Source organism: Vibrio salinus (assembly GCF_021272385.1).
In the GTDB taxonomy this organism is placed as follows: domain Bacteria; phylum Pseudomonadota; class Gammaproteobacteria; order Enterobacterales; family Vibrionaceae; genus Vibrio; species Vibrio salinus.
In genome coordinates this window covers 1,037,312-1,152,654 of the sequence record NZ_JAJSDZ010000005.1, presented here as the reverse complement: position 1 = coordinate 1,152,654, position 115,343 = coordinate 1,037,312, and the positions used below count along the sequence as shown (strand labels likewise).

At 43.1% G+C, this 115,343-nt stretch carries 98 protein-coding genes and 2 tRNA genes (2 of these 100 running past the window's edge); 59 read left to right on the top strand and 41 right to left on the bottom strand.

Annotated features, from left to right (window positions below; translation table 11 throughout):
* Together pdxJ and acpS are read left to right on the top strand one after the other, a co-directional pair.
* Nucleotides 1–467 carry the 3' portion of a pyridoxine 5'-phosphate synthase gene (gene pdxJ, locus LRQ06_RS05395; protein ID WP_232765401.1) on the top strand. The gene continues 265 nt to the left of window position 1, outside the view, so the window shows 467 of its 732 coding nt (coding positions 266–732); its start codon lies beyond the left edge, outside the window; the stop codon is at nucleotides 465–467.
* A gap of 25 nt (nucleotides 468–492) precedes the next feature.
* A complete protein-coding gene (acpS, locus tag LRQ06_RS05390) occupies nucleotides 493–873 on the top strand; it encodes a holo-ACP synthase (RefSeq protein ID WP_232765400.1) in 381 nt (126 codons plus the stop codon).
* Here the strand turns inward: acpS and barA are convergent.
* Nucleotides 870–3,644: a two-component sensor histidine kinase BarA gene (gene barA, locus LRQ06_RS05385; protein WP_232765399.1), complete on the bottom strand. Its 2,775-nt coding sequence runs from the start codon at nucleotides 3,642–3,644 to the stop codon at nucleotides 870–872. The two genes, acpS and barA, sit on opposite strands and share 4 nt — an antisense overlap.
* Before the next feature lie 176 nt (nucleotides 3,645–3,820).
* Here barA and rlmD point away from each other — a divergent pair, with 176 nt between their 5' ends.
* The 8 genes from rlmD (at nucleotide 3,821) to LRQ06_RS05345 (ending at nucleotide 15,033) form a co-directional block, all read left to right on the top strand.
* Nucleotides 3,821–5,137 carry a 23S rRNA (uracil(1939)-C(5))-methyltransferase RlmD gene (gene rlmD / locus LRQ06_RS05380; protein WP_232765398.1) on the top strand — a complete coding sequence of 439 codons (1,317 nt, stop codon included), beginning with the start codon at nucleotides 3,821–3,823 and terminating at the stop codon, nucleotides 5,135–5,137.
* A 77-nt stretch (nucleotides 5,138–5,214) separates the two neighbouring features.
* Nucleotides 5,215–7,434: a GTP diphosphokinase gene (gene relA / locus LRQ06_RS05375; protein WP_232765397.1), complete on the top strand. Its 2,220-nt coding sequence runs from the start codon at nucleotides 5,215–5,217 to the stop codon at nucleotides 7,432–7,434.
* A gap of 85 nt (nucleotides 7,435–7,519) precedes the next feature.
* Nucleotides 7,520–8,326 carry a nucleoside triphosphate pyrophosphohydrolase gene (mazG, locus tag LRQ06_RS05370; RefSeq protein WP_232765396.1) on the top strand — a complete coding sequence of 269 codons (807 nt, stop codon included), beginning with the start codon at nucleotides 7,520–7,522 and terminating at the stop codon, nucleotides 8,324–8,326.
* Nucleotides 8,327–8,516: 190 nt separating this feature from the next.
* Nucleotides 8,517–10,154, top strand: a complete 1,638-nt coding sequence (gene pyrG / locus LRQ06_RS05365) for a CTP synthase (protein WP_232765395.1) — start codon at nucleotides 8,517–8,519, stop codon at nucleotides 10,152–10,154.
* A 71-nt stretch (nucleotides 10,155–10,225) separates the two neighbouring features.
* Entirely contained in the window at nucleotides 10,226–11,521 is a 1,296-nt protein-coding gene (eno, locus tag LRQ06_RS05360; protein ID WP_232765394.1) for a phosphopyruvate hydratase, read from the top strand.
* Between the two features lie 404 nt (nucleotides 11,522–11,925).
* Nucleotides 11,926–12,357, top strand: a complete 432-nt coding sequence (locus LRQ06_RS05355; RefSeq protein WP_232765393.1) for an STAS domain-containing protein — start codon at nucleotides 11,926–11,928, stop codon at nucleotides 12,355–12,357.
* Nucleotides 12,357–13,385 carry an ATP-binding protein gene (locus LRQ06_RS05350; protein WP_232765392.1) on the top strand — a complete coding sequence of 343 codons (1,029 nt, stop codon included), beginning with the start codon at nucleotides 12,357–12,359 and terminating at the stop codon, nucleotides 13,383–13,385. The genes LRQ06_RS05355 and LRQ06_RS05350 overlap by 1 nt, the downstream gene beginning before the upstream one ends.
* The gene (locus tag LRQ06_RS05345; protein WP_232765391.1) at nucleotides 13,375–15,033 is read left to right on the top strand and encodes a putative bifunctional diguanylate cyclase/phosphodiesterase; all 1,659 of its coding nucleotides are present in this window, start codon (nucleotides 13,375–13,377) and stop codon (nucleotides 15,031–15,033) included. Before LRQ06_RS05350 ends, LRQ06_RS05345 begins: the two co-directional genes overlap by 11 nt.
* Nucleotides 15,034–15,096: 63 nt before the next feature.
* Here LRQ06_RS05345 and LRQ06_RS05340 read toward each other — a convergent pair whose 3' ends face one another.
* The 4 genes from LRQ06_RS05340 to LRQ06_RS05325 all read right to left on the bottom strand — a co-directional run bounded on the left by LRQ06_RS05340 (nucleotide 15,097) and on the right by LRQ06_RS05325 (nucleotide 19,241).
* Nucleotides 15,097–16,323 (bottom strand): multifunctional CCA addition/repair protein, encoded by a 1,227-nt coding sequence (locus tag LRQ06_RS05340; protein WP_232765390.1) that lies wholly within the window; start codon nucleotides 16,321–16,323, stop codon nucleotides 15,097–15,099.
* A 75-nt stretch (nucleotides 16,324–16,398) separates the two neighbouring features.
* Nucleotides 16,399–17,007, bottom strand: a complete 609-nt coding sequence (locus tag LRQ06_RS05335; protein WP_232765389.1) for a TIGR04211 family SH3 domain-containing protein — start codon at nucleotides 17,005–17,007, stop codon at nucleotides 16,399–16,401.
* Nucleotides 17,008–17,161: 154 nt separating this feature from the next.
* A complete protein-coding gene (locus tag LRQ06_RS05330) occupies nucleotides 17,162–18,421 on the bottom strand; it encodes an inorganic phosphate transporter (RefSeq protein WP_232765388.1) in 1,260 nt (419 codons plus the stop codon).
* 139 nt (nucleotides 18,422–18,560) lie between these two features.
* A complete protein-coding gene (locus tag LRQ06_RS05325) occupies nucleotides 18,561–19,241 on the bottom strand; it encodes a TIGR00153 family protein (RefSeq protein ID WP_232765387.1) in 681 nt (226 codons plus the stop codon).
* A 196-nt stretch (nucleotides 19,242–19,437) separates the two neighbouring features.
* Here LRQ06_RS05325 and LRQ06_RS05320 point away from each other — a divergent pair, with 196 nt between their 5' ends.
* The 4 genes from LRQ06_RS05320 (at nucleotide 19,438) to hldE (ending at nucleotide 26,962) form a co-directional block, all read left to right on the top strand.
* Nucleotides 19,438–20,955, top strand: a complete 1,518-nt coding sequence (locus LRQ06_RS05320) for a CYTH and CHAD domain-containing protein (protein WP_232765386.1) — start codon at nucleotides 19,438–19,440, stop codon at nucleotides 20,953–20,955.
* Nucleotides 20,956–21,227: 272 nt separating this feature from the next.
* Nucleotides 21,228–22,484: a methyl-accepting chemotaxis protein gene (locus LRQ06_RS05315; RefSeq protein ID WP_232765385.1), complete on the top strand. Its 1,257-nt coding sequence runs from the start codon at nucleotides 21,228–21,230 to the stop codon at nucleotides 22,482–22,484.
* A gap of 126 nt (nucleotides 22,485–22,610) precedes the next feature.
* Entirely contained in the window at nucleotides 22,611–25,457 is a 2,847-nt protein-coding gene (gene glnE / locus LRQ06_RS05310; protein WP_232765481.1) for a bifunctional [glutamate--ammonia ligase]-adenylyl-L-tyrosine phosphorylase/[glutamate--ammonia-ligase] adenylyltransferase, read from the top strand.
* A 74-nt stretch (nucleotides 25,458–25,531) separates the two neighbouring features.
* Entirely contained in the window at nucleotides 25,532–26,962 is a 1,431-nt protein-coding gene (gene hldE / locus LRQ06_RS05305) for a bifunctional D-glycero-beta-D-manno-heptose-7-phosphate kinase/D-glycero-beta-D-manno-heptose 1-phosphate adenylyltransferase HldE (protein WP_232765384.1), read from the top strand.
* Between the two features lie 70 nt (nucleotides 26,963–27,032).
* Here the strand turns inward: hldE and tolC are convergent, their stop codons facing one another.
* Complete coding sequence (tolC, locus tag LRQ06_RS05300) at nucleotides 27,033–28,349, bottom strand: outer membrane channel protein TolC (protein WP_232765383.1); 1,317 nt, start codon at nucleotides 28,347–28,349, stop codon at nucleotides 27,033–27,035.
* A 232-nt stretch (nucleotides 28,350–28,581) separates the two neighbouring features.
* On the opposite strand from tolC, the gene nudF reads away from it, so the two are divergent.
* The 6 genes from nudF (at nucleotide 28,582) to parC (ending at nucleotide 35,456) form a co-directional block, all read left to right on the top strand.
* Nucleotides 28,582–29,214: an ADP-ribose diphosphatase gene (nudF, locus tag LRQ06_RS05295; RefSeq protein ID WP_232765382.1), complete on the top strand. Its 633-nt coding sequence runs from the start codon at nucleotides 28,582–28,584 to the stop codon at nucleotides 29,212–29,214.
* Nucleotides 29,211–29,642: a DUF1249 family protein gene (locus tag LRQ06_RS05290; RefSeq protein WP_373054808.1), complete on the top strand. Its 432-nt coding sequence runs from the start codon at nucleotides 29,211–29,213 to the stop codon at nucleotides 29,640–29,642. The genes nudF and LRQ06_RS05290 overlap by 4 nt, the downstream gene beginning before the upstream one ends.
* 25 nt (nucleotides 29,643–29,667) lie before the next feature.
* The gene (gene cpdA / locus LRQ06_RS05285) at nucleotides 29,668–30,498 is read left to right on the top strand and encodes a 3',5'-cyclic-AMP phosphodiesterase (protein ID WP_232765380.1); all 831 of its coding nucleotides are present in this window, start codon (nucleotides 29,668–29,670) and stop codon (nucleotides 30,496–30,498) included.
* A 1-nt stretch (nucleotide 30,499) separates the two neighbouring features.
* Nucleotides 30,500–31,087: an esterase YqiA gene (yqiA, locus tag LRQ06_RS05280; RefSeq protein ID WP_232765480.1), complete on the top strand. Its 588-nt coding sequence runs from the start codon at nucleotides 30,500–30,502 to the stop codon at nucleotides 31,085–31,087.
* A 205-nt stretch (nucleotides 31,088–31,292) separates the two neighbouring features.
* Complete coding sequence (parE, locus tag LRQ06_RS05275; RefSeq protein WP_232765379.1) at nucleotides 31,293–33,173, top strand: DNA topoisomerase IV subunit B; 1,881 nt, start codon at nucleotides 31,293–31,295, stop codon at nucleotides 33,171–33,173.
* Between the two features lie 3 nt (nucleotides 33,174–33,176).
* Complete coding sequence (parC, locus tag LRQ06_RS05270; RefSeq protein ID WP_232765378.1) at nucleotides 33,177–35,456, top strand: DNA topoisomerase IV subunit A; 2,280 nt, start codon at nucleotides 33,177–33,179, stop codon at nucleotides 35,454–35,456.
* Between the two features lie 37 nt (nucleotides 35,457–35,493).
* Here the strand turns inward: parC and LRQ06_RS05265 are convergent, their stop codons facing one another.
* The 13 genes from LRQ06_RS05265 to LRQ06_RS05205 form a co-directional block, all read right to left on the bottom strand.
* Nucleotides 35,494–35,955, bottom strand: a complete 462-nt coding sequence (locus LRQ06_RS05265; RefSeq protein ID WP_232765377.1) for a DoxX family protein — start codon at nucleotides 35,953–35,955, stop codon at nucleotides 35,494–35,496.
* A 14-nt stretch (nucleotides 35,956–35,969) separates the two neighbouring features.
* The gene (locus LRQ06_RS05260) at nucleotides 35,970–36,719 is read right to left on the bottom strand and encodes an HvfC/BufC N-terminal domain-containing protein (RefSeq protein WP_232765376.1); all 750 of its coding nucleotides are present in this window, start codon (nucleotides 36,717–36,719) and stop codon (nucleotides 35,970–35,972) included.
* Entirely contained in the window at nucleotides 36,679–37,587 is a 909-nt protein-coding gene (gene bufB / locus LRQ06_RS05255; protein WP_232765375.1) for an MNIO family bufferin maturase, read from the bottom strand. The genes LRQ06_RS05260 and bufB overlap by 41 nt, the downstream gene beginning before the upstream one ends.
* Nucleotides 37,588–37,602: 15 nt before the next feature.
* Complete coding sequence (locus LRQ06_RS05250; RefSeq protein ID WP_232765374.1) at nucleotides 37,603–37,878, bottom strand: BufA1 family periplasmic bufferin-type metallophore; 276 nt, start codon at nucleotides 37,876–37,878, stop codon at nucleotides 37,603–37,605.
* Nucleotides 37,879–37,961: 83 nt separating this feature from the next.
* The gene (locus tag LRQ06_RS05245) at nucleotides 37,962–38,156 is read right to left on the bottom strand and encodes a zf-HC2 domain-containing protein (RefSeq protein ID WP_232765373.1); all 195 of its coding nucleotides are present in this window, start codon (nucleotides 38,154–38,156) and stop codon (nucleotides 37,962–37,964) included.
* Complete coding sequence (locus LRQ06_RS05240) at nucleotides 38,153–38,788, bottom strand: RNA polymerase factor sigma-70 (protein ID WP_232765372.1); 636 nt, start codon at nucleotides 38,786–38,788, stop codon at nucleotides 38,153–38,155. Before LRQ06_RS05240 ends, LRQ06_RS05245 begins: the two co-directional genes overlap by 4 nt.
* A gap of 107 nt (nucleotides 38,789–38,895) precedes the next feature.
* Nucleotides 38,896–39,093 carry a DNA gyrase inhibitor YacG gene (yacG, locus tag LRQ06_RS05235; RefSeq protein WP_232765371.1) on the bottom strand — a complete coding sequence of 66 codons (198 nt, stop codon included), beginning with the start codon at nucleotides 39,091–39,093 and terminating at the stop codon, nucleotides 38,896–38,898.
* Between the two features lie 11 nt (nucleotides 39,094–39,104).
* Nucleotides 39,105–39,845, bottom strand: a complete 741-nt coding sequence (zapD, locus tag LRQ06_RS05230; RefSeq protein WP_232765370.1) for a cell division protein ZapD — start codon at nucleotides 39,843–39,845, stop codon at nucleotides 39,105–39,107.
* A gap of 33 nt (nucleotides 39,846–39,878) precedes the next feature.
* On the bottom strand, nucleotides 39,879–40,487 hold the full coding sequence (gene coaE / locus LRQ06_RS05225; protein ID WP_232765369.1) for a dephospho-CoA kinase: 609 nt from the start codon (nucleotides 40,485–40,487) through the stop codon (nucleotides 39,879–39,881).
* Between the two features lie 4 nt (nucleotides 40,488–40,491).
* Nucleotides 40,492–41,373 carry a prepilin peptidase gene (locus LRQ06_RS05220; protein WP_232765368.1) on the bottom strand — a complete coding sequence of 294 codons (882 nt, stop codon included), beginning with the start codon at nucleotides 41,371–41,373 and terminating at the stop codon, nucleotides 40,492–40,494.
* A gap of 128 nt (nucleotides 41,374–41,501) precedes the next feature.
* Nucleotides 41,502–42,713 carry a type II secretion system F family protein gene (locus LRQ06_RS05215; protein WP_232765367.1) on the bottom strand — a complete coding sequence of 404 codons (1,212 nt, stop codon included), beginning with the start codon at nucleotides 42,711–42,713 and terminating at the stop codon, nucleotides 41,502–41,504.
* Entirely contained in the window at nucleotides 42,706–44,361 is a 1,656-nt protein-coding gene (locus LRQ06_RS05210) for a GspE/PulE family protein (protein ID WP_232765366.1), read from the bottom strand. Before LRQ06_RS05210 ends, LRQ06_RS05215 begins: the two co-directional genes overlap by 8 nt.
* Before the next feature lie 2 nt (nucleotides 44,362–44,363).
* Nucleotides 44,364–44,798: a pilin gene (locus LRQ06_RS05205; RefSeq protein WP_232765365.1), complete on the bottom strand. Its 435-nt coding sequence runs from the start codon at nucleotides 44,796–44,798 to the stop codon at nucleotides 44,364–44,366.
* Between the two features lie 462 nt (nucleotides 44,799–45,260).
* Here LRQ06_RS05205 and LRQ06_RS05200 point away from each other — a divergent pair, with 462 nt between their 5' ends.
* Entirely contained in the window at nucleotides 45,261–46,640 is a 1,380-nt protein-coding gene (locus LRQ06_RS05200) for an aldehyde dehydrogenase family protein (protein WP_232765364.1), read from the top strand.
* 155 nt (nucleotides 46,641–46,795) lie between these two features.
* On the opposite strand, the gene nadC is transcribed toward LRQ06_RS05200, so the two are convergent.
* Nucleotides 46,796–47,686, bottom strand: a complete 891-nt coding sequence (nadC, locus tag LRQ06_RS05195) for a carboxylating nicotinate-nucleotide diphosphorylase (protein WP_232765363.1) — start codon at nucleotides 47,684–47,686, stop codon at nucleotides 46,796–46,798.
* Nucleotides 47,687–47,788: 102 nt separating this feature from the next.
* On the opposite strand from nadC, the gene ampD reads away from it, so the two are divergent.
* Nucleotides 47,789–48,340, top strand: coding sequence for a 1,6-anhydro-N-acetylmuramyl-L-alanine amidase AmpD (gene ampD / locus LRQ06_RS05190; protein WP_232765362.1), 552 nt, complete (start codon nucleotides 47,789–47,791; stop codon nucleotides 48,338–48,340).
* 18 nt (nucleotides 48,341–48,358) lie between these two features.
* Here the strand turns inward: ampD and fldB are convergent, their stop codons facing one another.
* A complete protein-coding gene (gene fldB / locus LRQ06_RS05185) occupies nucleotides 48,359–48,877 on the bottom strand; it encodes a flavodoxin FldB (protein WP_232765361.1) in 519 nt (172 codons plus the stop codon).
* A gap of 158 nt (nucleotides 48,878–49,035) precedes the next feature.
* On the opposite strand from fldB, the gene xerD reads away from it, so the two are divergent.
* The 7 genes from xerD (at nucleotide 49,036) to lpdA (ending at nucleotide 59,808) form a co-directional block, all read left to right on the top strand.
* Nucleotides 49,036–49,944 (top strand): site-specific tyrosine recombinase XerD, encoded by a 909-nt coding sequence (gene xerD / locus LRQ06_RS05180; RefSeq protein ID WP_232765360.1) that lies wholly within the window; start codon nucleotides 49,036–49,038, stop codon nucleotides 49,942–49,944.
* A gap of 10 nt (nucleotides 49,945–49,954) precedes the next feature.
* Nucleotides 49,955–50,695, top strand: coding sequence for a bifunctional protein-disulfide isomerase/oxidoreductase DsbC (dsbC, locus tag LRQ06_RS05175; RefSeq protein WP_232765359.1), 741 nt, complete (start codon nucleotides 49,955–49,957; stop codon nucleotides 50,693–50,695).
* A 63-nt stretch (nucleotides 50,696–50,758) separates the two neighbouring features.
* Nucleotides 50,759–52,498: a single-stranded-DNA-specific exonuclease RecJ gene (gene recJ / locus LRQ06_RS05170; RefSeq protein ID WP_232765479.1), complete on the top strand. Its 1,740-nt coding sequence runs from the start codon at nucleotides 50,759–50,761 to the stop codon at nucleotides 52,496–52,498.
* A 297-nt stretch (nucleotides 52,499–52,795) separates the two neighbouring features.
* Complete coding sequence (gene pdhR, locus LRQ06_RS05165; protein ID WP_232765358.1) at nucleotides 52,796–53,560, top strand: pyruvate dehydrogenase complex transcriptional repressor PdhR; 765 nt, start codon at nucleotides 52,796–52,798, stop codon at nucleotides 53,558–53,560.
* 49 nt (nucleotides 53,561–53,609) lie between these two features.
* Entirely contained in the window at nucleotides 53,610–56,270 is a 2,661-nt protein-coding gene (gene aceE / locus LRQ06_RS05160; protein ID WP_232765357.1) for a pyruvate dehydrogenase (acetyl-transferring), homodimeric type, read from the top strand.
* Between the two features lie 17 nt (nucleotides 56,271–56,287).
* Nucleotides 56,288–58,165: a pyruvate dehydrogenase complex dihydrolipoyllysine-residue acetyltransferase gene (gene aceF / locus LRQ06_RS05155; protein ID WP_232765356.1), complete on the top strand. Its 1,878-nt coding sequence runs from the start codon at nucleotides 56,288–56,290 to the stop codon at nucleotides 58,163–58,165.
* A 221-nt stretch (nucleotides 58,166–58,386) separates the two neighbouring features.
* Nucleotides 58,387–59,808, top strand: coding sequence for a dihydrolipoyl dehydrogenase (lpdA, locus tag LRQ06_RS05150; protein WP_232765355.1), 1,422 nt, complete (start codon nucleotides 58,387–58,389; stop codon nucleotides 59,806–59,808).
* 70 nt (nucleotides 59,809–59,878) lie between these two features.
* On the opposite strand, the gene LRQ06_RS05145 is transcribed toward lpdA, so the two are convergent.
* On the bottom strand, nucleotides 59,879–60,772 hold the full coding sequence (locus tag LRQ06_RS05145) for a LysR family transcriptional regulator (protein WP_232765354.1): 894 nt from the start codon (nucleotides 60,770–60,772) through the stop codon (nucleotides 59,879–59,881).
* 101 nt (nucleotides 60,773–60,873) lie between these two features.
* On the opposite strand from LRQ06_RS05145, the gene aguB reads away from it, so the two are divergent.
* Complete coding sequence (gene aguB, locus LRQ06_RS05140; RefSeq protein ID WP_308218815.1) at nucleotides 60,874–61,758, top strand: N-carbamoylputrescine amidase; 885 nt, start codon at nucleotides 60,874–60,876, stop codon at nucleotides 61,756–61,758.
* Nucleotides 61,759–61,839: 81 nt separating this feature from the next.
* Nucleotides 61,840–62,943, top strand: a complete 1,104-nt coding sequence (gene aguA, locus LRQ06_RS05135) for an agmatine deiminase (protein ID WP_232765352.1) — start codon at nucleotides 61,840–61,842, stop codon at nucleotides 62,941–62,943.
* 74 nt (nucleotides 62,944–63,017) lie between these two features.
* Here the strand turns inward: aguA and LRQ06_RS05130 are convergent, their stop codons facing one another.
* Entirely contained in the window at nucleotides 63,018–63,644 is a 627-nt protein-coding gene (locus tag LRQ06_RS05130; RefSeq protein WP_232765351.1) for a LuxR/HapR/OpaR family quorum-sensing transcriptional regulator, read from the bottom strand.
* A gap of 296 nt (nucleotides 63,645–63,940) precedes the next feature.
* Here LRQ06_RS05130 and hpt point away from each other — a divergent pair, with 296 nt between their 5' ends.
* Complete coding sequence (hpt, locus tag LRQ06_RS05125; RefSeq protein WP_232765350.1) at nucleotides 63,941–64,471, top strand: hypoxanthine phosphoribosyltransferase; 531 nt, start codon at nucleotides 63,941–63,943, stop codon at nucleotides 64,469–64,471.
* Nucleotides 64,472–64,542: 71 nt separating this feature from the next.
* Here the strand turns inward: hpt and can are convergent, their stop codons facing one another.
* A complete protein-coding gene (can, locus tag LRQ06_RS05120; protein ID WP_232765349.1) occupies nucleotides 64,543–65,214 on the bottom strand; it encodes a carbonate dehydratase in 672 nt (223 codons plus the stop codon).
* Nucleotides 65,215–65,618: 404 nt separating this feature from the next.
* Between can and LRQ06_RS05115 the strand changes: the two genes are divergently transcribed.
* Both LRQ06_RS05115 and LRQ06_RS05110 read left to right on the top strand, forming a co-directional pair.
* Nucleotides 65,619–66,530, top strand: a complete 912-nt coding sequence (locus LRQ06_RS05115) for an ABC transporter ATP-binding protein (protein ID WP_232765348.1) — start codon at nucleotides 65,619–65,621, stop codon at nucleotides 66,528–66,530.
* Between the two features lie 8 nt (nucleotides 66,531–66,538).
* Nucleotides 66,539–67,309 carry an ABC transporter permease gene (locus LRQ06_RS05110; protein WP_232765347.1) on the top strand — a complete coding sequence of 257 codons (771 nt, stop codon included), beginning with the start codon at nucleotides 66,539–66,541 and terminating at the stop codon, nucleotides 67,307–67,309.
* 30 nt (nucleotides 67,310–67,339) lie between these two features.
* Here the strand turns inward: LRQ06_RS05110 and panC are convergent, their stop codons facing one another.
* The 7 genes from panC to sfsA form a co-directional block, all read right to left on the bottom strand.
* A complete protein-coding gene (gene panC, locus LRQ06_RS05105) occupies nucleotides 67,340–68,254 on the bottom strand; it encodes a pantoate--beta-alanine ligase (RefSeq protein WP_232765346.1) in 915 nt (304 codons plus the stop codon).
* A gap of 11 nt (nucleotides 68,255–68,265) precedes the next feature.
* Nucleotides 68,266–69,060, bottom strand: a complete 795-nt coding sequence (gene panB, locus LRQ06_RS05100; protein ID WP_232765345.1) for a 3-methyl-2-oxobutanoate hydroxymethyltransferase — start codon at nucleotides 69,058–69,060, stop codon at nucleotides 68,266–68,268.
* A complete protein-coding gene (folK, locus tag LRQ06_RS05095; protein ID WP_232765344.1) occupies nucleotides 69,057–69,569 on the bottom strand; it encodes a 2-amino-4-hydroxy-6-hydroxymethyldihydropteridine diphosphokinase in 513 nt (170 codons plus the stop codon). Before folK ends, panB begins: the two co-directional genes overlap by 4 nt.
* A 6-nt stretch (nucleotides 69,570–69,575) precedes the next feature.
* The gene (gene pcnB, locus LRQ06_RS05090) at nucleotides 69,576–70,946 is read right to left on the bottom strand and encodes a polynucleotide adenylyltransferase PcnB (RefSeq protein WP_373054807.1); all 1,371 of its coding nucleotides are present in this window, start codon (nucleotides 70,944–70,946) and stop codon (nucleotides 69,576–69,578) included.
* An 82-nt stretch (nucleotides 70,947–71,028) separates the two neighbouring features.
* Nucleotides 71,029–71,919, bottom strand: coding sequence for a tRNA glutamyl-Q(34) synthetase GluQRS (gene gluQRS / locus LRQ06_RS05085; protein ID WP_232765342.1), 891 nt, complete (start codon nucleotides 71,917–71,919; stop codon nucleotides 71,029–71,031).
* 65 nt (nucleotides 71,920–71,984) lie between these two features.
* Nucleotides 71,985–72,437 (bottom strand): RNA polymerase-binding protein DksA, encoded by a 453-nt coding sequence (dksA, locus tag LRQ06_RS05080; RefSeq protein ID WP_232765341.1) that lies wholly within the window; start codon nucleotides 72,435–72,437, stop codon nucleotides 71,985–71,987.
* 135 nt (nucleotides 72,438–72,572) lie between these two features.
* A complete protein-coding gene (gene sfsA, locus LRQ06_RS05075) occupies nucleotides 72,573–73,319 on the bottom strand; it encodes a DNA/RNA nuclease SfsA (protein ID WP_232765340.1) in 747 nt (248 codons plus the stop codon).
* A 54-nt stretch (nucleotides 73,320–73,373) separates the two neighbouring features.
* Here sfsA and hrpB point away from each other — a divergent pair, with 54 nt between their 5' ends.
* From hrpB to amtB, 6 genes are all read left to right on the top strand, one after another.
* Nucleotides 73,374–75,833: an ATP-dependent helicase HrpB gene (gene hrpB, locus LRQ06_RS05070; protein ID WP_232765339.1), complete on the top strand. Its 2,460-nt coding sequence runs from the start codon at nucleotides 73,374–73,376 to the stop codon at nucleotides 75,831–75,833.
* Nucleotides 75,830–78,160 (top strand): penicillin-binding protein 1B, encoded by a 2,331-nt coding sequence (gene mrcB, locus LRQ06_RS05065; RefSeq protein ID WP_232765338.1) that lies wholly within the window; start codon nucleotides 75,830–75,832, stop codon nucleotides 78,158–78,160. Before hrpB ends, mrcB begins: the two co-directional genes overlap by 4 nt.
* Before the next feature lie 266 nt (nucleotides 78,161–78,426).
* Nucleotides 78,427–81,024, top strand: coding sequence for a bifunctional aconitate hydratase 2/2-methylisocitrate dehydratase (acnB, locus tag LRQ06_RS05060; protein ID WP_232765337.1), 2,598 nt, complete (start codon nucleotides 78,427–78,429; stop codon nucleotides 81,022–81,024).
* Nucleotides 81,025–81,133: 109 nt separating this feature from the next.
* A complete protein-coding gene (locus LRQ06_RS05055) occupies nucleotides 81,134–81,502 on the top strand; it encodes a YacL family protein (protein WP_232765336.1) in 369 nt (122 codons plus the stop codon).
* Between the two features lie 198 nt (nucleotides 81,503–81,700).
* Nucleotides 81,701–82,039 carry a P-II family nitrogen regulator gene (gene glnK / locus LRQ06_RS05050; protein WP_232765335.1) on the top strand — a complete coding sequence of 113 codons (339 nt, stop codon included), beginning with the start codon at nucleotides 81,701–81,703 and terminating at the stop codon, nucleotides 82,037–82,039.
* A 24-nt stretch (nucleotides 82,040–82,063) separates the two neighbouring features.
* Nucleotides 82,064–83,293 carry an ammonium transporter AmtB gene (gene amtB / locus LRQ06_RS05045; protein WP_232765334.1) on the top strand — a complete coding sequence of 410 codons (1,230 nt, stop codon included), beginning with the start codon at nucleotides 82,064–82,066 and terminating at the stop codon, nucleotides 83,291–83,293.
* A gap of 86 nt (nucleotides 83,294–83,379) precedes the next feature.
* Here amtB and rsmC read toward each other — a convergent pair whose 3' ends face one another.
* The 3 genes from rsmC to hemL all read right to left on the bottom strand — a co-directional run bounded on the left by rsmC (nucleotide 83,380) and on the right by hemL (nucleotide 87,127).
* The gene (gene rsmC, locus LRQ06_RS05040; RefSeq protein WP_232765333.1) at nucleotides 83,380–84,399 is read right to left on the bottom strand and encodes a 16S rRNA (guanine(1207)-N(2))-methyltransferase RsmC; all 1,020 of its coding nucleotides are present in this window, start codon (nucleotides 84,397–84,399) and stop codon (nucleotides 83,380–83,382) included.
* 84 nt (nucleotides 84,400–84,483) lie between these two features.
* The gene (locus tag LRQ06_RS05035) at nucleotides 84,484–85,578 is read right to left on the bottom strand and encodes an AI-2E family transporter (RefSeq protein WP_232765332.1); all 1,095 of its coding nucleotides are present in this window, start codon (nucleotides 85,576–85,578) and stop codon (nucleotides 84,484–84,486) included.
* Between the two features lie 256 nt (nucleotides 85,579–85,834).
* Nucleotides 85,835–87,127, bottom strand: a complete 1,293-nt coding sequence (gene hemL / locus LRQ06_RS05030) for a glutamate-1-semialdehyde 2,1-aminomutase (RefSeq protein ID WP_232765331.1) — start codon at nucleotides 87,125–87,127, stop codon at nucleotides 85,835–85,837.
* A gap of 273 nt (nucleotides 87,128–87,400) precedes the next feature.
* Here hemL and erpA point away from each other — a divergent pair, with 273 nt between their 5' ends.
* Nucleotides 87,401–87,742, top strand: coding sequence for an iron-sulfur cluster insertion protein ErpA (gene erpA / locus LRQ06_RS05025; protein ID WP_232765330.1), 342 nt, complete (start codon nucleotides 87,401–87,403; stop codon nucleotides 87,740–87,742).
* Between the two features lie 83 nt (nucleotides 87,743–87,825).
* Here erpA and shyC read toward each other — a convergent pair whose 3' ends face one another.
* Complete coding sequence (gene shyC, locus LRQ06_RS05020; protein ID WP_232765329.1) at nucleotides 87,826–89,118, bottom strand: peptidoglycan DD-endopeptidase ShyC; 1,293 nt, start codon at nucleotides 89,116–89,118, stop codon at nucleotides 87,826–87,828.
* A 129-nt stretch (nucleotides 89,119–89,247) separates the two neighbouring features.
* Between shyC and tyrS the strand changes: the two genes are divergently transcribed.
* Nucleotides 89,248–90,435 (top strand): tyrosine--tRNA ligase, encoded by a 1,188-nt coding sequence (tyrS, locus tag LRQ06_RS05015; RefSeq protein ID WP_232765328.1) that lies wholly within the window; start codon nucleotides 89,248–89,250, stop codon nucleotides 90,433–90,435.
* Between the two features lie 98 nt (nucleotides 90,436–90,533).
* On the opposite strand, the gene dacB is transcribed toward tyrS, so the two are convergent.
* Together dacB and LRQ06_RS05005 are read right to left on the bottom strand one after the other, a co-directional pair.
* Nucleotides 90,534–91,931 (bottom strand): serine-type D-Ala-D-Ala carboxypeptidase, encoded by a 1,398-nt coding sequence (gene dacB / locus LRQ06_RS05010; RefSeq protein WP_232765327.1) that lies wholly within the window; start codon nucleotides 91,929–91,931, stop codon nucleotides 90,534–90,536.
* 110 nt (nucleotides 91,932–92,041) lie between these two features.
* Nucleotides 92,042–93,070, bottom strand: a complete 1,029-nt coding sequence (locus LRQ06_RS05005; protein ID WP_232765326.1) for a porin — start codon at nucleotides 93,068–93,070, stop codon at nucleotides 92,042–92,044.
* 608 nt (nucleotides 93,071–93,678) lie between these two features.
* Between LRQ06_RS05005 and greA the strand changes: the two genes are divergently transcribed.
* Nucleotides 93,679–94,152 carry a transcription elongation factor GreA gene (greA, locus tag LRQ06_RS05000; protein WP_232765325.1) on the top strand — a complete coding sequence of 158 codons (474 nt, stop codon included), beginning with the start codon at nucleotides 93,679–93,681 and terminating at the stop codon, nucleotides 94,150–94,152.
* Between the two features lie 87 nt (nucleotides 94,153–94,239).
* Here greA and yhbY read toward each other — a convergent pair whose 3' ends face one another.
* Nucleotides 94,240–94,536, bottom strand: a complete 297-nt coding sequence (yhbY, locus tag LRQ06_RS04995; RefSeq protein WP_232765324.1) for a ribosome assembly RNA-binding protein YhbY — start codon at nucleotides 94,534–94,536, stop codon at nucleotides 94,240–94,242.
* A gap of 119 nt (nucleotides 94,537–94,655) precedes the next feature.
* Here yhbY and rlmE point away from each other — a divergent pair, with 119 nt between their 5' ends.
* From rlmE to nlpI, 15 genes are all read left to right on the top strand, one after another.
* Nucleotides 94,656–95,285, top strand: coding sequence for a 23S rRNA (uridine(2552)-2'-O)-methyltransferase RlmE (rlmE, locus tag LRQ06_RS04990; protein WP_232765323.1), 630 nt, complete (start codon nucleotides 94,656–94,658; stop codon nucleotides 95,283–95,285).
* Between the two features lie 99 nt (nucleotides 95,286–95,384).
* Nucleotides 95,385–97,379 (top strand): ATP-dependent zinc metalloprotease FtsH, encoded by a 1,995-nt coding sequence (gene ftsH, locus LRQ06_RS04985; RefSeq protein WP_232765322.1) that lies wholly within the window; start codon nucleotides 95,385–95,387, stop codon nucleotides 97,377–97,379.
* Between the two features lie 68 nt (nucleotides 97,380–97,447).
* The gene (folP, locus tag LRQ06_RS04980; protein WP_232765321.1) at nucleotides 97,448–98,281 is read left to right on the top strand and encodes a dihydropteroate synthase; all 834 of its coding nucleotides are present in this window, start codon (nucleotides 97,448–97,450) and stop codon (nucleotides 98,279–98,281) included.
* 18 nt (nucleotides 98,282–98,299) lie between these two features.
* Nucleotides 98,300–99,640 (top strand): phosphoglucosamine mutase, encoded by a 1,341-nt coding sequence (glmM, locus tag LRQ06_RS04975; RefSeq protein WP_232765320.1) that lies wholly within the window; start codon nucleotides 98,300–98,302, stop codon nucleotides 99,638–99,640.
* A 221-nt stretch (nucleotides 99,641–99,861) separates the two neighbouring features.
* Nucleotides 99,862–100,206, top strand: a complete 345-nt coding sequence (secG, locus tag LRQ06_RS04970; protein WP_232765319.1) for a preprotein translocase subunit SecG — start codon at nucleotides 99,862–99,864, stop codon at nucleotides 100,204–100,206.
* A gap of 33 nt (nucleotides 100,207–100,239) precedes the next feature.
* A tRNA-Leu gene (locus LRQ06_RS04965) sits at nucleotides 100,240–100,322 on the top strand.
* Between the two features lie 57 nt (nucleotides 100,323–100,379).
* Nucleotides 100,380–100,456: transfer RNA gene (locus LRQ06_RS04960), tRNA-Met, on the top strand.
* 218 nt (nucleotides 100,457–100,674) lie between these two features.
* Entirely contained in the window at nucleotides 100,675–101,130 is a 456-nt protein-coding gene (gene rimP / locus LRQ06_RS04955; protein ID WP_232765318.1) for a ribosome maturation factor RimP, read from the top strand.
* Between the two features lie 24 nt (nucleotides 101,131–101,154).
* A complete protein-coding gene (gene nusA, locus LRQ06_RS04950) occupies nucleotides 101,155–102,648 on the top strand; it encodes a transcription termination factor NusA (protein WP_232765317.1) in 1,494 nt (497 codons plus the stop codon).
* Nucleotides 102,649–102,671: 23 nt separating this feature from the next.
* The gene (infB, locus tag LRQ06_RS04945; RefSeq protein ID WP_232765316.1) at nucleotides 102,672–105,422 is read left to right on the top strand and encodes a translation initiation factor IF-2; all 2,751 of its coding nucleotides are present in this window, start codon (nucleotides 102,672–102,674) and stop codon (nucleotides 105,420–105,422) included.
* Between the two features lie 101 nt (nucleotides 105,423–105,523).
* The gene (gene rbfA, locus LRQ06_RS04940; RefSeq protein ID WP_232765315.1) at nucleotides 105,524–105,919 is read left to right on the top strand and encodes a 30S ribosome-binding factor RbfA; all 396 of its coding nucleotides are present in this window, start codon (nucleotides 105,524–105,526) and stop codon (nucleotides 105,917–105,919) included.
* Nucleotides 105,919–106,854, top strand: coding sequence for a tRNA pseudouridine(55) synthase TruB (truB, locus tag LRQ06_RS04935; RefSeq protein WP_232765314.1), 936 nt, complete (start codon nucleotides 105,919–105,921; stop codon nucleotides 106,852–106,854). The genes rbfA and truB overlap by 1 nt, the downstream gene beginning before the upstream one ends.
* Before the next feature lie 133 nt (nucleotides 106,855–106,987).
* Nucleotides 106,988–107,257 carry a 30S ribosomal protein S15 gene (gene rpsO, locus LRQ06_RS04930; protein ID WP_232765313.1) on the top strand — a complete coding sequence of 90 codons (270 nt, stop codon included), beginning with the start codon at nucleotides 106,988–106,990 and terminating at the stop codon, nucleotides 107,255–107,257.
* A 262-nt stretch (nucleotides 107,258–107,519) separates the two neighbouring features.
* Nucleotides 107,520–109,667, top strand: coding sequence for a polyribonucleotide nucleotidyltransferase (gene pnp, locus LRQ06_RS04925; protein WP_232765312.1), 2,148 nt, complete (start codon nucleotides 107,520–107,522; stop codon nucleotides 109,665–109,667).
* A 110-nt stretch (nucleotides 109,668–109,777) separates the two neighbouring features.
* The gene (gene nlpI / locus LRQ06_RS04920) at nucleotides 109,778–110,680 is read left to right on the top strand and encodes a lipoprotein NlpI (protein ID WP_308218814.1); all 903 of its coding nucleotides are present in this window, start codon (nucleotides 109,778–109,780) and stop codon (nucleotides 110,678–110,680) included.
* 78 nt (nucleotides 110,681–110,758) lie between these two features.
* Here the strand turns inward: nlpI and LRQ06_RS04915 are convergent, their stop codons facing one another.
* From LRQ06_RS04915 to LRQ06_RS04905, 3 genes are all read right to left on the bottom strand, one after another.
* On the bottom strand, nucleotides 110,759–111,637 hold the full coding sequence (locus tag LRQ06_RS04915; protein WP_232765311.1) for a U32 family peptidase: 879 nt from the start codon (nucleotides 111,635–111,637) through the stop codon (nucleotides 110,759–110,761).
* A 10-nt stretch (nucleotides 111,638–111,647) separates the two neighbouring features.
* Nucleotides 111,648–112,661, bottom strand: coding sequence for a ubiquinone anaerobic biosynthesis protein UbiU (gene ubiU / locus LRQ06_RS04910; protein ID WP_232765310.1), 1,014 nt, complete (start codon nucleotides 112,659–112,661; stop codon nucleotides 111,648–111,650).
* Between the two features lie 99 nt (nucleotides 112,662–112,760).
* A complete protein-coding gene (locus tag LRQ06_RS04905; RefSeq protein ID WP_232765309.1) occupies nucleotides 112,761–114,830 on the bottom strand; it encodes a sensor domain-containing protein in 2,070 nt (689 codons plus the stop codon).
* Nucleotides 114,831–115,010: 180 nt separating this feature from the next.
* Here LRQ06_RS04905 and ubiT point away from each other — a divergent pair, with 180 nt between their 5' ends.
* Nucleotides 115,011–115,343: the 5' portion of a ubiquinone anaerobic biosynthesis accessory factor UbiT gene (gene ubiT / locus LRQ06_RS04900; RefSeq protein WP_232765308.1), read on the top strand. Its footprint extends 213 nt past the window's final position; only the first 333 of its 546 coding nucleotides appear in the window; its start codon is at nucleotides 115,011–115,013; its stop codon lies off the right edge, out of view.

Below are 115,343 nucleotides of genomic sequence, written 5' to 3'. Positions count from 1 at the left end.
ATTTTGTTTGTCTGGTTCCTGAAAAAAGACAAGAGCTGACCACAGAGGGTGGTTTGGATGTTGCCGGTCAGCTGGAAAAAATGAAAGCGGCAACAGAGAAGCTGTCTCAGGCTGGTATCAAAGTGTCTCTGTTTATTGATGCAGATCGTGAACAGATCAATGCGGCAAAAGCTTGTGGTGCCCCGTATATCGAATTGCATACCGGTCATTATGCAGATGCAGAAACGGTGGAAGATCAGCAGGATGAGCTGAAAAAGATTTCAGCGGCAGCAAGCTATGCGGCAGATCTTGGTATTATGGTGAATGCCGGACATGGCCTTACTTACCATAACGTGGCGGCGATTGCGGCTTTACCAGAAATTCATGAACTGAATATTGGCCACTCTATCATTGGCCGGGCAGTATTTGATGGATTGTCTGACGCAGTGAAAGACATGAAAGTGGCAATGATAGAAGCCCGCCGTTAAGCGGGAGTGTAAAAAGGGAACGAATGTGGCGATTGTCGGATTAGGAACAGACATTGCGGAAGTGGCAAGAATTGAGGCAGCATTATCCCGTTCTGGCGATAAGTTTGCCCGGCGTATCTTAGCTGATTCTGAGTGGAATGATTATAAAGCCCATAAACAGCCGCACCGTTTCCTTGCCAAACGTTTTTCCGCTAAAGAAGCCGCAGCGAAAGCGTTAGGAACCGGTATTGCCCATGGTGTGACGTTTCATGATTTTGCTATTGAACATGATAAGTCAGGAAAGCCGGTTCTTACCTTATCCGGTGTGGCTTCGGATATTGCGGAGCAAAGTGACGTATTGCATTGTCATGTATCCATCTCCGATGAACGCCACTATACCGTTGCAACGGTTATCCTTGAGTCTTAACTGAGAATTGAGTGAGACTGGTTGATCACTTTTTCCATCTCGTCCTGCAGTTCAAACAATTCCGGTTCCAGATCTTCTGTTGTTTTTCCTGAGCGTAAAGCCTGTTCCAGTTGTGCACAGACCTTTTTCAGTCTGGGTACACCGCTGTATGAACAACTGCCATGCAGTTTATGAATGTGATGGATGAGTGTTTCCGGTTCCCCCTCACCGTTTAGTGCTGAGCCGATAACGAGGTTCACTTCCGGAATATATTCAATCAGCATTTTCAGCATATCTCTGGCCAAATCGTCTTTATTCGCTGCCTGTTTGAGGGCCATTGACCAATCAATGACGGCATGATTTTCGTTCTCTGACGGTGGTGGCAATTCTGTACCAGACTGCACGGAATTTTGGGTTTCCGGCATGATGCTCTGTGGATTCCAACGACTTAAAACCTGTTGTAAAACATGCTCTTCAATGGGCTTGGTCAGGTAATCATCCATGCCTTCGCTAAGCAGTCTGTCTCTTTCACCGCTCATGGCATGTGCAGTGACGGCAATGACCGGTGTCTGGCTATTGATGTCTATTTTTTTGATGTTTTTACAGGCAGTGACGCCATCCATCTGAGGCATTTGAATATCCATAAGGATAATATCGAATTTCTGTTTCTGAGCCTCTTCGACTGCCTGTTTCCCGTCAGTACAGGAAATGACTTCTTCCACACGTTCCTTGAGCAGAGCGGTAATGAGTTTGAGGTTAGCCGGGTTATCGTCAACAGCCATAACATGCAGCGGCATTTTTTCCGGCATAAAGTCAGAAGGAGCCGCCAGAGCAACAGAGTCATGATGAGGGTGTGAATCCAGCATGGCCTGCATCAGTTTGCGTTTTGCCAGTGGTTTGGTGAGACATTTCACCGGATAGTTTCTCATCAGGTAATCAGACAGTGCCAGTTCGGTACTCGGAGTTCCGATAAGAACAGTACCTGTCATGGTCATGGCTTTTTCTATTTCCTGACTGATAGCGTTGATTTCCGTTGTTGCTGACGGGGATAAATTATAAAGAATGTAATCATAGTGAGTATTGTCATTTGGCAGCTCACCCATATAACTGACATCCATTCCTGCCAGAGTCAGAGTCCGCTGAATGATGGTTGCCGACTGAATGTTTTGTTCAATCAGCAGGGCTGTTTTATCTTTCAGTGCGGTGGAGTTGTACCAAGAGCCCACCGGTATTTCGGTATACTGAAGTTTGACGGTAAACCAGAAGGTTGAGCCTTGGTGAAGACGGCTGGTTAAACTGATTTCGCCTCCCATCTGACCGACCAGTTTTTGAGTAATGACCAGCCCCAGCCCGGTGCCACCATAACGCCGGGAAATGCTCGCGTCAGCCTGGCTAAATGCCTGAAATAACTGGGCCTGCTGACGTTCAGAGATACCGATACCGGTATCTCTAACCATAAACTGCAGCTCGACCTGTTCCTCTTTTGTTGAACGGATTTCGACACTGATATCGATATTCCCCCGCTCAGTAAATTTAATTGAGTTGCCGACCAAGTTGGTCAGTATTTGTTGAATCCTCAGGGGATCGCCAACCACACCGGCCGGGATTTTCGGATCGACTTTCAGCGTGATTTCCAGACCTTTTTCATGAGCACTGGTGGCAAGAAGGTCAACCACTTCCTCAAGGGTTTCCTGGAATTCAAAAGGAATGTTTTCCAGTGCCAGTTTGCCTGCTTCCAGTTTTGAAAAGTCGAGAATGTCGTTGATGATACTGAGCAGGTTATTTGCAGATTTTTCTATTGTTTGTAAGTAGTCACTTTGGCTGTTCGTCAATTTTGTCTTCAGCATCTGACGGGTAAAGCCAATCACACCGTTCAGAGGCGTTCTCAACTCGTGGGACATGTTCGCTAAAAATTCTGATTTCACACGGGCAGCTTCCTGAGCCCGTTTTTTAGCAATATCCAGCTCAACGTTCTGAATTTCCAACTGCTCCAGTGTCTCCCTGAGATCCGAGGTTGCCTGATCGATACTATGTTGCATCTCAACATGATATTCGGATAAAGATGCCGCCATGGCGTTGATACCATTTTTCAAATCATCCAGTTCTCCGTGCATCCGTCCTTCAATCCGGACATCCAGATGCCCTCGGCGGATCCGGTCAACGACGTTCTTCATATGAGTGATGGGACGGGTTACATCGTGCATCAGCCTGAAGGCAAAGACCGCTGAAAGTGCCAGCCCCAGTGCCAGTACAACGATAGCCAGAAAGATCTCTTTGTATTGCTGCAGCCTTAGCGGAGACAAATCAAGTTCAATGGCAATGTAGCCCAGCACCGGGATATTCTCTGCGTTAGTCCGTCCGTCGGACAACTGGCTTTCTGCTAAAATCGGGGCTCTCAGAATCAGGGTGTTATTGTCTTTCATCTCAGCGCTGCTCAAAATTGGAATGCGCTTATCTTTGGGATACATAAGAGATTGGAAGTTAGGATGAAAGTTTGAAGTAACGAAAAGCTGATGGCGGTTATTGAAGACGGCAATACTGCGGATAAATTTGGAATTTTTCCTGTGTGCGTAACTGATGATCCGGCGAACTTCTTCTCTGCTGTCGTTTTTTAGTGCATCCTCACTGGCAATGGCCAGAGGTTCGATGATATTGGAACCGGAGGCGATGACCTGAGCTTCAAGATCATGATAGCGGTTATAAGAAAAAAAAGCGCTTAGCAGTAAGCCGATTATTAATGTAGGAGCTAAAGTTAGTGTGATTACACGAGCTCGTAAGCCATATCTGGTCATTATTATCTAAACATCATCGTGTGGATATGGGAAAATACTTGCAGTAACGGTAGAGACTTCAAGCAACCATGTAAAGGCTAGCTTAATCGAGTCTCTGCTTTTCGACAATCTCTCGTTTGCAGATTAGTGAGATTCCATACAATAAGACGTCGTATCAGATGTTGTGAGCAAATAGAATGGCACGTTTTTTCCAACCTAAAAAGAAGACAGAAATTAATCGAAAGCATCAGTCAATTACGATTGCCCGGCTTGATCACCTTGGGAGCGGTATCGCCTACCAGAATAAAAAGCCGATTTTTATCGAAGGCGCATTACCTGGTGAAACCGTTGTTTATCAGCTTACTGAAAGTAAGAGTAAATACTCACGCGGGAAACTGATTAAAGTACTGACTGCCAGTGAAGAACGAGTGACCCCATTTTGCCCTCACTATGCGTCTTGCGGAGGGTGTCAGTTACAGCACCTTGAGCATCAGGCTCAGATAAAATACAAACAGGAATCATTAGAACAGTTGATGGCGAAGTTCGCCGGACAGTCACTTTCCTTATCGGAACCGGTAGTGAGTCATCATCAACATTACCGTCGCCGGGCACGGTTCAGCCTTGTCTGGGATAAAGTCAATAAATCGCTTACTGTCGGATTCCGTAAAAAACAGAGTCAGGATCTTGTCGGTATTGATCATTGTCCGGTACTGGATAACGATTTAAATCTGGTACTTGAAAAAATCAAGCCGGTCTTGAACCGTCTGTCGAAACCGGAGAGTTTGGGTCATGTAGAGCTCATAAAAGCGGATAATGAGCGGGTTGTTTTACTTCGTCATGTCAAACCACTTAATGAGGATGACAAAAGAAAATTGCATCAGTTTGTTAAACAGACGGAAGTAACACTTTATCTGATGCCGGAATCCGGTATGGTAGAAATGCTGGCCGGAAAAGTGCCTTTTTATGAGGATGCCGGTTTACCCATTTATTTTCAGCCGAATCATTTTATACAGGTCAATAAGATTGTGAATACGAAAATGATTCAGCAGGCGATCGACTGGCTTGATCTGAATGAACAAGATCGTGTTTTGGATCTTTTCTGTGGAGGCGGAAATTTCAGTCTGCCTGTCGCCCGGAAAGTTAAGCAGGTTATCGGGATCGAAGGCATTGAAGAGATGGTGATTCAGGCGGATACCAACGCTCAGAAAAACGATGTGAACAACGCTCTTTTCTATCAGGCTAACCTGGAAGAAGATATGACGCAAAGTGAGTGGGGCCGTGAAAAATTTGATAAGATATTACTCGATCCGGCCAGAGCCGGCGCTAAAGGAATCATAGAACAGACTACTGAGTTGGGTGCAAAACGGGTTGTGTATGTCTCTTGTAATCCGGCGACCCTGGCAAGAGATAGTCAGTCACTCATACAACAGGGGTTCAGACTCGAAAAACTGGCAATGCTGGATATGTTTCCTCATACCAGTCATCTGGAGTCGATGGCTTTATTTGTGAGATAGCGGGGGACAGACCCGTTATCAAATCAGTTGGTAAGTTTAAAAGCAGATAAGAATATTAAGACTAGGACGAAAAATTAATGGTTGCTGTACGAAGCGCGCATTTGAATCAAGACGAACAATTTGAGTTGGATAAGTGGATTGCTGGTCTGAATCAGGAATCCAAAACAGCAAGAAAGCTGAAAGATGTTTATCAGCAAATGGAAGCAATAGTTGTCAATAATCCCGACGGCCCTTTGTTGTTGTGGCGCGGCCGGGAAATGGTTGAAATTCTGATAACGTTGTCCATGGATCGGCCGACACTGGTGGCGGCCATCTTGTTTCCGATCGTCTCTGGTGGGCTGATTGATCGTGAAGAACTCACGGAATCTTATGGCAAGGAAATTATTAAACTCATCGATGGGGTGGATGAGATGGCGGCGATCGGCCAGCTTAATGTTACCCTGCAGGGGAGTGAAGCGTCGGCTCAGGTGGATAATGTCCGGAGAATGTTATTGGCGATGGTCGATGATTTTCGCTGCGTTGTTATCAAGCTGGCAGAACGAATCTGCAATTTACGTGAAGTGAAACGGCAACCGGATGAAATCCGGCGGATTGCCGCGAAAGAGTGCGCCAATATCTATGCGCCACTGGCAAACCGTCTGGGAATCGGTCAGCTTAAATGGGAAATGGAAGATTATGCTTTCCGTTACCAGCAGCCGGAAACCTATAAACAAATTGCCAAACAGTTGTCCGAACGGCGGATTGTCCGGGAGCAATACATTAAAGATTTCGTTGACGATCTTCGCGATGAAATGCATAACGCAGACATTAATGCCGAAGTCAGTGGCCGTCCTAAGCATATTTACAGCATCTGGAGAAAGATGCAGAAGAAAAATCTGGCATTTGATGAACTGTTCGATGTCCGGGCGGTGAGAATCATTGCGGATCAACTTCAGGATTGTTATGCCGCTCTTGGTGTCGTGCACACCAAATACAAACATATGCCCAGCGAGTTTGATGACTATGTGGCTAACCCCAAGCCAAATGGTTACCAGTCTATTCATACTGTCATTTTAGGGCCGGAAGGAAAGACGATAGAAATCCAGATCCGGACCAAGCAAATGCACGAAGAATCAGAGCTTGGGGTCGCAGCACACTGGAAGTACAAAGAAGGCAGCTCAGCTGGCAGAAGCGGCTACGATGAAAAAATCGCCTGGTTACGTAAACTTCTTGACTGGCAGGAAGAAATGTCCGATTCGGGCGAGATGCTCGATGAGTTAAGAAGTCAGGTATTCGATGACCGGGTTTATGCGTTCACTCCCCGGGGGGATGTCGTCGATTTGCCGATGGGCGCGACACCGCTTGATTTTGCGTATCATATTCACTCAGAAGTTGGCCATCGGTGTATCGGAGCGAAAGTAGGAGGACGGATTGTTCCTTTTACTCATCAGCTGCAAATGGGCGATCAGGTTGAAATTATCACAGCCAAAGAACCCAATCCTTCCCGGGACTGGCTAAACCCCTCTTTAGGATTTGTTCATTCCAGCCGGGCCAGAGCAAAAATTAATGCGTGGTTCAGAAAACAGAGCCGGGAGAAGAATCTGGAAGCCGGACGTGAAATTCTGGAATCTGAGCTGGTAAAGATCGGGGCAACCCTGAAAGACGCCAGTGAATATGCACTGAAACGGTTTAATGTGAATACCCCGGATGAGCTGTACGTTGGTGTTGGCAGCGGCGATTTAAAAATCAACCAGATTGTGAATCACATTAATGCGCTGGTGAATAAACCCACGGCGGAAGAAGAAGATAAGCTTGCGCTTGAAAAACTTCAGGAAAGTGAGACAAAAGTTGCTAAGTCTGCCCCCGGGAAAGATGCTGTTGTGGTGGAAGGCGTTGATAACTTGATGACGCATCTGGCCCGTTGTTGCCGGCCTATTCCTGGTGATGATATTAAAGGCTACATTACTCAGGGACGCGGTATTTCGGTCCACCGGAGTGACTGTGAGCAATTGGAAGAGTTAAGTCATCACGCACCTGAGCGGATCATTGATACCGTCTGGGGCGGTGGTTTGGTTGGTTCTTATGTTATACCTGTCCGGGTTGAAGCGATGGAACGTGGTGGGTTGCTGAAAGATATCACAACGTTACTGGCCAATGAAAAGATCAAAGTTTCCAGTATGAGAAGCCGCTCTGATCACAGCCGTCAGATTATTTATATGGATTTTGAACTTGAAGTTCAGAGTGTGGAAGTTTTGTCCAGAGTGACTCAGCGTATTGAACAGACAAAAGACGTTCTTTCCGTTAAACGTCTTGGCTGATTATCACTATCCCGATTAGTTAGTGCTTACTTAAAGCGAGGTTTATAATACCTCGCTTTTCTATTTTTAAAGGAGATTGCCAGAGATGACCAGCCCTATCGATGAATTGCAGAAAATCATGACACAACTGCGGGATCCTGAGAATGGATGCCCCTGGGATAAGAAACAATCTTTCGATTCCATTATTCCCTGCACGATTGAAGAAACGTATGAAGTCGTTGACGCGATTCATAACCGCGACTGGGATAACTTAAGAGAAGAACTGGGTGATTTCGTTTTTCAGGCCATTTTTTATAGTCAATTGGCAAAAGAGCAGGAATTGTTTGATTTCAACGATGTTATTTCAGACCTCAATGAAAAGCTTATCCGCCGCCATCCTCATGTGTTTAGTGATCAGGTCTTTGAGAGTGATGAAGCGATCCGGGCTAACTGGGACAAAGTGAAACAACAGGAAAAGGCCGCGAAACCATTGTCTCAGAATGACAGTATTTTCGATTCGTTGCCTGGGTCACTTCCTGCATTAGGTAAGGCCGTAAAAATTCAGAAGAAATGCGCTAAATATGGGTTTGACTGGGAAAGCGTCGGACCGGTCGTTGACAAAGTTCGTGAAGAGATTGGCGAAGTGATGGAAGAAGCCGATCGGGTTCCGGTGGAGCAGAGCAAACTGGAGGAAGAAGTCGGCGATTTGCTGTTTGCGGTTGTGAATTTGTCCCGGCATCTGAAGTGCGATCCTGAAACGGCACTACAAAAAGCCAACCTGAAATTTATGCGGCGTTTTCGGGGAATTGAATCTATCGTTGGTCAGCAAGAAAAAAGTCTTGAAGAGTATTCTCTGGACGAACTGGAAAACTTTTGGCAACAGGTAAAAAATACGGAAAAGAATGAGCAATAATATGACTGGGTAACCGGCCTGTTTATCGTCGGTAAACCACAGTGTGTTAATCTCCTGAATTGATTTGACGCAATAAAGAAAAAATTCGAGTGTGATAAGTTTCACGTTGTGGTGGTAAAGGGGTTCTGGTATTATTTCATCCCGTCCAGAAGAAACCCATTTCCCTCATTCAACCAATTTCAGGTTAAACATGACGACAAAGTATATTTTTGTTACTGGTGGGGTTGTATCCTCCCTAGGTAAAGGTATTGCGGCAGCATCACTTGCAGCGATTTTAGAAGCTCGTGGTTTAAAAGTAACCATCATGAAGCTTGATCCATATATCAATGTTGATCCAGGAACGATGAGTCCTATTCAGCATGGTGAGGTTTTTGTTACAGAAGATGGTGCAGAAACTGACCTGGATTTGGGTCACTATGAACGTTTCATTCGTACCAAGATGACCAAACGCAACAACTTCACGGCAGGACGGGTTTATGCAGATGTACTGCGTAAAGAACGTCGTGGTGATTACCTTGGTGCAACGATCCAGGTCATTCCTCATATTACTAATTCCATTAAAGATCGCATTGTTGCCGGTGCTGAAGGCCACGAGGTCGCGATTGTTGAAATTGGTGGTACGGTTGGTGATATCGAATCATTGCCGTTTATGGAAGCCATTCGTCAGTTAGCGGTTGAGATCGGTCGTGAGCAGGCCATGTTCATGCACTTAACACTGGTACCTTATCTGGCGGCGGCCGGTGAGGTGAAAACCAAGCCAACTCAACATTCTGTAAAAGAACTTCTTTCTATCGGTATTCAGCCCGATATTCTGGTATGTCGTAGTGATCGTGTTATTCCGGCTAACGAGCGTAAAAAAATTGCGCTTTTCTGTAATGTTCCGGAAAAAGCCGTGATTTCAATGAAAGATGTGGATTCGATTTATAAAATTCCACAACTGATTAAGTCTCAGGGACTTGATGATTTAGTTTGCACCCGCTTTGGCATTACGGCTCCTGAAGCGGATTTATCCGAATGGGAACAGGTTATCTACGAAGAAGCCAACCCAACGGGTGAAGTGACAATCGGCATGGTTGGTAAGTACATCGAATTACCGGACGCTTATAAATCCGTCAATGAAGCGCTAAAACACGCTGGGTTGAAAAACCGTCTGACTGTCCATATTAAATATGTAGATTCTCAGGATCTTGAAACAAAAGGTCTTGATGTACTACAGGATCTTGACGCAATTCTGGTACCGGGTGGCTTCGGTGATCGCGGTATCGAAGGTAAGATCCTTGCTGCTCAGTATGCCCGCGAAAACAAAATTCCTTACCTTGGTATTTGTTTAGGCATGCAGGTCGCATTGATTGAGTACGCTCGTAATGTTGTCGGCCTGGAAGGCGCACATTCAACAGAATTTAACAAAGAAACCCAGTTCCCTGTGGTAGGCTTAATTACTGAGTGGGTTGATTCTGATGGTCATGTCGAAGAGCGCACAGAAAAATCTGATCTGGGTGGTACTATGCGTCTTGGTTCGCAGTTATGCCATTTAGAAAAAGGCACAAAAGCTTATGAATTGTATGGAAGCGAAACAATTCATGAGCGTCATCGCCATCGTTATGAAGTAAATAATGTTTTACGTCCGCAAATTGAAAAGGCCGGTCTGAAAGTATCCGGACTGTCTGCGGATAAAAAACTGGTAGAAGTTATCGAGAATCCGAACCATCCATGGTTTGTGGCATCTCAGTTCCACCCGGAATTTACTTCTACACCTCGTGATGGTCATCCGCTGTTTAGTGGTTTTGTTAAAGCGGCTGGCGCACGGGCTCGTGGCGAACTTGAGTAAAGGACACGGGAAGTCGTCTGTTTCGGCTTCCCTTTAAATTTGACATTTATATTCAATGAGAGGAAACATTAATGTCTAAGATCGTTAAAGTTCTAGGTCGTGAAATTATCGATTCACGCGGTAACCCAACTGTTGAAGCTGAAGTACACCTAGAAGGCGGTTTCGTGGGTATGGCTGCTGCTCCATCTGGTGCATCTACTGGTTCTCGTGAAGCTCTTGAGCTTCGTGATGGTGATAAATCACGTTTCCTTGGTAAAGGTGTTCTTAAAGCTGTTGAAGCTGTAAATGGTCCTATTGCTGAAGCGCTTATCGGTAAAGACGCGAAAGATCAAGCTGCTATCGACCAAGTAATGATCGATCTTGATGGTACTGATAACAAAAACAAATTCGGTGCTAACGCTATTCTTGCTGTATCACTGGCTAACGCTAAAGCAGCTGCAGCAGCAAAAGGCATGCCTCTTTATGAGCACATCGCTGAACTGAACGGCACTCCTGGCGTATTCTCTATGCCTCTTCCAATGATGAACATCGTTAACGGTGGTGAGCACGCAGACAACAACGTTGATATTCAGGAATTCATGATTCAGCCTGTTGGCGCTAAAACTCTTAAAGAAGCACTACGTATCGGTGCTGAAGTATTCCATAACCTGGCTAAAGTTCTTAAAGCTAAAGGTCTAAGCACTGCTGTTGGTGATGAAGGTGGTTTTGCTCCTAACCTTGAATCTAACGCTGCTGCACTTGCTGCAATCAAAGAAGCGGTTGAACAGGCTGGTTATGTACTAGGTAAAGACGTGACTCTTGCTATGGACTGTGCTTCTTCTGAATTCTACGAAGACGGCGTTTATAACATGAAAGGCGAAGGTAAAACTTTCTCTTCTGAAGAGTTTTCTGATTACCTTGCTAAACTGTGTGAAGAATACCCAATCGTTTCTATCGAAGATGGTCAGGACGAATCTGACTGGGAAGGTTTCGCATACCAAACTAAAGTTCTGGGTGACAAAATCCAGCTTGTTGGTGACGACCTGTTCGTAACTAACACTAAGATCCTGAAAGAAGGTATCGAAAAAGGTATTGCTAACTCAATCCTTATTAAATTCAACCAGATTGGTTCTCTGACTGAAACTTTAGCTGCTATTAAAATGGCTAAAGACGCTGGTTACACTGCTGTTATCTCTCACCGTTCTGGTGAAACTGAAGATGCAACTATCGCTGATTTAGCGGTTGGTACTGCTGCAGGTCAAATCAAAACGGGTTCTATGAGCCGTTCTGACCGTATCGCTAAGTACAACCAGCTTATCCGTATCGAAGAAGCACTGGGTGAACGTGCTCCTTTCAACGGTCTTAAAGAAGTGAAAGGTCAGGCTTAATTTTTTAAGTTTGTCTGATATTCGAAAAACGCCTCCGGTTGGAGGCGTTTTTTTATGGGTGTCATTTGTGGAGTTCTCTCCCGTTCTCACGGACAGTTTTGTAAAGACGTAAATTGGCTGTCTCGATTCGCTAGTCTATGCTCCATTCTTGGATTATGGAACCGTTCTATGTAATCAAAAATACCTGCACTATGCTGTCTGTGTTCTGCTTCTCGTTTAAATTCTTCAAAGAGAGTTCTCTTATTAGAACTATTGCTTATGTGAAGATTTGGTCTATTTTAATAAATAAGCGATAGCTATATTCATCTTCTGTTTGTGATGAAAAATAGCTACTTTTTTCTATTTTACCGTTTTATTTTAATAAAAATTTATTATTTAAAATGTCAATTGGTTGGTTGTAAATTATGAGTGATATTGCTTTTAGTCGTAAACAGTTGGGTGGAGAATCACCAATGGTGGCATCTGAAATCTTTGACAACTGTATTTATACTGGCTTATTTGGAACGATAGACTCTGCACGGATGGAAGCAGTTACCGCAAAGCTTACGAATATGGTTGAGTCATCAGATAGTAATTTTGTCATTGTGGATTTATCTAATGTTTATGCGATAGATACATCGGTGGCATTACAGCTTGTTAGGCTTGCAGACACTATAGTGTTAGTTGGATCATCACCTATATTCTGTGGATTAAAAGGGATGATAGCAAGAACGATGGTAAATGCTGGTGTCGATTTGGGTAACCATAAGATTTTAAGAGATTTAAAATCGGCGATGTATTTTTGCATTAAGCAGTCTGGTTTTAATCTTGTTCCTATTTCTGAGGCTATTCGTTAGTGAAACAGAAAAATACTGGAGATATTACTTATTCAATAGAAAATGAAGTTGATGCCTACTTAATCGCATCGTATTGTAAAAAATATGCTATAGAAATTGGTTTTTCAGATTATCAGGCAAGCCTTTTTAATATAGCAGTGTCTGAAATTGCTATAAATGCAGTTCGCCATGCCTCTGGAGCAAATGTCGATATATCAAATACAGCTAATGACTTAGGAATCGAAGTTGTTATTGAAGACTGTGGGTCTGGCATCGCCGATATATCTAAAGCTATGCAAGATGGTTACTCGACCTACAAAGAGAAAAGTTTTGGTCTGGGGCTCGGAGTGGCGCTTCGTTGTGCTGATGAGATGATAATAAAGAAGTCAGACAATACGGGTACTTCTGTAATTTTACGTCACTTTCTTCCTGTTTCAGAAAAGAATATCTTGGTTAGAACTATTTCTCATCCTGCCGTTGGTCATATATATAATAGTAATATTCATGTAGTGAAAGAATTTCATGGAGATACTTATTTTGTTGTTTTAGCCGATGATACTTACAATGAAAACAAACCTAACCAAAAATTTGACGTGTTGGTAAGTCATTTTGTTGATGAAGTGACTCGAAATATTCAAATACCTCTTGAAATTATTTTTGAGCAGTTTAAAACGTTTTTTGGTAATACAGCCGTAGAGGAAAATCGAAGAAAAATAGGTTTGGTTAGAATAAACAATGAGTATATTGAATATCTATTGGTAAATATGCCTGATATCTACTGGCTTGAAAACGATTGTACAGGTGACTCTGAAGTATTCTTAGAGAAGTCATCGCAAGGATTATTATCCTATACTAGCTTGCCAAGAAATGGTCGTTTTACTCTAGTTTTTCATTCTCTTGGTATAGATATAAGTCGTCTTCGTGAAGGTGAACATTGGTCCGAATGGGATGCTTACAAAATTGCTGCAACAGTTTTTGATGATTGTGCTCTAGAGCATCTTGCCGCGACTGTGATAGTTATCAGAGGAGGTGATAATAATGCATATTGAATTAGAACAAAACTCATCAACGCTGATAGAATTAATGTCTGGTGTTATTAGCGCTTTCCCAAATGGACTAATTGCACTTTCTGATTCTGGTGAAATAAATTTAATTAATACCATCGCCATTAATTGGCTTGGATTAGGGGATGGTGAAGAAAAAACTGAAAATATGCTAGATCAGGACTTTCGAAATATACTTAAGAGATTTCCTGATTTAGTCGATAAGATAGAATGTCTGTTGATAAATGGAAGATACAAACAGCTGGATTTACATGGTTTTATTGTTGATGACCTAAATATAAATATTCGATGCTGTAGAATGTTGAAAGGCGTCGTAATATTAATTACTAAAACCAACGATCAAAAATCTTTATACAAAGATGATATTGATATATTAACACAGTTGAGTAATAGAAAGCATTTTGAAGAAAGGTTTCATAAGCTGATAAATCAAAATAATTTTATTTTTAGACAGAATGCAGCATTGATTTTTTTTGACATCGATAATTTTACAAAAATTAATGATTCTTTTAATTATTCACTTGGTGATGAAGTTCTGTGTAGAATTGCTAATATTTTAAAAAGTCGTGTTTCAGAGGGTCAACTTATATCACGTATAGGTAGTGATCAGTTTGTTATTTTGCTCCAAGACCATTCTATTCATGAAGCGAAGGGCTTTTCTGAGAGTGTTCGAAAATTAATAGGCTCAAGACAGTTTTACCTTAATGAAAATAGTGTACGAATTACGGTTTCTTGTGGTATAGCACCTTTCTATATTGATACTGCTCCAGAGTTAAATAAACTTCTTAGTATTGCAAGTACGGCTTGTAAGTTGGCAAAAAGTAATGGAAAAAATCGTACGTATATCATTGATAGCGATAACAATGAATTTGAAAATTATATTCAGGAAGTTGGGATTGTTGACGAATTGAATAATGCTATTGAGAATGAAAAATTTGTTCTTTATGGTCAAAAAATTGCTTCCACAATTGATAGTAACAGTCGATATTATGAAATACTTTTGAGATTAAAAAGTCTTCGAGGAGATATCTTTTCTCCTTCTACTTTTATTCCCGTCGCCGAGCGCTATCATATGATGCCGGAAATTGATAGATATGTTATGAAAACTTTATTTAGTTCTATGGGAAGTGGTAATGAGTTCGTATACTCGGTCAATCTATCAGGTCAGACTATTTCGGATTATACTGTGATAGATTTTATTAATAAAATGATGAATAGTTATGTTTTTGATCCAGCATGTATCATCTTTGAAATTACTGAAACTTCTGCAATGAGTGACTTTAACAGAACAATAGAAATAATGAATTCATTAATTGACCTTGGTTTTCATTTTTCACTTGATGATTTTGGAACGGGCCTTTCGTCTTTCACTTATTTGAAAGAGTTACCACTTGATACGGTTAAAATTGATGGTTCGTTCGTACTCGATATAGATAAAGATAAAATTAGCTATCAAATGGTTAAGTCTATTCATGAAATCGGTAAGGCTATGGGATTAAAAACGGTAGCTGAATATGTTGAAAATAAAGAAATTTATCAGTGTCTTACCGAGATTGGTGTCCAGTTTGTACAAGGTTATTATATACACAAACCAGAACCTATTGTTGATATTATTAATAAAAAAATCAGCTAGAGTAAGAAGTTATCGTTCTTGTGTTTTGCAGATGAGTCGATATTAGACTAATTCAGTCAAATTCTAGTGGGTGAGATTTAATTCCATCTTTATTTGATGGGCTCTGAGCTTATCCAGTTGTTCTCTGATTTCCTTTCCTTTAAATCCTAGGGCAATAACATCCTGAGCATTGACAGCGGCTGCGGCAGCATAAGCCTGTTCAAAAATGGCTTTTTGCGGATACGGTTTCATTTCTGAACCTTTCCTGCCAGTGTGATCAGCATGACAGCAGGTTAATAGGGCATTCAGACGCTCTGGTTTTCTCCATACGTCTATTTTTGCAAAAATCCGTACGAACGTATCAGAACGTAATTCCATCGCTCTGTGTACGTTAGAGTGCTGTTCACAGACAATCAGAGCAAGTTCCCGGTAATCATTTGGAAGTTTGAAACGGTCGCAAACCTGATTGATGAGTGCCAGACCGTTATGGCAATGCTTTTTATGACTTGGCCATTCATTCTGTGGGGTGATGCCTTTGCCCAGATCATGAACCGTGGCGGCAAAACGAATTTGGGGGCAGGGGCTTAACTGGGCGGCCTGTTTCAGTACCATCAGAGTGTGTATGCCGGTATCGATTTCCGGATGCCATTTTTCTGGCTGAGGAACCCCGAACAAGTTATTCAGCTCCGGCAGCAGGACGGCTAATGCTCCACAGTCTCTGAGTACGTTAAAAAAAATATGAGGAGAAGGAGTCGTGAGTGATTTGTGCCACTCAAGCCACACACGCTCTGCCGTTAAATGTTCAAGCTCGCCGGATTCGGTAATGTGACTCATCAGCTGCATTGTTTCTTCCGCAACACGGAATCCCAAATGAGCGAGTTTGGCGGCAAAACGGGCGACACGGAGTACGCGGAGCGGATCTTCACTAAAGGCTTCAGATACATGGCGTAACCGCTTATGTTCGAGATCGCGCTGACCACCATAAGGATCGATAACCATACCGGACTCATCTAATGCCATGGCATTGATGGTCAGATCACGGCGGCGTAAATCTTCTTCCAGTGTGACTTCTTCAGAAAAATAGCATTCAAATCCGGTATAGCCGCTGCCGGTTTTTTTCTCTGTCCTTGCTAATGCGTGTTCTTCCTGAGTTGTTGGATGTAAAAATACCGGAAAGTCTTTACCGACCGGTGTAAACCCCTGTTTCATCATTTCCTCAGGTGTAGAACCGACCACAACCCAGTCTCTGTCATCACTGTCGATTTTCAGCAGCTTGTCTCTGACAGCACCGCCAACAAGATAAATTTTCACATTTATATCCAATGTCTGCCACAGGAGAAAAAGGCCATCATAAGATGGCCTTTATTTAAGTAAGTCTATAACGGATTATACCCAGTTGCCTTGTGATTTGCGGCGTTTTGGAATGATGTGAGGCAAAATCAGACCAAAGATAATCCCAGCCAGAACAATACCACCTCCGTACATCAGATATTTCATCAGAAGGTCTTCTTTTTGTGTGTCCAGTCTGGCGCGAAGTTCACGGGTTTCGGTCTGAGCTGCGGCAAGTTTGTTACTGATATCGGAATAGTTGCTTTCCAACTCTGCAATTTGTTTATTGCGGGTTTCAAGAGAGTCGACCAGACCCGCTTTTTCACTATTTGCACTGCTTTGCGCGTTGGCTAATTGCTTTTTAACACTTGCCAGCTCTTTTTCAAGCCTTGGCATCCGGACTGCCATACTCTCGGTGCGGGTAACGAACTTACTCTGAACCCAGCCTTTACGCCCGTTAGAGTCCACAACCTGGCTATAGCCGGTTTCTTTGTTGACGTCGATAAGCTTAACTTTATCACCGGCATCAACGCTTCCAATAATACGATACTGGTTGCTTGGACCAGAATGCATGTAGGTATAAAGCTTATCCGCGATATACCGATCCTGAGCAAAAGACGGTGCAGCGATTAATGAAAAAAGCACCATGATTAACAATTTCTTCACAGTAAGTCCTTTATTATAAGATTGCGTTTTTTAGGTTTGCGCAAATAGTAAAAATTTTCGACCTTCGGTGCAACAAAGAAGGGAGGCTATGCCTCCCTTTCTTTTGAATTGAGTCAATAATCACATCTTATTGACATTAGATTGACGAATCAACCTAGATAAATAACTTTTCTAAGATGAAATAGAAAACGACCGCAAGTAATGCACCGGCAGGTAATGTAACAATCCAGGAAGCAACGATGTTACGTACAACACCCAGGTTCAGCGCAGCAATACCACGTGCAAAACCCACACCAAGCACAGCACCGACAAGCGTCTGAGTGGTTGAAATCGGAAGACCGGTACCGGAGGCAAGGACGACAGTACAGGCAGTTGCCAGCTGAGCGGCGAAACCACGACTTGGTGTCAGTTCTGTGATGCCCGTTCCGACGGTTGCCATGACTTTGTGACCCAGCGTTGCCAGACCGACGACAATCCCTAATCCGCCAAGAGGAAGAATCCACCATGCGATAGAACTTTTTGCCGCGATTTGACCCAGATTCTCAACCGTTGATACTACAGCTGACAAAGGACCGATGGCATTGGCGACATCATTCGAACCGTGAGCAAACGCCATAGCACAGGCAGTGATAACCATTAATACGCTAAAGATGCTTTCGACACCGGTAAAGTTACCGTTGTGTTCTTTGTTTGAAAAACGTTTCTGAATATAAAGGTAACCACCAACCATAATGATGGCGGAAAAAATAACGGCACTGATCCAGGCTTCCGTGTTAGTCAAATGCAGACCGACATGCTTCAGCCCTTTTTTAATGGTAACCAGTGAAATCACCATGGTGGTAATGAACATGTAGACAGGAACAAAGCGTTTGGCATTTTCCAGTGGATTTTCGGTATCAAATATCAGTCGTTGTGCGCTGATAAATATTGCATACGCGAAAAGACCGGAAATCAGAGGCGTGATAATCCAGCTTCCCACGATTCCCTGTACCGAGTGCCAGTCTACGGCATCTGTGCCGACCGTCACACAGGCAAAACCAATGATGGCACCGATGATAGAGTGTGTGGTGGAAACAGGCCATCCCATATACGAGGCCAGAAGCAGCCATGTGCCGGCCGCCAGAAGAGCAGACATCATGCCGAAGACTAAGATGTCGGGGTGGGCAGCGAAGAGAGATGTTTCAATAACGCCTTTACGAATGGTGTCAGTTACTTCACCGCCGGCAAGATATGCGCCAGCGAATTCAAAAATCATTGCTATCAAAATAGCTTGTTTTACAGTCAGAGCTTTAGAACCAACCGATGTTCCCATGGCATTCGCTACGTCGTTCGCGCCAATACCGATCGCCATCAAGAAACCAAAAGCAGACGCTGTAAGAATCAGGATTAGGCCATAGTTTGCAAGGATATCCATCGTAATACCTAGTTTTTTATAACAAGCGGAGCAAAACACACAAATTTTGAACAGAACAAAGCTTTGGCACATAAATTTTGTGCCAAAAAGTTTTTTGTATTTTGTTAATGCCCTTAGTTATTGTATTTAAAGTTAACTACTATGAGCGCGAGAGCATTAACTCTAATCGTGCGCCAACGCGTTGAGCCTGATCGGCAATACCACCAATCCACTCAAAAATCTTATAAATAAAGATGACATCAATCGGATTATATTCAGATTCAATCGACATCAGCATTTGTCGTAATTCAATTTGCATGTTGTCGGTATCGTCTTCAATTTCATCTAACTGATGAATCATTTCCGCAACCAATGTGACTTCGCGGCCTTTAAAGCCGGTTTCAAGCAGCTCATCCAGTTCACTGATGACTTTTTGTGCCTGAGTGGCTGCATCAAGACAACGTATGACATAGTGGATGAATTTTTCCTGAAGAGGTTCAGGAATCATCAGCTGACGACCGTAAACACGGCCAGCAACATCTTTCGCTAAATTGGCTAATTTATCCTGTTGAGTCAGCAGTTCCAGCATGTCGGAACGATCAACCGGTAGAAATAACCCGCGAGGCAATTTCAGACGGATTTCCCGCTTAAGCACATCGGCTTCTTTTTCTAAGTGAGAAATCTGAGATCGGATTTCGGATGCTTTTTCCCAGTCGCCTTTGAAGGAAACTTCAAAGAAATTAATGAGATGAGAGCAACATTCATTGACACACACAACGTGTCTTTGCAAAGGCTTTATTGGGGACTTTGCAAATAACCCCATAATTGTATTCATTGGCATGGTTCTTCAACCCACTATAACCTAAAAAAACATGTACCTGTTGGTAAGATGCTGAACATGGCTATAAAGGCGCGCATGTTAACCCATTAACTCGATCATTAAAACCGTTTTAGAACATTAATAACGTGATATTTCTTTCTTGCTCCAATACGAATATAGCAATATCCTGTCGTTATCTGTTACTAAAGGCATCATTATGGAAACTGAGATAGAACTTAAGTTTTTTGTTTCACAAGATTATTCATCGATTTTACAGCAAAAAATTTCCGGATCGAAAGTTCTTCAACACAGTTGTCGTCAATTAGGTAATACTTATTTTGACACAGAGGATAACTGGCTTCGTCAGCATGATATCGGTCTTCGTATCCGGCGTTACGATGACGTATTTGTTCAGACAGTAAAGACATCCGGCCGGGTTGTTGCCGGTTTGCATCAACGACCGGAGTACAATGCAGAACATGACAGCAATGAGCCAAATCTTTATCTGCATCCTGATGATATCTGGCCGGAAGGGCGAGATAAGGAACAACTTCAGAAACAACTTATTCCAATATTTGCCACTGATTTCATAAGAGAGCAGTGGCTTATTTCTATGCAGGATGGCAGTCAGATAGAAGTTGCGTTTGATAACGGCGTTGTTGTTGCCGGAGAGTCTGAAGAACCCATTTGTGAAGTGGAACTGGAACTGAAATCCGGTCAGACGGATGCGTTGTTTACATTAGCGCGTTCTCTTAGTGATAATGGTGGAGTCAGACTGGGGAATCTGAGTAAAGCAGCACGGGGCTACCGGCTGGCTAATGGCCATACAGGAGATGAAGTCCATTCTTTAAGTCTTGTCGATACATCACACTCGGATAGCGTAGAAAACTGCTTTATCAATACACTGGAGCATGCGCTATCACACTGGCATTATCACGAACAGATCTATGTTGAACAGGAAAGTATTGATGCCCTCAGAGAAATCAGCCACGCCATTACTTTTATTATCAGAACATTAACGGTTTATGAGACGATTATTCCGCGCCGTGCAAGTACTATACTGAGACAAGAGTTAAGATGGATTGAGCAGGAACTGGCCTGGTTAAACCCTTATGATCGGATTGATAATCTGTTAAAAGATAGGGGGTGTGCATTACGCAAACTGGATGCGCGGAAGTTTTTGATCGCCGAACTGAAATCATTACAGGAAACGTATCCGGATCGCGAAGCCGTTCTTAAATTTATTCACTCTTCCCGCTATATGGCTTTATTGCTTGACCTGAGCCGGTGGATTCTTGCCAGAGGCTGGCAGCCGTTTATTGACGATAAATCGTTAGAACACTTAAACAGTGGTGTTAATCCATTTGCCTGTGAGCAGCTCAGTAGTGCCTGGATTGAGCTAAAAGATGCTTTTCCTATCGAGAAAGTGCTGTCTGCCGAGGCTTATATTCAGCAGCAGGAATGTTTAGCCAAAAACTTGTACACCGGTATTGGCTTTGCGTCTTTATATGATGAGGAAGAAAGAAATTCATTTCGTTTACCCTGGGCGGATTTGCTACAGGGAATCGATGATCTGCTGACTCTGGAGCCTCTTAAAGCACTGACAGAAAAGTTAGAAGCCGAGGAAAAAGAGCAGTTGGAAAGATGGATTGCCCGTCAGGAAAACTCCATTTTGCATGCGATGGAGCAAACCCGTGCCATCACCGCTTCCAATTCGCCATATTGGCATGAATAATCGTTTGTCCTCCCGCAAATTCCGGGAGGATATTTTATTTATTTTCAAGAAAAAATCATTTCTGCCGAAAATTGTTTTTATGAAGTCTGTAATTGTTTAATTACCCGCAAATTATATATATTAGTAATTGCTTTTTGACCTCAGTAGTAATTTTCGGGCAATAATCCTTTCAATAATAGTTAATTCGTATACTGTACGTTTTACAACATAAAACAATAAAGAATACTCATTTGTGAGATAGGTAGTAAATAATAATAAGGGGGAACAATCCAATGGTTCAGATGAGATTTAGACCATGGGAAAAAATAATCAGCAATGTAAGGCTGAAACCAAAAATCATTTTACTTATGGTACTGAGTACCTTGTTGTTGGTAACAAAGCAGCTTTGGGACGCAAGCACTTTTTATCACGTTTTGTTGTCGGTCACCAAGAGTGCGGATATCGCACAAAAATATTATGACGATTATCTGGTAACCATTGTCTGGCAGACAATGGTTATGATTGTTGTCTTTGTTGTCGTGTTACTTACTGCGGCGAATATTATGCTGAGACAGATGAAATTTATCACATCGGCTATTGCTAAAATTTCCGATGGTGATTTTCGTGAACCGGTTAATATGGCCAGCAAAGATGAGTTTGGTGATATCACCAGAGAAATTGAAAAAACGCGCAGTAAGCTGAAAGATCTTATTGTTCTTCAGCATGACAGCTCTCAGGAACTGACGTCTTTGACGGAAGTAATGACACTCAGTATGTCCGAAACCCGGGAGTCCGCACAGGAAGAGTTTCAAGAAATTGATAGTCTGGCCACAGCAATGAACCAGATGGCAACGGCCGTTCATGTCGTTGCTGATCATGCACAGCAGGCATCGGAACTGACAAAAGATTCGTCGGGCCGGGCTCAGCAGGGGCAGGATTTTGTCCAGAAAACGATCGGGAAAATGAGCGAACTGTCCGATGATATTGCTCAGTCTGCCGGTGCTGTTAATCAGGTAGAAGAAAGAGTTGAAGCTATTGGCAGCGTGGTCGGAACCATTCAGGGTATTTCAGAACAAACGAACTTGCTGGCTCTGAATGCGGCCATTGAGGCTGCAAGGGCCGGTGAAGCCGGACGGGGATTTGCGGTTGTTGCGGATGAAGTCCGTAATCTTGCACAAAATACTCAAACGGCCACGGTCGAAATTCAGGAAATGATTACTCAGCTGCAGTCCAGTGCCGGATCGGCGGTAGACTTGATGGAGAAAAGTGTGGTCAAAGCAGCTGATGGCGTTGAATTAGTAACCAATGCCGGTAACGAATTAAGCGGCATTGTTGAACAGGTTCAGCAGATCAATGAGATGAATTTTCAGATAGCCTCTGCGGCAAATCAGCAGCGGACGGTTGCAGAAGATATGGGTGAAAACCTAACCAACGTAAAAGAATTGGTTGAGGCATCGGTAACGGTGGTCACTGAGCTTCTGGAAACATCGGAAATAATGCAGGAAAATGCAGAGAGTCTGGATAAAAAGATTAATGCTTTTTCCGTGTGATTTTTCATTAAGTTAAGGGATAGCGCTCACGGTTACTAACGTGAGCGTTTTTTATTTCAGAGAATTTGTTATAACTAGTCTAAGTTAAGTAATGCAATCCTGCTCTGTAATGCCAAAGGAAGAATGATGCAGTTACCCGCCGAACTTATTTCTGTTTCACAGGCAAACTATCGGAAGCTTTCTGAGTTATATCCGGATCTGACCTCATGGCCAGCGGTCCGAATGACAGAACTCAAGTATTTGCTGGGTATAAGCCAGTTTATCATGGATGCTTTATCAAGAGATGAATGCCTGGCTGAGCAGCTTCCTGTTCTACTGGGATCCGAGGAAAGGTGTTCTGCTTACCGAACTGAGCTAAATCAGATGCTCAGTCAATGTGGTAATGAAGCCGATGGTTTTCGGATGCTGCGCCGGTTCCGCAACCGGGAAATGGTTTACATTGCATGGCGGGATTTTCTGGCAGGCTGGTCTTTACAGGACAGTTTCCGCCATTTGTCTCAGTTGGCGGAAGCCATGATCTTTGAAACCTACCAGTGGCAATACCGTTTATGTTGCCAGGAATATGGAACGCCGTGTAACGCGAATGGTGATGCTCAGCCCATGTTGATCATTGGCATGGGAAAACTGGGCGGTGGTGAACTTAATTTTTCCTCCGATATCGATTTGATTTTTACCTATCCGGAAAACGGCGAAACTCAGGGAGTCAGACGTACCATTGCTAACCCGGTCTTTTTTACCCGGCTCGGGCAGCGGATTATCCGGAGCTTAGAACAGCAGACGGCGGATGGTTTTTGCTACCGGGTAGATATGAGACTCCGGCCTTTTGGTGACAGTGGTCCGCTGGTGATGAGTTATTCAGCGATTGAAGATTATTACCAGGAACAGGGGCGGGACTGGGAACGTTATGCCATGGTTAAAGCCAGAGTCATGGGACGGGAGATGTATCCGGCATATCAGGAGTTGAGACAGATGCTGCGACCCTTTGTCTTTCGTCGTTACATTGACTTCAGCGCCATTCAGTCTCTGCGAAGAATGAAAAGCATGATTCAGAGTGAAGTTCGACGGCGGGGGCTGGTCAATAATATTAAGCTAGGGGCTGGTGGTATCCGGGAGATTGAATTTATCGTTCAGGTTTTCCAGTTAATTCGCGGAGGCCGGGAGCCTTCGTTGCGTAACAGAGGATTGCTGGAAACACTGGATGCTGTAGAGAATCTCGAGCTGTTAGATTCCAGAGATGTGAAACAGTTACGTGATGCTTATTTTTTCCTGAGACGTCTGGAAAATCTGCTGCAGGCTCTGGGTGATAAACAAACACAGACCCTGCCAACCGACGCTGTGGAGCAAATGAAGCTGTATACCGCTGTGGGATTTTCTGACTGGCAGGCGCTTGAAACCGAAGTCAGGCAACATATGCAGGCGGTTAACTCGGTATTTTCTCTGCTGATTGGTGAGGAGGATGAGCATCAAGAGAAAGATGTCCCTTTGGGTTATCATGAAATGTGGGATCGGGCTGAATCAACCGAATGGGTACAGGATATTTTAGGGGGGGATCTGGCTTTTTCTCATGCGGAACCCTCAGCCCGGCATATTACTGATTTTAAATCCGGATTATCGAAAAAAACGCTGGGTCCGAGAGGCCGTGATGTACTTAACCGTATTATGCCTAAAATACTGAAATCAGCACTGGAGCATGAGGATGCGGAATTTGGTTTACCCCGGGTTCTGACGCTTATTCAGAATATTGTTACCCGTACAACGTATTTAGAATTGCTCGATGAAAATCCGGGGGCATTAACTCAGTTAGTCCGGTTATGTACTGCCAGCCCGATGATATCGGAACAGTTAACCCGGTATCCGATTCTGCTTGATGAATTAATTGATCCTGCCCAGTTATACAACCCCATTCCTCTGGAATCCTATCAGTCTGAATTACGGGATTATCTTGCCCGGATACCGGAAGACGACATGGAGCAGCAGATGGAAGGGCTTCGGCAGTTTAAGCAAATCAGTCTGCTCAAAGTGGCCGCGGCAGATATTGCAGGCGTCTTGCCCTTAATGAAGGTGAGTGATCATTTGACGTATCTTGCTGAAGCGATGATTGATTCGGTGGTCAAACTGGCGTGGAAACAGGTGACGGAAAAGTATGGTCAGCCGCAACATTTAACGCATCGGGAGGGATTGGGTTTTGCTGTGGTGGGGTATGGTAAAATCGGAGGATGGGAATTAGGTTATAATTCTGACCTGGATTTGGTGTTTCTTCATGACTGTCCTGATAATGTGTATACCGATGGAAAGAAACAGATTGACGGTCGGCAGTTCTATATCCGGCTGGTTCAGCGAATCATCCATATTTTTTCTGTAAGGACGTCTTCAGGAATATTGTATGAAATCGATACCCGGTTGAGGCCTTCGGGTTCAGCCGGTCTGTTAGTTTCCTCCGTTAATGCTTTTGCCGATTATCAGGAGAATGATGCCTGGACATGGGAACATCAGGCATTAGTCCGGGCCCGTATTGTGTTTGGCGATGAACAGATACAGCAGCGCTTTTCTGAAATCAGAAAAGACATTTTATGCTCAAAAAACCGCGAAACTTTGAAGACGGACGTGATCAGTATGCGTCAGAAAATGCGGGAACATCTCGGTGGCAAAAAGTCCGGACGTTTCATGCTTAAGCAGGACGCCGGAGGCATTACGGATATTGAGTTTTTAGCCCAGTATCTGGTACTGAATTTCAGTCATGATAAACCATCGCTAACAAAATGGTCTGATAATATCCGGATTTTTGAATCTTTAGCTCAGGAAGGTGTCTTGTTAAAAGAACAGGCCGAGCAGCTGATTTCGTCCTATACCTTGCTACGGGATCAGATTCACCGACGTAATTTGTTAGGGCTGGACGCGGATGTCAGTGAGGATAAATTCGTTCAGGAAAGACAAGCCGTCACGGATGTCTGGAATCAATGGCTGGCGCAATGATTTTTGCCCTTAATGGCTCTGTGATAGTATTAGTCCCGACTATGGGAATAAAATGAAAAAGTTGGAGAAAAAGAATGAAACCCATTCTGCCTGATTATAACCAAGCAGGAGTTTTAATTGTCGGCGATGTCATGTTGGATCGCTATTGGTATGGTCCTACCGGGCGCATTTCTCCTGAAGCGCCCGTCCCGGTTGTAAAAGTTGAGAAAAATGAAGAACGTCCCGGAGGCGCGGCCAACGTTGCAATGAACATTGCTTCTTTAGGTGGAAACGCTCATATCATAGGCCTGACCGGAGAAGATGAACCGGCTCAGGTTCTGGAACAGAAATTAACTTCCCTGAATGTTCACTGCAATTTTGTGTCATTGCCCGATTATCCGACCATTACAAAACTTCGGGTGTTGAGCCGTGGTCAGCAACTTATCCGTCTGGATTTTGAAGATCGGTTTGAGAATACGGACGCTGAATTGATTCTGTCACGTATGGAGAATACGTTACCGAATGTGAAAGCGGTTGTTTTGTCTGATTATGCGAAAGGTGCTTTGGAGCACGTTCAGGCATTCATTCAAAAAGCCCGTCAGTTTAAAGTACCTGTGTTCATAGATCCGAAAGGTGCTGATTTTGAGCGCTATCGTGGTGCCACACTATTAACACCGAATATGTCTGAATTTGAGGATGTGGTCGGGAAAGTCAATTCTAATGAAGAATTGGTGGAAAAAGGATTGGCGCTTATTGAGCAATATGAATTTGATGCTTTGCTGGTCACCCGTAGTGAGCATGGTATGACGCTGCTGAGAAAAGGTCAGCAGCCATTTCATCTGCCGACTCAGGCAAAAGAAGTTTACGATGTCACCGGTGCCGGAGATACGGTTATTTCAGTTTTAGCCTCATCGGTTGCGGCCGGGAAACCTCTGGATGAAGCTTGTGCATTAGCCAATGCGGCTGCCGGGGTCGTCGTTGGTAAAGTTGGTACGTCAACCGTATCGACCATTGAATTGGCAGAAGCCGTTCATGGTAGCCGGGATACCGATTTTGGCGTTATTTCAGAAGAAGCATTGATTGATGTAGTGAAAAAAGCACAGGCTGCCGGAGAAAAAGTGGTCATGACGAATGGGTGTTTTGACATTCTTCACGCAGGGCATGTGTCTTATCTTAATCACGCTTCTGAGCTCGGAGACCGGTTGATTGTTGCAGTGAATTCGGATGAATCCGTAAAACGTCTGAAAGGTTCCGGCCGGCCGGTGAATACAACTGAGCGGCGGATGGCGGTATTAGCCGGATTAGGCGCTGTTGACTGGGTGGTACCGTTCAGTGAAGATACTCCTCAGCGGTTAATTGCAAGCGTGTTACCAGATTTATTAGTGAAAGGTGGCGATTATCAGCCAGAAGAGATCGCCGGTGGTAAAGAAGTTATTGCAGCCGGAGGTGAAGTGAAAGTGCTTAATTTCGAAGATGGTTGTTCTACCACTGAAATCATTGAAGCAATTAAAGGTGGAAAAGGTTAATTCACCCTAAGAAAATGCCAGCAGTTTGCTGGCATTTTTTATGGAATTCAAACAATAGACAGTTAATTGTTTACTGTTTTTTTAATCCGGCATTGATTTCAAGAATATCCTGCTCACTGAGCGTTCCGACCGCTGCTTTCAGATTCAGGCGCGCCAGAATATAGTCGTAACGGGCATTAGAAAGACTTTTGTTTGAGTCGTAAAGACGCCGGGTTGCATCCAGTACATCCACAATGGTCCGGGTTCCGACTTCAAAGCCTGCTTCTGTCGCATCCAAAGCCGATTGTGCAGAGATAACCGATTGGTGATAAGCCCGGATGGCACCGATAGAGGCATTTATATTGTTGGCGTAAGCACGGACATTTTTAACCACACTGCGGTAAGTTTGTTCTAGTGTCTGGCTGGCTTCTGAAAAAGCGAATTTGGCCTGTTTGGTTTCAGAGACTACTTTGCCACCATGATACAGTGGTATGGACAGATTGATTCCAATATTGGCTGAGTGATCCGGATCATAGTAAGAGGACAATGAATTATCATCTTCATGTTCATCGTAATAATCGTATCCGGCACTTAAGGACAAAGTAGGCAGGTGTCCTGAGCTGGCTAAGCGAATATTGTCTCTGGCAATATCCAGTTCAATTCTTGAGCTTAACAATGATAAATTCTTTTTCTGAGCCTCTTTTAGGAGAGCATCGATACTCTGGCTTATTTTCCCGGCTGAGAAACGTTTTGTATCCAGTGGACTCAGGTTTTTGTGTTCCATTCCGGTGATTTCCCGGATGGATTCATAGCTGTTAATAACATCATTTTCAGCCAGAACTTCACTGGCAAGAACACTATCATACTGAGCCTGAGCATCGTGTACGTCGGTAATGGCCGACAGACCGACGTCGAATCGTTGTTTGGTTTGCTCCAGTTGACGTCCAACTGCTGCTTTTTCGGCTCTGACAAAAACCAGATTGTCTTTGGCTCTTAGTACTTCAAAGAATGCCTTTGCTACCCGGAGGATCAGATCCTGCTGGGAAGCGGCATATTGTGCATCCACTTCACGAGCTTTTTTCTCTGCGGTTTCTAAATTAACCCAGCTGGCACGGTTGTATAAAATCTGAGTTAAAGAGGCGCCAGCGGTTACTCTATTACTGTCTCCGGCATTATAATTGTCAAAGCGGGTAACATTGTATCCGGCAGAAAGGTCTATTTGTGGTAACAAATTCGCTCTGGTGGAATTAATTGCTTCGAATGCCGCTTCTTTTTGTGCTTCTGCTTTTAGTAACTGTGGGTCATTTTGTTTTGCTTCATTGTAGATATCTGATAGCGTATCAGCCCATGTACTAAAACAAAGACCACCTAAAGTAAAGCTGATAAGGATGGGAAGCAGTTTTTTCATTTGATATTTACCTGCAGTGTCGGAAAATTCACTTATTACTGACTGAGTTCATAGAAACTGTATGCTATTTACTCAAAAGAGTGAAATTATTTTTTAAATTATGCTTCTAATGAATAAGCACATTAAAATGTGTTTTAACTTTTTTTATAAATTTTATAAAAAAAGTTGAATAAACCCTTGGCGAAAAGACAAAGACGTGATTAGATCTTCCGCCTGTTTAAGGAGAGATAGGATGCAACAATCGGATAAAAGTTTCGATGTGTTTTCAAAAAAAGATATTGAAATTCTGAATAAAGAAACATTGTTCTCTGGTTTTTTCAAAATGATTAAGTATCGCTTTAAGCATAAAAAATTCAGTGGTGACTGGAGCGATGTCCTGGAAAGAGAAATGTTTGTCAGAACCAGGGCATCAGCAATGATCCCTTATGATCCGATGACTGATAATGTGGTTCTTATTGAACAGATCCGGGTAGGCGCGTTAGAGCATCCTCACCCCTGGCAGCTTGAAATTGTCGCAGGTATTATTGATAAAGACGAATCGCCGGAAGATGTGGTGAGGCGTGAAGCCTTCGAAGAAGCCGGGCTTGATGTGAAACGCGTCGAAAAAATTACGGCATATTATCCATCATCCGGTGGTTGTAATGAAATGCTGGATGTTTTTGTTGGTGAAGTGGATTCATCAAAAGCGGGTGGCATCCACGGTCTGGATGAGGAAGGTGAGGATATCAAAGTTCACATTATGTCTCGTGAGGAAGCCTACGAACTCGTCAAAAATGGAAAAATTGAAAACGGGGCATCAATTATTGCTTTACAATGGCTCGAATTAAACAGAAATGAATTAAAGGATAGATGGCAGGAATCATGATACAGAAGCCGTATCACGTTGATCTTCAGGAATTGATGCGTGTGTATGAAACCAATTATGCAAAGCTGAATGCGTTACTGCCTTCACGTCCAAGTAAGGATGATGTCAGGTGTTACGAAGCGGCTGCAATGATGTATCAGTTACAAATAGAAGAAGTGACTAAATACACAACTTTAGTCACAATCTGTCAAAGTGATGAATTTTCTGTTTTTCCATTGCCTACAATGTCTGTCAGACTATACCATGATGCTCGGGTTGCTGAAGTGTGTAAAGCGGAGCAACTTCATCAGGTTAGGGCAAAATACGAATATCCTAATAACAGAATGGCGCAGAAAGATGAAAAAGCTCAATTGAACCGTTTTCTGGGTGATTGGCTTACATTCTGCTTAAAGCACGGAATTAGTCGAACACCGATTAATGTTGGGTAGTGATTGAATTTTAGTAGGACAGTTGATGTCAGACAGCATTTCTATAGAGGCAGAGAAGAATAACTGCATAAAACTACTACAGATAACCGACACACATCTCTTTGTTGACGATGACGGTAGTTTATTGGGCGTGAATACGACCGAAAGTTTTGCTGCTGTTGTGGAGGCAATTTTAGAAAAGCCGATTGATTTTAGTGCAATTCTTGCAACAGGTGATATTTCGCAGGATCACACTCAGGAGTCTTATCAAAAGTTTATTCAAGGAATTAAACCATTAAAAAAAACGTGTTTTTGGTTACCGGGAAATCACGATTACCGCCGGAATATGGCATCAGCATTACCAGCACCGCAAATCAAATGTGTGCCTCATATTCTGGCTGGGGATTCCTGGCAGATCATTCTTCTCGATTCTCAGGTTGAAGGTGTTCCCCATGGTCATCTTAAGCCAGAGCAGTTGACGTTACTTGACCGGTTACTGAGTGAGTATCCGGAAAAACATGCACTTGTGTTAATGCACCACCATCCGGTATTTGTGGGTAGTGCCTGGTTGGATCAACATGCACTAAAAGAGAACCATAACTTCTGGCAGGTTGTGGCAAAACACAAACATGCGGTGAAAGCGGTGGTTTGTGGTCACGTTCATCAGAATATGGATAAGATTGTTGATGGTATACGGGTTATTGCAACACCGTCTACCTGTGTCCAGTTTAAACCTGAGAGTGATGATTTTGCTTTGGATCTGTTGTCACCGGGGTGGCGGGAGTTTCGCCTTTTTGATGATGGCTCAATAGAAACGGAAGTCAAACGTCTTGCAAACGGTCAGTTTCAACCGGATTTTTATGCCGGCGGTTACTGATATGTGCGACCGGCCTTCGTTGCTTATTTATTTACACGGTTTTAATAGTTCCCCTCTTTCACATAAAGCCCGGGTGATGGCTCAGTATTGCCAACAGTACCGGCCTGACGTTAAGGTACTGGTACCGCAGTTACCTTCTTTCCCTGAACAGGCTGCCAATGAACTTCAGGCGTTGTTTTCTCAATATGCTTCCCAGTACCGGATTGGTGTTATCGGAAGCTCTCTGGGGGGGTATCTGGCGATATGGATTAACAGCCAGTTTCATTGTCGTGCGGTTGTGGTAAATCCGGCAGTGAAACCCTATGAATTATTGAATGACTATCTGGGTGAACAGGAAAATCCTTATACGCATGAACGCTATGTTCTTAAAGATAAGCATATTAATGAGTTAAGAAAACTTGATATTCCTGAACTAACCTCTCCTGATGATTTCTGGTTGTTACAACAAAAAGGCGATGAAGTGTTAGACTACCGGCAGGCTGTTTCCAAATTCGGGCATTCTCAATGCACTGTGGAAGAAGGTGGTGATCATAGTTTTGTCAATTTTGAACGCTATGCTGCGGATATTATCGATTTTCTTAAGTTATGAGATGTCTGTTTTCCGGCATTTTTTATATTCATAAATGTTTCAAACCTCTTCGCAAAACTTGACAGAAGACTGCCTGTCAATAAGTATGTTTCTTTTATGATTTCACGATAAAGAATATAAGATTACGACTTATTTGGTTTTTCTGGGCCATGAAATCAATAAACCAGACCATTTTGATCATTGATTGAGATAAGTATTCCAAACTATGAGTGAACAATATAACGCAGGAGCCATTGAGGTTCTTAATGGTTTAGAGCCTGTACGCCGACGACCTGGAATGTATACCGATACAACCCGACCTAACCATCTAGGCCAGGAAGTGATCGATAACAGTGTCGATGAAGCGTTAGCCGGGTATGCCACAAAGGTGAAGGTCATTCTTCATAGTGATCAGTCCTTAGAAGTAACGGATGATGGACGGGGAATGCCCGTAGATATTCACCCGGAAGAAAAAGTTTCCGGTGTTGAACTGATCCTATGTAAATTGCATGCAGGGGGTAAGTTTTCCAATAAGAGTTATCAGTTTTCCGGTGGTTTACATGGTGTGGGTATTTCTGTTGTTAACGCTTTATCCAAACGCGTTGAAGTAACCGTTCGCCGGGATGGAAATGTTTATGATATTGCGTTTGAACAGGGTGATAAGGTTTCGGACTTAACCGTGACCGGAACCTGTGGCAAACGTAATCGTGGTACCAGTGTGCATTTTTGGCCGGAAGCCAAATATTTTGATTCCGCTAATTTTTCTGTTTCCCGTTTGATTACCAATTTAAGAGCGAAAGCGGTTCTGTGTCCCGGTCTCGAAGTTATTTTCGAAGATAAGGTCAATAATAAAGACTATCGCTGGTTCTATGAAGATGGTCTGAAAGATTATCTGATCGAAGGTGTTAAAGGGTTTACGTTATTACCGGAAGATCCATTCACTGGCGATTTTTCAGGCGACACAGATACCGCAACCTGGGCGGTAACCTGGCTACCGGAAGGTGGTGATTTATTAACGGAAAGTTACGTCAACCTGATTCCTACTCCTCAGGGAGGAACGCATGTCAATGGTTTGAGACAGGGCTTACTGGAAGCCATGCGCGAGTTCTGTGAATTTCGCAATTTATTGCCCCGGGGAGTGAAGCTTACCGGTGATGATGTTTTTGAGCGTTGTTCTTACATTCTTTCCATAAAAATGCAGGACCCTCAGTTCGCCGGGCAAACAAAAGAGAGACTGTCATCCCGTCAGACTGCCGGCTTTGTTTCAGGAGTGGTAAAAGATTCATTCAGTTTATGGCTTAATGAACGACCTCAACAGGCAGAATTATTGGCGGAAGTTTGTATTGCCAATGCTCACCGGCGCATGCGTGCCAGCAAAAAAGTGGTACGTAAAAAAGTGGCATCAGGTCCCGCTTTACCCGGCAAGTTAACCGACTGTACCGTTCAGGATCTGTCCCGCACAGAATTATTTCTGGTGGAAGGGGATTCGGCCGGTGGTAGTGCCAAACAGGCCAGGGATCGTGAGTTTCAGGCTATTATGCCGCTTAGAGGTAAGATTCTGAATACCTGGGAAGTGGCTGCGGATCAGGTTCTGGCTTCTCAGGAAGTTCATGATATTTCAGTGGCGTTGGGTATCGATCCTGATACCGATAAACTGGATAATCTTCGTTATGGTAAAGTGTGTATTCTGGCTGATGCTGACTCTGATGGGCTTCATATCGCGACGCTTCTCTGTGCTCTGTTTACCAAGCATTTCCGTAAGCTGGTTGAAGGTGGTCATGTTTATGTGGCGATGCCGCCTCTTTTCCGTATTGACTGTGGAAAAGAAGTGCATTATGCCCTTGATGAAGCCGAAAAAGCATCTGTATTAGAGAGACTCAGTAAGAAAAAGGCGAAGATTAACGTACAACGATTCAAAGGTCTGGGGGAAATGAATCCGCTTCAGTTGCGTGAAACCACGATGGACCCCAATACCCGCCGGCTGGTTCAGCTGACGATCGATGATACTGAAGCAACAACAGAAATGATGGATATGCTTTTAGGTAAAAAACGTGCAGATGACAGACGTTCATGGCTGCAGAGCAATGGCGATCTGGCAGAGGTGTAATGCATGACGAGTGAGATTAATTTTGATGGAGTGGAACAGTTACCACTTCGTAAATTTACAGAAGAAGCTTATCTGAATTATTCCATGTATGTCATCATGGACCGGGCTCTTCCTTATATTGGTGATGGATTGAAACCCGTTCAGCGGCGTATTATTTATGCCATGTCTGAACTTGGTTTGTCTGCAGCGGCAAAATACAAGAAATCAGCGCGTACCGTTGGCGATGTGCTTGGTAAATATCATCCTCATGGCGATTCTGCATGCTACGAAGCGATGGTGCTGATGGCTCAACCCTTTTCGTATCGTTATCCGCTTGTGGACGGGCAGGGTAACTGGGGGGCTCCGGATGATCCTAAGTCATTCGCTGCGATGCGGTATACCGAAGCCAAATTATCGAAATTTTCCGAAGTATTACTGAGTGAGTTAGGCCAGGGAACGGTTGAGTGGCAACCTAACTTTGATGGCACAATGAAAGAGCCGCTAATGCTACCAGCCCGGCTTCCTCATATTTTGCTGAATGGTGTTACCGGTATTGCTGTGGGTATGGCGACAGATATCCCGCCTCATAATGTTCGTGAAGTAGCCAATGCAGCCGTTCACCTGATTGATAATCCGAAAGCTACCATTCATGATGTCATGGAATACGTTCAGGGGCCTGATTATCCGACCGAAGCTGAAATTATCTCGCCACGCGCTGATCTGGAAAAAATGTACCGGACCGGGCGCGGTTCAGTGAAGATGAGAGCAACCTGGCACAAAGAGTCCGGCGATATTGTGATTACGGCACTGCCACATCAGGTGTCCGGAGCCAAGCTGCTTGAGCAGATAGCCAGTCAGATGCGGGCGAAAAAACTGCCAATGGTTGAAGATTTACGTGATGAATCCGATCATGAAAATCCAACCCGTATTGTTATTGTGCCACGTTCTAACCGTATTGATTGCGATGTTCTGATGAACCATTTGTTCGCTTCGACGGATTTGGAGAGGAATTACCGTGTCAACCTGAATATGATTGGGCTGGATAACCGTCCTCAGGTGAAAGGTCTGGTTGAGATTCTTTCCGAATGGATTCAATTCAGACGTTCTACTGTTCGTCGTCGTCTACAACATCGCTTAGATAAAATACTTGCCAGACTGCATATATTAGAAGGTTTGCTGGTTGCTTATCTAAATATTGATGAAGTAATAGAGATCATTCGTAATGAAGAGGATCCTAAAGCCGAATTAATGAAGCGCTTCGAACTGACTGATATTCAGGCTGATGCTATTTTAGATACTAAGTTACGTCATCTGGCTAAACTCGAAGAGATGAAAATCCGGGGTGAACAGGATGAGCTTGAACAGGAACGTAAGAAACTGGAGCAGTTACTCGGTTCTGAACGACGTCTGAATACGTTGATCAAAAAAGAAATTCAGGCTGACGCAGAAAAATATGGTGATGAACGTCGTTCGCCCTTAGTTGAAAGAGCTGAAGCACGGGCTCTGACGGAGAGGGATCTCATCCCGAGTGAAGCCATTACGGTTGTCCTTTCTGATAAAGGCTGGATTCGTCATGCGAAAGGTCATGATGTCGATTGCGCCGGGCTGAATTACAAATCCGGTGATAAGTATCTGGCTCATGCATGTGGCCGGAGCAATCAGCAGGCGATATTCTTTGGCAGTGACGGACGTTGTTATTCACTTGAATCGCATACGCTGCCTTCAGCCCGAAGTCAGGGAGAACCGATTACCGGACGTTTGAATATCTCCGAAGGCACTCAGGTGAAAAAAGTCATTATGGGTGAAGATGAGGAATTGTGGTTGGTTGGTTCTGATGCCGGTTATGGCTTTATATGCAAAGGGGCAGACTTTTTGTCGAAAAACCGGAGCGGAAAGGCGTTAGTAAATTTACCGGCTAACGCGGAGCTTCTTGAACCTACCTCCATTAATGATCTCGAATCCGACGAAGTCATGGCTATTACCAGTCAGGGGCGGATGTTGCTGTTCCCGCTGAGTGAGCTGCCTCAGTTAAGTAAAGGGAAAGGCAACAAAATTATTAACATTCCGTCAGCGAAGGCAAAAGCCCGTGATGAAATTGTGTCTCATCTGGTAGCAGTTCCTCAGGGAGCGTCAGTTACATTGTTTGCAGGGAAACGGAAGCTTTGTCTGAAATCTAATGACTTAGATAATTACCGGGGAGAACGTGGTCGTCGTGGTGGCTTGTTGCCAAGAGGTCTGCAAAGAGTGACAACAATTGATATTGAGCAGGTTGAGAAACCGGAGACCGACCAGTCATCGTCATAAATCATGGCGTTGAGGTTTTGTTCTGAACTTAAAAGGGTCACGCTTGTGACCCTTTTATTTTGGCATCAACAGAGAGGTTTCCCGCGCCTTTTAACATCAGAAACCCACAAACAGATAACCAGGTCAGGTGGGTGGCATAGGCATCCGGATAAACAAAAATCTGAATGACCAGTGTCATGATGGCAAGAGAGAAAGCAGAAAAGCGGGTAAACAGACCCAGAATCAACAGTATTGGGAAGAGATGTTCAGCGGCGGTTGCCATGTACGCCGCAATGTGAAACGGAATGATGGGCAGTGCGTATTCGTGCTCGAAAAGAAAAAACGTGGTATCGCTGATTTTCGGTATTCCCAAAGAAAAATCCCCATTGATAATATTCAGTTTGAATCCTTCCACTTTTGTCTGTCCTGAAAGCCAGAACACACAGGCCAGACTCAGGCGGCCCAGTAAAAGAACAAAGGATTCGATGGCTGGCTGGTAACGCTGGGGTATGAACATCATGATGACAGTCCTCCTCATTGAATTGAGACAAAAAGTGGTTTCTGGATGATACTTTGAAACGTTGGTATCCATTCTTCCTGTGGTAAATGTTCTGTTGCTTGCGAAAGTATTTCGCCTTGTTGAAGTGTTTTTAGGACAATCCATTCATTGTGACTGACAGTATAGAATGTTCCCCACAGCTGGTTTTTGCACAGAACTATCCATTCATTTTCAAACCAGTTGACTGACTTGTCTGATTCAGGGTTACCGGAAATCGATTTGTACAGCGTTCCAATACGATAATCCGATTTAATCAGTTGTACATTTGATGCTAGTTGCCAGTGAGTTTGTTCTGGTGGAAGGGACAGATTATCCAGTTGGCTTGCGATATCTTCTGCTGTCAGGAGCGTGGCTTCCTTTTGATTGGTGAGCTGGAGAAGCTGGTACTCCAGATCCGCAAGTTCTGAAAGATAGGGATAATCAGCCAGTTCAGCTTGTCTGGCAATAAGAGTGGCAAATTGGTGGCCATACTCGCTTAAGACCGGACCTGATGGGGGAGCAGTGCTTATATAAAGATGGCAGAGTGCCTGAAAGCATTCTTCACCGACCATCTGCCGTGTTACCGGAAAAATTTCCTGCATTGCGGCAGAAAGAGAATGAAACACGTTATTTTTATACACGGATAAACGTGAGCGCTTTTCTGATGGTGTTTTACCCTTGATGACCTTCAGAATGTCTTTTGCATTATATTGAATATGTTGCGTTAGCTGATGCTGTATCGGCATAAGAATTCCTTAGCAATGTCATGATTCGGTCTGCTTCCTGAGCCTGATCTTGGAGCTGATCAAATACGGGAAGGTTACTGTCCCACTCTATTAGTGTTGGTATGAGACGGGAACCGGACTGAACCTGCCGGTACAACTCCCATACTTCAGAGGAAACGGGAGCATTGTGTGAATCGATTTTTAATGGAATATTTTCGTTTTCATCGAGTGTATATCCCGCCAAATGTATTTGTTCGACATAACCTAACGGGAATTGTGCCAAGTAATCTCTGGCGCTACAGCCATGATTAAAACAGGACACTTCAACATTATTTACATCCAGTAATAACCGGCAGCCGGTTTGTTTTGCAATTTGGTTAAGAAATTCCACTTCGGAGTAATCATTTTGTTCAAACTCGATATAAGTTGAAGGGTTCTCAAGTAAAATGGTTCTCTGTAGTACCGACTGAATCTGATCAATGTGCGAACAGACCCGATTCAGAGTCGTTTTGGTATAAGGCAAAGGAAGTAAGTCATTAAAATAATGATCAAAGTGACTGGACCAGGCGAGATGTTCAGAAAAAACGATAGGATCGATTCTGTTGACTAGCTCTGTAACTTTTTGCAAATGATCCAGATTGAGAGGTTGTTCTCCGCCAATAGATAAGCCCACACCATGGATTGTCAGGGGATAATCTTCACGGATTTTATCCAGATAATATTTAGCCGGCCCTCCGGCAGATAAATAATTTTCCGCATGAATTTCGAAAAAACCGACATCGGGACTTTCATCAAGAATGTGTTGATAGTAGCAAGGTTTCAGACTGACGCCGGTGTTGTCCGGGAAATGCAAGGGCACGTCAGTGCCCTTTGAAATGGATGACAGCATGGTGACCACCTGAGATTAAAATGCTTTTAACTGACCATAGCTGGTTGGCGATGTCGGTGATTTCATTTCAACACATTTTCCTTTCGGTACTAATTTCCAACTGTTGCCCTGATAATCTGTTTTTGCGGTGCCCGCACAAGAGGTGCCCGGGCCGGCAGCACAATCATTTTGTCCAGCCATGGCAACGCCATAACATTTTTCTTTTCCGGCTGCCTGTGCAGGCAATGCTGCAGCAGATAAAGCGACCGCAGCGGATAAAGCAAGTGCAATGTTAGATTTAGATACGCTCATATATTTCCTCACTCATATTATTGGTTTGTGCATTTATAAGACGTAACTGACCGAAAAGTTCTTACACTAAAAAATAAAAAAAATTATTCATTGTCATCTGATGTGGGATTTTTAAGGTAACATTTTGATATAAAGCGAATTTCTTTCATTTGATGACCGAATTTACGACATGCAGGACACATACTTATGTGCACGCCCAGTGACATTTGTTCTTTTAAGGAAAGATCTCTGTCCTGCTTTTCCGACAGGAGTTGAGTGGCCTGCTTACAATTCATCATGATTGATCCTCCTGCAAATACCAGTTGTTTTCCAGGCACTCTCTTAACTTTAACCGGGCCCGGTAAAGGGTGACATTAAGCTGATTTACAGATAAATCTTCGTTTTCACAAATTTCATTCGTATCCAGCTCCAGAAATTCTCTCATCATAAAATAACGGCTGTACCGGGCGGGCATGTGGTTTAAACAAACGTCAAAGACACGCCAGAAATGGCTATTCTCGACGCCCAAATCCGGTTGTTCCCAGTGAATGGGTTTTTGTTCTTTGTGCCAGTGGCCTCTTTGATCAAAAAGAAACTCAATTAATTCATCGCCATGTAAGCCATCACCATCTTCAAGCTGACTGGCGGAGGTGAGTCGGTTCTCTTTACGAAGCAGATCGATAAGTTTGTTTTTCAGAATGGAAAATATCCAGGTTTGAACGGCGGCCTTACGCTCAAATTTTTCGATATGCTGATAAGCTGAAATTAATGATTCTTGAACAGCATCTTCTGCCAGTTGTTCATTTCTTACCTGAATTAAAGCAAACTTCATCATTTTCTGTCGTAAAGAATGCATGAAGATTTTATCCTGAAAAATTTCAGCTTGTCCGGAATTAATAGTTTGTTGTGCAGTTGCGGTTGTTGCATTCATGAAGTCTGTCACTTCTGGTTAAATTTAGTATGACTAGAGTTTAGACGAATAACGGGCGGTTTTATTTCACTAAAAAGAAAAAAACCGGGGATAATTCCCGGTTTTTGTTAATGTTCATCTTCAGACCAACGGTCACTATCCGATAAATCCGGAGCTCCGGGTATGGAATTTTCTTCATTGGCCCAGGTTCCGAAATCAATCATTTGACACTTTTTACTGCAAAAGGGCCGGAATGGGCTGTTTTCTGTCCACTCGACGGATGCGCCGCATTGAGGACATTTTACGATGGTTATTTTGGCTTTCATAAAATTGTACATTAGCAGCAGACAGCGAGATCAAAAGTGACATCCTGACTGCATGCCTGATTGGTTTCAAATTCAATAAATTTTATCGCAAAGCGGTTCTTATGCCCAGAAATCATTGGATAGACACCATATTCCAGAGGAATAAGAAGCCGGAGAATATTAGCTTCTTCGGCATCACTTTGAAAAAAACCGGCTTTGGCGGTTTGAGAACGGTAAGTCCCTGTCTCTCTTGTGAGTTTCAGCCAAAGTTTCAGGGCCTTAGATAAGGGTTCCAGCGTTTTTGTCCAGTCAGCGGCATCGGACTGTTTTTGTTTTGCTGGTAAGTTCAGCCAAAAGTGCAGAGCCGGCAGATCAAAACAGCACGATCCTCCGGGGAGGTTAAAACGTTGGCGAATAGATGATAAAAAGCGATCTTCTTTTAATGAAAATCCGAATCGGTCTGAAGACATCAGTAAACTGTGGACATGATCGATTTCACTCAGCAAAGCTACCAGAGTTGACTCATCGACACCATCAACATTTAACCAGCTTCGATATAAAATTCTTTGCTTTTCCATATCTTTGGCAAGTTCATTTTTAAGCTGTATCTGCTCAAATATATCAAGTAAGTCAAACAGAGAACGAAAAAACAACTGGTGTTGATATCCATCAGAAAATTGAGAAGCATGCTCTAACTGGCGCAATAACGCTTCGACTCGAAGGTAAATTCGGGTTTTTTCATTAAGAGGATGTTCAAACTGATGCGTTGTCATTAAGCGAGCCTTAAATTTATTAACCTTTATATTTCACCGATTTTCACTAAAAATTGCGAGGTACTTTTTATGTAATTGTGTGACCTGAGGCAAAAGTTGTTCACAAGTTAAATTATTTTCAATGATATCGTCTGCAATTGCCAGTCTTTGATCTCTGGATGCCTGAGCTGAGAGTATTTTTTCTGCTTGTTTCTGGCTGACCTGATCCCGGCTTACTGTTCTTTCTATTTGTGTGTTTTCGCTGACATCAACGACGAGAATTCGATCGCAAAGAGATTGCCAGTTATTTTCGACAAGTAATGGAATCACAAGTAGACAGTATGGTGAAGTCATATTATTGAGATCGTGAGTGATTTCCCGTTTAATCATCGGGTGCAATAAGTTATTCAGCCATTCTTTTTCGGCCGGGTCTGAAAACACGACTTCTCTTAATTTCTTACGGTTCAGGTTACCGGTTGAATTTAACATTGTTTCGCCGTAGCGGCGGATGATAGCAGACAGACCCTCGGTTCCGGGTTCCACGACTTGTCTGGCTATAATATCAGCATCAATGATTTCAATACCAAAATGTTTATTAAACAGATTCGCTACGGTTGTCTTCCCGCTCGCAATACCACCTGTCAGCCCAATAATTAATGACACGTACTTATCCTAAAATATGAAAAATATACCATTGCATAATGTCATCCTTCCACAACAGGCAGAACCATCCTGCCAGAGCCAGATAAGGGCCAAAAGCAAAAGTCGTGGTTTGTTCTTTATGATGGCGGTTCATCCATAGCTGAATTATACCTAATGTTGAACCAGATACGGATGATAATAATACAATGATCGGTAAGGCTTGCCAGCCGCACCAGACACCTAAAGCCGCTAATAATTTAAAATCTCCGTATCCCATGCCTTCTTTGCCGGTGAAAATTTTAAACAGCCAGTACAGACTCCATAAACAAAGGTAACCTATGATGGCTCCGGTAACGGAATCCTGCAATGAGACCGGTGATACTCCAGTCAGGCTTAGCAATAATCCCAACCACAATAAAGGAAGGGTAATGGAGTCTGGTAGCAGTTTTGTATCTGCATCAATAAATGCGGCAGAAATTAATAAATAAGCAAAAATCAGGCAGAAAATGGTGTACGCAGACGGGCCAAAATGAGAATAAGTCAGATAGCTGATGGCTCCGGATAAAGCCTCAACTAGGGGATAGCGGATACTTATTTTGGTACCACAATATGCGCAATGACCTTTAAGATACAACCAGCTTAAGATAGGAACATTATGAATGGGTTTTATTTTTGTTTTACAGATTGGGCAAAATGATCCCGGTAAGCTGAGATTCATCTTTTTGTCCGGGACGGATATCGGATATTCCGGGAAAGTCTCTGCGAAATCTTCTAGCCAGTTTTGATGCATCATTTGAGGTAAGCGGTAAATGATTACATTTAAAAAACTGCCAATAATAATACCGAAAAGAGTAACAAGTATTAGAAAAAGTGTTGGATATTCGTTTATTGTTTCTGTATTTAACAAATCATATACCTGAATAATGGCTGGTCTTGCTCTGATAAGTATACCTAGAGCCTGTTGATCTTTCGCGCATATTTTTTCGACTTCTTGTCCCCGAAAGTCTAACCGGTTTAAACGACAGCAATATTGTACTAGCCTAACATGTTCATTAAGTTAAAAATGGGCAAATACATTGCGATAACTATGCCTCCGACCAGTGTTCCTATTAATAAAACCACAATAGGTTCTATTATTTTCCCTAAATTATCTACGGTGTCGTTTATTTGGTTTGTGTAGTCATTGGCCAGTTTTTCAAATACCGGACTGAGTGTTCCAGAGCTTTCACCAATATGAACCATTTGTTCAACAATGACCGGAAACCACAGTTGTTTACTCATCGCAAGATTCAGTGGCTGACCGGTTTCCATATCAAAACTGATTTGTTTGAGTACCTGACGGAATTTATCAGTTGATACAGATTTTTGCGCCATGTTCAGACATTCCATGATTGGGATACCGGAGCTATAACAGGTAAAGAGAGTTTGCATTGTCCGCGCAATATCGGCTTTAAATATGATGAGTCCGACGATGGGAAGTTTGAATAATATTCCCTGAACCAAACAGCGGAATGTCGGATGTTTAACATAGCTTAAACGTCCAATTCCAATTAAACAGCTTATGGTTAGTAATCCTAAGAGACCGTAAGTTTGCATCAGATCCGATAAATGAATGAGTGTGTTGGTAAAAGCAGGTAACTGAGCATGCATCGAAGCGTAAATTTTACTGAATTCAGGCACGACGTTGGTTAGCATCAGATAAGTAACAATAATGGACGTCAGGAGTACAAATCCCGGATATATCGATGCTTTGATTATTTTGGCTTTTATATGTTGTTGCTGTTCGATAAGCATTGAGAGTTTTTGCAGGCAATCTGGTAGTTTGCCACTGATTTCGCCGATTTCTATCAGATCTGCATAGGTTCCCTGTAAATATGGGTGACTGGCTTTCATAGCTGAAGATAACGTTGAGCCATTTTGAATGGATTGTTCGATACGAATTAATATTTTTTGTATAGCAACAGGTTGTTGTTGGCCCGTCATCATTTCCAGAGATGAAAGTAAAGGCATATTGGCATTGATGGTGGTTGTCAGTTGCCGGGTGAATATCAGTAATTGCTGTCTGGTTAATCCGGTGTGCTGGATGATGTTAAGAAAGCGAGGGGTTTCTTTAAGCGATATTGCGTAAATATGCTGTTTCTGAAGTTTTATCTGTAGTGCTTCAGGAGTAAAATCAACAGATACCCCTTTCATTTTTTTGCCATGTTTAATTCCTGTCCAGCGAAAATATTTAATGGTTTTATTCATGTTCAAGTACTCTGAGAAGTTCATTGAAACTGGTTTCTCCTTCACTCAGTACGCTTAGCCCGGATTGCCATAAGGTTTGAAATTGCACTTCCTCGGATGAAGGTGTCTGAGATGATTGAAAAAGCGCCGTCTTGTTGTTTGCTGTAAAAGGAAGTAATTCAAAAAGACCTATGCGGCCTTTAAATCCGTTATAGCAATATGAGCAACCGTCCGGGTTTTCTCTGAAAGCCAAACCAGAAGAGAGAGAACTCTGATAATCAAATTCTTCTGGCACCGGTGTGGGGATCTTACAATGTGGACATAACCGTCTTACCAGTCTTTGAGCAATAATTAAATTGGTACAACTTGCTATCAGGTAGTCAGGAATACCGATTTGACGGAGTCTGGAAAGGCTGTCTAGCGATGAGTTGGTATGTAAGGTGGATAGAACTAAGTGACCGGTTTGCGCTGCCCGGAAAGCCATTTCTGCCGTTTCTTTATCTCTTATTTCACCTACCATTATGATATCCGGATCTTGTCTCAGGATTGCTTTCAACACGCTTGAAAAAGTGAGCTGAATGTTTGGGTTCACCTGAACCTGATTGATTCCATGAAGTTGAATTTCAACAGGATCTTCAATGGTTGTTATATTTTTTGCTGATGTATCCAGCTCTGATAATCCAGAGTAGAGAGTATAAGTCTTTCCGCTACCGGTCGGGCCGGTAACCAGAATCAGTCCCTGAGGCTGGTCAAGAGACTGCTTCCAGATTGATCGTTGCCGCGGATTCATTCCCAGTGTCTGATTTTTTAGTGTGTGAATGTTTGAGTTTAGCAGGCGTAATACAATTTTTTCGCCCCAGAGCGTCGGTAGTGTGGAAACTCTTAAATCGACAATGAGATGATCTGAAATTTTTACTTTGAAACGACCATCTTGTGGGTGACGTCTTTCTGCAATATTCAGGTTTGCCAGTACTTTAATTCTTGCTGTGAGGCGGCGGCTCATGGCTTTATCCGGTTTAAACTGAGCAGATAACAGTCCGTCTATTCTCATTCTTATCTGATATTGTTGCTCAAACGGTTCAAAATGGATATCGGAAGCCTGATTTTGATTGGCAAAAAGCAAAACCCGGTACAGGTATTGAGTTACCGGTGCCTGATGTGTTTCCCAGTCGTCATCTGCTATGTCTTCAGTGTCTTCTCCTGGGTCAGAGTTTATTGTGTAGTGGCTAAATGTGTTTTCTGCAATGATATGGTTATTTTTATGGCGTTCGAGTTTTTCTGAGAGTTCTGTCCAGTCAGTGACGACAATGCGGATTCGTTTTCCTGATGCGAATGTAAAATCCTGTTCAAGATTCGGGATTGTCGGATCGGCAACGGCCAGCGTGATGCTTTGTCCGGATTCATCAACCGGAATTGCCGAGTATTTAAACATCAGATCATAATCAGTCCAGAGATGATCGGAAAATTCATGAGATCTAAGGTTGACTCTGGGTAGTGAAAAATATCTGGCTAAAAAGTCTGCCAGAGAACCCGGGTTGATGAGATTTGAATCAGTTAAGGCTTGTACAGCCTTAACTGAGGTGTTTTTTATTTGTTTTATGGTACTTTTATATTGTCCTTCAGATAACATTTTTTCTTGTTTCAGTAGGTCAAGAAGATTTGATGTCATGATCATTCAGAGCCTTTCGTGCACCCTTTTATATCTAGGCCAGTATCTTGCTGGCATTCCCATCCCGTCTTACTTCTTGTGTACTGAACTTTTTTACCCTGAACAGAGCTGTCGGCTCCAAACGTAAACAGTACAGAGCCATTTTCTTTATTCGTTTTGTCCTGAGAGAGCGATAATATCCCAAGAGAATTCAGATTCTTATTCGCGCCAATCTCTTTCAAGTCTGTGGGGAAGGAGCCATTTGTCTGTACTTCGAGCTCAATATTTGTGATTAAAGCACTGGATGTACTCATAGCTACTGCCACTTCAGATTTTTTTGTATGGTTTTTGTAGGCCGGGATAGCGACTGCGGAAAGGATACCGATGATTGCAACCACGACCATTAGTTCGACCAGTGTAAAACCTTGTTGATCTTGACGGCAATTTCTTTTGTTCATGTTTTTCTCCACCTGAGTATTGATGACGGAAAGATAGAGACAATTTTAGTTTCGGAAAATGATGAGGCCGCTTGTTGGGAATGACCTATTGATTTATCCATACTCATTAAACATATTCCTATTACTATTTTTTCGATTCAAATAACAAAAATAGTCATGAGAGGTTCGCTGAATGAGGTTCATAAAAAGGGGAGGGAGCTATAGTGTTTTGAAACGACTTTGCAATAAGGAAACATTGTTCAATTTGATGTGTTGAGATGTTCAGATAATTATTAAATAGAAAAATTTCGGCGCTACCCCCCAGATATTGGTGTTTTTGACCTTCATAAGGGCCTATTGTTTGTGCTTCGGGTGCATTGTTAGTAATATGCGTGCTGCTTATAGCATTTGAATTTCAAAAAAATAAAAACGTATAAAAATAATAACGAATAACAGATAACAATAATCGGAGGAACACAGGTAGTGTCTGATTACATTTCGAACCTTATAGAGCGTGCAAGAAAAGCGCAGGCTCAGATAGAACATTTTACTCAGGAACAAGTTGATGGGATGTGTGAAAGAATTGCCTATCATACATCGACAGACGAATTTGCTCACCGGATTGCCAAATTTGCGGTTGAAGAAACCCAAATGGGGAAAGTAGCAAGTAAATATGCCAAAATGGTGAATAAAGTCAAAGGCGGCTGGTTTGACATGAAAGGTGAAAAATCAGTCGATATCATTGAAGAAGATAAAGCCAAAGGCTTGATTAAAATAGCGAAACCGGTTGGTGTTATTGGTGCAATTATTCCGGTAACTAACTGTGAAGCAACACCTGTACTAAAATCGATGAATGCGATTAAAACAAGAAACGCCATCATTTTAGCTCCACATCCCCGTTCTGTTCAGACAAATAAAATCATTGCCGATCTTATCCGAGAGCTTTTGGTTAAAAATGGGTTTCCGGCTGACCTGGTGATTCACATGGACGAAGTCTCTATGGAAAACACTCAGGGGCTGATGAAACAGTGCGATTTGATTCTTGCTACCGGTGGTGGTGGTCTGGTTTCGGCTGCATACAGTTCCGGTACGCCAGCTTATGGTGTCGGTGCTGGTAACTCATATACCGTTGTTGATGAAACGGCTGATTTGGATGAAGTTGCTGAGAAGATCTATCAGTCAAAAACATTTGACTACGCAACCAGCTGTTCTTCAGAAAATGGTTGCATTGTTTATAAAGAAATTTACCCTGATTTTATTTCTGCAATGGAAAATCACAAAGGTTATCTGCTTAGTTCTGAAGAAAAGCAAAAGTTGCAGGATGCAATGTGGCTCAATGGTACATTGAACCGGGATATCGTAGCCCAACCCGCTTCCAGAATCGCAGAGATTGCCGGTATTGAGCTTCCTGAAGGTAAAGAATTTCTGATGGTTGAAGAAACTGGAATTGGTAAGGATTATCCTTTTTCTGGTGAGAAGTTATCTGTGATAACCACGCTTTATCAATGGAATTCTTTCGATGAAGCGGTTCAGCTTGTTAATGACATTACGAATTATTCTGGTAGTGGTCATTCTTGCGGTATCCATTCAACAAATCAGGAACGTATTCTTCATTTAGGTCGTTCAGTTAAAGTTTCCCGTGTTATGGTTAATCAGCCACAATGTCTGGCTAACTCAGGCTCGTGGACAAACTATATGCCAATTACGCTGACATTGGGATGTGGTACCTGGGGTGGTAACGCAGCCAGCGAGAACGTTAACTGGAAACATCTTCTGAACACTACCTGGATTGCGTCTCCTACGCCAAGTCACCAGCCTTCAGATGAAGACTTATTCAGTGCGGACGTACGTGCCGGGAATTAATTTTTGAGTTGCTATAAGCCAGAATTACATTTGCAGGGACAATCGTATAATGATTAATATTTCAATCAGTGTGAAAGCTTGTTGAGTTTGTTTTTCCGGTGTAATTAGCAAAAAGGGAGCGTTTCGCTCCCTTTTTGTTGGGTAAAATAAAAATGCTATTGCTGAAATCTCATTGAAAGATCCAGTGCTTTAATGTTTTTTGTTAACGCTCCGACAGAAATATAGTCCACGCCGGTAAGGGCATATTCTCTTAGTGTATCGATAGTGACATTGCCGGATGTTTCTAATGCGGCGCGTCCTGCATTAATTTTTACAGCTTTAATCATCATTTCTCTGCTGAAATTATCCAGCATAATAATGTCTGCACCGGCATCAATTGCTTCGGATAATTCAGCTAATGATTCTGTTTCAACTTCAACGGGTTTTCCCGGATTTAATGTTTTGGCAGTCTCGATGGTTTTCCTGATACCTCCACAGGCAATAATATGATTTTCTTTAATCAGATAGGCATCAAAAACCCCGACACGGTGATTGAAACCACCTCCACAGGAAACGGCGTACTTCAACGCGTTTCTAAGTCCCGGGATAGTTTTACGGGTATCCAGTAAACGACAGCCAGTACCTTCCATGGCTTTCACGTAAATTGAGACTAATGTGGCACAACCTGAAAGCGTTTGAATAAAATTCATCGCGTTACGTTCGCCTGTTAATAAAGCCCGGGATGGTCCCCGTAGAGTGCAAAGCTTCTGATTGGGCTCGATAACGTCTCCGTCATTGACATGCCAGTCGATGGTGACTTCATTTCCTAATTGAATGAAAACTTCGTCAGCCCATTGTTTGCCACAAAAAACACCGTGTTCCCGGGTTATCAGTGTGGCAACATTTTGTTGGTCAGATGGAATCAGATTCGCAGTAATATCGGCAGATGTATCCAGAATGCCCCCTAAATCTTCTTTCAGGGCATCAGTGACACTTCTTTTGATATCCAGGGGTAGCTGAGTTTTCAGGTAGTCCAGACGAGTCTGGCTATCGTGTTTCTCTTTCATCACTAATTCAGTATTGGTTAGACAAGTCGCAGATGATACGCTTACCCCTGTATAAATTCAGCCACAAATATCAAAAATTTATAACGGAAAGGTGGAATAAACATGAAGATCAGTAGTGACGGATGGTTCCCGGGGGCAAGGAGAGTTCCCTCATCTTTCTATGATAAACGTCCGGAGACTGATGATATTTCTTTACTGGTGATTCATAATATCAGTTTGCCACCGGGCCGGTTTGGTGGTCCTTATGTTGAGCAATTGTTTACCGGTAAGCTGGATTCTGCCAGCCATCCGTTTTTTGTCCAAATTGCTTCATTGAGGGTGTCTGCTCATTGTTTTATTCGCCGGGATGGCGAGATTGTTCAGTTTGTTTCCTTTGATAACAGGGCATGGCATGCCGGGGTGTCATCGTTTTCGGGAAAGCAAAAGTGCAATGATTTCTCGATTGGAATTGAGTTAGAAGGAACCGACATGGTTACCTATACGGAGGAACAATATCAGTCATTGGCTGAGTTAACGAAAGCGATTCAGGAAAAATACCCGGCAATTAAAAAAAACCGGATAACCGGGCATCAATTCATTGCACCGCTTCGCAAAAGTGACCCCGGTCTGTCTTTTGACTGGAGCCGGTACCGTAAAAGCCTGACAGATAAATAGTCAGCATTATTTAAAGGCTTAAAGTGATTCGTGGTATTCCACTAATATTTGCTCTACCCAGGTGGCGATACGATCGTCGCTTAACTCAAACTGAGAATCTTCATCCAGAGCTAATCCTACGAATTGAGAACCATCGTTAGTAATGGCCTTAGATGAGTCGAATTCATAGCCTTCCGTTGACCAGTAGCCCAGAAACCGGACACCACATTGCGTCAGTTCATCATGCAGCAATCCCATGGCGTCGAGGAACCATTCACCGTAACCTTCCTGATCGCCCAGACCAAAGAGAGCAACAAATTTACCGCTCAGATCCGGCTTACTTAATTCATCCCAGATAGCGGCCCAGTCTTCCTGAATTTCTCCGAAATCCCAGGTCGAAATGCCGAGAATCAGAAAATCGTAGTTCTCCATTAATGACAGAGGGGATTCTTTAACGTTATAGACGTCGACAATGTCTTCACCGATGAGATTGCGGATTTTTTCAGCCGCCATTTCTGTATAGCAGGTTGTTGAACCGTAAAAAAGACCAATTTTCATGCTGAATTGTATTTATTTTATCATGAGGAGAAGTTTACCCTGCGAGCCATCTATCGACAAGGGAATGTCATATACTGTAAATAAAATCAGTATATGACTTCACATTACCTCATGAATGGTATTAACTATAGGAATACGCGCAGAATTCGGAAAAAAACGTGTCAGAAAAAGTATTTGCGGAGCAACGTATTGTTGATGAATTTCTTGATAACCTCTGGTTAGAAAGAGGGTTATCACAAAATACAATGGACTCATACCGTAATGATTTGTATAAGTTGCTGGAATGGATGGAACGGGGGAACTATCGGTTATCGTTTATCAGTCTTTCTGGGTTGCAGGATTACCAGTCCTGGCTGATGGATCAGAATTATAAGCAAACCAGCCGTGCCAGGATGTTGTCTGCGATTCGCCGCTTGTTTCAGTACCTACACCGGCAAAAAATCAGGGCCGATGATCCCAGCGCATTATTGATTACCCCTAAGTTGCCGAAACGATTACCGAAAGATTTAACGGAAGTACAGGTCGATGACTTATTGTCGGCTCCGAATACCGATGACCCCATTGAGCTTCGGGATAAAGCGATGCTGGAACTGCTTTACGCGACCGGGCTGAGGGTTTCTGAATTGGTGACCCTGACAATGGAAAATATGAGTCTGAGACAAGGGCTGGTTCGTGTTGTCGGTAAAGGCGGGAAAGAACGCTTGGTTCCTATGGGTGAAAATGCCATTGAATGGATCGAGCGCTTTTTGAAATCGGGCCGCCCGGCTTTGTTGGGAGAACAGTCATCGGATGTGATTTTTCCCAGTAAACGGGCAAGAATGATGACCCGGCAGACGTTCTGGCACCGAATCAAACATTATTCCGTTGTGGCCGGTATTGATGTGGACCAGTTGTCGCCTCACGTGTTACGCCATGCCTTTGCGACACATTTACTGAACCATGGGGCAGACTTGCGGGTCGTACAGATGTTATTGGGCCACAGTGACTTATCGACAACACAAATTTATACTCATGTAGCGACTGAAAGACTTAAACAGATCCATCATGATCATCATCCAAGAGCATAAAGGTGAACACATGCGTTTGATACGCCAAATAATAGCAATAACCGTCTTTGTTTTTATTAGTAGTCTGACCGCGGCAAACGCGACCGATTTTAATAAACAAGAGCTGACGAAAAAGTTTGCACGATTAGGAGTGACGGTTAGCGACGTCCGACCATCGGACATTGAAGGCCTGGTTGAACTTCAGACCTCGGGTGGTGTGATTTTTTCCAGCCCGAATGGCGATTTTTTCATTGCCGGAAAATTGTATAAAATGAATAAAAACGGTACCTATTATGATGTTATTGCAAAACGTCAGGCGCCATTAGATGCGAAAAAAATCAATGCGCTATCGGATGATATGATCGTCTATAAAGCCAAAAACGAAAAATACGTGGTGACCGTTTTCACGGATATTACCTGCGGATATTGTGTTAAGTTGCATAAGGACATGAAGCTGTATAATGCGCTTGGTATCACGATACGGTATTTGGCATTTCCAAGACAGGGGGCAAAAGGGCCCGTGGCGGATCAAATGGCGGCAATATGGTGCGCGGATGATCCGGCTAAGGCACTAACCGAGGCCAAGGAAGAACGAAAACTGCCTTCTCCAACGGTGAACTTCCCTTCATGTCAGAAAAAAATAGCGCAACAGCATCAGCTTGGCCGTGAACTCGGAGTAACCGGAACGCCGGCGATTTACCTGCCCAATGGCATGATGGTTGGCGGGTATCTCCCTCCGAAGAACCTGTTGGACCGATTAGAGCGCATGTAAATTTCCATTTCGTTAAAGAACCTTTCTGTGAGTGGCTCACCCGTGGGTGAGCCAAATTCTATTATGATAGAGATACAAAAAAGACCTGAACCGGATATTTCCCTTTTGCCGGATAATATTCCAGATATTTTACGCCGGGTTTACGTAAGTCGGGGAATTACTACGACAGAACAGCTTGAGCGTGGCGTTCGTTCGTTGCACAGTTACCAACAGCTGGATGGTATCAGTCTGGCTGTCGAACTGCTGTTTGATGCCATCAGACAGCAAAAACGAATGATTGTGGTTGGGGATTTTGATGCCGATGGGGCAACCAGTTCCGCGCTTTCCGTGCTGGCATTCCGGATGCTGGGCTGTCATAACGTCGATTATCTTGTCCCGAACCGTTTCGAGGACGGTTATGGACTGAGTCCGGATGTGGTCGATCAGGCGCTATCGCTGGGTGCGGAAGTCATTATGACGGTAGATAACGGCGTATCTTCGATTGAAGGGGTGAAGTATGCCAAGGAAAAAGGATTAACGGTCATCGTTACGGACCATCATTTGCCCGGCGATCTGCTGCCGGACGCGGATGCGATGGTCAACCCGAACCTGGATGGCTGTCATTTCCCATCTAAAGCGCTGGCTGGCGTTGGAGTTGCGTTTTATCTGATGATGGCACTATGTGTTCATATGCGTAATTCTGGTTGGTTTTCTGAGAAAAAGATAACCGAGCCCAAATTAATGGAATTGGTTGATCTTGTTGCTCTGGGGACCGTCGCAGACGTCGTGCCTCTGGATAAAAATAATCGGATTCTTGTTCATCAGGGGCTGCAACGAATTCGTTCCGGCTTTGTCCGGCCGGGAATTCAGGCGCTGATTGAAGTGTCCAAAAGAGATCCGAGAAAAATCATTGCAGCGGATTTCGGTTTTGCTTTGGGGCCAAGAATTAATGCGGCCGGTCGTCTTGATGATATGTCATTCGGTGTGGAATTGCTCCTTTGTAACAACATTCATGCTGCTCGTCGGATGGCAACCGAGCTGGATGGGTTGAACCAGACCCGGAAAGAAATTGAAGAAGGCATGAAGCAGGAAGCCATGGCCTTTTGTGAGCGACTGCAGTTTGGTGAGGGGCAGTCACTGCCTCATGGTATCGTTTTATTTCAGCGGGACTGGCATCAGGGAGTCATTGGTATTCTTGCTTCAAGAATCAAAGAGCGTTTCCACCGCCCGGTCATTGCTTTTGCCGATTCCGGAGATGGTATCATTAAGGGGTCATGCCGGTCAGTTCCCGGTTTTCATATGCGTGATGCCCTTGACCTTATTGATACCAAAAATCCAGGCATTATTTTAAAATTTGGTGGGCATGCAATGGCGGCCGGACTATCGATATCTGAAGAACGGTTTGACGAATTTTCCCGCCTTTTTGATGATGTTGCCAGACAATTTCTCGACGATAGCACCTTAAAAGGTAAGATTCTATCCGATGGGGAATTGAAACCTGAAGATTTTTCTCTGCATACCGCAGGCATTCTTCGTCAGGGAGGCCCCTGGGGACAAGGATTTCCGGAACCGGTATTTGATGGAGAATTTAAAGTTTTACATCAGAAACTGGTTGGGGAGAAACACCTGAAATTGATGTTGGAACCCTTATTCAAAGGTCATCCGACGCATCTTATGGTGGATGGTATCGCATTCAATGTGGATATTCGCCGTTGGCCGGATTCCACCGTCAATACGGTGCACTTAGCATACCGGCTTGATATTAATGAGTTTCGTGGTAATCAGTCCGTTCAGCTGATGGTTGAGAATATCACGGCTAAATAGAGAATATAATTTATATCTATTTGAATTATAAGTTTCCATTTATGAAAGAAAAGAAACTAATAAGCTAGTCATATAAATCGATGTTTTATAATCAACTGTTATTAATTTTCTTTCAAATCACCTAATCCCCTCTATTTTAATGGAATTGTTGTTACCAGAATGTGTCTGAAACTGCAATTCCATGATTCAGGTCAATTTTTCTCTGGACAGTTATCTTTGCGTTATGCTATTTTTTGCTCCACTCTTAAATTGGTATTACCAATTGCCTGTTGCAATGATGATAAGAAGAATGAGCTTATGGCCTACCAAAGAATTCGACAGCCTAAATTGTCCGATGTTATTGAACAGGAATTAGAGCGGTTAATTCTGGAAGGGTCTTTGGCCGCAGGGCAGAAGCTTCTTCCTGAACGGGAACTGGCTAAGCAGTTTGACGTTTCTCGTCCATCGGTCAGAGAAGCCATTCAGAGTCTGGAAGCGAAAGGGTTGCTGACTCGTCGTCAGGGTGGAGGAACGTTTGTCAGTGAGCGTTTATGGTCCAGTTTTTCTGATCCTCTGCTAAATTTATTATCAAGTCACCCGGAAACTCAACTGGATGTTCTTGAAGCCAGACATGCTTTAGAAGGAATCTCTGCCTATTTTGCCGCGTTGCGGGGAACGGAAGAAGATTTTGCCCGAATTTATGCGTGTCTGGATCGAATTCATGAAAAGCAACAGAGCAATGATGTAAAAGCAGAATCGGTAGAAGTGGTTGAATTTTTAATCACGCTGGCAGAAGCAGCACATAACATGATTTTACTGCACATTGTCCGTAGTCTGGCGCCACTTCTCGAACAAAATGTTCAACAGAATTTCAAATTATTATACCGCCGCCCTGAAGTGGTGGAGAAAGTAAGTAAGCAAAGAGCTAATGTCGTGGATGCTATCGTTTCAGGCGAGCCGGAGAAAGCACGCGAAATGTCGCATACCCATTTAGCTTTCATTGAAGAAACGTTGCTGGATTTAGACAGAGAGGAAACTCGACGAGAGCGCTCTCTTCGCAGGATTCAGCAGGGTGATGACTAATTAGTTATTACTTGTTTGTTAGATCAAACCAACAAAAGGATAGATCGCCATGTCTGACATGAAGCATGACGTAGATCAACTGGAGACCCAAGAGTGGTTAGAAGCTCTGGAATCAGTTGTACGTGAAGAAGGTGTTGAACGTGCTCAGTATTTACTTGAGCAGGTTTTAGAAAAAGCGACTCTGGATGGTATTGATATGCCGACTGGAGCCACGACAAACTACATTAACACTATCCCGGTGGATAAAGAACCGGCATATCCGGGAGATACCATCCTGGAACGTCGTATTCGCTCTATTATTCGCTGGAATGCCGTCATGATTGTTCTTCGCGCTTCGAAGAAAGATCTTGAACTGGGTGGTCATATGGCATCATTCCAGTCATCTGCTGCATTTTATGAAACCTGTTTTAACCATTTTTTCCGCGCGCCAAATGAAAAAGATGGCGGAGATTTGGTTTATTATCAGGGACACATTTCTCCGGGAATCTATGCTCGTGCTTTCGTCGAAGGACGTTTGACTGAAGACCAGTTAGATCATTTCCGTCAGGAAGTAGATGGTAAGGGGTTGCCATCTTATCCGCATCCGAAGTTATTACCTGAGTTCTGGCAATTCCCGACGGTGTCAATGGGATTGGGACCGATTGCTTCTATTTACCAGGCGCGTTTTCTGAAATACCTGGAAGGTCGTGGTCTGAAAGACACGTCAGCACAACGTGTTTATGCATTTCTTGGCGATGGTGAAATGGATGAACCGGAATCACGTGGGGCTATTTCATTTGCTGCCCGTGAAAAACTGGATAATCTTTGCTTTGTCATTAACTGTAACCTGCAGCGTCTGGATGGACCTGTTATGGGTAACGGGAAAATTATTCAGGAACTTGAAGGTCTCTTCAAAGGTGCCGGATGGAATGTTGTAAAAGTGATCTGGGGAAATAACTGGGATAGCCTGCTGGCGAAAGACACGTCAGGTAAACTGCTTCAGTTAATGAATGAAACCGTGGATGGTGATTACCAGACATTTAAATCAAAAGATGGTGCTTATGTTCGTGAGCATTTCTTCAATAAATACCCGGAAACAGCCGCATTGGTTGCTGACTGGACTGACGAAGAAATCTTTGCTCTTAAACGGGGTGGTCACGATTCTTCTAAACTGTATGCTGCGTTTAAAAATGCTCAGGATACAAAAGGCAAACCAACAGTTATTCTTGCTAAAACGGTAAAAGGCTATGGAATGGGCGATGCTGCTGAAGGTAAGAATATCGCTCACCAGGTGAAGAAAATGGACATGACTCATGTTGAACACTTGCGTGATCGTCTTGCTCTTCAGGATCTGGTATCTGATGAAGATCTTAAATCTCTTCCGTATCTGAAACTGGAAGAAGGATCTGCTGAATATGAGTATCTTCATGCTCACCGTAAAGCGTTGCATGGTTATACTCCGCAGCGGTTACTTAATTCCACTCAGGAATTTGTTACCCCTGAGCTGGATGAGTTTAAACCATTGCTTGAAGCTCAGAAGCGTGAAATCTCTTCAACAATGGCGTTTGTACGTACATTGAATGTACTGCTTAAAAACAAAAATATCGGTAAAAATATTGTGCCAATCGTGGCTGATGAAGCTCGTACCTTTGGTATGGAAGGCTTATTCCGTCAGATTGGTATCTATAATCCTCATGGTCAGACCTATACACCGGAAGATCGTGGTGTTGTCTCTTACTACAAAGAAGATACTTCTGGTCAGGTTCTCCAGGAAGGCATTAATGAGTTAGGTGCTATGTCCTCATGGGTTGCTGCGGCAACATCATACAGTACTAACGACCTGCCAATGATTCCTTTCTATATTTACTATTCTATGTTTGGTTTCCAGCGTGTCGGTGATATGGCATGGATGGCCGGAGACCAACAGGCACGTGGCTTCCTGCTTGGTGCAACCGCAGGACGTACGACACTGAATGGGGAAGGCTTGCAGCACGAAGATGGTCATTCACATATTATGGCCGGTACTGTTCCAAACTGTGTGTCTTATGATCCTACGTTTGCGTATGAAGTCGCTGTGATTGTTCAGGATGGTATCCGTCGTATGTACGGAGACAATGAAAATGTTTATTACTATCTGACTCTGATGAATGAAAACTATGCTATGCCAGCGATGCCGGAAGGGGCAGAAGATGGTATTCGTAAAGGTATTTATAAGCTGGAAACTTATGCTGGTGATAAGGGTAAAGTTCAGCTTATGAGCTCAGGTACGATCATGAATGAAGTTCGTAAAGCGGCTTCTATTCTGAGTGAAGAATATGGTGTTGCTTCAGACGTTTTCTCTGTGACTTCGTTTAATGAACTGGCTCGAGATGGTCAGGCTATCGAACGTGACAATATGTTGCATCCGGAAGCGGAAGAAAAAGTGCCTTACATTGCAACTGTTTTGGGCAATGAACCAGCAATTGCAGCAACGGATTATATGAAGAATTATGCAGAGCAGGTACGCGCCTTTATCCCTGCTGAGTCTTATAAAGTCCTTGGTACTGATGGCTTTGGTCGTTCAGACAGTCGCGATAATCTTCGTCGTCATTTTGAAGTGAATGCCGGATATGTGGTTGTCGCTGCTCTGACTGAGCTGGCAAAACGCGGTGATGTTGAACGTTCTGTTGTCGCTGATGCGATTAAGAAATTCGATATCAACACAGATAAAATGAATCCACTATACGCTTAATGAGGTAGGAAATAGCAATGGCAATCGAAATTAAGGTACCTGACATTGGTGCGGATGAGGTTGAAGTTACTGAGATTCTTGTAAGCGTTGGTGACAAAGTTGAAGAAGAACAGTCTCTGATTACCGTTGAAGGTGATAAAGCTTCTATGGAAGTACCGGCCTCTCAGGCCGGGATTGTAAAAGAAATTAAGGTCACCGAAGGGGACAAAGTCTCTACCGGCTCTTTAATTATGATTTTTGATACCGAAGATGCGGGTGCCTCAGAAGCGGCACCAGCACCGGCTTCAGAAACTCCGGCTGCGGCACCGGCTGCATCCGAGTTGAAAGAAATTCACGTGCCGGATATCGGCGGTGATGAAGTTGAAGTCACTGAAATTATGGTCGCTGTTGGCGATTCAGTAGAAGAAGAGCAGTCATTGCTTACCGTTGAAGGCGATAAAGCCTCAATGGAAGTGCCTGCACCACTTGCTGGTACCGTGAAAGAAATTAAAGTGGCATCAGGTGACAAAGTATCAACTGGCTCTCTTATCATGGTATTTGAAGTCGCTGGTTCTGGTGCGGCTCCGGTTGCAGCTCCTGCAGAAGCAGCTTCAGTGGTGGCACCTGTTGCCGCGACAGCGAAAGAAGTCAATGTACCCGATATCGGTGGTGACGAAGTTGAAGTGACCGAAATCATGGTAGCGGTTGGCGATACCATTGAAGAAGAACAATCACTGATTACCGTCGAAGGCGATAAAGCATCAATGGAAGTACCTGCACCATTCGCAGGTACAGTGAAAGAAATCAAGATTGCAACTGGTGATAAGGTATCAACTGGTTCTCTGATCATGGTCTTTGAAGTTGCGGGTGCAGCACCAGCTTCAGTTGCAGCGCCAGCCGCCGCTCCTGCAGCTTCAGCGAAAGCAGAAGCACCGAAAGCAGCACCAGCCAGCTCAGCGCCGGCATCCAGCGGTGAATTTAAAGAAAATAATGAGTATGCACATGCTTCTCCGGTTGTGCGTCGTCTGGCCCGGGAATTTGGCGTTGATCTGTCAAAACTTAAAGGGACTGGCCGTAAGAGCCGTATCCTGAAAGAAGATGTTCAGAACTACGTAAAAGAAGCGCTGAAACGTCTTGAGTCTGGAGCTGCATCCGGTGGTGATGGCAGTGCACTGGGCTTGCTGCCATGGCCAAAAGTGGACTTTAGTAAATTTGGTGATACAGAAGTTCAGCCTTTGTCCCGTATTAAGAAAATCTCAGGTGCGAACCTGCATCGTAACTGGGTCATGATTCCTCATGTTACTCAGTGGGATAATGCGGACATCACTGAACTGGAAGCGTTCCGTAAAGAGCAAAATGCGATTGAAGCTAAGAAAGACACAGGGGTTAAAATTACACCGCTTGTCTTTATCATGAAAGCGGCTGCAAAAGCACTGGAAGCATTTCCTTCGTTTAACTCTTCATTATCAGAAGATGGCGAAAGTTTAATTCTTAAGAAATACGTCAATATCGGGATTGCAGTTGATACACCAAATGGTTTGGTTGTTCCTGTCTTTAAGGACGTCAACAAGAAAGGGATTTATGAACTTTCTGACGAACTGAAAGCCGTATCGAAGAAAGCCCGTGCCGGTAAATTAACCGCTGCAGACATGCAGGGTGGCTGTTTTACCATTTCCAGCCTTGGCGGAATCGGCGGTACAGCCTTTACACCAATTGTGAATGCGCCTGAAGTCGCGATTCTTGGTGTATCTAAGTCAGAGATGAAACCAGTATGGAATGGAAAAGAGTTCATTCCTCGCCTACAGTTACCACTGTCGTTATCATATGACCACCGTGTCATTGATGGTGCTGAAGGGGCTCGTTTTATTACGTACCTCAATGGTTGCTTAAGCGATATTCGTCGCCTGGTACTGTAATTCTGGGAATATCAGGGCGACATTGAGTCGCCCTGAATGTAGATACAAACCCAATGTAACACTTTGATTAATAATAAAGTTAATTTATTGGTTTTTTTACAGTAGTCGGTTTTTTCTTTTCATTCCATTAACATCTCTGTAAACTGTTTTGGTTTGATTAGTCGCTGAAAAATAAGTCTTCCCGGCTAGCCTGTAAGGAATAATGACTACAAGAGGTCACAATGAGCAAAGAAATCAAAGCCCAGGTTGTAGTGCTTGGTGCCGGTCCTGCTGGTTATTCTGCCGCATTCCGTTGTGCAGATTTAGGTTTAGATACCGTGCTGATTGAAAAATACAGCACATTAGGTGGTGTTTGTCTGAACGTTGGCTGTATTCCTTCAAAAGCCCTGCTTCATGTAGCAAAAGTTATCGAAGAAGCAAAAGCTCTTGCACAACACGGTATTGTGTTTGGTGAGCCTTCAACGGATATTGATAAAATTCGTCTTTGGAAAGAAAAAGTGATTAACCAGTTAACTGGTGGTCTTTCCGGTATGGCTAAAATGCGTAAAGTTACCGTTGTTAACGGTTTTGGTAAATTTACCGGGCCAAATACGATTGAAGTCGATGGCGAAGGAAAGACCATCGTTAATTTTGATAATGCGATTGTTGCCGCCGGTTCACGTCCGATTAAACTTCCGTTTATTCCTCATGAAGATCCCCGTATCTGGGATTCAACAGATGCCCTTAAATTAAAAGAAGTGCCTGAAAAACTGCTCATCATGGGTGGAGGTATCATCGGTCTTGAAATGGGAACGGTTTACCACGCTCTTGGATCAAAAATTGATGTTGTTGAGATGTTTGATCAGGTTATTCCGCCGGCAGATAAAGATATTGTGAAAATCTTTACTAAGCGTATTAAAGATAAATTCAATCTGATGCTGGAAACCAAAGTCACCGCTATTGAAGCAAAAGACGATGGTATCTATGTTTCAATGGAAGGTAAGAAAGCGCCATCGGAAGCAGAACGCTATGATGCAGTTCTGGTTGCCATTGGTCGTGTTCCTAACGGGCTGATGCTGGATGCTGAAAAAGCTGGCCTTAATGTGGATGAGCGTGGCTTTATCGGTGTGGACAAACAAATGCGTACCAATGTTCCTCATATTTATGCGATCGGCGATATTGTCGGACAGCCAATGCTTGCGCATAAAGGGGTACATGAAGGTCATGTGGCCGCAGAAGTGATTGCCGGTAAGAAACATTACTTTGATCCGAAAGTCATTCCTTCTATTGCTTATACCGAACCGGAAGTGGCATGGGTTGGTAAAACAGAGAAAGAAGCAAAAGCGGAAGGTCTTAACTTCGAAGTGGCAACATTCCCATGGGCGGCTTCCGGAAGAGCGATTGCATCGGATTGTTCTGATGGTATGACTAAGCTGATTTTCGATAAAGATACTCACCGGGTCATTGGTGGTGCCATTGTTGGTACCAATGGCGGTGAATTATTAGGTGAAATTGGTTTGGCTATTGAAATGGGCTGTGACGCAGAAGATTTGGCGCTTACTATTCATGCTCACCCAACATTACATGAGTCTGTCGGTCTGGCTGCTGAGGTGTTTGAAGGTTCTATTACTGACCTGCCAAACGCAAAGGCGAAGAAAAAGTAAAAGCCTGACAGCAAAAAAGAAAGTGGCGATGTCGGTATGACTATCGCCATTTTTTATGTCTGACGATTTCCTAATCGATACATTGTTGTATTTCTTGTATCAGCCACTGAACACTGTCCTGGCTGTCATATAACTGATGAGTGAACATACTGAGCGATAACTCCGGCAGATCGGGTGGTAGTTCGAGGATTTTTAAAGGAAGCATTTTTTCCAGTTGCAGTGCGATTCTCAGCGGAACACACATCAGATTTCCGGTGTTTGCCGTCACCAACCCGCCGACGGCAAAGCTTTGTACGATCATGGCGATTTGTCTGGCCTGATGTTGATGATAAAGCCAGCGATCAATCGGATCGGCTCCCGAATTAATCAGGGGTAAATGGACATGAGGGGTTTCAAGAAAGGTTTTAAAACTGAGCTTATCAGGTAAATTCGTATTTTTAGCGGCGATGCCGACATAACGGTCAGTCAGCCAGTGATATCGATGATAATAACGGGGAATGGTCTGTAGGTCGTCAACCCCCAGTATTAAATCGATATGCCCCTGAGCAACCCTCTCTATCTGCATGTTTTCCGAGAGTATTTCGATGGCAATACGGACATTCGGTGCTTTCTCTTCAAACGTCTTTCCCAGTCTGGGTAATGCGTAAAATTCAAAGTAATCAATAGCGCCAATATAGAAAGTCTTGGCATCCAGTCGGGGATCAAATGGCTTCATGCGTTCTAAAGCCATATCGATGGACGTTAATCCTTTGTGGATATCCGGGAGCAACCGTTTTACCAGTGGCGTCGGTTCCATGCCGGTTTTTGTTTTAATAAAGAGTGGATCATTAAAACGGTTTCTTAACTTTGCCAGTACGTGACTGGCTGCGGATTGGCTCATAAACATTTTTTTTGCCGCTTTAGATAGGTGTCTTTCTTTCTCCAAAACGACTAAAAGCCGGAGCTGATTAATGTCAATATCCATAGGTTATCGAAAATTCTCATATTAAAACCAAAATAATGCACTTCAATAATAACCTGATAATAAGTAAAAAGGAGTTAAGTTTTACAGATTGACAAGGAAATGTGATGAGAAAGGTAACGGTTGCTGCGACGCAAATGGCATGTTCATGGGATATAGAAAAGAACATTCAGACTGCTGAGAAACTTGTCAGGCAAGCGACAAAACAAGGTGCCCAAATTATTCTGTTACAAGAGCTCTTTGAAACACCGTACTTTTGTATTGAGATTAGCGAATCCTACCACAAGCTGGCGTCAACACTTGAAAATAACGAAGCATTCGGGCGCTTATCCAGACTGGCTAAAGAGTTGCAGGTTGTGCTGCCGTTCAGTTGGTATGAGAGAGCTGGAAACGTCAGCTTTAATTCGGTTGCCGTTATTGATGCTGATGGCTCTTTGCTCGGTATCTACCGGAAAACACATATACCGGACAGTGATGGTTACCTGGAAAAATACTATTTCAGTCCGGGAGATACCGGTTTTAAAGTCTGGAAAACCCGTTATGCCAATATTGGGGTTGGGATATGTTGGGATCAGTGGTTTCCCGAAGCGGCCCGCAGTATGGCCCTGCAGGGCGCCGAGTTGTTGTTCTATCCGACTGCGATTGGCAGTGAACCCAGTCAGCCTGAGATGGATTCCCAGCCTCACTGGCAGCGGACCATGCAGGGTCATGCAGCGGCAAATCAAATACCGGTCATCGCTTCTAACCGTACCGGAACCGAAACAGCGCAATTCCGGGATCTTTCTCTGACCTTCTTTGGATCTTCTTTTATTACAGATTACACCGGAGAAGTCGTTGAAAAAGCACCGCGGGAGGGCCAGCAAGTTCTGACACATGAGTTTGATCTGGATAACATTGAATTTCAGCGGCGGGCATGGGGGCTGTTCAGGGACAGACGTCCTGAGCATTATGAGCCGTTGTTAACGCTGGATGGAGGCCTGAAAGGTTAATGTTATGAATTCATTACTAATAAGGAGTGCTTTTATTCGTCTTACAGGTATTAAAAGCTCCTTTAAAACGGGAAAAATGGAATGAGCAAAGTCATTGATGGTTTGCCGGTTGAACACGATTTTTACATGCCCGGTGAGCATGCCCCTCAGGAGCAGGTATGGATGGCATGGCCTGTTCGTAGTGATAACTGGCGTAATGGGGCTAAACCGGCTCAGAAAGCATTTGTTGACGTTGCACGGGTGATTGCAGAAGAAACGCAGGTGGTTATGTTGGTTAGTCAGTCTCAGTATAAGAATGCTCGGGAACAATTACCGTCTCATATCCGGGTGATTGAAATGTCATACAATGACTGCTGGATGAGAGATATGGGAGCAACGTGCCTTATTCACCAAACACAGGAGTTGCGTCGGGGGATAAGCTGGAATTTTAATGCCTGGGGAGGGCTTGTTGACGGTCTGTATTTCCCCTGGGATTTGGATGATTTGGTTGCTGAGAAAATGCTGAATCTGATGGGAGACGATATCTATGATATTCCAATGGTTTTGGAAGGGGGCTCCATTCACACTGATGGTGAAGGAACCTTGTTTACCACAGAAGAATGTTTACTCCATCCCAGCCGGAACCCCGACATGTCAAAGCAGGAAATAGAAAACAGGCTTAAGTCAGTCCTGGGGATAAACAAAGTTATCTGGTTGCCTAATGGTCTTTACAATGATGAAACTAATGGTCACGTTGATAATATCATGCATGTTGTGAAACCGGGTGAAGTCATTTTAACCTGTTGTGATGATCCAAATGATCCTCAGTATCGAATCAGTCAGAAGGCGCTGGATGTATTAAGTTCTGAGACTGATGCGAAAGGAAGGACAATCAAAGTTCACAAAATACCGATGCCCGGACCATTGTACATAACAGAAGAGGAAGCTGAGGGCGTTGATAGCAGTGATGGTATGGAACGTCATGCTGGTGAACGTTTAGGGGCGTCGTACTCTAATTTTTTGGTTACCAATAACTTGGTGGTATATCCTCTTTTGGATGAACACTGTGATGAACAAGCGAAAGAAGTACTAGAGTGTGCGTTTCCTGAGCATCAGGTGGTCGGAGTGAAAGCAAGAGAAATATTGCTTGGTGGTGGAAATATACATTGTATTACCCAGCAGATACCGAAAGTGAAAGCAGGATGAGCTTTTCGCTGAAAAAAACCGCTTCACGGGAAGCGGTTTTTACCCAAAAAATTACAGTATGACCAGACGAATAATCACACCAGTTCTTTTTTGTGGTTATAGATACAAAGCATATCAAGATAGCTGTGCACAAGATCTTCGACTACTTTCTGATCATTTGTACGGTTAGCCTGAACAAACAAACCATAGAATAAGCCGATAAATAAGCTGGTAAGTTGCTCAGGATCATAATGTGGATTGACGTCTCCGCGCTCTATCGCGCGATTAAACATATTTTTAATCAGTAGCCGGTTGGTATGGTTACTGGAGATAAAGAGTGGCCAGACTTCTTCACGAGTCGATGCACTCCATTCAAACCACACTTTTAACCAGTGGCAGTCATTAAAGACTAGCCGGTTCATTTCATGAGACAGGCGGTACAGGTTATCTTTGATATAAGCATCGATATCGATGTTATCTGCCAGGAAATTTGAAAATTGATGCACGACGTGAGTCAGTACGTCATCGACCAAATCTTCTCTGGTGGGGAAATAATTAAAAACAGTTGCTACGGAGACTTGCGCTATTTCCGCAATATCTGCGTGACCGCCTCTGCCTATGCCTCTTTTGGCGAAAACTTCAAGCGCGATTTCCATAAGTTGAAGTTTTCTTTTTTGTGGTGACAGCCTTGTTCTAGGGCGTTTTTCAATTGATGCGTCCATATTTAATCCTTGCCAATACGTTGTAAATTAAAAATTATTACTTATTCTATTAATGCTTTTATCGATATAAGTGTAATGGTGCATATGAAATTGGTCAATTATGATTCGAAAAAAATAATCAAATTTTTGTAATTAATTTAATTATGCTATGTATCAGTAATAATTTCGAACCTTATTTGGCAAATGCCCAATAAATCCAGAAGCATTTAACTCTTTTATCACTAATGATACTATACCCGCCCATCAGAACCTGGCGGGCTAGCACTCCTGCATAAAAATTAATCAATGAGTTTGGTATGAAACACACGGTAGAAGTCATGATTTCTGAACAAGATGTTCAGAAAAGAGTAGAAGAGTTAGGGAAAGCCATTACAGAATATTATAAAGGCAGTGATGATCTTGTTCTTGTCGGATTATTGAGAGGATCATTTGTTTTTATGGCTGATTTGGCCAGAGCGATTCATTTGACTCATCAGGTTGATTTCATGACCGCTTCCAGTTATGGAAATTCGATGGAAAGTTCCAGAGACGTTCGTATTCTGAAAGATTTGGATGATGATATTAAGGGTAAGGATGTTCTTTTAGTTGAAGATATCATTGATACCGGTAATACCTTAAATAAAGTGAAAGAGATTCTGTCTCTGCGCGAGCCTAAATCCGTTGAAATTTGCACTTTGCTTGATAAACCATCCCGGCGTGAAGTTGATGTTGACGTTAAATGGATTGGTTTTCAGATCCCGGATGAGTTTGTCGTTGGTGTCGGGATTGATTATGCACAGAAATACCGCCATCTCCCTTTCATTGGAAAGGTTGTCCCTGAAGAGTAAATATTCTTGTGTTTGATGAGTGGAATACAGACTCCCCTGATTTCAACTTTCTGAAGTCAGGGGATTTTTCTTTAACGGCGGCAGAGCAATTTATGTTCTTTGTTCAGAATTTTTTCCATTGAGCTATGGTAGTTTTCTTCTACTGATTCCGGTGAGTCACTTCTGACCCCCAGATACTCAAGACGTCCGTCATCGATACCATAGACAATGCCGTGTACTTCAATTTTCTGACCCCGTTGCCATGCATTTTGCAGAATGGTGGAATTACCCAGGTTATAGACCTGCTCAGCGACATTGATTTCAACCAGTTTGTCTGCTCGGCTTTCGTCCGGCATACTGTCTAAGTAAGCCCGGTGTTTAAAATAAATATCTTTAATATGCAGTAACCAGTTGTTAATTAAACCTAAATGGTGGTTTTCCATGCACGCATTCACTCCCCCACAGTCATAATGACCACACACGATAATGTGTTTTACTTTTAAAACATCCACTGCGTACTGGACAACTGAAAGACAGTTTAAATCGGTATGCACGACTAAGTTAGCTACGTTACGGTGAACAAATAATTCGCCTGAATGTAAGTCAGTTAATCGTTCTGCTGGCACCCGGCTATCGGAACAACCAATCCATAAAAATTCCGGACTTTGCCCTTTAGATAGTTGGGTAAAATATTCAGGGTGCTCATCTTTAATCGATTGAGACCACTTTGCGTTGTTTTCAAATAGTTGTTTTAGTTCCGGCATTTTATCATTCCCTTAAATGCTATTTTTCGCATTATTATTTTATTTTCCGGTACAATCTAAATATTGTCATAGTATTATTAGACTGTTTTACTGTGTTCAAAGTCACTATACACAAACTTTCCATATGGTTCTTGTTTAAAATGAGATTTACATCACTCATTAAGTCTGCATTTTTCAGTCATTGAAACAATTTTTAAGGAAAGAAAGCAAAATCATTGTAAATTAGATTTTGCTAAATTTTTTATGTTTTTTAGTATATTGATTTTATTAGACATTTTATAAAAAATGAAAAATAACGTTATAGATTGTATTTGCTACTTTTAATATCGGAATTTATGTTTTAATGGTTGGAAAATAATCAACTTATTAAATTTAAAAGAAAAATAAGGTATGAGATAAATAGAATGAATGCACTGGAAATCCATAGTTTACGGAAAACTTACTCTGGTGGTTTTGAAGCACTGAAAGGGGTTGACTTAACCGTTAAGGAAGGCGATTTTTTTGCTTTACTGGGCCCTAATGGGGCAGGCAAATCAACAATTATAGGAATTATTTCTTCACTGGTGAATAAAACATCTGGTGAGGTATCGGTTTTTGGCTGCGATATTGATAAAGAACTTGAACAGGCAAAGCAGTTTTTAGGTTTGGTTCCACAAGAGTTTAATTTTAACCAGTTTGAGACCGTTGAACAAATAGTGATTCAACAGGCTGGCTTTTATGGCGTATCCCGGGTTGCAGCAAAAGAACGGGCAAAGAAGTATCTCACACAATTAAATCTATGGGATAAAAGAAAAGAAAGGTCCCGTAATTTATCCGGGGGGATGAAGCGTCGTCTGATGATTGCCAGAGCTTTGATGCATGAGCCAAAGCTTCTTATTTTGGATGAACCGACCGCGGGGGTGGATATTGAACTGAGACGATCGATGTGGGATTTTCTGGAAGAGATTAACCGACAGGGAGTCACGATTATTTTGACAACACATTATCTGGAAGAAGCCGAAATGTTATGTCGGAATATCGGTATTATCAATAAAGGTGAATTGATTGAAAATACAACGATGAAGGGATTACTGGCGAAGCTGAAAGTGGAAACCTTTATTCTTGATTTGGATAGTATGGATAACATCCCTGAACTGACAGGAGTTTCCAGACAAGTCATGATTGATGGTTCACTGGAAATTGAAGTTGAGAAAAGTCAGGGCCTTAACCATATTTTCGCTCAGTTAAGCGAACATGAAATCAGTGTTTTATCGATGAGAAACAAAGCCAATCGTTTGGAAGAGCTGTTTGTCAGTATTGTTCGTGATAGTAAGTGAGGATGAACATGTACCGTTTATATTGGACTGCATTTATTAGTTTATTGCGAAAAGAAGTAACACGTTTTGGCCGGATTTGGGTTCAGACTCTGGTTCCTCCTGCGATTACAATGACTTTGTATTTTATTATTTTTGGTAATTTGATTGGTTCCAGAATCGGACACATGAATGGTTTTACTTATATGGAATATATTGTGCCTGGTTTAATTATGATGTCGGTCATTACCAATTCCTACTCGAATGTTGCTTCCTCCTTTTTCAGCTCCAAGATGCAGAAGAACATTGAGGAACTGCTGGTCGCACCGGTGCCGAATTATGTCATCATTGGCGGTTATGTGATGGGGGGCGTGGCAAGAGGATTGTGTGTTGGTGCAATGGTCACCGGCGTTTCTCTTTTCTTTGTTCCGCTGCAGATAGAGCACTGGGCTGTGATTGTTTCCAGTGTTTTTCTGACCTCTGTTGTGTTTGCGCTTGGGGGATTTATCAACGCTGTCTACGCGAAAACTTTTGATGATATATCCATCGTTCCTACGTTTGTATTGACGCCTTTGACGTACCTTGGCGGTGTATTTTATTCGCTGTCACTATTACCGGAGTTCTGGCAGGGGGTTTCAAAAATCAACCCGATAGTCTATATGGTCAATGCTTTCCGTTACGGCTTTTTGGGGGTATCAGATGTTGATATTCACACGTCATTTTCGGTGCTGATTTTGTTCGTTATTTTGCTGTTTTCACTGGCGCTGTATTTAGTTAAAAAAGGCGTGGGTCTGAGAAGTTAAAAAGTGCCCCTCGAAGAGGGGCACGGAATGTTAGCTGTTGGTATCGGATTCTGGCTGTTCTTCTTGTGCCGAAGTTTCAGTTGCGTCTTTATCGGTGCTGAGTTCAATCACCAGATTGTCTATCAGACGGACATGTCCTAAAAATGCAGCCATCAGAATAACAATATGTTTGGTTTCTTCTGTTGCTGGTTTAAGTGTCACGGCATCACAAATATGAATTTGGTCTGTTTGAAGATCCGCAGCTCTTAATTGATCACTGGCATCCTCAATAATTGATTCAAAATCGTTTCTGCCACCACGGATCGCACTGCTCATCCAACGCATTGTTCGGGCCAGGACCGGTGCACGTTGCCTTTCGTCAAGAGTCAGAAGACTGTTACGGGAGCTCATTGCCAGTCCGTCAAGTTCACGAACGGTAGGGACACCTATGATATCGGTATCGATAGCAAGATCGGCTACCATCTGGCGAACTAAAGCTAATTGTTGATAGTCTTTTTCGCCAAAGCATGCTAAATCAGGTTTAACAATGTTTAATAGCTTCGTTACGACGGTAGACACTCCCCGGAAATGTCCCGGGCGAGAAGCCCCTTCTAACATAGATGAAATTCCGGGTACTTCAACAAACGTTTGTTGATCCATTCCATTTGGATACATGATCTCTGGTGTCGGAGTGAATACCAGATCAACTCCTCTTTCTGTCAGTTTCGCAAGATCATCATCCACTGTTCGTGGGTAATTGTTCAGGTCATCGCTGCGATCAAATTGCAGAGGATTAACAAAAATACTAACAACAACTGCATCTGCTAGTTCCTGAGCTTTTTTGACCAGTGCAAGATGTCCTTCGTGCAAGTTGCCCATAGTCGGAACAAATCCAATGGTTTTCCCATCCTGCTTATACTTTGATATCTGCTCTCTGAGAGCGGATATATCAGCAAAAGTTTGCATGAAATACTCCTTTAAGCAATAGTATGCTTTTCATCCGGGAAAAGGCCGTTTTTTACATCATCCATATATTTTGCAACGGCACTTTTAATATCGCCGGTCTCGGCGAGGAAGTTTTTAGAAAACTTCGGCATATAATTGGCAGAAATGCCAAGCATATCATGCATGACAAGGATTTGACCATCAGTATCGGAACCTGCTCCAATGCCAATAACAGGAATATCCAATGCTTTTGTTATGCGTTTAGCCAGTTCTGCCGGAATACATTCAAGGACCAGAGCCTGAGCTCCGGCACCCTGAAGGGCTAAAGCATCGCTAAGAATTTCTTCTGCTTTTTCATCTTCTTTACCCTGTATTTTGTAGCCGCCGAAAATGTTAACTGACTGAGGTGTCAGCCCCATGTGAGCACAGACAGGGACGGCACGTTCTGTCAGCATTTTGACGGTATCAACTAACCAGCGACCACCTTCAATCTTGACCATATTGGCACCGGCACGCATTAGTACAGCGGCATTCTCACAGGCTTTTTCCGGTGTGTTGAGCGTCATGAATGGCATGTCGGCCATCAGAAGGCAGTTTGGGCTTCCAGCGCGTACACAACGGGTATGATAAGCAATATCTTCCAGTGTGACCGGAAGAGTATCGGAGTGACCCTGGAGTACCATACCTAATGAATCACCAACCAGAAGCACCGGCATTTCTTCATTTTCGAATATTTGTGCAAAACTTGCATCATATGCTGTTGAAGTCGGAAATTTATGCCCTGCTTTTTTCCATTTCATCAGGTCACTGATTGTTATTTTTTTCATTCTTGTTCCTTTACCGGCTTTGCTGTTGTCTGCCAGATTCTTAGCCCGTTTCGATCGACTTTTTCTAATAATTCGGATAATTCTGTTCCATCCGGGAAAATAAAATCGGGCTCAACTTCTGCAAGCGGATACAATACAAATTCTCTTTCTTTCATTCCATAATGAGGAATGGTTAATCTTTCGGAGGTGATGGTTTCATCACCAAACGTTAAAATATCCAGATCCAGAGTTCTTGGTCCCCATCGTTCTTCTTTTCTGACTCTGCCTTGTTCTGACTCTATCTTCTGGGTAAAGTTTAGCAGCTCCAGCGGAGTCAGGTTCGTCTCCATTTTGGCAACCGCGTTAATATAATCAGGTTGGTCTTTTGGCCCCATCGGTGTACTGGTATAAAGTTTTGATGCGCTAATCAATCTCGATTGCGGAATGGTGTTTAGCGCATCAATGGCTTTTCTGGCCTGATTGACAGGATCAGACAGATTGCTGCCTATCGCGATGTATGCGGTAGTCATGGTATTTTACTCTTGAGTTTGTGGCTTTCCTGAGGCTGTTTTTTTCTTCCGGTAGCGACGTTTTTTCCCCTGTGGTGCACTGTTTCCTAAATCATTGACCATTGCCTGTCGCATATTTCTTCCGGCTGATATAAATGTTGTCCACCAGTTTGCCAGTTCTTCAACGTCACCGCCTTCAATCAGACCTCTCATTTCTAAAAAGTCATAGCCAGCCCTGAATTTATTGATATCAAGCAGTCTGAATGCCCGTTTACCGTTTCGTCTCGGGAATCTTAGCTGTAGCTGCCAGATTTCCCGGATTGTGGCGGTATGACGTCGTGGAATGGCAATGGTTTTGACCACTCTGTCGATTAAAATATTGCCGGCTTCCATAACACTGTCGTAATAGCTAAGATTTTTCTCTTCCATTAGCGTTTCTGCAAGGGATAGCATTGGATACCAGAAAATTGCTGCAAACATGAACGCCGGATTAACCCGTTTTCCTTCTTCTATTCGTAAATCGGTTGAATCAAATGCCATATCTAACATTTTTTCCGCTTTAGATGAATAGTCAGGAGTAAAGTGATCCGCAATCACTGGGAAAAGTTGCTGAAATAATCCATATTGTCTCATCAGATGATACGTTTCCAGAGCATGTCCAGTCTGAAGCATTTTCAGGGATTCTTCATACAGGCGAGCTGCCGGAATATCTCTTAGCAGTGGCGCGAGCCGTTCAATTGGTTCTGCTGTATCTTCTTCGATATCAAAGTCAAGTTTGACTGCGAAGCGTATCGCTCTCAACATTCTGACCGGATCTTCACGATATCGAGTCTCTGGATCACCGATTAAACGAATCAGCCGATCTTCCAGATCCTCTATGCCATTCGCATAGTCATGAATACTGTAGTTGGAAATGTTGTAGTACATGGCATTGATAGTGAAATCTCTTCGTTCTGCATCTTCATCTATGCTGCCGTATACATTATCGCGAAGAATAATACCGGATTCTGCGTGTGAGGCCGTGGGAGTATTTTGTTCCTGATGGTGACCACGAAATGTTGCGACTTCGATAATCTCACGTCCAAACATGACATGAGCGAGTCTGAAACGTCTGCCAATTAACCGGCAATTTCGGAATAATTTCCGAACTTCTTCAGGCGTAGCACTTGTTGCAACATCAAAATCTTTGGGGATTTCATTCAGCAGTAAATCCCGGACTCCGCCACCAACTAAAAATGCATCATAGCCAGCACCATGGAGGCGGTAGAGGACTTTAAGTGCATTTTCACTAATTTGTTTTCGTGAAATATTATGTTCCTGGCGAGTGATCACATTGAGTGATAACTCTGGATATACGCGTTGTGAAAGCGTCATCTGTTCATCTTTATTCATGGGCATCAGACAAGAATAGATTTATAGCTATCTCGTTTTTAATGGACAGTATAGTCATGTGTGTGGACCAATTGCGGCTAATAATAGCCTACACAAAGGCATTTGAGAATCTTGGCGTGACTTTCAATGTACCCGGTAATTGAGAAAGTTGCCAATTTTTTACTCCCCAGGCAATGATTTCGTCTACCGGGGCTGTTTTTATGTCTTCCATTATTTCAAATCCCAGAAAGATCATGGCGTCGAGTAATGCGGGTTTAGGATGAGTGATATCAATGGCAGGAGCATGATTTTGCTTAGATAATTTATTCCCGTGATTATCAAGGGCCAGAGGCAGATGAACGTAGCTGACCGGAGATTGGCCTAAAATTTTATAAAGTGAAATTTGTCGGCCTGTGGGTTCAATTAAATCGGCGCCACGGACAATTTCAGTGATGCCCTGGTCAATATCATCAAGGACAACGGCAAGATTGTAGGCAAACAGCCCATCTCTTCTTTTTATAATGAAATCTTCATTTGCCAATTTAGTCGGTATGGTCAGCTGGCCGTGTTTTCTGTCGGTAAACGAAATCACAGGCTCAGACATTTTAAGACGAACCGCTCTCTGACCATTATTTTCCAGTTTTTTATTACGGCAGGTTCCCGGATAATAACCTCCGGCATTTTTAATCGCTTTACGTGTGCATTCGCAATAGTAAGCGGTCCCTTCCTTTAACCAGTGATCAATCTGGGTCTGATAAGCTTCGGTGCGCTGGCTTTGATACACAACACTTTTGTCCCAGTGAAGTCCGTAAGCTTCGAGTGTTTTCAGAATTAAGGATGCCGCGCCAGGAATTTCCCGGGGAGGATCGATATCTTCAATACGAACTAACCAGATACCGTGACAGGACTTTGCCTGAAAGTAACTGCCTAAAGCAGCAATAAGTGAGCCAAAATGAAGGGGGCCGGATGGAGATGGTGCGAATCGACCGACGTAGTGCATGTCTGTAGTTCTCTGATATCTGTACAAAAAGGGAGCTAGTGCTCCCTTTTTTAATTTGACCTGGATTAACCCTGCATCTGTTTTTCTTTAATTTCTGCAAGTGTTTTACAGTCAATACACAAATCTGCGGTTGGTCGGGCTTCTAACCGGCGAATACCAATTTCAACCCCACAAGATTCACAAAATCCAAACTCATCTTCTTTAATTTTGTTCAGAGTTTTTTCTATTTTTTTAATCAGACGACGTTCTCTGTCCCGATTTCGCAGCTCCAGACTAAACTCTTCTTCCTGAGATGCCCGGTCTACCGGATCAGGAAAGTTTGCTGCTTCATCTTGCATATGATGTACTGTACGACTTACTTCTTCCCTAAGTTGGTCACGCCAAGCTTCTAAAATTTTTGTAAAATGAGCCAGTTGTTCCGGAGACATATATTCTTCACCCGGTTTTTCCTGATAAGGCTCAACACCTGCGATGGCTAGGATGCCTAGCGCTTTCTTTTTGGATTCTGATTCTGACATACAGCATCTCCTACTAACACCTAGTCAACTGCTAGAGCAGCGGTTTAAGGCGGCTATCTATAGCAAAAAGAAGAGAGTGTGGCAAACACTCATTAACAAAAATGATACTAATATGTTGCCAGTATCAATTTTTTGTTACTCACCAATCCAGTTTATGGGATATTTCAAGGTCATCCCATTCGGAGTTATTTCTGCTTTGTAGCATAAAATCTCTACGCCGGATTGTTGGGCTTCTTTTAATAATTGTGAATACTTCGCGTCTATATGGAGTGCGGGAGATACTTTTTCAATCCCTGAATGTAATACAGTGAACAAAAGTACTGCTCTGCTTCCATTTCTTACTTCTTGTATTAACTCCCGAAGATGTTTTTGCCCTCGGGTTGTTACCGCATCCGGGAAATACCCTTGTCCCTTAAGTGTATTTCCTTTTTGAATTTTTTCGCTGGCAGATTCATCAAGCAATGTCACACTTTTGACTTCTACGTAGCATGGAGGCTTCATACAAGAGTCCAGTAAGATATCAATCCGACTGTTCTCTTGTCCATAACGGACTTCAGTTTTTATGTTGTCATACCCTTGTAGTTCACTGATTACACCCTCTTTGATGGCCTCTATAGCGAGCTGGTTAGCTCTTATCGTATTGATACAAATAAGATGTCCTGCCGGTGTTTCAACCAGCTCCCAGCTATTCGGGTATTTGCGGTTGGGATTATCAGATGTTGAGAACCAGATTGTTGAGTCCGGTATGGCACAACCATTCATTGCTCCTGTATTGGCACAATGAATGGTTCGGTGTTCCTTTGTCGGTAACAGAATATCGGCAAGAAAGCGTTTGTATCTCTTTATTAATTTTGCGGATTCTAATGGGGGATCAAACTGCATACGAATTGTTTTTTAGGTAAACTAATCAGAATATTTAAGCACAGGGTTGTTCTTTTGTCACAATTACCTATCGTTTCTGTTATTCCTCAGTTACTTCAACACATTTCTGACGGCTGTACTCAGATTATTTTAAAAGCCGCTCCGGGGGCGGGTAAATCGACGTATTTCCCGTTGACTCTATTAAAAGAGGAGAGTGTCAGTGGTCGGATTCTGTTACTGGAACCGAGGCGGTTAGCTGTCCGGAATATTGCGCATTATATTGCCGGACAACTGGGCGAGAAGGTCGGACAATCCGTTGGCTACCGGATCCGGGGAGAAACCTGTGTCAGCGATGATACCCGGTTAGAGATTGTCACCGAAGGGATTCTGACCAGAATGATTCAGTCGGATCCCGAACTTGACGGGATTAGTATGATTCTATTTGATGAATTCCACGAACGATCATTGCATGCCGATACCAGTCTGGCGTTTGCGCTTGAAGTTCAGGGATCATTGAGAGATGACCTGCAACTGGTTGTGATGTCAGCCACTCTTGATGAAACCAGCCTGACCGAGTTATTGCCACAGGCTATGTATGTGGAATCAGAAGGTCGCTCATTTCCTGTTGAATGCCATTATGCACCGGCCAGAATCAATGAGCGATTTGAGTCGGTGGTTGTCCGGCAGATTCTGAAATCGGTTAAGGAGGAGACTGGCTCCATTTTGGTTTTTTTACCCGGTATCTCAGTGATCAAGCGCGTTGCCGGATTGATGGTGGATCTGGATGAGAATACCGATGTGTTCCTTTTGCACGGGCAGCTTGACTTTCGTATACAACAACAGGCGTTGGTGCCATCTGAGCCCGGACGAAGGAAAATTGTATTAACGACCAATATTGCGGAAACGTCGCTTACTATTGAGGGTGTCCGGATTGTGATTGATGCCGGTTTAGAAAAAATTCCGGTATTCGATGTGAAAACAGGGATTACCCGACTGGAGCAACAGCGAATTTCCCGGTCATCGGCTGTGCAGAGAGCTGGCCGTGCCGGTCGCCTTGAACCGGGAGTCTGTATTCGTCTGTACAGTGAATCCCAATATGATCAGTTACAGGCTGTTCCTGAGCCGGAAATAAAACGCAGTGATTTAACCAGTCTGGCTTTTGAGCTTGCGCAGTGGGGTGTTCGGAATCCGGAAGAGTTACAATGGCTGGATATCCCTCCTCATCGCTCGATAATTCAGGCTTATGAACTTTTGATGACTTTAGGGTTGGTCGATGAGCGGTTTCAGATAACCGGCCGTGGCCGGCGGGCATATTCATTAGGGACAGAGCCTCGTCTTGCTGCCATGTTTACCTATGCTCAGGATTTTGACGATGACTGGGTCAGCAGTGCCTGTGCGGCGGTAAGTCTGGTTGAAGAGCCGGTACGAAATGAGTGTAATTTGCTATCCAGTCTGCATTCATGGAAATCCGGATATCACACAAAAAGATCATTATTAAATAAAAGGGCCCGGCACTTTTCCCGTTTAACCGGGCGGTCTTTTTTATTAGATCAGGTTGATGAAGATAAAGTTGCCAGTCTTTTAGCCATTGCGTATCCGGATCGTGTTGGTTTTGTCAGAGATAAGCCAACACAGTACGTTTTATCAAATGGACATGGGGCGGAGATTAACGCTGAGGATATTTTTTCCCGGTATATTGTGGTTCCTCTTTTGACCCGGCATCATTCAATGGATAGCCGGGTTGATTTAGCGGTGAATTTGAATATTAAGTATCTGATGGAACATTTGTCGTTTCTGGTTGATAACGTGGAGTGGGTTGACTGGGATGACCGGCAGGGAAAGTTGGTTGCTGAACAGCGGGTTTGTTTGGGACAGTTAATTCTGGACAGAAAACCACTACCGACACCTGATAAACAAAAAATGACAGAAGCTTTGCTCAATTATGTCCGTCGGACGGGATTAAGTATTTTAAACTGGAGCAACAATGACAGGATGTTTATCGAAAGAGTTCTTTGTGCCAGTCTTTGGTTGCCGGATTTTAGCTGGCCAGCAATGGATGATACCTCTCTTATGGAGCGTTTAGATGAGTGGCTGGTCCCGTTTATGGCAGGTATTACTTCATTAAAGAAACTGAAGACGCTTTCTTTGGCAGAAGCTTTGAAGAGTTATGTCGGATGGGAGTTGTGTCAGATTCTTGATAAAGAATTGCCAACGTTATATGAGTTACCTACAGGGAGTCGAAAACCGATACAATATCTGAAAAATCATGAGCCTGTGTTATCGGTCAGAATTCAGGAAGTGTTTGGGATGGCGCATTCACCTTTGATTGCGATGGGAACGAAAGCATTGGTCTTTGAGTTACTTTCTCCTGCGCAAAGACCAATTCAGATTACCCAGGATCTTCAGGCTTTCTGGCAGGGATCTTATAAAGAAGTTCAGAAAGAAATGAAAGGCCGCTATCCGAAGCATCCATGGCCGGATGATCCGGAAAATCATATAGCGACAACAAAAACGAAACGACAGTTAAATTCATGACAAATAATAAAGTACCGAAAAAATCACCGAGAAAGCGAACCTCACCCAAAAAAACAACGAAGCCTTCAGTCAGTGTATGGAAAAAATTATGGCAAATTGGGTGGAAAGTTGGTGTCACCTGTTTGACGTTAATTATTGCTTATGGTTTTTATTTAAATCATGAAGTAAAGCAGCGTTTTGATGGTCAGCTGTTTGAACTTCCGACAGTTGTATATGCCAGAATATTAATGTTATCTCCCGGAGATAACTTGTCTGTTGACGAAATAAGACACGAACTGGATGTTCTGAATTATCGTAAAGTTTCTCATCCGAAATTTGAAGGTGAGTATTCTGCATCTTCAACCAAAATTGAGTTGATAAGGCGTCCGTTTGAGTTTTCAGACGGACCTGAGCCTTCTCGTCATGTCATGCTTTATTTTAAAGGGGATGAATTAACCAGAATTCGCTCTTTGGAGAAAAATGCGGATCTGGGTTTTTTGCGTTTGGACCCGAAAATGTTGGGTATGCTCGAGAAAAATACCTCAGAGACCCGCTTATTTTTACGCCGGGAGCAATTCCCGGAAGCTATGATTGATGCTCTTCTGGCAACGGAAGACCGGAATTTTTATCATCATGATGGCGTCTCTTTACTGGCCATTGCCCGTGCTATGGTTGTTAATATTAAAGCAGGCCGGACTGTTCAGGGTGGAAGTACACTCACTCAGCAATTGGCGAAAAATATTTTCCTGAGTAATAAACGAACTATCTGGCGTAAGCTTCAGGAAGCTTACATGGCTTTGATTATTGATCACAAATACAGTAAAGACCGGATATTAGAAGCGTATCTGAACGAGGTATATCTCGGACAAAATGGTGCCGAAGCAGTTCATGGTTTCGGACTGGCCTCCCGTCTCTACTTTGGGCAGCCCCTTCAGGAGCTTCGGATTGATCAGTTAGCACTGTTAGTTGGCATGGTAAAAGGTCCATCGTATTACAATCCGACCCGTTATCCTGAAAGAGCCAAAATCCGACGTGATCTGGTTTTAAAAATTATGCTTCAGCAGGATATTCTGACGGCAAGACAATATGCGCAGGCGGTTGAACGACCTATGGATGTTCAGAAGCATCCTCATATCGCCCGACGGCAACCTGCTTATTTCCAACAACTGGCGAATGAATTAAAAGAAAAAGTCGGGGATAAATTTAAATCTGATGTCGGATTAAAAGTGTTTTCTACTTTAGATCCGGTTTCACAGAGTGAGCTGGAAAATGCCGTTGCAAAAACATTACCTAAGATTGGTAACTCTAAATTGCAGGCCGCTTCCATTGCTGTTGACCGGAATACGGGGGAAATTCGGGCCATGGTTGGTGGCAGAAATGCCCGGTTTGATGGTTTTAACCGGGTTCTGAATGCCAGCAGACAGATTGGTTCTCTTGCCAAACCTTCGGTTTATTTAACGGCTTTGTCTCATCCTGATACCTATAACCTGGCAACCACTCTCAGTGATAAACCTATTGCGCTAAAATCCAATAAAGGTGAGATTTGGGAGCCACAAAATTTTGACCGTCAGTTCCGCGGTGACATCCCGTTGTATATGGGGCTGGCAAAATCTATCAATGTTCCGACAGTTAAACTGGGTATGTCTCTGGGGATCAGACAGGTTAGTCAGACATTGATTGATCTTGGTATTAATCGTCAGGAATTGCGACCTGTGCCATCGATGTTTTTAGGTGCTTTCTCTCTGACACCGATTCAGGTTGCTCAGATGTTTCAGACGATTACTAATTCTGGTCGGCAGGCAAAACTTTCAGCACTCCGTTCAGTGATTGATCTGGATGGTAATGTGTTGTATCAGTCTGTGCCCAAAAGCTTTCAGGCAGTTTCACAACAGGCCGCCTGGCTCACGACTTATGCTATGAAACGAGGAGTAATGGAAGGTACCGGCCGTTATCTCAACCGGCGGTTTGGTTGGGCCGCTCTTGCCGGTAAAACCGGAACCAGTAATGATACCAGAGACAGCTGGTTTGTTGGTGTGGATGGAAGAGAGGTAACAACGACGTGGGTTGGCCGGGATGACGATAGATCAACCGGTCTGACAGGTGCATCGGGAGCATTACGGGTATATGCGGATTATTTATCCCGCCGGAGGCCGGAAAAGTTATCATTGCCCTGGCCAAAAGGAATCAAAATGGTGGGATTTGATAAAGAACGGTCCGGAGGTCTGACTCTGGATTGCTCTAGTCAGGATTTGGTTTTACCTGTTTGGGATCCGGATGGTAAATGGGAACAAAAATGCAAAGCCCAGGGCAAGTCTTTTCATTGGATTAAACGCTTGTTTACCTGGTAAGGGAATTGGTAGGGTACTTGTTCCGGGCTACTCCGTAATTATCTGAATTATTTCTTTTTCTTTTGGGGCGTTTTTATCGGAAGTTGACGCATGCATCAAAGAGGGCAGATTTTCATTTTAATGTAAGTTTGCTATCCTTTGATCAATGTTTGATCATCAACAGGAAGATGACATTGTGTCTTTTTTCGTGTTGATGCATCAAGTTTCCAAGGATGTTCACCTATATTTAAAACAATAAGGTTGAACCGCAATGAGAGGAATAAGTCGTGCTTGAAGCCTACCGTAAACACGTCGAAGAGCGTGCCGCAGAAGGGGTTGTTCCAAAACCTCTGAATGCAGAACAAGTCTCCGGTCTGATTGAACTGCTAAAAAATCCCCCAGCAGGCGAAGAACCATTCATTTTAGATTTACTGGAAAATCGTATACCGCCGGGCGTTGATGAAGCGGCCTATGTTAAAGCCGGTTTTTTGGCTGCGGTCACAAAAGGAGAAGTAAGTTCACCACTGGTTGATGCAGTTAAAGCCGTCAAACTATTGGGAACGATGCAGGGTGGTTATAATATTGAGCCGCTGATTGCCTGTCTTGATGATGACGCTCTGGCTCCGGCTGCTGTTGAATCCTTATCTCACACGCTTTTGATGTTCGATGCTTTTTATGATGTAGAAGAAAAAGCCAAAGCCGGCAATCTGTTTGCGAAGGAGATTATTCAGTCCTGGGCTGATGCCGAATGGTTCTTATCCAGACCAGCATTAGAAGAAAAAATAACGGTAACCGTTTTTAAAGTAACGGGTGAAACAAATACGGATGATTTATCGCCGGCTCCTGACGCATGGTCACGTCCTGATATTCCGGTTCATGCCTTGGCGATGTTAAAGAATGAAAGAGAGGGGATTACCCCTGATCAACCCGGAACAATTGGTCCCGTTACTCAAATTCAGGAACTGGAGAAAAAAGGTTATCCGCTTGCCTATGTCGGTGATGTTGTTGGTACCGGCTCTTCACGTAAATCTGCGACTAATTCCGTATTGTGGTTCATGGGACAGGATATTCCTCATGTACCGAATAAGAAGGCCGGAGGTTATGTCTTAGGCGGTAAGATTGCACCTATTTTCTTTAATACGATGGAAGATGCCGGAGCATTACCGGTAGAGCTGGACGTTTCCAAAATGACGATGGGAGATGTCATTGATATTTATCCGTATGAAGGCAAAGTGTGTCATCATGATTCTGGTGAAGTTTTGGCTCAGTTTAAACTGAAAACAGACGTCATTCTGGATGAAGTTCGTGCCGGAGGCCGTATCCCTCTTATTATTGGTCGTGGTTTGACAGACAGAGCCCGTCAGTCTCTGGGATTAGAGGCGTCGGACGTGTTCCTTCGTCCCGCACCGGTTGCTGAGAGCGATAGAGGATTTACTCTGGCTCAAAAAATGGTTGGGAAAGCTTGTGGCGTGGAGGGGATTCGCCCAGGAACGTATTGTGAGCCGAAAATGACCACGGTCGGATCTCAGGATACCACTGGCCCAATGACCCGAGATGAACTAAAAGATTTAGCCTGTCTGGGCTTCTCTGCTGATTTGGTGATGCAATCTTTCTGTCATACTGCCGCTTATCCAAAACCTGTTGATGTTCAGACCCATCACACATTGCCGGATTTCATTATGAACCGGGGTGGTGTTGCTCTGAGACCCGGAGATGGGATTATCCACTCATGGTTAAATCGCATGCTGTTGCCGGATACTGTCGGTACCGGTGGTGATTCTCATACCCGTTTCCCTATTGGTGTTTCTTTTCCTGCAGGTTCCGGGCTGGTTGCATTTGCAGCGGCAACCGGAGTTATGCCCCTTGATATGCCTGAATCGGTGTTAGTCCGGTTCAAAGGTAAAATGCAACCAGGTATTACTCTGCGGGATTTGGTTCATGCCATTCCTTATTATGCGATTAAGCAAGGTTTATTAACCGTCGAGAAAGCCGGTAAAGTGAATGAATTCTCCGGACGAATTCTGGAAATTGAAGGGTTGGAGCATTTAACCGTTGAACAGGCATTTGAACTGTCTGATGCCTCTGCTGAACGAAGTGCGGCCGGCTGTACAGTGAAACTGTCAGAAGATTCCATTTCTGAGTATTTAAACTCAAATATTGTCATGTTGAAATGGATGATTTCAGAAGGTTATGGCGATCGCCGTACGATTGAACGCCGGATTACTGCGATGGAGCAGTGGTTAAATGAGCCGGATTTGATGGAAGCAGACAAAGATGCTGAATATGCTCATGTCATCGAAATTGACTTGTCTGAAGTGAAAGAGCCTATTTTGTGTGCTCCGAATGATCCAGATGATGCCCGTTTATTATCCGATGTTCAGAACACTTCCATTGATGAGGTCTTTATCGGTTCCTGTATGACCAATATTGGTCATTTCCGGGCGGCAGGTAAGCTTCTCGACCAGTTTAAAGGTCAGTTAACAACTCGTCTCTGGGTGGCTCCTCCAACAAAAATGGACAAAGATGAACTGATTGAAGAAGGATATTACGGAATCTTTGGCCGGGTAGGGGTACGAATTGAAACTCCGGGATGTTCTCTGTGTATGGGAAATCAGGCCAGAGTTGCTGATGAATCGACAGTTATGTCGACTTCGACACGTAACTTCCCTAACCGGTTGGGAACCGGAGCGAATGTTTTCCTTGCTTCGGCGGAATTGTCTGCAGTTGGTGCTATATTAGGGCGGATACCGACGGTGGATGAGTACCTTGATTATGCCCGTCAGATTGATGCGACAGCTTCCGATACTTATCGTTATCTGAATTTTGATAAAATGAAACAGTATACGGATAAAGCTGAAAGTGTGATTTTTAAACAGCCGGCGTAGTATTTTTTGCAATTCAGTTTGCTATCATGATAAAGGCTTCTCTCAGGAGAAGCCTTTTTTATTTTATAATAGAAGTATAAAAAGCATATATTCTGAACGGGCGTAATGAATGGATTTTGAATTTACAAAAAATACGATGCTGGGTGAATTTCGTGCTCATTTTGAGATGGAACATACCATCTTCGGACGGTTGCTGGAAGATGAACTTATCCAGGATTGTGCAAAAATAGAACAGCTTTTTTTGTTGGCCGGGCAGGCTCACCGTGCACCAATACGTGACTTTAAATGGTGTGGTACAGAGTTATTAGTATTATTTCATAATTATGAAGTTGTGGTTGCTGAGAATGCGGTTCATCAGGAAATAGAAGAAAATTTTGAAGATAATTTATATCTTTATGACAGTGAAAGCTCTTCAAGCTGCGGTCTTGAAGATTTTGTTGAACTACTCAATAAATGGCAGACGTTTATTAAATCGTAATTTCTTTGTTTGCACAAAGCTGGTGAGTATTTTGTCTAATGCCTTATTTTTGTGAAAAGATCGCACTAAAAGTGTGCGGTCTTTTTTTGTTTTTATGGTTTTTTGTTGTTTATTCTTTTATTTTCAATGGATTAAAAAGTTGGCACGTACCTTGGATTAAACATTTTGTCAAAGGACTATGTTCGGGAGAGGACCGCAATGAAACTCATAAATGCAATAATAAAACCTTTCAAACTCGATGATGTTCGTGAAGCATTATCGGATGTCGGTATTGAAGGTATGACTGTATCTGAAGTAAAAGGTTTTGGGCGCCAGAAAGGCCACACAGAACTTTATCGCGGAGCTGAATATCAGGTAGATTTTCTGCCAAAAGTAAAAATTGAAATCGCAACACAAGCTGAAAATGTGGATCGTGTTGTAGAAGCGATTATCAAAGCCGCTCACACAGGAAAAATTGGTGACGGTAAAATTTTTGTTTACGATCTTTCTCATGCGGTTCGTATCCGTACCGGTGAGACTGACACTGAAGCACTTTAAGATTCAAAGGACTGGAGTACTATTATGGATTTATCAGTAACAGTGACCGAGTTACGTTACGCGCTTGATACCTTCTTTTTCCTCATTTCTGGCGCACTTGTAATGTGGATGGCCGCTGGCTTTGCGATGCTAGAGGCTGGTTTGGTTCGCTCTAAAAACACAACAGAAATACTGGCTAAGAACTTCGTTCTTTATGCTATCGCTTGTACTATGTACCTGTTAGTTGGCTATAACATTATGTATGTAGGAAATGCTGAAGCGGGTTGGTTACCGTCTTTTGGTACATTGATCGGTACTCAGGCTAAAGGTGCGGATCACTCTCTGGAATCCGATTTCTTCTTCCAGGTGGTATTCGTTGCAACTTCAATGTCTGTGGTATCCGGTGCCGTTGCTGAACGTATGAAATTGTGGTCTTTCTTAATCTTCTCTGTTGTCCTGACGGCCGTTATTTATCCGGTTGAAGGTTACTGGACATGGGGTGGTGGTTTCTTATCTGCAGCTGGCTTCAGTGATTTTGCCGGTTCTGGTATTGTTCACATGGCTGGTGCGGCAGCAGCACTTGCTGGTGTTCTTTTACTGGGTGCACGTAAAGGGAAATATGGTAAGAATGGTGAAATATTCCCAATCCCGGGTTCAAACATGCCTTTGGCTACGTTGGGTACTTTCATCCTTTGGTTCGGTTGGTTTGGGTTCAACGGCGGTTCTCAGCTGATGGTTTCAGATTTTGAGAATGCAACGGCAGTTGGTCAGATTTTCCTGAACACTAACGCAGCGGCAGCGGCTGGTTCTATTGCGGCACTATTGGTTTGTAAAACAACCTGGGGTAAAGCAGATTTAACTATGATCCTTAACGGTGCTTTGGCAGGGCTGGTTGCTATTACGGCAGATCCTTTATCTCCTTCTCCAATGGCATCTGTAGCAATCGGTGCGGTTGCAGGTGTGATTGTAGTATTCAGCATTATCGCATTTGACAAAATTAAAATCGATGATCCGGTCGGTGCACTTTCCGTTCACGGTGTATGTGGTCTGTTTGGCCTGCTGGTTGTACCTCTAAGCAATGCCGATGCAACTTTTGGCGCTCAGCTTCTGGGTGCAGTAGTTATCTTCTTCTGGGTTTTTGTAACCAGTCTGGTTGTATGGGCTATCCTGAAAGCAACAACAGGAATCCGAGTTACTGAAGAAGAAGAAATTCAAGGTATGGATATGCACGATTGTGGTGTTGAGGCTTACCCTGAGTTTGCAAACAATAAATAACAGGCTGTTCGATTAGTTGTATTAAAAACCTCAGCGTTTTAGCTGAGGTTTTTTTGGGCCATTCAGAAAGGATGTTTTGGCGGCGGCTATTTTTTCGTTGCCCGATAAATTGCAAATTTATTGCTTTTATCCAAAAGCTGGCAGTGGCCAAACGCATTTTCGATAATCGGTGGGTATTTTAAAAAACTGTTGGCGACAATGAGCATTTCTCCATTTGTCTTCAGGTGCTCCGGTGCTTTCATCAGTAAAGTTTCTGCAGCGTTATAATTGGTGTCCAGTCCTGAGTGAAATGGGGGATTACTCACAATAAAATTAAAATCAGAGTCAACATTACTGTAAATATCCGTGGCAAATACCTGTCCGGATAAATTGTTTTCTTCTAATGTCTTGATTGATGATGTGACCGCGAGAGCACTGACATCGCATAAATGAACATCGATCTCGGGGTTAAGGGCTTTCATCATACAGCCCAAAACGCCTGCACCGCAGCCAAAATCAAGCACTTTATGGCTCAGTGGAGGAAGGTTTCTAACCAGTAACTGACTACCAGTGTCGAATTCACCATGGCTAAAAACACCAGGTAAACTTTTCACTTTCAGATGCGTCTGACCGAAAGATACCGTGTATTCTTTGAACCAATCATTAATATTAAACGTTGTCGGTGTGGTCTGACATTCTCCCCAGTAAAAAGAACAGCGTCTGGCGGAGTCGTATTTGTGGATTACCCCATAGGGTTTAAAGAACTTTTCAATGCTTTTAACGCCAGAGCGGTTTTCCCCGACAACAACGACTTCTGTCCCTTTTCCTAACTTACTCAGAAGCATCGCGAGCAAATACTCGGCTTCTTGTTTTGCTTTCGGCCAGTAAAGCAGGAGTAGATCCGCCTGACATTCTTCACTCATTTCACTGCCAAAGTAACAGGTTATGTCTTTGTTTTGGTTCATCTGACGGTAGTAACCAAAATGCGTGGTATAGACGGAAACGCAGCGACAGTGTGACGATAAAAGAAGTGGAAAATCGTCTTCGATTTCTCCTGCGACTAAAACATGCTTGTCGTGAAAATAGTCCAGTTGACGTTGAGCTATTTGGCTGGGGGACGTTAGCATCGAGCGAGCACCCTATGAATGATTGAAAAACGCCGAGATTGTCGCACAGTAGCGCGAATTCCTAAAGCCGGAATTCGCGATTTATCAACTGTTATCCTGATCATCGAGAAAGTGTTGAAACTCGACTTCATAGATATTAAACAGAACGATGGTGATGGCAAAGATAAGAGGTCCGTAAATCAGGCCTATCAGACCAAAGAGATGAATGCCGCCCAAAAGGGAAAAGAAAATAAGCAGAGTATTCATACCCGCGCTTCCTTTCATCAGAAGGGGGCGCAATAGGTTATCAATTGAGCCGACGACAGTAATACTCCATACCGCCAGAAAAATTGCCCAGGTTGTTTGCCCGGATAGCAATAAGTAAACACTTGCTGGTAGCCAGATAAGTGCAGTACCCACAATAGGAATAAATGATGTAAAGCCTATCATCGTTCCCCAGAATAAACCGGGAAATCCGGAAATCGCCATACCGATACCGCCGGCAAATCCCTGAGCCAATGCCGTAAGGAAAGAACCCATAACAGCCGATTTTGCTACTTTTTCAATTTGATCAAGCAACTTATCTTCCTGACTTCTTGATAACGGTAAAATGTGTCTGAGAGAAACAATAATACTGTCGTAATCCCGTAAAAGGAAAAATAAGACAAACAGCATCAGAAAAAAGTCGAGGATAAACGCGGTGGCATCACCCAAAATTTTGGCGCTGGTGCCAACCAGTTTTGAACCGGCCTGACTGGATGCGGTTGCAACTTCCTGAGCAATACTGGTTGAATCAATGTGCTTAAAGGGCAGATAATCATTAGAAAAATGAATGGCCCACTGAACCCAGGGGTGATTGAACAATGTCTGGATACCTCCATGAGATACCCAGTCGTAGAGGTTTTGAGAAAAACGCACCCCTTGTTGCACAATGGCTGAAATGACGAACAAAAGCGGGATAACAATAATCACGGTTAGCAGAACACATGAAATCAATGCGGACAGATTTTTACTCCGGCCAAGTGCCGATTCAATCTTTTTGTCGATAATATGGTGGACAGGATGAATAATTAAAGAAAGAATAAAGGCCAGAATAATCGCGTTTAAATAAGGTTCAACAAGGTAGAAACAGGCGACAGCAGCGGAAAGCAGGGCGACGATAATAACCCAATGACTTGGGGATATCTTGGGAGTAGACACGAGGAACGGGCTCCTTGTTCATATGAGTATGCTTATAATGGCGATTTATTAACAGGTAATCAATGGGGAAAGTATAATGGGATGCTGTAATAATGAGAAATGTTGTTCTTCAGAGAAAAAAACATTCAGAAAGATTCCATGGCTCGGATGTACATTAGTGGCACTTGTAATTTTGGTTGCCGTGAACTGGCACTAGAAGAAAGAAATGAAAAGGTAATCAGAGGCGATTTCCCTCTGATTACGGATACGGGGAGAATTAAAGCTCTTCAGACATGATAGCCAGACTTCTGTCAATGGCTTCCAGTGTGGCATCGATGGCCTCTGAACTGTGGGCCAGTGAGGTAAAGCCCGCTTCATAGGCGGAAGGCGCCAGGTAAACGCCAAATTGGAGCATCAGGTGGAAAAATTGCTTAAATTTATCGGTATCGCATTTCGCGACGTCTTCATAGCAGGTAATGGTTTTTTGGTCGGTGAAGAAGAAGCCGAACATTCCCCCTACCTGATGAATTACCATAGGAATACCGTGTTTTTGCGCTAACTTTCTAAAACCATCGGTCAATTGCTTGGTTTTAAAAGTGAGTCTGCGTTCATTTCCTTCTTCTCTTAGCAACTTAAGACAAGCGTAGCCGGCAGCCATTGCCACGGGATTACCCGATAAAGTTCCGGCCTGATAAACAGGCCCTGTGGGTGCTATGTATTGCATTATTTCTTTTTTGCCGCCAAAAGCTCCAACAGGCATACCTCCGCCAATGATCTTACCCAGCGTTGTCAGATCTGGTTTGATATGGTAATAGTCCTGCGCACCACCCAAAGCAACCCGGAACCCGGTCATGACTTCATCAAAAATGAGCAGTGCTCCTTCGCTGTCACAAATTTCCCGCAATCCTTCCAGAAAACCATCGACAGGTGGGATACAGTTCATGTTGCCTGCTACGGGTTCGACAATAATGCAGGCTATTTCACCCTTATTAGCACTGAATAATTCGTGAACTGAATTCAGATCGTTATACCGGGCTGTCAGTGTGTACTTAGCAAAATCGGCAGGTACTCCGGGGGAGCTGGGTTGGCCAAGTGTCAGAGCGCCTGAGCCAGCTTTTACTAACAGTCCATCTGAATGTCCATGATAACATCCTTCAAATTTTATAATCTTATCCCGTCCTGTATAACCACGGGCCAGACGAATCGCACTCATGGTAGCTTCTGTACCTGAGTTCACCATACGTACCATTTCCATCGATGGAACAAGCTCAGATACGAGTTCCGCCATCTCTACTTCGATCGCGGTCGGAGCTCCAAAACTTAAACCGTGTTGTACCGCATCCATCACGGCTTCACGGATTTCAGCATGGTTATGCCCCAAGATCATCGGACCCCATGATCCAACATAATCGATATAAGCGTGACCATCTTCATCAAAAACAAAAGCACCGTCTGCCCGGGCAATAAAAATAGGGGAACCACCCACACCACTAAATGCTCTTACTGGTGAGTTGACGCCTCCGGGTATGGTTGACTGGGCTTTCTGATACAGGTCTGTGGATCTGGTCATGGGTTATCCTCTAATTGTCATTCGGACCAATGTTGTACGCATTGTACTCTTTGATATTCGAAGGAGAACCCTTTTTGTTGAATTTATCGAAATTCAGTCATTAATCAATGTGATAAATAAAAAAGACAGAAGTATGGATGTGAGAACAAAAAACCTTACTTGACCGAAATAGTAGGGTATTGGATAATTCGAAAAATATTAGAGAGTGCCATGTGTTTATGTTTTAATACCGGAAAAGCATTATGAGTACACGGGCACATAAGAGAGGTCGTGGTGAGTGAGTTAAATGTTCCTTTAACATTTTCCGATGCAGCAGCAACCAGAGTGAAAACTCTGATTGCAGAAGAAGAAAATCCTAATTTGAAATTACGTGTGTATATCACTGGTGGTGGTTGTAGTGGTTTCCAATATGGTTTTACTTTTGATGAGAATGTTAATGACGGTGATACAACCATCGAAAACAGTGGTGTAACCCTGGTGGTTGATCCAATGAGTCTTCAGTATCTGATTGGAGGGGAAGTAGATTATACCGAAGGACTGGAAGGTGCTCGTTTCTTTGTTAATAACCCGAACGCTACCACAACGTGTGGTTGCGGTGCGTCGTTTAGTATCTAAAATTTGAAAGTCAGCAGCCTTAAAGCCTACGATATCAATTCAAAGCAGAATAAAGCGGTACACCAAAAAGACTTCATGATTTGTCATCTTTTCGCAGTTAAAACGAGGCTGTAGTGCTTCATTTGCGCTAATTTTATTTTTGCACTTGCCAGAAATGTCTGTTTTCTGGACCCGGCGAGTGATTTTGATTCGGGCAGTTTTACTGTCCGAGGGTTTTTGTGGACACCATGAACAAGGAACTCATAATGAAGGTGGGCGCCTGTCACTCTTCCTGTCCTGCCTAACTGGCCTATTGTTTGTCCCTGTTTTACTCTCTGCCCGGTTTTTACCAGACGACGCTTTAAGTGTAGGTATTTGGTGATGTAGGTATTACTGTGCTTAATAAACACGTAATTCCCGTTAAACTGATTGTAACTGGATTTTATGACGACGCCATCTCCAGCGGCCCAGATGGGTGTTCCTATCGGGGCAACGTAGTCTGTCCCTCTATGAGGCCTTATTCGGCCGGTGACAGGATGCAGACGCCTTGGATTGAAATTGGATGATACCCGACGAAAATCAAGTGGCGCACGTAAAAATGCTTTTTTCATTGCCCGGCCATTTTCATCGTAGTAATTACCACTGGTATCATCCAGAATAGCCTTAAAAGTATCTCCCTGATTAATAAATTCAGCGGCAATAATATTACCTTTTCCGACCACTTCTCCCTCAACCACTTTTTCCTGATAAAGCAGTCTGAATTGATCTCCTTTACGTATATCTAATGCAAAGTCAACATCCCAGCCAAAGATCCCAGCCAGTTCCATGATCTGATTTCCTGTTAATCCGGCTTTTTTTGCTGCATTCCAGAAGTTAGATACTATTGTTGCTTCAGTGTAGTTGTATTGATAGTGAATTTCTTTTTTATCAATACTGGTTTTAAATCCGGTTGGTGTTCTGGTGATTAAAAAGCTTTCATAAGGATTAATGGTTCTTCTTAACTGAATCAGCTTATTTTCCTGATTGAAACCGAACACGAGTTTATTGCCAGGTTTTAAACGACTTAGTTGTTGTTTTGCTCTGACACTACTGGCTGTTATTTCATATAACAGGCGTGAAGATAATCCGATACGTTGAAAAAGGACCGCGGCACTTTCTCCTGATTTGACGATGTGTCTTTCCCATCGGAGAACGGCAGTTGGTGGAATGGATTCTCCGGGAGCTAATGCTTCTTTGTTGATTGAAAGAGGATAATGACGCCCGATTTCAAGATGTTTTTCATTTTTTCTCAAAGCCGAAGGGCTGGGTAAAAATATCATTGAAAAAACAATAACGGCAGAGATCAGACCAATTAAAATTTTATGTAAAAGAGGCAGTCGGGCAAAAATAGACAACATATTTTGTTTTGTTTCATCAATTATTCATAAATCTTTATATCTGTAGTCTAACTGGTTTCAAAAACTATCGCTATTCAAGTAAACTGTCCAACTATCAAATTTCTGCCAAATCTGTGGGAGTAAACAAGAATGGCGAACTTAGAAACAGCACTTGCGGAAATTAAACGTGGTGTTGAAGAGCTTATACCGGAAGATGAATTAATTGCGAAACTGAAAGAAGGGCGGCCTCTTCGTATTAAATTAGGTGCGGATCCTACGGCTCCGGACATTCATCTGGGGCATACTGTCATCCTGAATAAGCTGAGAACTTTCCAGGATTTAGGTCATGAAGTGACATTTTTGATTGGCGATTTTACCGGTATGGTCGGTGATCCTACCGGTAAGAATACAACCCGTCCTCCGTTAACGCGGGAAGATGTAATTCGCAATGCTGAGACTTATAAACAGCAGGTGTTCAAAATTTTGGACCCTGAAAAGACCAAAATTCAGTTTAACTCTGAATGGTTATCGGATCTTGGGGCTGAGGGGATGATTCGTTTGGCTGCAAACCAGACGGTTGCCCGTATGCTGGAACGAGATGATTTTAAAAAGCGCTATACGACAGGACAACCCATTGCCATTCATGAATTTATGTATCCTCTTCTTCAGGGGTACGATTCAGTTGCTATGGAAACAGATGTGGAGCTGGGAGGAACCGATCAGAAATTCAACCTGTTGATGGGGCGTGAACTTCAGAAATCCAATGGTCAGAAACCTCAGGTTGTTTTAATGATGCCTCTTCTTGTCGGTCTGGACGGTGAGAAGAAAATGTCGAAGTCTGCACACAATTATATTGGTATTGCTGAATCGCCAAGAGAGATGTTTGGTAAAATTATGTCGATTTCGGATGATTTGATGTGGAGTTATTATGAACTGTTGTCTTTCCGGCCTCTGGCGGAAATTGAACAGTTTAAAGCAGATGTGACCAACGGCACAAACCCCCGCGACATTAAGATTTTACTGGCAAAAGAAATCATCGCCCGTTTCCACTCCGATTCGGATGCAGATGCGGCAGAACAAGAGTTTATCAACCGCTTTCAGAAAGGGGCCATTCCTGATGAAATGCCCGAGTTTACTTTTGATGCGGGAACTGCTATTACCAATATTCTAAAAGATGCCGGACTGGTCAACTCCACTTCTGATGCGATGAGGATGATTCGTCAGGGGGCCGCAAAATCGGAGGGCACCAAAATCGAAGATACGAAATGGATACCGGAAGCATCCACTTATGTTCTTCAGGTCGGAAAACGTAAATTTGCCCGGGTGACTATTCAGTAAAGCATTTAGAACAACGGTTTCAGATAAAGTCAGTCATGCGTCATGCGCGTTGTTTTATTGTTATTAATGCCTCAGGGAGCAAGGTGCTTTTTGAGGCATTAATGTGTATTGATAATTTTCTTATAAAAGGCGGTTTCAAAATTTCTTAAAGGATGCAATTTTTGTGATGTTTCTCCTTCCTGAACCGGAAAATAATCGGTAATAAACTGAACAAAAATGGTTTTGGGATTACCGTCACTATCAAGTCCGTATCCGGCCATATTATGACTTCCATATAATGACCCACTTTTAGCCTTTATTCGTCCAACTATTGCTTGGTCTCTCATGCTTGAACGGTATTTCAAAGTGCCACTTTTGCCGGCAACCGGTAGCAGATCCAATATCTGGAGCTGTTTATTGTGTTTCAGGATATATTTCAGTACAGAAGCTACCTGGTGAGCTGTTAAGCGGTTATTTCTTGACAGTCCTGAACCATCAACCAGCTGAGCACTGGAAAGATCAATACCTGCTTTTGTTAATAAAATTTGTTTGATGGCTTCAGTTCCATTTGCGAATGAGCCTGGTTGAATGAAAAATCGTTTTCCCATTGCTTTTGTTAAATTGTTTGCAATTAAATTATCCGACTTTTTGAGCATCTTGTTTAAAAGGCTTGGTAAGCGGGGAGAAAGGTGCTCCGCAATTAATTTTTCGGATTTATGTTTTGGTGTTCCTATATAGATCTGCCCTCCGAGCTTCATGTTTAGGTTATTGATGATTTTGTAGACCATCCGGGTTGCATAAAGCTCAGGATTCTGTACGGCAAATTTTAGTGGTAAAGGGGAAGCTTTTTTCGTAATACAGCCATTGAGCAGATAGTGATTTTCGTTGTCTGACGTCAGTTCCAGCTCGCAAAGTGTGTGTTTTTGCTCTTCGTCAGACACCACTTTGACTCTTGATGATACGACAATAGGGAATTGCTCCGGAGTATGAACCCGGGTTTTCCCGTTATTTAGAGTGTAAATGGAGCCCAGAACACAATTATGATCCAGCGTAATAGCTGTTGAAGGAGCACTGTAGCAGACGCCTAAAATATCCCAGGGCCAGCCGATTGCTTTTTGATATCCGGTAAAGGCACTGTTATCCAGCCAGATATTTCCTTTTATTTTACTGCCTAGTGTTTCTTTATATTTTTTAAACAACAACAGAAGATCATGGTAGGTCAGTTCAGGATCGCCGGAAAAATGGATAACAACATCGCTTTGGTTGGTGTTCAGTCTGGTTGAAAAAGAAAAATTATCACCTAACTCCAGTTTTGCGGATAAGGCGGTTAATAACTTTGCTGTGCTGGCTGGTGGAAAAAATTGGTTAGTATTTTGAGAAAATGTCTCATTTCCATGAATGGTTTCTATCAGAAGAGCTGAGCGGGTGGATTGTGGAAGGTACTGTGAAAGCAGGAGTTCCTGGGAAAAAACGTGACAAGAGAAGAAAAAGGTAGCAAAAAGATAAAAATGTCTCATGTCAGGAAAGCCTTAAATTATAATAAATTCGACAGGCAGTATAACGGGATAAAAAAACACCTGCCAATACCTGACAGGTGTAAATTTAAGAAAACAGTGGTTTTTCTATATTAGAAATCGTAACGTAGACCTAGCATTGCTTCGTCTTCTGAACCGTTAACAGCATTCGCTGCTTCATCGCCAGTCACGAAGTTAAAGTCATAATCAATATAGGCTTTAACATTTGGTTTAAACATATACGCAACTTCTAAAGCAAGGTCATTCACTTTTGAAGTGCTATCATCTTTATCACCAGAGTTATAGGTCGCAATAAAGACAGTTTTGTCTAAAGTATATTGGCCTGCAACTTCGTAGCCTTCGTAGTCATTGTTTGTGTCGTCGAAGTTTTTGTTAGTATACATTGCTGACAAATACAGAGCATCTTGAGTATATGAAACCGCAGCAAGGTATTGCATTGCACTTGAGTCATTATCACCAGCAGTTGCACCTAATTTTCCATGCTGTTGAGCGAAACCAAGACCGAATGCCAGACCAGTATCAGCAAAATTATAAATACCAGATACAGCGTAGCCGTCTAAGGCGTTATCGTCATAGGAAGTTGCATCACCAGATACAGGATCATCGTCACGATCAGCGAAGCGGTAAGTTGCATTAACAGACAAATCACCGAATGAGCCAGTATAAGCCAGCATGTTATCGATATGGTCACCAGCGATTGCAAGTTCCTGAGATGCATTACCGCCGTGGGCGTCCATAATATCAGTAAAGTCAGTGACAGCAACAAACGCACCGTCTTGTTTGCCGTATGTAACCTGACCAAATGAACCGCCTAGCCCTGCATAAATATAACGAGAATCAAGAGTATCCTGGTCTGAGGATGTAGAGCTTTCGTCGTTGGTTGTATATTCAGCTTCGTAGAAACCTAAGCCATACAGAGAATCTGTGATTTCTTGTTTTCCAAGAAAGTTTACACGAACGCGAGATGCGTCTGATACATCACCGTCTTGAATAGACATACGAGCCTCTGCACGGCCACCAATAGTCATGGACGTACCGTCTTGATTGTAAAGTTCGCTAGCGTTTGCACCAGTAGCCACTGCAGCACCTGCTACTGCAAGAGCAATCAGAGTTTTTTTCATCTTGTTAATCCTAAAATTTTGTCCGTTTCAATTTTTTAGAAGAATAAGAACAACCATAAAGCTGAAAAATCTTAGTCACTTTTTTAATGGCTGCTTATTTGTCTCTATCAAAATCATCATCGCCAAATATGAAATTAATCATTGCCAACGATAAAAAGCTGACGCTGCGAAACCTCATTTGGCTATTAAGTTACGCAATCTAGTTTTAACTGAGAGCGGGGCAGAAAAGTTAGTAAAACGATATAAAAATAGGTGTGATAAGGGTTTTATTTATTTATAAATAAATATCAACTAATTGATTTTTAATTGTTTATTTTAAAATAAAGAAGAGATATAAAGTTCAATGATTTATGCATTTTTAATTTTTTTTAATCTCTTTTTACTGATAAAGGATTGGACTGGTTGTGATTTCTGTTCCATTTATAGTAGGGGAGGAAAGAAAATTAAGAAGAAAAAAAGAAGGTTTTATGACAATAGGCCTTGAATTCAGATGATCTCATCATTAACTTTGTTTACACTGAGGTAATACATTCACGGTTTAAGCTGCCTAACTTTTGGTTGGGTAGTTTTTGTTTTGTCCAAAGATAACTTTGGCCCAGAGGTAAAAGATGGAAAAGGTTCCAATGACTGTGCGTGGAGCACAGAAGTTACGTGAAGAGTTGGATAGACTCCTGAAGTTAAGACCAAAGATTTCCCAAGCCATTGCTGAAGCTCGTGAGTTGGGTGATCTTAAAGAAAATGCAGAATACCACGCAGCAAGAGAAGAACAGGGAATCTGTGAAGCGCAGATCCGGGATATTGAATATAAGCTGTCAGTTGCTCAGATTATTGATGTATCGAAAATGGAAAATACCGGTAAAATCATTTTTGGTACAACAGTTACCCTGATTGATGTGGACACAGATGAAGAGAAAACTTACCAGATTGTTGGCGATGATGAAGCGGATATTAAAGCCGGTTTAATCTCCGTCAGTTCACCTATTGCCCGGGGACTTATCGGAAAAATGGAAGGTGATGAGGTGACAATTGTTACTCCTGGTGGCGAAAAAGTTTTCGAAGTCGATAACGTTGATTATGTGTAAGTCTGTTTTATTTATTGTTAACGCATATATATGAATTGTCAGCCACATTATTAAAAATTAAAAAAGGCCATCTGAGTGGCCTTTTTCTTACTTTCTTGGTAATTCGATTTTCCGGTCTTCCGTGGGACGATAAAGAATTAACATTTTTCCAATTGTCTGAATTTTTTCCGCTTTTGTTTCACGAACAATAGCGTCAACAATCAGGTTTTTGGTTTCCCGATCTTCAGAGGCTACTTTAATTTTTATCAGTTCATGGTGATCGAGTGCGATCTCTATTTCCGCCAATACAGCTTCTGTCAGTCCATTTGCGCCCATCAGCACAACCGGTTTCAGATTGTGTGCTAAGCCTTTTAGATGCTGTTTTTGTTTCGTACTTAGGTTCATTATGCGGCCGATTTTATTTAATATAAGGGTTGAAAAGAGGCATTTTAACGCCATCTATGTTGGAAGACTATATTTTCTACCATACTTTCTCAGTAGATGTCGTTCGTTTTAGGTAAATCATGAGTAAACAAAAGCACTCGGCAAGCTCTGGCCGTTGGTTGAAAGAGCATTTTGATGATAAGTATGTCAACGAAGCGAAGAAAAAAGGTTATCGTTCTCGGGCTATTTTTAAGATTGAAGAGATTCAAAATAAAGATCAACTTCTCAAACCTGATATGACAGTCGTTGATTTGGGAGCCGCTCCCGGCGGTTGGTCTCAATATGCTGCTAATATTGTTGGGGAAAGTGGTCAGGTTATTGCCTGTGATATTTTACCTATGGATTCAATTGCCGGTGTCGCTTTTCTTCAGGGGGATTTCCGTGAAGACGCTGTACTGGATGCTTTGTTAGAACGCATTCAGCCTTCTTTAGTAGATGTGGTGATGTCGGATATGGCTCCTAATATGGCGGGGAACCTGTCGGTTGATCAGCCCAGGGCAATGTATTTAGTTGAACTGGCCCTGGATATGTGTCGACAAGTTCTTGCTCCTAATGGTAGTTTTGTGGTTAAAGTATTTCAGGGCGAAGGCTTTGATCAGTATGTAAAAGAGGTTCGCGAGCTCTTTAAAGTCGTGAAAATTCGTAAACCAGACTCATCGCGAGCTCGCTCAAGAGAGGTCTATATTGTTGCGACTGGTTACAAAGGGTAACCATTTTGTGGGTATCGGTCACTGTTAACAAAGTAGCTAGACGCTAGAATCTGTAGTACCCTACCTTTAATTACAATTAGTTATCGAGAGGCTTACACCTTGAGTGACATGGCAAAAAATTTAATCCTATGGCTGGTTATCGCTGTCGTTTTGATGTCTGTTTTCCAGAGCTTTGGTCCGGGAGACAATAGTGGCAAAGCTGTTGACTATACGACTTTCGTAAAAGAAGTTGGTCAGGGCCAGGTACAAGATGCAACCTTTAAGGATAGTGTGATTACATTCACACGCCGGGGTGGTAATTCTAAATACGTTACCTATATGCCGGTCTATGACCAGAAATTACTTGATGATTTGATTAATCAAAACGTAAAAGTTCAGGGAACACCACCTGAAGAACAGAGCTTGCTGGGAACTATTTTTATTTCCTGGTTCCCTATGATTCTTCTTATCGGCGTCTGGATTTTCTTTATGCGTCAAATGCAGGGCGGCGGCGGAAAAGGCGCAATGTCATTTGGCAAAAGTAAAGCCAGGATGATGACTGAAGAACAGATTAAGACAACCTTTGGTGATGTTGCTGGTTGTGATGAAGCCAAAGAAGATGTGAAAGAGCTTGTTGATTACCTGAGAGATCCAAGCCGTTTTCAGAAACTTGGCGGTAAAATTCCAACTGGTGTGTTAATGGTTGGTCCTCCGGGTACTGGTAAGACATTGCTTGCAAAAGCCATTGCTGGTGAAGCTAAAGTACCATTCTTTACTATTTCCGGTTCTGATTTCGTTGAGATGTTTGTCGGGGTTGGTGCTTCTCGTGTTCGAGATATGTTTGAACAGGCTAAAAAAGCAGCACCATGTATTATCTTCATTGATGAAATCGATGCTGTTGGGCGTCAACGTGGCGCCGGTGTTGGTGGTGGTCACGATGAACGTGAACAGACACTGAACCAGATGTTGGTTGAAATGGATGGTTTTGAAGGTAATGAAGGTATTATTGTTATCGCTGCGACAAACCGTCCGGATGTTCTTGATCCAGCTTTGTTGCGTCCGGGACGTTTTGACCGTCAGGTCGTTGTTGGGTTGCCTGATGTTCGTGGCCGTGAGCAGATTCTGAAAGTCCATATGAGAAAAGTACCATTAGCTAATGATGTGGAACCCTCTTTAATTGCACGTGGTACACCTGGATTTTCCGGTGCAGATTTGGCAAACCTGGTTAATGAAGCTGCTTTGTTTGCCGCTCGCGGTAATAAGCGAAATGTCTCGATGGTGGAATTTGAGCTGGCCAAAGATAAGATCATGATGGGGGCTGAACGTCGTTCCATGGTGATGTCCGAAGAAGTGAAAGAATCAACGGCATATCATGAAGCGGGACATGCTGTTGTGGGGCGTTTGGTTCCTGAACATGATCCGGTTTATAAAGTCTCAATTATTCCGCGTGGACGGGCTCTTGGTGTGACTATGTATTTGCCTGAGCAAGATCGCATCAGTATGTCCCGGCAACATCTGGAGTCTATGATTTCGAGTCTTTATGGTGGTCGTTTGGCCGAAGAGCTTATTTATGGTACCGACAAAGTATCGACAGGCGCTTCAAATGATATTGAGCGCGCTACTGACATTGCCCGCAAAATGGTTACGCAATGGGGATTTTCAGAAAAACTGGGTCCATTGTTATATGCTGAAGATGAAGGGGAAGTATTCCTCGGACGTAGTGTGACCAAATCGAAGCATATGTCAGATGATACAGCTCGGTTGATCGATGATGAGGTTCGTAAAATTATCGATCGAAATTATGAGCGGGCTAAGAAAATCATCAATGAAAACATGGATATTATGCATGCAATGAAAGATGCTCTTATGAAATATGAGACTATTGATGCCGGGCAGATAGATGATCTGATGGATCGCAAAGAAACCATCAGAGAGCCAGCTGGCTGGCTTGAACAAGAGCATGCAAAAGAAGAGAAAGCAAAAGCAGAAAAAGTGGCTGAAGAGTCAGTGTCAAAAGACAGTGACACTGTAAAAGAGCAAGATCAGGATAACACTAATGATGCTGCTGAGTCTTCAGACAATAAAGAGCAAGATGATACAAATAAAGTTGATTAAAAAATGATTTGTTGATTTCATTTAAAGCCCCGGGAAAATACTCGGGGTTTTTGTTTTATGGGCACATCATGGAAATTAGATATAAAGACAAAGTTCTTGATTTAACTGAGCCTCAGATTATGGGCATTTTGAATACGACGCCGGATTCTTTCTCTGATGGTGGAAAGTATACGGTTGTCAGAAGTGCAATTGAACATGCACAAGAGATGATTCGGGATGGGGCAACTATCATCGATATCGGTGGAGAATCAACCCGGCCAGGAGCTCCTGAAGTAGGGGTAGATGATGAGCTGAAAAGAGTCATTCCGGTTGTGACGGAGTTAAGACAAAAATCAGACGTATGGATTTCTGTCGATACCAGTAAGCCTGAGGTGATGAAACAAGCCATCGAAGCCGGTGCCGATTTTATTAATGATATTCGTGCATTGCAGGAACCGGGGGCAATTGATGTTGTTGCCGGAGCAGCTGTTCCTGTGTGTATTATGCATATGAAAGGCAAGCCAAGAACGATGCAGAAAGCGCCGGAATATGAACATTTTTTGCCGGAAGTACATTGTTTTTTGAAAGATCGAATCGAAGCCTGTATTCATGGTGGGATAGAAAGAGAAAATATTGTTTTAGATCCCGGATTTGGTTTCGGTAAAACTCTTGAGCACAATTATTATTTGCTGGCGAATCTGGAAGAGTTTAAAAAATACGATCTTCCTATTCTTACCGGGCTGTCGCGAAAGACAATGTTGCATAAGTTACTCAATAAGAAACCAGCAGAATGTGAGTTATCCAGTGTGGTTGGAGCAGTTATCTGTGCCGGGAAAGGCGCACAAATACTTCGGGTTCATGATGTAAAAGCGACAGCTGAAGCGATTACAATTCTGAATACAATGAACAAATATCAAAAGTAATAAACCAGAGAACAAAACATGAGCGACAATAGACGATATTTCGGTACTGATGGTGTTCGGGGCAAGGTAGGAGAATATCCTATTACCCCTGATTTTGTTTTAAAATTAGGTTGGGCAGCAGGACGTGTATTGGCCAAACAAGGAACTAAGCAGGTCATCATTGGTAAAGATACCCGTATTTCAGGCTATATGCTCGAGTCAGCATTAGAAGCCGGATTAGCTGCAGCCGGATTAAAAGCGACACTTACCGGCCCGATGCCAACGCCGGCAGTTGCTTATCTGACTCAAACTTTTCGTGCTGAAGCCGGAATAGTAATTTCAGCCTCACACAATCCTTATTATGATAACGGAATTAAATTCTTTTCTTCTGAAGGAACAAAATTACCGGATGAAATAGAACTTGCGATTGAAGAAGAACTGGATAAAGACATTGAATGTGTTCCTTCTGCAGAGTTGGGTAAGGCAAACCGGTTAAATGATGCGGCCGGGCGCTATATTGAATTTTGTAAAAGCACTTTTCCCTCAAAGCACAATTTAAGCGGATTGAAATTGGTTGTGGATTGTGCGAATGGTGCCACATATCACATTGCTCCGAACGTATTTAAAGAATTGGGGGCAGAAATTGTTGCGATGGGCGTCGAACCAAATGGTCTCAATATTAATGACAAAGTTGGAGCTACGGATGTAAAAGCATTACAACAGAAAGTGATTGATGAAAAAGCCGATTTGGGGCTGGCGTTTGATGGCGATGGTGACCGAATCATCATGGTTGATGAACTTGGTAATAAAGTTGATGGTGATCAGATTGCTTATATTATTGCCCGGGATTTATTACGTAAGGGACAGTTAAAAGGTGGTGTTGTCGGTACTTTGATGACGAATCTGGGGATGGAAGTAGGGCTCAAACAATTGGGTGTTCCGTTTATTCGTGCGGCTGTGGGAGATCGTTACGTTCTAGAAAAATTGCAGGAAAAGAACTGGAAGATAGGCGCTGAAAATTCCGGGCATATTATTCTGCTGGATAAAGTAACGACAGGTGATGCTATTGTAGCGGCATTGCAGGTATTGGCTGCGGTTGTTGATAGTGAAATGACGTTGAATGAGTTAACCAAAGGAATGACGCTTTACCCTCAGGTGTTGGAAAATGTCAGCTTCAGTGGTGAAACTAACCCTTTGGATAGTGAACAGGTTCAGCTATCAGTCAGAAAAGCTGAGGACCAGCTAGGGGATAAAGGCCGGGTTTTACTCCGAAAATCAGGAACGGAACCATTGATTCGGGTCATGGTTGAAGGGGAAGACGAGGCATTGGTCAAAAAGTCTGCTTCTGATATCGCTCAAACGGTGAAACTAAGCTGTTAATTTTTGTATGATCTGGCTGGGATTGATCAAAATGTCCCTTTTTTAACCGTTTGAAGAGCAATGCGAAAAAAAATCCGGATAATTACTTGTCAGCGTTAAAGGCTTCCGTTAGTATTGCGTCCACCTTCTGATTGGGAGGGCGCTAGCTTTGTTCTGAATATAACCTGAAAAGGGTAATGAGGACGGCGCTGGCTCAACAATTTGGACCATAGGTGGGTGTAATGTTTACAGTTCTACTTGTGCTTTACCTGTTGGCAGCGATTGCTATCATTGGCCTGGTGTTGATTCAACAAGGGAAAGGCGCAGATATGGGCGCTTCATTCGGGGCTGGAGCATCAAATACTGTATTTGGCTCTGGTGGCTCGGGTAATTTCTTAACCCGGATGACAACAATTTTTGCTTTAATTTTCTTGGTGATAAGCTTGGTGTTAGGTAATCTGTCTACACATAAATCAAAATCCCAGTATGCTCCTGATGCTCTTCAGGAACAGGTACAGAAAAAAGCAGAAAAGGCAGTTAAAAAAGTTCCTGTTAAAACAAATAACAGCGACGAGATTCCTGAATAAATAGCTTAGTTTTTTGCTGTTTATTATTGAATTGCCGAGATGGTGAAATTGGTAGACACACTAGCATGAGGTGCTAGCGCTTCGGTGTGAGGGTTCGAGTCCCTCTCTCGGCACCATTATTCTTTACAAACTTGTAAATACGATTCGCATTGGTTAATATGCGCAGCAATTGGCGCGGGGTGGAGCAGCTTGGTAGCTCGTCGGGCTCATAACCCGAAGGTCGTCGGTTCAAATCCGGCCCCCGCAACCATTTTATATGGGTTTTGCAAGTTTGCAGTGTATTGAACACTGTTATTGAAAGCCTTAGGTTTTCAATATATCAGGGTCCAGCAATAAAAAACCCCGACTATCGGGGTTTTTTATTATCTGAAATTTTGTGTCGCTCCATGGAGTTTGCGCTAAGTTTTAGGTGTATGCTTGGAAAGTTTATTGGGCTCTGGGCCCTTTTTTTGTTTCTGGAGTGGTTTAATGACTGGCTTAGAAAGACAACTGACTGAAATGCTGGAAGCGCCGGTAATGGCTTTAGGCTATGAGTTGGTTGGATTGGAGTTCGTTCGTGCGGGCGCACATTCAACGCTTCGTATTTACATTGATCATGAAAATGGGATCAATGTAGATGATTGCGCAGATGTAAGTCGCCAGGTGAGTGCAGTGCTTGACGTAGAAGATCCTATCTCTGTTGCGTATAACTTAGAGGTATCTTCTCCAGGGCTGGAACGACCACTTTTTAAAGCTGCTCATTATGAGCAGTTTGTTGGTCACGAGGTCAGCATCGTATTAAAAATGGCTATGAATAACAGACGTAAGTGGAAAGGTGTTATTGACTCAATTGACGGTGAAACGGTGACGATTCTCGTTGATGGAGAAAATGAACATTTTGCGCTTAGCAACATAGCTAAAGCTAACCTAATCCCTAAATTTTAAGTCTTAACGTAGAGGCTCTAAAAGATGAGTAAAGAGATTTTAGCGGTAGTAGAAGCAGTATCGAATGAAAAAGCGGTACCTCGTGAGAGAATTTTTGAAGCTTTAGAGATTGCTCTTGCTACGTCAACAAAGAAAAAATATGAACTTGAAATTGACGTCCGGGTGGCGATTGACCGTAAAACTGGTGAATTTGATACTTTCCGTCGTTGGTTAGTCGTTGAAGAAGTTCAGAATCCGACGAAAGAGATGTCTTTCGACGCCGCAAGTTATGATGATGATTCGATTGAGCTTGGCGATTATGTTGAAGAAGAGATTGAATCTGTCACTTTTGACCGTATCACAACTCAGACAGCAAAACAGGTTATCGTTCAGAAAGTTCGTGAGGCTGAGCGTGCACAAATTGTTGAACAGTTCATTGATAACGAAGGTGATCTGGTTACCGGTGTAGTAAAAAAAGTAAATCGTGATGCGGTTATCCTTGATCTGGGAAATAACGCGGAAGCGGTAATTTTACGTGATGATCAATTACCCCGGGAAAACTTCCGTAGTGGTGATCGTGTCAGGGGCCTATTATATGCGGTAAGACCGGAAGCAAGAGGTTTTCAGTTATTTATTACCCGCTCTAAGCCTGAGATGCTTGAAGAATTATTCAGAGTCGAAGTGCCTGAGATTGGTGAAGAGCTGATTGAACTGAAAGGTGCTGCTCGAGATCCTGGCTCTCGTGCCAAAATTGCTGTAAAAACAAACGATAAACGCATTGATCCTGTTGGTGCCTGTGTTGGTATGAGAGGCGCTCGCGTTCAGGCTGTTTCCGGTGAGCTCGGCGGCGAACGTATTGATATCGTTTTATGGGATGATAATCCTGCTCAGTTTGTTATTAATGCCATGGCTCCTGCTGATGTGGCATCCATTATTGTTGATGAAGATGCGCATTCAATGGATATTGCGGTTGAAGCCGATAACCTGGCTCAGGCCATTGGTCGTAACGGTCAGAACGTTCGTTTAGCTTCTCAGTTAACTGGTTGGGAACTGAACGTTATGACAGTAGATGATCTTCAGAAAAAACATCAGGAAGAATCCCTGGAATCGATTGAAACGTTCATGAAACATCTTGATATTGAACAGGACTTCGCAGAGCTTCTTGTTGAGGAAGGTTTTTCAACCCTGGAAGAAGTTGCGTATGTTCCGGTTAATGAGTTGCTTGAAGTTGACGGACTGGATGAAGATTTAGTCGAAGAATTGCGTTCCCGGGCGAAAGATGCTTTAACTACTCTTGCCTTGGCCAAAGAAGAATCGTATTCAGGTGTAGAGCCTGCTGAAGATTTATTAAACCTGGAAGGGTTAGAGCGTGATATGGCTTATAAGCTAGCAGCGAAAGGCGTTTCAACGTTAGAAGAATTAGCAGAACAGGGCATTGATGATCTGGAAGGCATCGAAGATCTGACAGAAGAGAGAGCCGGTGAACTTATTATGGCTGCTCGTAATATTTGTTGGTTCGGCGAAGAAGAAGATGCATAATTTCAGCAAGGGGAGAAAGCGGCATGACACAATTTACAGTAAAAGCACTGAGTGACGAAATAGGTACACCTGTTGACCGCTTAATAGAACAACTTGCCGAAGCTGGAATGAAAAAGACGAGTTCTGATACAATCTCAGAAGAAGAGAAGCAGCAATTACTGACTTCTCTTCGTAAAGGCAATGGTGATGAATCTAACGAGACATCGCCAACTCGTTTAACACTTCAGCGTAAAACGCGCAGCACATTAAGTGTTAGTGCCGGAAGCGGTAAAAGTAAAAATGTGCAGGTCGAGGTACGTAAAAAACGTACGTACGTCAAGCGTAGTGCAATAGAAGATGAAGCGAAGCGTGAAGCGGAAGAACAAGCGAAACGTGAAGCAGAAGAGAAAGCGAAACGTGAAGCGGAAGAGAAAGCGAAACGTGAAGCAGAAGAGAAAGCGAAACGTGAAGCAGAAGAGAAAGCGAAACGTGAAGCAGAAGAGAAAGCGAAACGTGAAGCAGAAGAGAAAGCGAAACGTGACGTAGAAGAAAAAGCGAAGCGTGACGCGGAAGAACAAGCAAAACGTAAAGCGAATGTACAGCAGGAAGTGGCTGAGCTTTCTGATGAAGAAAAATCTAAGCAAGAGGCAGCGCGAAAAGAAGCCGAAGCATTACAACGCCGCCGGGATGAAGAAGCAAGGCGTAAGGCTGAAGAGGAAAGTCAGCGACAGCTTGAAAAAGCACGCGAATTGGCTGAAAAAAATAAAGAGCGTTGGTCTGCGGAACAAGAGAAAAAAGGTGATATGGAAGAGGAAAAAACAGATTACCATGTGACGACTTCTAGTTATGCACGAGAAGCGGAAGATGAAGCAGACCGTCGTGAGGAAGGTGGCCGTCGTCGTACCAAAGCGAATAAGCGTAAAATGTCTAAGAATGATGATCGTCAGGAACGTGACTCTCGCAAAGGCAAACGCAAAGGACGTATCGCCAAGCCATCTTCAATGCAACATGGTTTTGACAAAAATGCAGTGGTTCAGAAACAGGAAGTTGTGATTGGGGAAACCGTCATAGTGTCTGAGCTGGCTCAGAAAATGTCTGTGAAAGCGACCGAAGTCATCAAAGTGATGATGAAAATGGGCGCAATGGCAACCATTAATCAGGTGATCGATCAGGAAACGGCGCAATTAGTGGCGGAAGAAATGGGTCACAAAGTTGTAATTCGTAAAGAAAACGAACTGGAAGAGCAGGTTCTGTCTGATCGTGACAGCACGTCGGATGCGGTTCCACGCGCTCCGGTTGTGACCATTATGGGTCACGTTGACCACGGTAAAACATCGACACTGGATTATATCCGCCGGGCTCACGTGGCTTCTGGCGAAGCCGGTGGTATTACCCAGCATATCGGTGCCTATCATGTTGAAACCGATAATGGCATGATCACCTTCCTGGATACTCCCGGACACGCCGCATTTACGGCAATGCGTGCCCGTGGTGCTCAATCTACGGATATCGTGGTACTGGTTGTGGCAGCCGATGACGGTGTGATGCCTCAGACAATTGAAGCCATTCAGCACTCGAAAGCCGCTGGCGTTCCTTTGATCGTTGCTGTGAACAAGATCGATAAAGAAGATGCCAACCCGGATAATGTGAAAACCGAATTGGCTCAGTATGACATCATCCCTGAAGAGTGGGGCGGTGATAACATGTTTGTTCATATCTCTGCAAAACAGGGAACAAACATCGATGCGCTGTTAGAAGCGATTCTGCTTCAGGCCGAAGTCCTTGAGCTGACAGCCGTGAAAGACGGTATGGCTTCCGGTGTCGTTGTTGAATCACGTCTTGATAAAGGTCGTGGTCCTGTTGCGACGATTTTGGTTCAGTCCGGTACGCTACACAAAGGTGACATTCTTCTTTGTGGTCAGGAATATGGTCGTGTTCGTGCGATGCGCGATGAATTGGGTAACGAAGTGCTCGAAGCCGGCCCATCGATTCCTGTGGAAGTCCTTGGTTTATCGGGTGTTCCTGTTGCCGGTGATGAGGCAACAGTGGTACGTGATGAACGCAAAGCCCGTGAAGTAGCTAACTACCGCCAGGGTAAATTCCGTGAAGTGAAACTGGCCCGTCAGCAGAAAGCCAAACTGGAGAACATGTTCTCTAATATGGCGGCTGGTGAAGTCGCTGAGTTGAACGTGGTACTGAAAGCGGACGTTCAGGGATCAGTTGAAGCCATTTCCGATGCATTGGTTAAACTGTCTACCGATGAAGTGAAAGTCAGCATTGTTGGTTCCGGTGTGGGTGGTATCACGGAAACTGATGCGACGCTGGCAGCAGCTTCTGATGCGATTATCCTTGGCTTTAACGTTCGTGCGGATGCTTCTGCGCGTAAAACGATTGAAGCTGAACATCTGGATCTTCGTTACTACTCGATCATCTATCAGTTGATTGATGAAGTGAAACAGGCGATGAGTGGTATGCTTGCGCCAGAATTCAAGCAGGAAATCATTGGTCTTGCTGAAGTGCGTGATGTGTTCAAATCACCGAAGCTGGGTGCGATTGCCGGATGTATGGTGACGGAAGGTCTCATCAAACGTAATAACCCAATTCGTGTTCTGCGTGAAAACGTTGTTATTTACGAAGGTGAGCTGGAATCATTACGTCGTTTCAAAGATGATGTCATGGAAGTTAAGAACGGATACGAATGTGGTATCGGTGTTAAAAACTACAATGATGTTCGGGTCGGTGACCAGATCGAGGTTTTCGAAACGGTTGAAATTAAACGTTCAATTGACGATTAATCGACAATTACGGCTTCAGTGAAGAAGCGGTAAAGGTTGTTGTATACGCCATGGGGGGCTGGTATATCCATCCCCCCATTCTTTCTATAGTGAGAGAACATATGTCTAAAGAATTTAGTCGTACACAGCGAGTTGCCCAGCAACTGCAAAAAGAATTAGCGATGATCCTGCAGCGTGAAATTCGTGATTCACGTTTGGGAATGGTGACCATCTCAGAAGTTCAGGTTTCCAGAGATCTGGCCTATGCAAAAGTTTATGTGACTTTTTTGTGTGTTGGTGAGCAGACACCGGAAAGTTGTCTGAATGCGCTGAAGGAACACGAAGTTCATATCCGCATGTTATTAGGCAAACAAATCCGCCTGAGATTAACACCTGAAATTCGTTTTGTTTATGACAATACTCTGGTCGACGGCATGAAAATGTCGAATCTGGTATCCGAAGTAGTCAGTAACGATAAGATGAAAAAACAGGCAGCCGGACGTGGAGATGATGAGTAATGGCCAGACGTCGTAAAGGACGCCCTGTTGATGGTATCGTCCTGTTAGATAAGCCGACAGGCATTTCATCAAATGATGCGCTTCAGAAAGTGAAGCGTATTTATTTTGCCGAAAAAGCCGGTCATACCGGCGCATTGGATCCGCTGGCGACCGGCATGTTACCCATTTGTCTTGGTGAAGCGACCAAATTTTCTCAGTTTCTTCTGGATTCGGATAAGCGCTACATCGTCATTGCCAGACTGGGGCAGCGGACGAATACGTCCGATTCAGACGGTGACGTGGTCCAGACCCGCGATGTTCACGTCAGTCAGCAGGATTTACTCGACAAGATTGAACACTTTCGGGGGGAAACCGACCAGGTGCCATCCATGTTCTCTGCATTGAAATATCAGGGCAAGCCTTTATATGAATATGCCCGGCAGGGGATTGATATTCCTAGAGAACCCAGAAAAATAACCGTATATGATATCCGGTTACTGCGTTTTGATAACGATGAAATTGAAATGGATATTCATTGCTCTAAAGGGACGTATATTCGGACCATTGTCGATGATCTTGGTGAAATGCTGGGCTGCGGTGCTCATGTAACCAGCTTGCACCGGACCGAAGTCGGCCGCTATCCATACGAAAAAATGGTGACGCTTGAACAGTTAGAAGCATTGCTGGAGGTGGCGCATTCTCAGGATGTTCAGCCAAGAGAATTGTTGGACCCATTATTGTTACCAATGGATACCGCCGTTGAAGCGTTACCTGAAGTGAATGTTATTGCTGAATTGGCCGAAATGGTATTACACGGCCAAGCCGTTCAGGTCTCGGGAAGTCCGGTTTCCGGTCAGGTGCGAATCACGGCTGGAGAAGAAAAGTGTTTTCTTGGTGTCGGTGAAATTGATCACGATGGTAAGGTCGCACCCAAAAGACTGGTTGTCAGAAAATAATTTTTTAGCAGTAGATTCGGTTCTTCTGAGTACTAGACAGTCAGTAGCAGATACTCTATAATCCCGCTTCCTCGTGTCGGCTGAATCAGAGATTGGCTGACACAAACATAAACTTAACTCTCAGGAGAGAAATATGTCTCTGAATGCAGAAACTAAAGCAGCAATCGTTGCTGAATATGCACGTAGCGAAGGCGATACAGGTTCACCAGAAGTACAGGTAGCACTACTGACTGCTTCTATTAACCACCTTCAGGGTCACTTCCAGGAACACAAAGGCGATCACCATAGCCGTCGTGGTCTTCTGCGTATGGTTTCAAGCCGTCGTAAACTTCTGGATTACCTGAAAGGTAAGGATCTGGAACGCTATCACGCACTAATCAAACGTCTGGGCCTACGTCGCTAAGAAGAGTTTGTTAAAAAAGGGGCTTTAAGCCCCTTTTTTAGTATCTAAGTTTAACAAAAATTCAGGTAAGTAGTTTATACTACCTGCTTATTGCAGAAAAAAAGCAATAAAATACTCAAAGCACTACAGTCACTAATGTCGGCCAGATGGTCGCGACTATTAAGAAGGTGTTATCACTAGCTTCTTCTTACTAGTCGCGATTCGTAATGCCTTGAGTGTATTGATAACACTATCCGGATCAATCCGGAAAAAGGAAAAATGAATGTTTGAAAAACCCGTAGTTAAAAAATTCCAGTACGGTAATCATACCGTGACTCTAGAAACCGGTGTGATTGCCCGTCAGGCGACTTCCGCTGTTATGGTGACAATGGATGACACTTCCGTATTTGTTTCTGTTGTTGGTAAAAAAGAAGCTGTAGAAGGTCAGGATTTCTTCCCATTGACGGTCAATTATCAGGAACGGACTTATGCGGCAGGTAAAATTCCCGGTGGTTTCTTTAAACGTGAAGGTCGTCCGTCTGAAGGTGAAACACTGACAGCACGTCTTATTGACCGTCCTATCCGTCCTTTGTTTCCTGAAGGTTTCACGAATGAAGTTCAGATCATTGCAACTGTTATGGCGGTTAATCCAGATGTTCAGCCTGATATTCCAGCATTGATTGGTACTTCTGCTGCTCTTGCTGTTTCCGGCATTCCTTTTAATGGTCCTATCGGTGCGGCACGTGTCGGTCATATCGACGGTCAGCTTGTTCTGAACCCAAGTCAGGCTGAGCTGGAAACCTCTCGTTTGGATCTGGTTGTGGCTGGTACTCAAAATGCGGTACTGATGGTTGAATCAGAAGCGGACATTCTTTCTGAAGAAGAGATGCTGGCTGCGGTTGTATATGGTCACGAGCAGCAACAGGCGGTTGTTAATGCGATTAACGAATTTGCTGCGGAAGTTGCCACTCCTGCGTGGGAATGGACAGCTCCGGTTACTAATGAGCCTCTGAAAGAGAAAATTGCTGAATTGGCAGAAAGCCGTTTCACTGAAGCTTATCAGATTACTGAAAAAATGGCCCGTTATGACCAGGTTAACGTAATCAAAGAAGATGTTGTTCGTATTTTACTGGAGCAGGATGAATCTCTGGATGAAAATGAACTGCATAATATGCTTCATTCTCTGGAGAAAAAAGTGGTACGTAGTCGTATCCTTTCCGGTGCTCCCCGTATCGATGGTCGTGAAAAAGACATGGTTCGTGCGTTAGACGTTCGTACAGGCGTTCTTCCAAGGGTTCATGGTTCTGCCTTGTTTACCCGTGGCGAAACACAGGCAATCGTAACGGCAACACTCGGTACTCAGCGTGATGCTCAGATCATTGATGAACTGACTGGTGAGCGTAAAGATCATTTCCTTCTTCACTATAACTTCCCACCATACTGCGTAGGTGAAACCGGTTTTGTCGGTTCTCCTAAGCGTCGTGAAATTGGCCATGGTCGTCTTGCGAAACGTGGTATCGCAGCTGTTATGCCTTCCGTGGATGATTTCCCATATACGGTCCGCGTTGTTTCTGAAATTACAGAATCTAACGGTTCATCATCAATGGCATCGGTTTGTGGTTCTTCTCTTGCTCTTATGGATGCTGGTGTGCCAATCAAATCATCGGTTGCCGGCATTGCTATGGGACTGGTAAAAGAAGGCGATGATTTCGTTGTTCTTTCAGATATCCTTGGTGATGAAGACCATCTGGGTGATATGGACTTTAAAGTTGCAGGTACTTCTACCGGGGTTACGGCGCTGCAAATGGATATCAAAATTGAAGGTATCACCAAAGAAATTATGCAGATTGCACTCAACCAGGCAAAAGGTGCGCGCATGCACATTCTTTCCGTTATGGATCAGGCAATTGGTTCTGCACGTGAAGATATTTCTGAATTTGCACCACGAATTCATAAAATGAAGATCAGCGCAGATAAGATCAAAGATGTGATTGGTAAAGGTGGGGCTGTGATCCGGGCGCTGACTGAAGAAACCGGTACAACCATTGAAATTGATGATGATGGTACTGTTAAAGTCGCTGCAACTGATGGTTTAGCTGCTAAAGAAGCTATTCGTCGTATCGAAGAGATTACTGCTGAAGTGGAAGTTGGTCGTATTTATACCGGTAAAGTAGCCCGTCTGGCTGATTTCGGTGCTTTTGTCACTATTTTGCCTGGTAAAGATGGCTTAGTGCATATTTCACAGATCGCTGAAGAGCGGGTTGATAAAGTGAGCGATTATCTGAAAGAAGGTCAGGAAGTTCAGGTTAAAGTACTGGAAATTGACCGTCAGAACCGTATTCGCTTGAGTATGAAAGCGGCGGTTGAAAAAACAGAACCTAAAGCTGAAGAAAACGTGACAGAAGATTCTTCAGAACAACCTTCTGCTTAGTAATTAATGTCAGGACTGTGTAGGTTGTTTTCTACGAGTTCGCTTTTTACCTGAAAAGCATGTTATAAAGGGAGCAGTATGCTCCCTTTTTATTTAAGGAAATCAATGCCGTGAAATGGTTATCGATCATTCTGAGTAGTATGGTTCTGTTAGGATGTGCATCATCGGATAAGCAAAACTCAGAAAATATCCGTTGGTTGTATCCCCCGATGGCAAGACCTGTTCAGGTCAGTCTGGACAAAGAAGTCAAAATTGCTCAATTGACAGAATTATTAGGCCGGAAAAATATACCTGATGATGTCAGGGCTAAAATGTTTTTAGAAAGAGGCGATTTATACGATTCTGTGGGGCTTAAGAATTTAGCCCGCCTTGATTTAGAGCGTTCTTTAGATCTGAATCCTGCTCAGTCCGAAGCGTTTAATATGCTTGGGGTTTATTATACTGAAACCGGGCAGTTTGATTCAGCATATGAGGCATTTGATTCCGCAATTGAGTTAAATGCGAAAAACGCGTTTGCGAAAAGAAATCAGGCCATCGCGCTGTATTATGGTCAGAGGCCAAAGTTGGCTATAGAACCTCTTGAACAGGTAAAACCAGATAAGGTTGAAGCACCATTTCATTACTTGTGGGTCTATATTATCGAAAGTGAATTGGATCCGGTAAAAGCGAAAGCGGATCTTAAGCGAACTTATTCTGAACATCACCCAGATGTATGGGGATGGTCTCTTGTCAGGATGATGCTTAACCCCAAAGCTGATAGCCAGACGTTTAAGCAAATTCTTGATAGTACCAAAGATAATACGGTGTTAGCTCAGAGGTTAACTGAAGCTTATTTCTACCTGGCTAAACGTTATCAGATGAAAGGTCAATATGCAGATGCGATTGCACTTTATAAGTTGTCTTTGTCGTTTAATATTTATGAGTATATTGAAAATCGATATGCCATGCTTGAGCTGGAAAAAATTTATCACCATCTGAAAGCCCTACAGATCAAGGGGAAAGAAAAAGTGTAAGGATTACGATATGTGCCGATATCACCTGAACACAATAGTTTCAGGTGATTTAGGTTGTCATCAATGGTATTGCTCATATCACGGAGTGAATGTTTCCATACCGGATAACTGATGCCAGTAGCCGTTGCATTCCTTATTGGATAATAACGCCGGGTGACTACCTGTCTCGTTAGCTTTGAAGTCACGAATATAACTGCAGGTATCAATACTGAGTGGACTGAGACGAACAACATCGATCATATCATGCATAGAAGGCAGCTCATTAATCAGGTTGTAGCAGTGTCCTGATTGTGTCTGAATCCCGTTGAGTGTAAAAATTTCTTCTCCTTCCCGACTTTCTACTAAAATACCGTTTGGATAATTCAGACAACATTTTTTACACTGATCTTTGGGGCGGTTTTCGGCTCTGGCAGTGAAACACCTGGCAGAGTAAGCTAATGGAAGGTACCCGTACCCGAAAATTTCCACCTCGAACTGATTTCTGATACCTAATTCTTCGCATTGTTGTAGCGTATTTTTTAACCAGTCTCTGGAAAGCTCCACCGGCATGCACCACCGGGTCATTCCTTTATTTAATAAAACTTTCAGTGTATGGGCGTTGTAAGCATTAATAGCAGGACCGGCAACAAAAGGCACCCCTTTATCGGTAGCCAACTGGATGGCAGACATATCATTAGCTTCTATTTGTAGTCCACCATTATCAATATACGTTTTCATTACATCGATTTCCCTGCTGGATTCTAACAGAGCCATGGTTGACAGAACGACCTGCTTACCTGAATTTGCTAGTGATTTTGCCAGTTCTACCCATTCGGCCGGTTTCAACTCTCTTCGTTTTGAGCAGACGGTTTCACCTAAATAAATGATATCTGCATCACTGTCTAAAGCGGCGTTATAGAATGCATTGATGTCATTTTTTGACCAAAAATACAGAATTGGCCCTAAAGAATATTTCATTCTCATCTCCTCATTGCCATTTTCTATGATAAGCACCAAGCGTTGTTTGTGTTCCTTCTGAAAGATTTTCTAAAGCGCGGTTCCATTCTGGTTTTACTGAGTAGTCATGTTGATGGCGCTGATAGTCATCAATGGCTTTGCGCCACACTTTGGTCACTTCGGCGACATAAGCCGGACTTCTCTGCCGCCCCTCAATTTTGACTGATGCAATGTTAGCGGAAAATAATTCAGGAAGAAGCCCTAGAGTATTTAAACTGGTTGGTTCTTCAAGCGTGTGGTAACACTTTTTTTCACCCTTATTGGTTGTACAGAACCGCCCCTTACACAGGGTTGGATACCCGGCATTCTCTCCATGTTTATAGAGATCGATGAGTACACCATTTAATCGAGATTCAAGTCCGCTTTCTGTTTCCTGCCAGCGAACAAACCGGGCTGGTGAGCAAGCTCCAACAGTATTGGGTGACTCTCCTGTGAGATAAGAGGATAAATAGCACCGTCCTTCCGACATAATACAAAGACTGCCAAAAGCAAAGACTTCTAATTCGGCATTGCTACCTAGCTCGGTTGATAGTTGTTTTACTTGTGGCATGGATAATACTCGTGGTAATACCACCCGTTTAATATTAAAGTTTTCGGTGTAAAATCGGATTGCTGCTTTATTAGTGGCTGAGGCTTGAACGGACAAGTGAAGGTCAATATGTGGGTATTTTTCTGTAGCGTATTCCAGAATAGATATATCGGCTAATATCAGAGCATCTATGCCTAAGTCGGCGGCTTTATCCACTGCCTGAGTCCATGTCTTAAAACGGTTTGGATGGGCAAAAGTATTGATGGCAATATGGATTTTTTTTCTGTGCTGTTTAGTATAATTGATCGCATTATCTAAACGTTTTCCTGTGAAATTTAATCCAGCGAAATGGCGAGCGTTGGTATCATCTTTAAATCCGATATAGACAGCATCGGCTCCATGATCAATCGCTGCTTTGAGAGCAGGTAAACTACCTGCTGGGCATAACAACTCCATATGAACTCATTTTGTAGAATATAAACATATGTATTCTAGGTAAAAAAAAGTATTTAAAGTTTGATATGAGCCAGATTTAGACTCAAAAGGTCATTATGTTCACCGTCTTCTCATCTGCTTTGCGAATAATATTTCAACTTCGTTTCTAGGTTGTGGCCGATAAAAATGAAAACCCTGAATAGAGTGGCAGTTGAGGCTGGAGAGTAATTGGGCCTGACTTTGTGTTTCTACCCCTTCAGCAACAACACTTAGATTCAATGACTTACCAAGGTTGATTATATTTTCAATAACGGTTACCTGTTTAGGCAGAGTATCCACATCTGTAATAAATGCCCTGTCTATTTTTAGTTCATCGATAGGAAAGCGGGCAAGATAAGACAATGATGAATAGCCTGTTCCAAAGTCATCGATGGACAGGGTAAATCCCAGTTTTTTGATGGAATTCAGCATTTGAATGGTATGGTCACCATCACTCATTACTGCTGTTTCCGTTAGCTCGAAGGTGATGCATGAAGGTTCTAGCCGGGTAGCATTTAACAATTGAGACATATATTTAATCAATTTAGGATTACCAAACTGTTCTGGTGACAGGTTGATTGCCACTTTCCCGGGTAAAATCTTTTGTTGATTCCACCGTTTTACAGTAGCGAATACTTCTCTCATGACGACCCGGCCAACCTGCTCAATTAGCCCAGCTTTTTCCGCGACAGGGATAAAGGCTCCGGGACTAATGTATCCTTCAACTGGGTGTTTCCAGCGAATCAGTGCTTCTGCGCCATTTATACTGTAATCTCGTGCACTGACTTTTGGCTGATACCAGACTTCCAGTCCATTTTGTTGCAGGGCTTTTTGCAATTCAATTTCCAGCCATAACCGGGTTCTGGCTTCTTTATTCATTCGCTCTTCGAAAGCTATGGTTCGGTTTCGTCCACGGGATTTAGCTTCATACATGGCCGTATCGGCATTTTGCAGAAGATTTCTGGCATCGGTACCATTTTCAGGAAATGAGACGGTACCAATCGAGCAGGCAAGGCGCTTGCTAAAATAATTCAGATTGAAGGGTTCATTGATCAGAGCAATAATTTTCTCGGCAAGCTGCGTTTCAATTTCAGGCATTGGAGGTTCGGGTAAAATAACAGCAAATTCATCGGCACCAAGATGGCCTAGTACAGCGTCTGAAGGGACCGTTCGTTTTAACCGTGTTGATATTTCCCGGATAACTTTATCGCCAATAGTATGACCAAGAGAGTCGTTGATATTCTTAAAATTATCAATATCGATATAGTAAAGAATTAGCGGTGTTTTATCTTTTATCAACAGATCTAATCGTTTGATAAAACCACTACGATTATATAATCCTGTTAAAGAGTCAATAGTGAGTTCGGTTGTTGAAATGATATTTTTGGGATTCTTGTCAATTTGTTTTGTCAGATTTGCACTTGGCTGTGATAAATCTTTGAGAAAAATAAAATCAACAGAAGTGCCCAGTAAAGAGGAACTGCTGTATCTCAGTTTAACTGGCTTAGTTGAATCACATATTGAACTGGTGAGACATTCAATAGATGATTGCTGCCGAAGAAGATTGGTTATTTCAATCTTGTAAGGATCTTTTGATGTTTTATCTATGAATAATGCATTAAGGGTTTCTCCCAGCAACTCTTCGGCTGATTCATATCCCAGCAGTTTTGTTGCGGCTGGGTTAATAGAAAGGATCGTGTTTTGGTCGGCAAGAATTACCCCATCACTTACTGAATGGAGCAAAGCATTAAATTTTCCTTCAGACTCAGACAGAGATTGTGACAAAAGAACTTTATCTGAAATATCGATACCCTGAAACAGCAAGTATTTCTTATCGTCTTTGTCACTTATGCTGAAAATGATGCAGAATACACTGTTGTCGATATCATTGATCTTGAAGTTGATTTCAGACTCGACCCGAAGACCGTTCAGAGCCTGATCATAGAGGGGCTTTACCTGATTATAATAGCTGTTGCCAAAGATTTTTCTGTCACTTAAACCAATCATTTCTTCCTGTGAAAGATCTGATATTTCTTCATATCGGTGATTTACGAATGCATAACGAAAGGTTGCATCGATTAATGCAAAGAAGAATGGACTATGTGATGTTAACTCGGTAAACCAAAATTTAAGTTCTTCGGAAATTGGCACTAAAAATTACTCTGTGAATGTGCAGGCAGCCTGACGATTACGGTTCAATGTAATCTACTATAACTTTCTTTAAAGTTGGAAGAAAGCGTATAAATCACTAATAACTTTGACGTTAAGCACCGTGTTGCAGCTAGTCATTTATTAGTATAGTTTGTTGAGATAAATTATCGGAGAATCGGTATGATTAACAATATCCATCGGCGAATAGTCGAGAACTCAGCATCAATTTTGAGACCTCCAGTCCAGTTTTTACCGGATACTTTGCAAAAAAAAGCCCTTCTTTCTTTTCTTAAATACGTTTGTAAAGAAGCTATTGAAGAAGGGGATTTTGAATTTCTTGAAGATAAGTGGCTGAAAGTCGGTATAAAAGACCTCAATGTTTATAAATTGATCAGTTTTAAACAGGGCCATCTTATTGTCGATAGTCTGAACAATGGCCATGTTGCCGATGTAACTTTTTCAGGAAATTTGAATGATCTTGTGTTAATTGCAGGACGGAAAGAGGATCCGGAT

What these genes read in the sequence shown, in the direction of transcription:
- barA (WP_232765399.1), bottom strand. Translation starts at nt 3,644, where the DNA reads ATGACCAGATATGGCTTACGAGCTCGTGTAATCACACTAACTTTAGCT.
- rlmD (WP_232765398.1), top strand. Translation starts at nt 3,821, where the DNA reads ATGGCACGTTTTTTCCAACCTAAAAAGAAGACAGAAATTAATCGAAAG.
- relA (WP_232765397.1), top strand. Translation starts at nt 5,215, where the DNA reads ATGGTTGCTGTACGAAGCGCGCATTTGAATCAAGACGAACAATTTGAG.
- mazG (WP_232765396.1), top strand. Translation starts at nt 7,520, where the DNA reads ATGACCAGCCCTATCGATGAATTGCAGAAAATCATGACACAACTGCGG.
- pyrG (WP_232765395.1), top strand. Translation starts at nt 8,517, where the DNA reads ATGACGACAAAGTATATTTTTGTTACTGGTGGGGTTGTATCCTCCCTA.
- eno (WP_232765394.1), top strand. Translation starts at nt 10,226, where the DNA reads ATGTCTAAGATCGTTAAAGTTCTAGGTCGTGAAATTATCGATTCACGC.
- LRQ06_RS05355 (WP_232765393.1), top strand. Translation starts at nt 11,926, where the DNA reads ATGAGTGATATTGCTTTTAGTCGTAAACAGTTGGGTGGAGAATCACCA.
- LRQ06_RS05345 (WP_232765391.1), top strand. Translation starts at nt 13,375, where the DNA reads ATGCATATTGAATTAGAACAAAACTCATCAACGCTGATAGAATTAATG.
- LRQ06_RS05330 (WP_232765388.1), bottom strand. Translation starts at nt 18,421, where the DNA reads ATGGATATCCTTGCAAACTATGGCCTAATCCTGATTCTTACAGCGTCT.
- LRQ06_RS05325 (WP_232765387.1), bottom strand. Translation starts at nt 19,241, where the DNA reads ATGCCAATGAATACAATTATGGGGTTATTTGCAAAGTCCCCAATAAAG.
- LRQ06_RS05320 (WP_232765386.1), top strand. Translation starts at nt 19,438, where the DNA reads ATGGAAACTGAGATAGAACTTAAGTTTTTTGTTTCACAAGATTATTCA.
- LRQ06_RS05315 (WP_232765385.1), top strand. Translation starts at nt 21,228, where the DNA reads ATGGTTCAGATGAGATTTAGACCATGGGAAAAAATAATCAGCAATGTA.
- glnE (WP_232765481.1), top strand. Translation starts at nt 22,611, where the DNA reads ATGCAGTTACCCGCCGAACTTATTTCTGTTTCACAGGCAAACTATCGG.
- hldE (WP_232765384.1), top strand. Translation starts at nt 25,532, where the DNA reads ATGAAACCCATTCTGCCTGATTATAACCAAGCAGGAGTTTTAATTGTC.
- tolC (WP_232765383.1), bottom strand. Translation starts at nt 28,349, where the DNA reads ATGAAAAAACTGCTTCCCATCCTTATCAGCTTTACTTTAGGTGGTCTT.
- nudF (WP_232765382.1), top strand. Translation starts at nt 28,582, where the DNA reads ATGCAACAATCGGATAAAAGTTTCGATGTGTTTTCAAAAAAAGATATT.
- LRQ06_RS05290 (WP_373054808.1), top strand. Translation starts at nt 29,211, where the DNA reads ATGATACAGAAGCCGTATCACGTTGATCTTCAGGAATTGATGCGTGTG.
- cpdA (WP_232765380.1), top strand. Translation starts at nt 29,668, where the DNA reads ATGTCAGACAGCATTTCTATAGAGGCAGAGAAGAATAACTGCATAAAA.
- yqiA (WP_232765480.1), top strand. Translation starts at nt 30,500, where the DNA reads ATGTGCGACCGGCCTTCGTTGCTTATTTATTTACACGGTTTTAATAGT.
- parE (WP_232765379.1), top strand. Translation starts at nt 31,293, where the DNA reads ATGAGTGAACAATATAACGCAGGAGCCATTGAGGTTCTTAATGGTTTA.
- parC (WP_232765378.1), top strand. Translation starts at nt 33,177, where the DNA reads ATGACGAGTGAGATTAATTTTGATGGAGTGGAACAGTTACCACTTCGT.
- LRQ06_RS05265 (WP_232765377.1), bottom strand. Translation starts at nt 35,955, where the DNA reads ATGATGTTCATACCCCAGCGTTACCAGCCAGCCATCGAATCCTTTGTT.
- LRQ06_RS05260 (WP_232765376.1), bottom strand. Translation starts at nt 36,719, where the DNA reads ATGCCGATACAGCATCAGCTAACGCAACATATTCAATATAATGCAAAA.
- bufB (WP_232765375.1), bottom strand. Translation starts at nt 37,587, where the DNA reads ATGCTGTCATCCATTTCAAAGGGCACTGACGTGCCCTTGCATTTCCCG.
- LRQ06_RS05250 (WP_232765374.1), bottom strand. Translation starts at nt 37,878, where the DNA reads ATGAGCGTATCTAAATCTAACATTGCACTTGCTTTATCCGCTGCGGTC.
- LRQ06_RS05245 (WP_232765373.1), bottom strand. Translation starts at nt 38,156, where the DNA reads ATGATGAATTGTAAGCAGGCCACTCAACTCCTGTCGGAAAAGCAGGAC.
- LRQ06_RS05240 (WP_232765372.1), bottom strand. Translation starts at nt 38,788, where the DNA reads ATGAATGCAACAACCGCAACTGCACAACAAACTATTAATTCCGGACAA.
- yacG (WP_232765371.1), bottom strand. Translation starts at nt 39,093, where the DNA reads ATGAAAGCCAAAATAACCATCGTAAAATGTCCTCAATGCGGCGCATCC.
- zapD (WP_232765370.1), bottom strand. Translation starts at nt 39,845, where the DNA reads ATGACAACGCATCAGTTTGAACATCCTCTTAATGAAAAAACCCGAATT.
- LRQ06_RS05215 (WP_232765367.1), bottom strand. Translation starts at nt 42,713, where the DNA reads ATGAATAAAACCATTAAATATTTTCGCTGGACAGGAATTAAACATGGC.
- LRQ06_RS05210 (WP_232765366.1), bottom strand. Translation starts at nt 44,361, where the DNA reads ATGACATCAAATCTTCTTGACCTACTGAAACAAGAAAAAATGTTATCT.
- LRQ06_RS05205 (WP_232765365.1), bottom strand. Translation starts at nt 44,798, where the DNA reads ATGAACAAAAGAAATTGCCGTCAAGATCAACAAGGTTTTACACTGGTC.
- nadC (WP_232765363.1), bottom strand. Translation starts at nt 47,686, where the DNA reads ATGAAAGAGAAACACGATAGCCAGACTCGTCTGGACTACCTGAAAACT.
- ampD (WP_232765362.1), top strand. Translation starts at nt 47,789, where the DNA reads ATGAAGATCAGTAGTGACGGATGGTTCCCGGGGGCAAGGAGAGTTCCC.
- fldB (WP_232765361.1), bottom strand. Translation starts at nt 48,877, where the DNA reads ATGAAAATTGGTCTTTTTTACGGTTCAACAACCTGCTATACAGAAATG.
- dsbC (WP_232765359.1), top strand. Translation starts at nt 49,955, where the DNA reads ATGCGTTTGATACGCCAAATAATAGCAATAACCGTCTTTGTTTTTATT.
- recJ (WP_232765479.1), top strand. Translation starts at nt 50,759, where the DNA reads ATGATAGAGATACAAAAAAGACCTGAACCGGATATTTCCCTTTTGCCG.
- pdhR (WP_232765358.1), top strand. Translation starts at nt 52,796, where the DNA reads ATGGCCTACCAAAGAATTCGACAGCCTAAATTGTCCGATGTTATTGAA.
- aceE (WP_232765357.1), top strand. Translation starts at nt 53,610, where the DNA reads ATGTCTGACATGAAGCATGACGTAGATCAACTGGAGACCCAAGAGTGG.
- aceF (WP_232765356.1), top strand. Translation starts at nt 56,288, where the DNA reads ATGGCAATCGAAATTAAGGTACCTGACATTGGTGCGGATGAGGTTGAA.
- lpdA (WP_232765355.1), top strand. Translation starts at nt 58,387, where the DNA reads ATGAGCAAAGAAATCAAAGCCCAGGTTGTAGTGCTTGGTGCCGGTCCT.
- LRQ06_RS05145 (WP_232765354.1), bottom strand. Translation starts at nt 60,772, where the DNA reads ATGGATATTGACATTAATCAGCTCCGGCTTTTAGTCGTTTTGGAGAAA.
- aguA (WP_232765352.1), top strand. Translation starts at nt 61,840, where the DNA reads ATGAGCAAAGTCATTGATGGTTTGCCGGTTGAACACGATTTTTACATG.
- LRQ06_RS05130 (WP_232765351.1), bottom strand. Translation starts at nt 63,644, where the DNA reads ATGGACGCATCAATTGAAAAACGCCCTAGAACAAGGCTGTCACCACAA.
- hpt (WP_232765350.1), top strand. Translation starts at nt 63,941, where the DNA reads ATGAAACACACGGTAGAAGTCATGATTTCTGAACAAGATGTTCAGAAA.
- can (WP_232765349.1), bottom strand. Translation starts at nt 65,214, where the DNA reads ATGCCGGAACTAAAACAACTATTTGAAAACAACGCAAAGTGGTCTCAA.
- LRQ06_RS05115 (WP_232765348.1), top strand. Translation starts at nt 65,619, where the DNA reads ATGAATGCACTGGAAATCCATAGTTTACGGAAAACTTACTCTGGTGGT.
- LRQ06_RS05110 (WP_232765347.1), top strand. Translation starts at nt 66,539, where the DNA reads ATGTACCGTTTATATTGGACTGCATTTATTAGTTTATTGCGAAAAGAA.
- panC (WP_232765346.1), bottom strand. Translation starts at nt 68,254, where the DNA reads ATGCAAACTTTTGCTGATATATCCGCTCTCAGAGAGCAGATATCAAAG.
- panB (WP_232765345.1), bottom strand. Translation starts at nt 69,060, where the DNA reads ATGAAAAAAATAACAATCAGTGACCTGATGAAATGGAAAAAAGCAGGG.
- folK (WP_232765344.1), bottom strand. Translation starts at nt 69,569, where the DNA reads ATGACTACCGCATACATCGCGATAGGCAGCAATCTGTCTGATCCTGTC.
- pcnB (WP_373054807.1), bottom strand. Translation starts at nt 70,946, where the DNA reads ATGCCCATGAATAAAGATGAACAGATGACGCTTTCACAACGCGTATAT.
- gluQRS (WP_232765342.1), bottom strand. Translation starts at nt 71,919, where the DNA reads ATGCACTACGTCGGTCGATTCGCACCATCTCCATCCGGCCCCCTTCAT.
- dksA (WP_232765341.1), bottom strand. Translation starts at nt 72,437, where the DNA reads ATGTCAGAATCAGAATCCAAAAAGAAAGCGCTAGGCATCCTAGCCATC.
- sfsA (WP_232765340.1), bottom strand. Translation starts at nt 73,319, where the DNA reads ATGCAGTTTGATCCCCCATTAGAATCCGCAAAATTAATAAAGAGATAC.
- mrcB (WP_232765338.1), top strand. Translation starts at nt 75,830, where the DNA reads ATGACAAATAATAAAGTACCGAAAAAATCACCGAGAAAGCGAACCTCA.
- LRQ06_RS05055 (WP_232765336.1), top strand. Translation starts at nt 81,134, where the DNA reads ATGGATTTTGAATTTACAAAAAATACGATGCTGGGTGAATTTCGTGCT.
- glnK (WP_232765335.1), top strand. Translation starts at nt 81,701, where the DNA reads ATGAAACTCATAAATGCAATAATAAAACCTTTCAAACTCGATGATGTT.
- amtB (WP_232765334.1), top strand. Translation starts at nt 82,064, where the DNA reads ATGGATTTATCAGTAACAGTGACCGAGTTACGTTACGCGCTTGATACC.
- rsmC (WP_232765333.1), bottom strand. Translation starts at nt 84,399, where the DNA reads ATGCTAACGTCCCCCAGCCAAATAGCTCAACGTCAACTGGACTATTTT.
- hemL (WP_232765331.1), bottom strand. Translation starts at nt 87,127, where the DNA reads ATGACCAGATCCACAGACCTGTATCAGAAAGCCCAGTCAACCATACCC.
- shyC (WP_232765329.1), bottom strand. Translation starts at nt 89,118, where the DNA reads ATGTTGTCTATTTTTGCCCGACTGCCTCTTTTACATAAAATTTTAATT.
- tyrS (WP_232765328.1), top strand. Translation starts at nt 89,248, where the DNA reads ATGGCGAACTTAGAAACAGCACTTGCGGAAATTAAACGTGGTGTTGAA.
- dacB (WP_232765327.1), bottom strand. Translation starts at nt 91,931, where the DNA reads ATGAGACATTTTTATCTTTTTGCTACCTTTTTCTTCTCTTGTCACGTT.
- LRQ06_RS05005 (WP_232765326.1), bottom strand. Translation starts at nt 93,070, where the DNA reads ATGAAAAAAACTCTGATTGCTCTTGCAGTAGCAGGTGCTGCAGTGGCT.
- greA (WP_232765325.1), top strand. Translation starts at nt 93,679, where the DNA reads ATGGAAAAGGTTCCAATGACTGTGCGTGGAGCACAGAAGTTACGTGAA.
- yhbY (WP_232765324.1), bottom strand. Translation starts at nt 94,536, where the DNA reads ATGAACCTAAGTACGAAACAAAAACAGCATCTAAAAGGCTTAGCACAC.
- rlmE (WP_232765323.1), top strand. Translation starts at nt 94,656, where the DNA reads ATGAGTAAACAAAAGCACTCGGCAAGCTCTGGCCGTTGGTTGAAAGAG.
- folP (WP_232765321.1), top strand. Translation starts at nt 97,448, where the DNA reads ATGGAAATTAGATATAAAGACAAAGTTCTTGATTTAACTGAGCCTCAG.
- glmM (WP_232765320.1), top strand. Translation starts at nt 98,300, where the DNA reads ATGAGCGACAATAGACGATATTTCGGTACTGATGGTGTTCGGGGCAAG.
- secG (WP_232765319.1), top strand. Translation starts at nt 99,862, where the DNA reads ATGTTTACAGTTCTACTTGTGCTTTACCTGTTGGCAGCGATTGCTATC.
- rimP (WP_232765318.1), top strand. Translation starts at nt 100,675, where the DNA reads ATGACTGGCTTAGAAAGACAACTGACTGAAATGCTGGAAGCGCCGGTA.
- nusA (WP_232765317.1), top strand. Translation starts at nt 101,155, where the DNA reads ATGAGTAAAGAGATTTTAGCGGTAGTAGAAGCAGTATCGAATGAAAAA.
- infB (WP_232765316.1), top strand. Translation starts at nt 102,672, where the DNA reads ATGACACAATTTACAGTAAAAGCACTGAGTGACGAAATAGGTACACCT.
- rbfA (WP_232765315.1), top strand. Translation starts at nt 105,524, where the DNA reads ATGTCTAAAGAATTTAGTCGTACACAGCGAGTTGCCCAGCAACTGCAA.
- truB (WP_232765314.1), top strand. Translation starts at nt 105,919, where the DNA reads ATGGCCAGACGTCGTAAAGGACGCCCTGTTGATGGTATCGTCCTGTTA.
- rpsO (WP_232765313.1), top strand. Translation starts at nt 106,988, where the DNA reads ATGTCTCTGAATGCAGAAACTAAAGCAGCAATCGTTGCTGAATATGCA.
- pnp (WP_232765312.1), top strand. Translation starts at nt 107,520, where the DNA reads ATGTTTGAAAAACCCGTAGTTAAAAAATTCCAGTACGGTAATCATACC.
- LRQ06_RS04915 (WP_232765311.1), bottom strand. Translation starts at nt 111,637, where the DNA reads ATGAAATATTCTTTAGGGCCAATTCTGTATTTTTGGTCAAAAAATGAC.
- ubiU (WP_232765310.1), bottom strand. Translation starts at nt 112,661, where the DNA reads ATGGAGTTGTTATGCCCAGCAGGTAGTTTACCTGCTCTCAAAGCAGCG.